Here is a 112,752-nt window from a genome sequence, read left to right as displayed (position 1 = left end):
TGGGGGTATGCAAGGGGGATGGCCGGGGTGTGCTCGGCGTGGGGTGCGTGCTGACGCACGGTTCGCATTGCGTGCGTTGTGGGGGCGGGGGCAGGGGCGCGCAGGGGGCCAACTCTCCCCCAGCCTTCGGCCGTGGGGGCGCCCCCGGCCGGAGGCTGGGGGAGAGTGACCCCGGAGTGACCCCGAGCCCCCACCCGCCGGGCCCTCCGCGCAGCACGCGCACCCCCACCAGACCGAAGGCGGGGACGCACCCCCGGAGGCAGAGGCGGCAGCCGGAAGAACCGGTTCAGCGCCTCCGCCGCTGGAGCGCCACCGCCGCGGCCGCCCCGCCCGCGAGCGCGCCCACGCCGGCCGCCGCCGGGATGCCGATCTTGGCGGCCTTGCGGCCGGTCCGGTAGTCGCGCAGTCGCCAGCCCTGTTCGCGGGCGTGCTTGCGCAGTCGTCCGTCGGGATTGACCGCATACGGGTGGCCGACCAGCGACAACATCGGGATGTCGTTGGCGGAGTCGCTGTAGGCGGCGCAGCGCCCCAGGTCCAGGCCCTCGGCGGCGGCCAGGGCCCGTACGGCCTCGGCCTTGGCGGGGCCGTGCAGCGGCTCGCCGACCAGCTTGCCGGTGTAGACGCCGCCGACGGACTCGGCGACGGTGCCGAGCGCGCCGGTCAGCCCGAGCCGCCGGGCGATGATCGTCGCGGTCTCGACGGGGGCGGCGGTGACCAGCCAGACCTTCTGGCCGGCGTCCAGGTGGGCCTGGGCGAGGGCGCGGGTGCCGGGCCAGATCCGTTCGGCCATGTACTCGTCGTAGATCTCCTCGCCGATGGTCATCAGCTCGGCGACGCGGTGGCCCTGGACGATGGAGAGCGCGCTGTTGCGGGCGTCCGCCATGTGCTCGGGGTTCTCCGAGCCGATGAAACGGAAGTAGATCTGCTGCCAGACGAAGCGGGCCAGGTCACGCTTGTGGAAGAAGCGCCGCTTGTACAGGCCGCGTCCGAAGTGGAAGAGGGACGCGCCCTGCATGACGGTGTTGTCGAGGTCGAAGAAGGCGGCGGCGTGGGTGTCGCCGACGACCGGGAACTCCGGTTCTTCGGGGTCCTCGCCCTGGGTGGCCGCCTCCTGTGCCTCGGCCTCCAGTGAGGACTTGCGTGCGGCCTCGGCGGCGGCCTCGCCTGCGAGCACGCTGCGCGCGGTGGCGTGGCGCCTACGGCGGTTGAACCACCCCGTGGGGAGGAGCGCGCCGTAGGCGTTCCTACGGGGACGGCGGGCGGACGACGGGTGGGCCATGTAGCTAGCGTAGCCAGGTTGTTCGGTGCGGCCGGTTACGGCCGGATGTCGGGCGGCCGCGGTCCGGCGGACCGTTGCGTTACGGCCATCCCGGGACGGCGCCGGGCGGCCGGGGCGTGCGCTGCCGTGCGGGCGTACGCCGGGCGGTTCCGGTGCCGTACGGGGCCTGGCCTGCGGGGCGTAGACGGGCTCGTACCGCTGCCGGGCCGGCGGCTCGTACCGTCAGGCGCCCAGTGCCTTGCGCAGCCGCTGGGGGTCGACCCGCCAGAAATCGTGCTGCGCGCCGTCCACGAGGACGACCGGAATCTGTTCCCAGTACTTGCGGTAAAGCTCTTGGTCCTGGGTGATGTCCTTCTTCTCCCAGGAGGCGCCGGTCTCGGCGCAGACGCGCTCGACGACTTCCTGTGCGACATCACACAGGTGGCAGCCGGGCTTGCCGATGAGCGTGACCGTGCTGTCGGCGGGGTTCTTGCGGGTGCTGCGGCTGAAGAGGGAGGCCATGACCGTAATTGTGCCTCCGTCCGGGGCGCTGCCGGGTCGCCGTCGCGTCGCCGGCAGTCGCTGTCGTGTCCGCGTCACTCCGTCGCCGTGCGGGGCGGATAGTCGCCTGAGTCGACTACCATCGGTGGGCGATTTGTAGGTTTCCGGGGTGATAGCGGTGAGGAGTGAGGGCGCGTGCGGCCGTCGGCGCTCCCGTGTTACCGGCGCGAAACGTGTGAACGGTGCGCCGGGGGAGTTGGTTCCGCGAAGCGGTGTAAAAGCTGCGTGACCCCGGTCACTTTGGCCGGACAAAGCGGACACCATCTTTGTGCACGCGTTCACAAAGACATAGCCTGCTGTCGACGGGGCGGTCGGGAAACCTACGGCCGTCCACAGCCCCGCTCTACCCGCAGGAGCACCGTGGCAACTGGCCGAACTCACCGACCGGCGACCCGAAGCCGAGGGATTCCCGAGGCCACCGTCGCCCGGCTTCCGCTGTATCTGCGCGCGCTGACCGCGCTCTCCGAGCGCTCGGTCCCCACGGTCTCCTCCGAGGAACTCGCCGCCGCCGCGGGGGTCAACTCCGCGAAGCTGCGCAAGGACTTCTCCTACCTGGGCTCGTACGGCACCCGCGGGGTCGGTTACGACGTGGAGTACCTCGTCTACCAGATCTCCCGCGAGCTGGGTCTGACGCAGGACTGGCCGGTCGTGATCGTCGGTATCGGTAACCTCGGCGCCGCCCTGGCCAATTACGGCGGCTTCGCCTCCCGCGGGTTCCGCGTCGCCGCGCTCATAGACGCCGACCCGGCGATGGCGGGCAAGCCGGTGGCGGGCATCGCCGTCCAGCACACCGACGAGCTGGAAAAGATCATCAAGGACAACGGCGTCTCGATCGGCGTGATCGCGACGCCCGCCGGCGCCGCCCAGCAGGTCTGCGACCGCCTGGTGGCCGCCGGCGTCACCTCCATCCTGAACTTCGCGCCGACCGTGCTGACCGTCCCGGACGGCGTGGACGTGCGCAAGGTCGACCTGTCGATAGAACTGCAGATCCTGGCCTTCCACGAGCAGCGCAAGGCGGGCGAGGACGCGGGTCAGGACGACGAGTCCGACGACGCCCGCGCCGTCGCCGCGCGCGAGGCCCGGCGGGCCGTGCGCGAAGTGCGCGAGGCCGCGGGCAAGACCGGCCCGGACGCGTCCACCGGTGCGTCCGACCGCAAGGGACCCGACGGGGACGTACCCGCCGTGATGCCGGCATGAGCGAGCGAATCAACAAAAGGCGCGTCACAGGCGAAGGCTGTGCCTCGCGTGGCGAGGTGAAAGCATGAGCCTCCTCGTTGTCGGGCTCAGTCACCGCAGTGCCCCCGTGAGCGTGCTGGAGCACGCGGCCATCGCCCCCGAGGCGCGCGGCAAGCTGCTCCAGGACACGGTGTCGGCGGAGCCGGCCGCCGAGGCCGCGGTGCTCTCCACCTGCAACCGCATCGAGCTGTACGCCGACGTGGACAAGTTCCACGCCGGTGTCGCCGAGCTGTCCACCCTGCTGGCCCGGCACAGCGGCGCGGGCCTGGACGAGCTGACCCCGTACCTGTACGTGCACTACGAGGACCGGGCCGTCCACCACCTCTTCTCGGTGGCCTGCGGCCTGGACTCGATGGTCGTGGGCGAGGGCCAGATCCTCGGCCAGATCAAGGACGCGCTCGCGGTCGCGCAGGAGCAGCACACCGCGGGCCGGCTGCTGAACGACCTGTTCCAGCAGGCGCTGCGGGTCGGCAAGCGGGCCCACAGCGAGACCGGGATCGACAAGGCGGGCCAGTCGCTGGTCACCTTCGGTCTGGAGCAGCTGGCGGGCGACACCGACGTCGCCGAGTGGGCCCGGGGCAAGCGTGCCCTGGTCATCGGCGCCGGGTCGATGTCGTCGCTGGCCGCCACCACGCTCGTACGGGCCGGGGTGAGCGAACTGGCGGTGGCCAACCGGACGGTGGAGCGCGCCGAGCGGCTGACGCGGATCCTGACCGAGCCGGGCTCGGCGGGCGCGCTGAACGGGCTGACCGCCCGCGCCGTGGCGATGACCGCCGTACAGTCCGAGCTGGCCCTGGCCGACGTCGTGGTCTCCTGCACGGGGGCCACCGGCCTGGTGCTGACCGGCGAGGCGATCGAGACGGCCGCGGAGACCCGCGCCGCCCGGATCGCGGCCGGTGACGGGTACGCCGGTACCGCTGGCGGTTCCGGCAGCGCGGTCGCGCCGGCACCCGAGCTGGCGTTGCTCGACCTGGCCATGCCGCGCGACATCGACGCCGCCGCCCACCGGGCCGAGGGCGTGCGCCTCGTCGACATCGAGTCCCTCGCCGACGCGTCCGCGGACGCGCCGATGGCGGCCGACGTGGACCGGGTGCGCGGCATCGTCTCCGACGAGGTGGCCGCGTTCGGCGCGGCGCAGCGGGCGGCGCACATCACGCCGACGGTGGTCGCGCTGCGCACCATGGCGGCGGACGTCGTGGCGAGCGAGATCGCCCGGCTGGACGGCCGCCTTCCCGACCTCGACGACAAGGAGCGCGCGGAGATCACCCAGACCGTGCGCCGGGTCGTCGACAAACTCCTGCACGCGCCCACCGTGCGGGTCAAGCAGCTCGCCAGCGAACCCGGCGGCGCCGGTTACGCGGACGCGCTGCGAGAACTCTTCGATCTCGACCCGCAGACGGTTGCCGCCGTCAGCCGGGCCGACACGCGGGCCGATGGCCCGCACACAGCACGGGAGCGGGCATGACTGACAGCAATCCACGGGCCCTGAGGCTGGGGACCCGGCGCAGCAAGCTCGCCATGGCCCAGTCCGGGACGGTGGCGGACGCGGTGCGCGAGGTCACCGGCCGCCCGGTAGAGCTGGTGGAGATCACCACCTACGGCGACACCTCGCGGGAGCACCTGGCGCAGATCGGCGGCACCGGTGTGTTCGTCTCCGCGCTGCGCGACGCGCTGCTCGACGGGACGATCGACTTCGCCGTGCACTCGCTCAAGGACCTGCCGACCGCGCAGCCCGCCGAGCTGGCGCTGGCCGCCGTACCGCCGCGCGAGGACCCGCGTGACGTACTGGTGGCGCGCGACGGTCTGACTTTCGAGGAGCTGCCGGACGGTGCCCGTGTGGGGACCGGCTCGCCGCGCCGCATGGCGCAGTTGAACGCCTGGGCGCGTTCGCTGGGCCGGCAGGTGGAGGCCGTGCCGATCCGCGGGAACATCGACACCCGTATCGGTTACGTCGAGAAGGGCGAGCTGGACGCGGTCGTGCTGGCCGCGGCCGGGCTGTCCCGGCTCGGCCGGATCGAGGAGGCGACGGAGCACCTGTCGTCCGACATGATTTTGCCCGCCCCCGGCCAGGGGGCCCTGGCGGTGGAGTGCGCCGCGCACAACGCGCAGCTCGCCGCCCAGCTCGCCGAGCTCGACGACCCGTTCACCCGGGCCGCCGTGACCGCCGAGCGTTCCCTGCTCGCCGCCTTGGAGGCCGGCTGCTCCGCACCTGTGGGTGCGCTGGCCGACCTGCAGGCCGACGGGCAGGCTGTCACCGAAATGCGCCTGCGTGGCGTCGTCGGCACGACCGACGGCTCGACGCTGGTGCAGCTGTCCACCACCGGACACGTACCCGCCTCTCTCGGCGACGCGGCGACCCCCGTGAACATGGGGCGCGAACTCGCCGCCGAGATGCTCGCGAAGGGTGCGGCCGGTCTTATGGGGGAGCGAGCACTTTGAGCCCCACCGCCCCGAATCACCCTGCCGTCGGCCAGGTCACCTTCATCGGCGCCGGTCCCGGAGACCCGGGCCTGTTGACGTTGCGTGCCGTCGAGGCACTGGCCCGCGCCGACGTGCTGGTCGCCGACCCGCAGGTGCTCGACGTCGTCCGCGCGCATGCGCGGCCGCATGTGGACACGCCGCAGCAGCCCACGGCTGACGAAGCGTCAACCACCGCTGGTGTACCCGCGCTTAGGGACACCACCAATCTTGTCATGTCGGCTGTGCGCACCGGCAAGCGGGTGGTGCGTGCGGTGTCCGGCGACCCCGGACTGGACGCGCACGTCGCCGAGGAGATGCTGGCGTGCGCCGCCGAGGGCGTCGTCTTCGAGGTCGTGCCGGGCATCGCCGCCGCGGTCGGCGTGCCCGCGTACGCCGGTGTGCCGCTGCGCGACGCGGACGGCACGGACGTGCGGTTCATCGACGCGCGGACCGCCGGCGAGCGCTGCTGGACGGAGGTGGGCGCCAGCGACGCGACCGCCGTCGTGTCCACCTCGCTGGACTCGGTGGCCGCGGCGGCCGGCGAGCTGGTCTCCGCGGGCCGCAAGCCGGACACGCCGATGACGGTCACCGTCGCCGGTACGACGACACGCCAGCGCACCTGGAACGCGACGCTCGGTTCGGTCGCCCAGGTGCTGAAGGCCGCGAAGGTGTTGCCGTCGGCGGACGGCGGGCAGCCGGTCATAGCCGTGGTCGGTGAGCGCGGGGCCGCGGCCCGGCGCGACCAGCTCTCGTGGTTCGAGAACAAGCCGCTGTTCGGCTGGCGGGTCCTCGTGCCGCGGACCAAGGAGCAGGCCGCGTCGCTCTCCGACCAGCTCGTCGAGTACGGCGCGGTGCCGCACGAGGTGCCGACCATCGCCGTGGAGCCGCCGCGCACCCCGCAGCAGATGGAGCGCGCGGTCAAGGGCCTGGTCACCGGCCGTTACGAGTGGATCGCCTTCACCTCGGTCAACGCCGTCAAGGCGGTCCGGGAGAAGTTCGAGGAGTACGGGCTGGACGCCCGCGCGTTCGCCGGGATCAAGGTCGCGGCGGTGGGTGAGCAGACCGCCAAGGCGCTGATCGCCTTCGGTGTGAAGCCGGACCTCGTACCGTCGGGTGAGCAGTCCGCCGCCGGGCTGCTGGAGGACTGGCCGCCGTACGACCCGGTCTTCGACCCGATCGACCGGGTGTTCCTGCCGCGTGCCGACATCGCCACCGAGACGCTGGTGGCGGGCCTGATCGAGCTGGGCTGGGAGGTCGACGACGTCACGGCCTACCGGACCGTACGGGCCTCGCCGCCGCCGCAGGAGACCCGCGAGGCGATCAAGGGCGGCGGTTTCGACGCCGTGCTGTTCACCTCGTCCTCCACGGTGCGCAACCTGGTCGGCATCGCCGGCAAGCCGCACAACGTGACCGTGATCGCCTGTATCGGACCGGCCACCGCAAAGACCGCCGAGGAGCACGGGCTGCGCGTGGACGTCATGTCGCCCGAGCCGTCGGTGCACAAGTTGGCCGAAGCGCTCGCGGAGTTCGGCGCGGCGCGGCGCGATGCCGCGCTGGAGGCCGGTGACCCGGTCACGCGTCCCAGTGAGCGCCGGCCCGGATCGCGTAGGAGGGCTCGCAGTTGAGCAGCAGTACGTACGGCACTTTCCCCGGCGCGCGGCCGCGCCGGCTGCGCACCACGCCGGCCATGCGCCGGATGGTCGCCGAACACCGCCTGCACCCGGCGGATCTGATCCTGCCCGCGTTCGTGCGGGAGGGGATCTCGGAGCCGGTGCCGATCGGCGCGATGCCGGGCGTCGTGCAGCACACCCGTGACACGCTGCGGAAGGCCGCCGTCGAGGCGGTCGAGGCGGGCGTCGCCGGGATCATGCTGTTCGGCGTGCCGGAGGACGCGAAGAAGGACGCGGCCGGTACGGCCGGCACGGACCCGGACGGCATCCTCCAGCAGGGCATCCGCGATGTGCGCGCCGAGGTCGGTGACGACCTGGTGATCATGTCGGACCTGTGCCTGGACGAGTACACCGACCACGGCCACTGCGGCGTCCTGGACGCCGAGGGCCGGGTGGACAACGACGCGACGCTGGAGCGCTACGCCGAGATGGCGCAGGTCCAGGCGGACGCGGGCGTCCATACGGTCGGCCCGAGCGGCATGATGGACGGCCAGATCGGCGTCATCCGTGACGCGCTGGACCAGACCGGCCACGAGGACGTCTCGATCCTGGCCTACACCGCGAAGTACGCCTCGGCCTTCTTCGGCCCGTTCCGCGAGGCGGTCGGTTCGTCCCTCCAGGGCGACCGCAAGACCTACCAGCAGGACTACGGCAACTCCCGCGAGTCGCTGCGCGAGCTGGCGCTCGACCTCCAGGAGGGCGCCGACATGGTGATGGTCAAGCCGGGCATGCCGTACCTGGACGTGCTGGCGAAGATCGCGGAAGCGGTGGACGTGCCGGTCGCCGCGTACCAGATCTCGGGTGAGTACGCGATGGTCGAAGCCGCCGCCGAGAAGGGCTGGATCGACCGCGACGCGGCGATCCTGGAGGCCCTGACCGGCTTCAAGCGCGCGGGCGCGGACATGATCCTGACCTACTGGGCGACGGAGGTCGCGCGCAAGCTCTAGTTCCCCACCTGTACCTCTGCTGTTGCGGCGTCGCACGCGTGTACCCAAGTCCCGTACCGGGCACAGGACATGCGACGTAGCGACAGGGAGGGGTGCGGACATGAGGATTCGCCTGGAGAGATGGCGGCGTTCCGTCGGGAGCGCCGCCGTCGCGCTGTGTACGGCGGCCGGTCTCGGCGGGGCGCTGGCCACGCCGGCCGCTGCGGCGGCCGGGCCGACGCCGGTCACCTCGTACACGTACACGAGCGTGGCGGGGGACTACATCGGGCAGGGCAGGGCCGGTACGTACCGGGAGCCGACCGCGAAGATCACCCTGACCGGGAACGCCGGGGAGGTCCGCGTCCGGGTCGAGGGCGCCGAGGACCTGTGGGACATCGACATCGCCGCCCCCAAGGGCGAGCAGTTGCGCCCCGGCGTCTACCGTGACGCCGAGCGGGCCGCGTTCCGCACCGGCCGCTCGCCCGGCCTCGACGTCGGCGGCAACGGCCGCGGCTGCAACGAGGTGTACGGGCAGTTCACCGTGGACCAGATCGCCACGGACGCGTCGGGCGCGGTCACGCTCCTCGACGCCTCGTACACGCAGAAGTGCGAGTCGGCGGCGGCCCAGCCGCTCAAGGGGACGGTCAAGTACCGTGCGCTGCCGCTGTCGTACACGTACAAGAGCGACGTCGGCGACTGGGTCGGGCAGGGCAAGTCGGTGACGCACACCGGCGCCACCAGCACCTTCCGGCTGTCGGACAGCTACGGCGGCGGCGTCTCGTTCGGGGTCGAGGGCAAGCGGGAGTACTGGACGGCGGAGTTCCGGCCGCCGACGGGCGAGCGGCTGACCGCCGGGCGTACGTATCAGGTCACCGGCGCCGAGGGCGCTGCCACGCTGGAGGTCCACGGCAACGGGCGTGCCTGCGCGGACGCCAGGGGCGAGTTCACCGTCGACCGCCTGTACTTCACCGAGGAGGGCAAGGTGACCGGCCTTTCCGCCCGCTACCGGCAGGTCTGCGGCGGCGGCGCGGCCGGGATGTCGGGCACCGTGCACTACGCGGCCTGACCGGCCGGTACGGGCCGCGTCCCGTCGGGGACGCGGCCCGCGTGCTGAGCAGCGCTGCTCAGCGCAGGTCGAAGCTGACCGAGCTGGCCTTGTCGTTCATGCCGTCGCCGACGTACGGGACGTACCCGTAGTACGTCTGCTTGGCGCCGCGGAAGTCGCCGTGCTCCCAGAGCGTGATCGGGCAGGCCACGCCCTCGACGGAGCTGATGTTGTCGTTGTAGCCCCACGTGCCGAGGCTGTGGAACTCCGGGTAGCGCCAGTTGCAGCCGACGCTGCCGCGCAGCGCCAGCTCGCTGCCGCCGGAGTTGGCGTCGGTCCACATCTTGCCGAGGATCTTGTAGTCGGCCTTGGCGTTGCCGAACCGGTCGGCCTGCGCCCGGGTGGCGAAGCAGCCGCCCTGGCCGGTGTCGACGATGTAGGTGCAGTACGTGCCCTGGGGGGCGGGCGCGGTGGCGGTGGCAGGGGAGACGGTCGTGGCGGTCGCGGCGAGCGCGAGGGCGGCTACGGCCAACGCGGGTCTGAGCACGGGCTTCATGGCTCTCCTTGGTCGGTGTCCCGGGCGGTGTGCCAGGGAAGAGGCACGTCGGGGAACAGATGGCGCATGTCGGGTGTGTCGCACCTGTCGGCTGTTTCGTACATGCGAGGCAAAGCCAAGCAGGGCCTGGGGGTGTTGCGGCAGAGCCAAAAACGCGCATCAGAAACCGGTGGGGCGAGCGCGGTAGTTGGCCGACGAACGACTTCCGCGGGTGAGTCCGGGCAGGAGCAGCCGTTTCCTCGAACGTCCGGCGGCGTGGTGGTGCGTCGTCCGACCAGTGCGTGCGTGCCGCCGTGGCCTGGGCGCCGGGGGAGGCGGCTGAGGGGACGGCGGACGGGTTGGGTCCATACCGGGCGGCCGGATACCGGTCGCGAGGGCGCCTTGACCGTCCGCCACCTCCTTTCCGCCCCCGCGCCCAACTACTCGAACGTCCGAAGCAGTTGGCCGGTTCCGTGACTTGTGACCCGTTCGTGGCGTCCGCATAATCACAACGCTCTGCCGCGTCGTGGTGCCCCTTCCCCCACGCACGTCCCGTTCCCCGGGCCCTTCGGACGCGCGTACTTGGCATGACCCGATCAAGCTGTCCGGCGTGTCCCGGTGACCGCCGGGCGCGCGCCACCCCCTCGGAAAGGAAGCCCGGTGACCCGTTCCGCGAGACTCCTGAAGAGATCCGTCGCCCTCGGCGCCGTCGCCCTGGCGGCCCTGTCGCTCCAGCCCGCCGCCGCCAGTGCCGCCGGTGAGCCGACCCCGTCGAGCGGCACGCCCGGTACGCGGATCGTCGGCGGCGTGCCCGCCGCGCAAGGCGAATTCCCGTTCATGGTACGGCTGTCCATGGGCTGCGGCGGCGCCCTCTACCGTCCTGACATCGTGCTCACCGCCGCGCACTGCGTGGACGGCAGCGGCAACAACACCTCCATCACCGCCACGGCCGGCGTCGTGGACCTCCAGAGCGCCAGTGCGATCAAGGTCAAGTCCACCAAGGTGCTCCAGGCACCCGGTTACAACGGCTCGGGCAAGGACTGGGCGCTGATCAAGCTGGCCCGCCCGATCACCAACCTGCCCACTCTCCCCGTCACCACGGACGGCCGTTACGACTCGGGCGACTTCACCGTCGCGGGCTGGGGCGCCACGCGCGAGGGCGGCGGCCAGCAGCGCTACCTGCGCAAGGCGACGGTGCCGTTCGTCGACACCCCCACCTGCCAGCGGGCGTACGGGAGCGCGTACATCCCCGGTGAGGAGATCTGCGCCGGGATCATGTCGACCGGCGGCATCGACACCTGCCAGGGCGACTCCGGCGGTCCGATGTTCCGCAAGGACAACAACGGCGCCTGGATCCAGGTCGGCATCACCAGTTGGGGCGATGGCTGCGCGCGGCCCGGCAAGCCTGGCGTCTACACGCGGGTGAGCGCCTTCTCGCAGGCCATCGCCAAGGCGGCGGACCAGCTGCGGCGCTGAGTCCGCGCGGGCGGGTGCTCGCCGCGAACCGGCCGCCGTGCCGCGCCGTTGCGCCGCCCACCCGCCCGTACTCGTACGTCAATTGGCCCGAACCACCCGGATACGGATACGTCTCTCTCACCCGGCCTACTCGGGAAGTGGCCGGTTTCAGAACCTTGTGCATCTTTGGGGGCGTCCACATAATCACAACACTCCAGTGACACCGAGGCACTTGGGGCGCAGGACTGCGCACCCGGTGGTGCCTCGGTGTGCCGCGCGGCGGCGACTGGAGTGCTGGACACCGATGTGCCTCCGACGCGAGAGGGAAGTCCTTGAAGCGCTCCGCGAGATGTGTCAAGAGATCCATAGCCGTTGGTGCCGCCGTGGCGGCGGCGGTCGCCCTCCAGTCGGCAGGCGGCGCCACCGCCGCACCGGCCCCGTCGCCGACCCCCGGCCAGCAGATCATCGGCGGACCGCCCGCCAAGCAGGGCGAGTTCCCGTTCATGGTCCGGCTCTCGATGGGCTGCGGCGGCTCCCTCATCCGGGAGGACGTCGTCCTGACCGCCGCGCACTGCGTGGACGGCAGCGGCCCCAACACCGGCATCACCGTCACCGCGGGCGTCGTGGACCTCCAGAACCCCAAGGCGATCAAGGTGAAGTCCACCGAGGTCGCGCAGGCACCCGGGTACGACGGCAAGGGCAAGGACTGGGCGCTGATCAAGCTCGCCACGCCGATCAAGAACCAGGAGACGCTGCATCTCGCCGAGGACGACAACTTCGACCGCGGCAAGTTCACCATCGCCGGCTGGGGCGCCAGCCGGGAGAGCGGCCCCCAGCAGCGCTACCTGCGCAAGGCCCAGGTCCCGTTCGTGAACATGACTGCCTGCAAGCAGGCGTACGGCGACCTGCTCACCCCCGGTGAGGAGCTCTGTGCCGGCTTCCTGGCGGAGGGCGGCGTCGACACCTGTCAGGGCGACTCCGGCGGCCCGCTGTTCCGCCGCGACGGGGACGGCGACTGGGTCCAGGTCGGCATCACCAGTTGGGGCGAGGGCTGCGCGCGGCCCGGCAAGCCCGGCGTCTACACGAAGGTGAGCGCCTTCTCCGCACAGATCGAGAAGGCCGCCAACAAGCTGACGGCGCGCTGACGGACGGCTGAGCACACGGGCCCCGGGCCGCACGAGCGGTCCGGGGCGCCGCCATGTACCGGGCCCTCTTCCCCGCCTCCCGTATCTGGGATAAATTCCCGGACATGAGAACCGAGGAGTCGGCCCGAGGTGCCGACGACGGCGGGCAGACCGACCCCATGCAGTCCCGACTCGCCGCCCGTCTGGCGGAGTTGCGTACGGAGCGCGGCTGGTCGCTCGACGAACTGGCCCGGCGTACGGAGGTGAGCCGGTCGACCCTCTCCCGCCTGGAACGGGCCGAGATCAGCCCCACAGCGGCGCTGCTGAACCGGCTGTGCGCGGCGTACGAACGGCCGATGTCCCGGCTGCTGGCCGAGGTCGAGTCGGAACCACCCCAACTCGTACGGGCCGACGGACAGCCCGTCTGGCACGACGAACCCTCCGGCTTCACCCGGCGCTCCGTCTCACCGCCCCATCCCAACCTCCGCGGCGAGGTCGTCGAGGCCACCCTGCGACCGGGCGCCGACATCGCCTACGACAGCCCGCCGCCCGTACCCGGCATGGAGCAGCACATCTGGCTGCTCGACGGCCGGTTGGAGATCACCACAGGCGGTACGGCACACACCCTCACCCCGGGCGACTGCCTCCGCTTCCGCCTCTGGGGCCCCACCCGCTTCCGCAACACGGGTACCGATGCCGCGCGTTACGCCTTGATGGTGGTCCTCCCATGACCCACACCACCTCTCCCGCCTTCACCATCACCCACCTCACCCCCGCCGCCTTCGACCGCAGCGTCCCGGGCCTGGCCGCCCTCCTCGCCGAAACCGTCGCCGGCGGGTCCTCCCTCGGCTTCGTGGCCCCCTTCGACCACGATGCGGCGGCGGCCTGGTGGCGGACCCAACGCCCCGCCGTGGCCGACGGAACCCTGGACATCTGGGTGACCGAAGCCTCCGAAGGCATCACCGGCACCATCAGCCTCGCCCACCCCGGCAAACCGAACGGCCGCCACCGCGCCGAAATCGTCAAACTCCTCGTCCACCATGCCGCCCGCGGCCAGGGCCTGGGCCGCGCCCTCCTCACCACGGCCGAACAGTCCGCCGCCCGCTCCGGCTTCCGCCTCCTGCTCCTCGACACGGAGTCGGACAGCGCGGCGGACCGTCTGTACCGCAGCACCGGCTGGACCCCGTACGGCACGGTCCCCGCGTACGCGACGGGCCCGGAGGGGGAGCTGCGGGACTGCACGTTCTTTTACAAGGAGGTGGGGTGAGGTCGGAGTGGTGCCCGGGCAAGGTGGTGCCCGGCGACGTCCGACGGTTCGAATCGCTCCTACAGCGAGTTCGTACGGGACCTGACGGCGTGGCCGGTTCAGCGACGGGCGCGGTAGGGCTCAGGAGTCCGAGGCGAGGGTGTCGCCTTTGATGGCACCTATGAGAAGGCCGAGCTGATTCCGGGTGGTGGTGACCACCGTGTGCGGGGTTTCGCTTTCTTGGATGCGTATGGTGTGGTCGGGGAGTGCGGCGAGGTTGAGGCAGTTGCTGGAGTCGGCGCAGTAGGACGACTTCTGCCAGTGGGTGGACGGCACGGTGACGCCTTTCAGAGTTCGCGGGCGATGCTGTGGATGAAATCCCGGGATGCGGCTGCGGTGAGCGCCTTTTGCGTCAGCAGCTCCATGACGGCGCGGTGTCGCGACAGTTGCGCGGTGGCATCGTGGAATGCGGGGCCACCCATCTGGTCGAGTTGCACGGTGTCGAGTTCCGGCGTCGGCCCGGACGCGTACGTGATCGTCTGTCCGGAACCAGGGAACTCGCCGCGCGAGAACGGGATCACGAGCACGGTGACGTTGTCACGTTCACTCGTCGCGGTGATGTGCTCAAGCTGTTTGCGGGCGATCGCGCGTCCGCCGAACTGCATGCGCAGGGCTGCTTCGTGAATGATCGCGGTGTAGGGGGCAGCACCGTCCCGGTAAATGGCCGCCTGTCGTTTGATGCGGAACGAGGTGCGGTGCTCGACCTCATGTGGCGGCAGGGGCGGCACGCCCTGGTTGAAGACGACGCGCGCATGGTCGATTGTCTGGAGCAGGCCGGGCAATGTGGAGGTCTGTGCCGTTCGGAGTTCGGTGGCATGGAATTCCATCTCGGCGATGTCGAGTTGCCCGGCAGGCAGAGTGCCGCGGTACTCCTCCCACCAGTGTCGGACGCGGTCGCCGGCCATGGCCGCGAGTGCGTCGATGAGCTTTTCGTTCCCGCAGGCGTAATTGCACGCCAGCGTGCGTAGGCGGGTGGCGCTGATGCCCGCTCGGCCGCGCTCGATGTTGCTGATGCGTGCTTGATCGACGCCGAGCAGGGAGCCTGCGGCGGAAGCGGTCATCCCAGCGCTCTCGCGAAGTTTGCGCAGCTCGGCGCCCAGACGCTGCTGGCGCACTGTCGGTGTGGTCCTGGGCGGCATCGACCCTCGCTCTCGTGTCGCGCACAGTCTGCCGGGGCAGCCAGTCATGGTCCAGCGGAGCATTTATGTGCCGAAGGCGGGTGCATAGTGGCGCCGACGCCGCTACTGTGTGCCGCACGTCACTCACGCTCCGCGTGAGTCAACTGCGCATCCGCAACGGAGGCTTCGCATGTCCGGTGACTGGGAGTACGCGTTCGAGATGTCCGACAACCCCCGTGCTCCGCGTGTCGCGCGGCGGGTGGTGCGGCTGGTGCTGGAGGAGCACGGGGAGACGGGGCTGGTCGACGGGGCGGAGCTGTTGGCGGCGGAGTTGATCGCCAACTCGTACCGGTACGCGAAGGGGCCCGCCAACGTGCGGGTGAAGCGGATCGGGGCGCGCTTGCGCGTCAGCGTGTGGGACGGGAATCCGGAGCTGCCGAGTTTCGGAGTGGCCGCGGTGCCCGGACCGGCGGCCGAGGCCGGGCGGGGGTTGGGGCTGGTCAGGTTGTGTGCCGAGAGCTTCGGCGGGTTCGCTTACGGGTCGGGGGCGTTGGGGTCGGGCGGGGGCAAGGTGATGTGGTTCGAGTTGGGGGAGGAGTGTCCGTTGCGGGGCGGCGGGGGCGGAGGCGGGTTCGCGGCGGGAGGGTGATGGCCGTGCCGGCCAGGAGCAGGGGCAGGGCGGCCCAGGGGAGGGCCGCTGGCGGGGAGACGGTCAGGAGGAGCGCACCGGCCAGCGCGCCGCCACCGATGCCGGTGTTGAACGCGGCGACGTAGAGGGACGAGGCCGCGTCGGGGGCGTCACCGGACGTACGTAGGACGGCGGTCTGGAAGCAGACGGGGAGTGCGGTGCAGGCCATGCCCCAGGTGGCGATGGAGAGGAAGAGGAGGGGGCGGTGGGTCGGGGCTGCGCCCAGGGTGATGAGGGACACGGCCATCAGGGCGAGCGTGCCGAGGAGCGTGGCGCGGGGGCGGGTGTCGACGAGGGCGCCGCTGAGCCAGGTGCCCGCGATGCCCGCGAGGCCGAAGAGGAGGAGTACGGGGCTGATGGCCGCGGGGGCGAAGCCGGCGGCGTCGTGGAGGTACTCCGTCACGTACGTGTAGAGCGTGAAGTGGCCGAGGATGACGAGTCCGGTGGTCAGGACGACCGGGCGCAGGCCCGGCGTACGGGCCACGCGGGGGAGGTCGGACACGCGGAGGGCGGGGCCGGGTGGGACCTGCGGCAGCAGGCGTGCCGCGGTGAGGAGAGTGGCCGTGCCCAGCGCGGCGGTGGCGAGGAACGCGGTGCGCCAACCGAAGGCCGTACCGGCGGCCGTGCCGAGGGGGACCCCGACGACGAAGGCCAAGGACACGCCCGCGAAGACGATCGCCGTGGCGCGGCCCGAGCGGTCCGGCCCGGCGATGGCCGCCGCGTAACCGGCGACGATGGCGTAGAAGACACCGTGCGCCAGACCGCAGAGGAGCCGGGTCGCCGCGAGGGTGGCGTAGTTGGGCGAGAGCCCGGAGAGCGCGGTGGCGGCCATGAAGACGGCACAGGTGGTCAGGAAGAGACGCTTGCGGGGCCAGGCGGAGGCGCGGGCGGTGAGCGGGGCCGCGGTCAGGCCGACGGTGAAGGCGTAGACCGTGACGAGGAGTCCGGTACGGGACGGGGTGACGTCCAGGTCGCTGCTGATGTCGGGCAGCAGGCCGACCGGCAGGAATTCGATGGTGCCGATGATGAAGACGAGGGCGGAGAGGTGAAGGAGCTGAGTGGTCGGGCGGGGCCGCCGCCCGGGACTGGGTGACATGCGCGGGACCGTAAGTGTTGACACCGATGTGAAGGTCAAGGCGCCGATGGGGCGCCTCGACCTACGGGTTACGGGTCCGGTGCCGGCCGGGAGGCTTCGGTCAGGCGGAGCCGTACGGGGCAGGGCCGGTGGGCGCGACCGCGTACGGCGCCGCGGGTACCTGCTGCATACGGGACAGCTTGCGGACGAAGAGGATGGCGAGGGCGGCCGCGGCGAGGTCCAGGAGGTCGGAGAGTGCGACCACGGACACCGCCAGGCGGAGGGTGTCCGGGAGATCGGCCCTGTCGTAGAGGGTGTTGCCGATCCGGCCGATGACCAGCGTGAGGAACCACAGCAGCCACCAGGCCCGCACCCATGTGGTGGAGACCTCGCGCCAGGAGCCGTCGGGCGCCGACTGGGCGCTGGACTGCCAGGTCTCCCTGGCGACGCGGAACGGCAGCCACAGGTTGCCGATCGGTATGAACCAGGAGCCGATGGCCCAGCCGCTGCCCAGCGTGCACACATCCCGCGTGTAGTGCTCGGCGTTCACCCGGGACCGGTGGAACCAGATGATGAAGACGACGGCGGTGGGGATCAGCATGGTGCCCTGGAGGACGGCGGCCACCCCGTACAGCATGTCGGCGCGGTCGGCCTGCTGTTCGGTGGTGGTGGCCAGGTTGTCCAGCACCGTACGCATGGTGAGGTCGGCGCCGAGCGCGAGGACGTCGGTGGCGATGACCAGGCAGAGCAGCGCGGTGAGCGCGGTGGCGAGGCCCCAGGTGGGCCGGAGCGCCGGGCCGCCGGTGGGCGGGAAGCCGTCGGAGTGCGGGTGGCCGGGCGGCGGCGGGAAACCGGGGGTCGGCGGGTCGGCGGGTATGTGCGACATGCCGGAAAACGTACCGGTCCGCAGAACAATTCAGTCGTGGAGTACGTCGGACATGGAGGACAATCTCTCGGTTCACTCATGTAACGGGAGATTCATGCACAAGCGTCTGCCCCTGCTCGCCACCTGCCTCGCGCTCGCCGCCTTCGGTATCTCGGCATGCGGCCCGTCCGGCGACAGTGGGGCGAGTTCCGCGGCGACTCCGGCTCCTGCGTCCGTGTCCGCGTCCGCATCCGCGTCCGCCTCGGCCGCCCCGACCGGAAGCCCGTCGGCGACCCCCGATGAAGTACGCGGTCTGACCGGCTTCGCGGCGAAGTTCTACCTGAAGACGATCCGGGAGCACTACCCGGACCTGGACCGCATCAGTGACGACGTGCTCGTCGCCCATGGCAACGCGCTCTGCATCACTCGTGGGCAGGCTTTCGTGGACCAAGCCCTCAAGACCAAGCGGGAACTCGGGATCACCGGCAAGCAGACGTCGCAGATCATGGGCACCGCGCACGGCATGTGCGGTAGGAAGGTGTACGGGTGAGGCCGGTGGTCCGGGGCGGGACCGGGGGTACCGCCCCGGACCACCGCTTACACGGGCGAGGGTGCCCGTCCGACCGCCTCGGCCAGCACCGTGGCGGTCTTGATGATCAACGGGGTGTCCCCCGAGGCGTCGGGCAGTGTCGGCTTGTGGGTGAAGGCCGCGAGGACGAGCGGGGTGCCGTCGGGGGTCCAGGCGATGCCCGCGTCGTTGCTCGTCCCGTACGTGCTGCCGCCGCCGGACTTGTCGGCCACCTTCCAGTCCTTCGGCAGGCCCGCGCGGAAACGTTCCACGCTGGTGGTGCTGCGCAGCAGCCAGTCGGTCAGGAGCGCGCGGTCGGGGCGGTCCAGGGCGTTGCCGAGCACGAGGCGGCGGTAGGTGTGGGCGATGGCGTACGGGGAGGTGGTGTCCGTACGGCGGCCCGGTTCGCCGGAGTTCAGCTCGGGCTCCCAGCGGTCCAGGCGGGTCACCGGGTCGCCGAGGGACCGGCAGAAGCGGGTGACGGCGGTCGGGCCGCCCAGCTCGCGCAGGAGGAGGTTGGCGGCGCAGTTGTCGCTGTACCGGACCGCCGCGTCGCACAGGTCCCGTACGGACATGCCCTCGGCGACGTGCTGGGACGTGATGGGCACATGGCCGGCCTTCCGCACGTCGGCCTCGGTGTAGCGGATGACGCGGGACAACTGGGTGCCGTCGTGGTCGAGGTCGCGCAGCACGGCCGCGACGGCGAGCCCCTTGAAGACGGAGCACATGGGGAAGCGTTCGTGGGCGCGGTGGAGCAGCGTGGCGCCGGTGGCGAGGTTGAGGGCGAAGACGCCGATGCGGGCCTGGTGTTCCCGCTCCAGCTCGCGGAGGCGACGGGTGGCGGCGCGGTGGGTGACGGCGGGCGCGGCGGTGGGGCCGGCCTGGGCGGCGCTCGCCGTGGTGGTGCCGAGGGCGAGCGCGCCGCCCAGGCCGAGGCCGAGGCCGGTGCCGAGCACGGACCGCCGGGTGAGTGCCGGTGTGGGCTTGCGCATGGTGTGTCCTTTCCTCAGTCCCCCGGTTCGCTGTTGCTGGTGGGGACGTCGAGGGTGGAGGGGTTGGTTGCGCAAGCCCGGCAGGGCCGTGGCCGCTGTCAGAGGGCGTCGTCCAGCTCGCTCTGCCAGTACGTGACCTGGGCGGAGTCGTCGATGTACGTGCCCTTCGGCAGCTTCGGGTGGGCCGGGCGTTCGGCGTAGCTGCCGTCCCGGTTCGCGAAGAACACGTCCAGGCTGTGCACCGTCCTGCCCCCCTCGGCCTCTCCGGTGGCGTCCGACGTGCGCACCGCCGCGTACGCGGACTGGCCCGGCTCGACGGAGACCACGGACTGCGGCTTGCTGCTCTGCAGGACGTCGGTGGGAGCTTGGGCGTCGTCGAAGCGGAGGGCCGGGTAGTGGTACGCGTCGCAGCGGGTCGAGCCGGTGTTGGTGAGGGTGAGGAGGATGTGGTTGATGGGGCGGCTGAGCTTGGAGACGGTCACCTTGGTGTTGGCCGCGGTGCAGGTGGTGGACTTCCCGCCCGTAGAGGTGCCGTGCTTGCCCCCGGAACCGGTCCTGGCAGGAGACGCCTGCGAGCCGTGACCGCCCTGCGAACCCGCGCCCGAGGGGGACTTGGCCGACGGGCCCGAGCTGTCCGCGGAGCCGGAACCGGGACCGGCGTCGGAACCGGCCGAGGAGCCCTGGCCGGCGGCGGGGGCCGACCCGGCCGAGGCCACGGGCTGCCCGGCCCCGGCGGCCTTCTTGCCGTCCTCGGCACCGCCGCAGGCGGTCAGGGAGAGAGCGGCGGCGACGGCCGCGGCGGAGGCGGCGACTCGGGCGGTACGGGTGGAGAAGAGACGCGAACGCATGGGTGGTGCTCCCCGTGAGGTGATGGGAAAGGGACGGTCGGCCGGGTGGGGTCAGAAGCTGTGGAGTACGGCCGCTACGACGACGACACAGACGGTCAGTACGCCCAGTGCCGCGAGATCGGCCGGTTCGAGAGAAAAGCGGAATCGCGTCCGCACGGCTGCTCCCCCGGTAAGGCCCCTGGTCAGGGCGTCGTCAGTGATCACAGCCTGGGCGACGGTCCGTCCCGGCCACAACGGCCGCCGGGACATCCGGGACGCTGGAACGATTGCGCGTACTCTGACCTGGGGGAATGGGGGCTCCCTGGAACGGAGTTCCGGGACGGGCAGGAGGGGAAACGGTGAGCACGGCTTCCGGCACGGACGGTTTCGCGGCACTGCTGCGCACGTTGAAGACGAGGTCAGGGCTGAGTTACGGCGCCCTGGCCAAACGTCTGCACATGAGTACGTCCACGCTGCACCGCTACTGCAACGGCGACGCGGTGCCGGCGGATTACGCGCCCGTGGAGCGACTGGCCCGGTTGTGCGGCGCGCAGTCCGAGGAACTGGTCGAGTTGCACCGCCGGTGGATCCTGGCGGACGCGACGCGGGGGCGGCGGACGGCGGCGGGGGACGACAAGGCGGAGGAGGCGGGGACGGCGGCTGCGGAGGTAGTCGAGGCTGCTGTGTCCGAGTCCGAGTCCGAGTCCGTGCCCGGGTCCGTGCCGGGTTCCGGGTCCGTACCGGTTCCCGCGTCCGTGCCGAACCCCGAGCCTGCCCCCGAGCCGGCTTCCCCTCCCGCCTCCGCGGAAACGCCCGCCCCCACCCCCACGACCACCCCCACCCGCACCACCCGCCCCAAGCTCCGCCTGGCCCTCGCGGCTGCCGCCGTGGTCGCGCTGGCCGCGCCCGCCGTCGCCATCAGCACCACGTCCTCCTCGGACCCGGAGCGGCCGGCCCGGGCGGCCGCGCAGACGGCCGCCCGTACGGCCCGTGGCGGGGACGGCCCGGTGCCGGACGGCGGGGCCTCCGCCACGCCGTCCCCGTCCTCGTCCGCGTCCGCTTCGGGGGCGGCCGAGGAGCCGAAGCGGAGCAGCGCGTCGGTCGGCGGGAGCGAGTCCGGTGACGCGGCCGGGGAGGGCAAGGGCGAGGCGGGCGGCGGCAGTGGCCGGGACGGCAACAGCGGCACCCCGCTCACCGTCGACGTCCGTACGAACAACTGGGACGACCCCTGCGACCGCTGGTACATGCTCGACAAGCCGCCCACCGAGGTCCCGCCACCGCCCACCGGGGTGAGCGCGCGCGGCTGGGCGAACGCGCTCGGCGGGGTGCCGGGTGGTCACCTCAGGGTGGCGCTGGCCGTGCAGGGCATCAGTGACCAGGCCGTCGTCCTGCACTCGCTGACCGTACGGACCACCACGCGCACGGCGTCGGTGGCGGGTTCGGCGTACTCCATGGGCGACGGCTGCGGCGGCGGGCTCACCCCGGCCTCGTTCGACGTCGGTCTGGACGCGGCGCAGCCGGTGACACGGCCGGTGGCCGGGGAGCAGGGGGACCGGAGGATTCCGGCGACCGACTTCCCGTTCAAGGTGTCGGCTTCCGACCCGCAGATGCTGTACGTGGACGCGCACGCGGAGGCGAACGACGTCAGCTGGTACCTGGAGCTGGAGTGGAGCAGCGGCGGGCGGCGCGGCACGCTGCGCCTGGACGACCACGGCAAGCCGTTCCGTACGAGCGCGACGAAGGGACGTCCGCAGTACATCTACCGGTGGGACCGGAACGCCTGGGCTCCCTACGGGAGCTGAGCGCGGACAGCGGGAAGGCCCCGCCGGAACGATCGGTTCCGGCGGGGCCTTCCCGTACGCCTATGTGTCAGGCGGGCGTCAGAGCCGCTCGGGCGTCCGGATGCCCAGCAGCGCCATGCCGCGGTGCAGCGTGCGGGCCGTCAGCTCGCACAGGAACAGGCGGTTCTCCACCTGCGCGCTGCCGCCCTCGGCCTTCAGGACCGGGCACTGGTCGTAGAAGGTCGTGTAGAGAGAGGCGAGCTGGTAGAGGTACGCGGCCAGCTTGTGGGGCTCGTAACCGGCCGCCGCCTCCGCCAGGACCTCACCGAACTGGTCCAGGTGCAGGCCCAGCGCGCGCTCCGCCGGGGCCAGCTCCAGTTCCGGGTGGGCCTTGGGGGCGGCGTCCCCGGCACGCCGGAAGATGGACTGCACACGGGCGTACGCGTACTGGATGTACACGCTGGTGTCGCCGTTGAGCGAGACCATCTGGTCCAGGTCGAACTTGTAGTCGCGGGAGGCCGAGGTGGACAGGTCCGCGTACTTCACGGCGCCGATGCCGACCTGGAAGCCGTTCTCGGTGATCTCCTGCTCGGTCAGGCCGATGTTCTCGCCCTTCTCCCGTACGACGGCGGTCGCCCGCTCCACCGCCTCGTCGAGCAGGTCCACCAGCCGCACCGTCTCGCCCTCACGGGTCTTGAACGGCTTGCCGTCCTTGCCGAGGACGGTGCCGAAGGCGAGCTGGACGGCGTCGACGTCCTCGCCCAGCCAGCCGGCCCGGCGGGCGGTCTCGAAGACCATCTTGAAGTGCAGCGACTGGCGGGCGTCGACCACGTACAGCAGGGTCGAGGCGCCGAGGCCCTGCACCCGGTCGCGGATGGCCGACAGGTCGGTGGCCGCGTAGCCGTAGCCGCCGTTGGACTTCTTGACGATCAGCGGGGTCGGGTTGCCGTCCGGGCCCTTGACGTCGTCGAAGAAGACGCAGAGCGCGCCGTCGGAGCGGACCGCCACGCCGGACTCCTCCAGCAGTCGGCAGGTCTCCTCCAGCATGGCGTTGTAGCCGGACTCGCCGACCACGTCCGCGTCCCGGATCTCCATGTCGAGCTTGTTGAAGACCGAGTAGAAGTAGACCTTCGACTCGTCGACGAAGCGCTGCCACAGGGCGAGCGTCTCCTCGTCACCGGCCTGGAGGTCGACGACGCGGCGGCGGGCACGGTCCTTGAACTCCTCGTCGGAGTCGAACAGCGCGCGGGACGCCTTGTAGAGGCGGTTCAGGTTCGACATGGCCTCTTCGCCGGAGACCTCGGCGGAGGCGTCGTCGCGCTGGTGATCCAGCTCGTGCGGGTGCTCGATCAGGTACTGGATGAGCATGCCGAACTGGGTGCCCCAGTCGCCGATGTGGTGGCGGCGGACCACCTTCTCGCCGGTGAACTCCAGGATCTCGACCATCGCGGCGCCGATCACGGCGGAGCGCAGATGGCCGACGTGCATCTCCTTGGCGACGTTCGGCTGCGCGTAGTCGATGACCGTGGTGCCCGGGTTCTCGGCGTACGGGACGCCGAGACGGTCGTCGGCGGCGCGCGCGGCCAGCGTCCGGACGATCGCCTCGTCGGAGACGGTGATGTTCAGGAAGCCGGGCCCGGAGACCTCGATCTCCTTGATCACGTCACCGGCGGCGAGCTGCCCGACGACCTGGGAGGCCAGCTCCCGCGGGTTGCCCTTGAGCTTCTTGGCCAGCGCCAGCATGCCGTTGGCCTGGAAGTCGGCCCGGTCGCTTCGTCGCAGCAGCGGGTCCGCGGCGCCGGCCTCCGGCAGGGCTGCCGAGAGGGCGTCCGCGACGCGCTGGTTGACCGTGGCTGCGAGGGAAGGGACCGCTGTCATGGAATGAAGGCCGTTCCGTTGGTGTGGAAAGGGTTTGCCACCGAGTATCCCACGGCGGTTCCCTCGGTTTTCCACAGGGAAAAACCGGCGGCGGCGCCGTCTGGGAGAATGGTCGCCGTCAGGCTTGTCGAGTGGTGAGAAGAGGAAGGGCCGATCGTGGCTCAGCAGAGCACCGAGACCGACTGGGTCTCCAGGTTCGCGGACGAGGTCATTGCCGAGGCGGAGCGCCGCGCCCCCGGCAAACCGATCGTCTGCGCCTCGGGCCTGTCCCCTTCCGGCCCCATCCACCTGGGCAATCTGCGTGAGGTCATGACGCCGCACCTGGTCGCGGACGAGATCCGCCGCCGGGGCCACGAGGTCCGCCACCTGATCTCCTGGGACGACTACGACCGCTACCGCAAGGTCCCGGCCGGTGTCGCGGGGGTCGACGAGTCGTGGGCCGAGCACATCGGCAAGCCGCTGACCTCGGTGCCGGCCCCGGCCGGCTCCGCGTACCCGAACTGGGCGGAGCACTTCAAGGCCGCCATGGTCGAGGCGCTCGCCGAGCTGGGCGTGGAGTACGACGGCATCAGCCAGACCGAGCAGTACACCTCCGGGGCCTATCGCGAGCAGATCCTGCACGCGATGAAGCACCGCACCGACATCGACGCGATCCTCGCCCAGTACCGCACCAAGAAGGCGCCCGCGAAGAAGTCGCAGAAGCCGGTCGACGAGGCCGAGCTGGAGGCCGCCGAGGGGTCCGGCGCGGCCGCCGAGGACGACGGCAGCAGCGGCTCGGCGGGCTATTTCCCGTACAAGCCGTACTGCGGCCAGTGCGACAAGGACCTGACGACGGTCACCTCCTACGTGGACGAGACGACCGAGCTGACGTACACCTGCACGGCCTGCGGCTTCGGCGAGACGGTCCGGCTCAGCGAGTTCAACCGCGGCAAGCTGGTCTGGAAGGTCGACTGGCCGATGCGCTGGGCCCACGAGGGCGTGATCTTCGAGCCGTCGGGGGTGGACCACTCCTCGCCGGGCTCGTCGTTCGTCGTCGGCGGCCAGATCGTGCGCGAGATCTTCGACGGCGCGCAGCCCATCGGCCCGATGTACGCCTTCGTCGGCATCAGCGGCATGGCCAAGATGTCGTCCTCCAAGGGCGGCGTGCCGACCCCGGGCGACGCGCTGAAGATCATGGAGGCGCCGCTGCTGCGCTGGCTGTACGCGCGCCGCAAGCCCAACCAGTCCTTCAAGATCGCCTTCGACCAGGAGATCCAGCGGCTCTACGACGAGTGGGACAAGCTGGAGGCCAAGGTCGCCGACGGCTCGGTGCTGCCCGCCGACGCCGCCGCGCACTCCCGCGCGGTGCGCACGGCCGCCGGTGAGCTGCCCCGCACCCCGCGCCCGCTGCCGTACCGCACGCTGGCCTCGGTCGCCGACATCACCGGCGGGCACGACGAGCAGACGCTGCGCATCCTCGGCGAGCTGGACCCGGCCGACCCGGTCACGTCCCTGGACGAGACCCGGCCCCGGCTGGACAAGGCCGAGTACTGGATCAACACCCAGGTCCCGGCCGAGCAGCGCACGATCGTGCGCGACGAGCCGGACACCGAGCTGCTCGGCTCGCTCGACGACCAGGCCCGCGAGTCGCTGCGGCTGCTGCTCGACGGGCTGGACGAGCACTGGTCGCTGGACGGGCTGACCACGCTCGTCTACGGCGTACCGAAGATCCAGGCCGGGCTGACGCCGGAAGCCAAGCCGACACCCGAGCTGAAGGTCGCGCAGCGCTCGTTCTTCGCGCTGCTCTACAACCTGCTCGTCGGCCGCGACACCGGCCCGCGGCTGCCCACGCTGCTGCTCGCGGTCGGCGCGGACCGGGTGCGCAAGCTGCTGGCGGCGTGAGCGCCCGGCGGGGCGGGCTCGGAGCGCGCTGACGGCTGCCGTGGTGCGCGTCCGGGTAGGAGGCCCTGACCGCGCCGCTGCGCCTTTCGACGGAGTGCCGATTCGGCCCCGGGGACGACGATCCCCGGGGCCGTTCGCGTGAAGGTGGACCCATGCGAGAAATCATCGGAGTCCTCGGAATCATCGTCGCGATCCAGGGGGTCATGGGCGCCCTCGGCCGGATCTTCACGGACAGTACGGGCTGGGGCATCCTGCCGCACTGGTACGACCTGCCGACGCTCGCGTACGCCGGGATGGCCGCGGCCGGCCTGGCCCTCGCCGTGTGGGGGGAGGCGGCCAAGAAGCGCAGGAAGCGGGCGGGCTCGGGCGCGTAACCAGGCGCCGCACCCGCCGCATCGGTCCGCCCGGCGGCGTACCGGGCAGGAATTGTCCGGAACAGACATACGTCGAACACCGGGCGGGGACTCGTGTCCCATGACGGATTCGCTCACCTCGCTCGGCCTGCCGGACCGTGTCCGGGCCTGCCTGTTCGACCTCGACGGCGTCCTGACCAAGACGGCCGTCGTCCACACGGCCGCCTGGAAGGAGACGTTCGACGACTTCCTGCGCCACCGGGACGGCCCTGACTACACCCCCTTCGACCCGGTCTCCGACTACGACGAGTACGTGGACGGCCGCCCGCGCGCCGACGGCGTACGCACCTTCCTCGCCTCACGCGGCATCGAGCTGCCGGAGGGCGGCCCCGACGACCCGCCGGACCGCGAGACCGTGCACGGGCTGGGCAACCGCAAGAACAATCTGCTGCTGAAGAAACTCCGCGAGCAGGGCGCCGAGGCGTACGAAGGCTCCCGCCGCTATGTGCACGCCGTACGCGAGCAGGGACTGGCCACCGCCGTCGTCTCCTCCAGCGCCAACTGCCGCGAGGTGCTGGAGTCGGTGGACATGGCGGGCCTCTTCGACGTACGGATCGACGGGAACGTGGCCGCCGAACGGAAGCTGCCGGGCAAACCGCACCCCGACACCTTCCTGGAGGCCGCCAGGGAACTGGGCGTCCCCGCCCCGCAGGCGGTGGTCTACGAGGACGCCCTGGCCGGGATGGACGCCGGGCGGGCCGGGCGCTTCGGGTACGTCGTCGGCGTCGACCGGGCCGGCCAGGCCGACGCGCTGCGGCGGCACGGCGCCGATGTCGTCGTCAAGGACCTCGCCGAGTTGCTGACGTCCGGGCAGCCGGAGTCCGGACAGCCGAAGGAGGACGGCCAGGCATGATCACCCACTCCTCGTACGCCTGCGACCCCTGGCTCCTGCGCGAGACCGACCTCAACCTGGACGTACTGCCGCAGAGCGAATCGGTCTTCGCGCTCTCCAACGGGCACATCGGCTGGCGCGGCAACCTGGACGAGGGCGAGCCGCACGGGCTGCCCGGCAGCTACCTCAACGGCGTCCACGAACTGCGCCCGCTCCCGTACGCCGAGGCCGGCTACGGCTACCCCGAGTCCGGGCAGACCGTCATCAACGTCACCAACGGCAAGCTGATCCGGCTGCTCGTCAACGACGAACCGTTCGACCTGCGCTACGGCCGGCTGCGCTCCCACGAACGCGTGCTGGACCTGCGGGCCGGCGTGCTGCGCCGCACCTGTGAATGGACCTCGCCGGCCGGCTGCACCGTACGGGTGACCTCCACCCGGCTGGTCTCCTTCACCCAGCGGGCCGTCGCCGCCGTCGCCTACGAGGTCGAACCGCTGGACTCCGAGGTGCGGGTGGTCCTGCAGTCCGAACTCGTCACCAACGAGCAGCTCCCCGAGTCCGGCGGCGACCCCCGGGTCTCCTCGGCGCTGCACAACCCGCTGGAGGCGGAGGAGCACTTCGCCTCCGACGCGCGCCTGCGGCTGATCCACCGCACGCGCCGCAGCGGGCTGCGGGTGGCGGCCGCCGCCGACCACCTCGTCGACGCACCCGAGGGCGCCACCCGTACCGACGGCGAGAGCGGCGACGACGTCGCCCGCTTCACCGTCACCGCGCTCCTGGAGCAGGGCCAGCGGCTGCGGCTGGAGAAGACGGTGTCGTACGGCTGGTCCGGGGCGCGTTCGCTGCCCGCCCTGCGCGACCAGGTGGACGCGGCGCTCGCCGGGGCGCGCAGCATCGGCTGGCAGGGTCTGGTCGACCAGCAGCGCGCCTACCTGGACGACTTCTGGGACCGTGCGGACGTCGAGGTCGACGGTGACGCGGAGATCCAGCAGGCCGTCCGCTTCGCCCTGTTCCACGTGCTCCAGGCGGGTGCGCGGGCCGAGCAGCGCGCCATTCCCGCCAAGGGCCTGACCGGCTCCGGGTACGACGGCCACACGTTCTGGGACAGCGAGACGTTCGTCCTGCCGATGCTGACGTACACCTCGCCCGGCGCCGTCGCCGAAGCGCTGCGCTGGCGGCAGAACACGATGGGCGCCGCCCGCGCCCGTGCGGAACAACTCGGCTTCCGGGGCGCCGCGTTCCCGTGGCGGACCATCGATGGCTCGGAGTGCTCGGCGTACTGGCCGGCCGGCACCGCCGCCTTCCACGTCAACGCCGACATCGCCGACGCGGTCGTCCGCTACGTCTGCGCCACCGGCGACGAGGAGTTCGAGCGGGAGACGGCCGTACCGATCCTGGTGGAGACCGCCCGGCTGTGGCACTCGCTGGGCCAGCACGACCACCACGGCACGTTCCACATCGACGGCGTCACCGGTCCCGACGAGTACAGCGCCGTCGCCGACGACAACGTCTACACCAACCTCATGGCCCAGGCGAACCTGCGGGCCGCCGCCGACGTGGCCGAACGCCACCCGCGCGAGGCCGGGGCGCTCGGCGTCGACGACGAGGAGAGCGCGTCCTGGCGGGACGCCGCCGAGGCGGTGGCCGTGCCGTACAACCGCAGCCTGCGGGTGCACGAACAGTCGGCGGGCTTCACCACCCATCAGACCTGGGACTTCGCCGGCACCCGCACCGACCAGTACCCGCTGATGCTGCACTTCCCGTACTTCGACCTCTACCGCAAGCAAGTCGTCAAACAGGCCGACCTGGTCCTCGCCCTGTACAAGCGCGGCGACTGCTTCGACGACGAGCACAAGGCGCGCGACTTCGCCTACTACGAGCCGCTGACCGTACGCGACTCCTCCCTCTCGGCCTGCGTCCAGGCCGTCGTGGCCGCCGAGGTCGGCCATCTGCGCCTCGCCTACGACTACTTGGGCGAAGCGGCCCTGATGGACCTCCAGGACCTGGAGAACAACACCCGCGACGGCCTGCACACCGCCTCACTGGCCGGCACCTGGATCGCCCTCGTCGCCGGCTTCGGCGGCATGCGCCACACGTCCCAGGGCCTGACCTTCGCCCCCCGCCTCCCCGAAAAACTCACCCGCCTGGCGTTCTCGGTCCAGGTGCTGGGGCGGCGGCTGCGCGTCGAGATCACCGCCAAGGCGGTGACGTACAGCATGGTCGAGGGAGCGCCCCTGGAGATACAGCACTACGGCGAACCGCTCACCGTCTCCGACAAGGACCCTCAGGAACGGGAGATCCCCGAGCTGGCGGCACGTCCGGAGCCGACCCAGCCGCCGGGGAGGCGGCCGCTGCGGCGGCACTGAGCACGCAGGGCGGTACGGCTCAGGCGTGCCGTACGTCGCTTGTCGCGGCGTGAGCCGTTGCGGTCCCTCCCCGTCCCCGGCCGGCTGCCGGACTACCGGCCGGGCCGGGGCCGGGGAGGGACCGGAGACGGCTACTGGTTGGCCTTGCCGACCGCCGCGACGGCTTCCTTGGCGGCGGTTTCGGCGGCCTTGAGGAGGTCGCTCGGGTCGGGGGCGTCGGCGCCGGCCAGGCCCGCGCCGTTGTAGTTGACGGTGACCACGACGTTCGCGGTGCGGGCGACCACCGTCTGGTTCTTGAAGTCGGAGCCGTCCTTCTTCAGGTCGTAGGTGATCCAGGTGGACTCGTCGCCGTTGCCGTCGACCGCGCCGGTCTTGGTGTTCTTGGCGCCCTGGGTGGCCTTGGCGGCGTCGACCTGCTTCTTGTAGAAGTCGGTGGCGCGCTTCTCGCCGGTGCCCAGGGTCGGGTCGGAGTCGTAGCGCTGGAAGCCGACGTCCAGCCAGCGGTACTGGGTGCCGTCCACGCCCTGGGAGTCGGAGCTGTTCCAGGCGCAGTAGCCGCGGGCCATGGCGTCGGAGGACTTGCCCTGCTCGCCGTCGGCGTTCTTGGTCTTGGGGACCAGCTTCTTGACGGTGTCCTGGGACACGGCCTGGCAGGGGTTGGGCAGCTTCTTCATCTTCGCGGGCGCGACGCTGGGGGAGGCGCTGCCGGAGGAGCTGCCGCTCTTGCCGGGGGAGGCGGACTTCGATGCGCCGCCCGAGTCCTTCTTGCCGGAGTCGTCGTCGGAGGAGCAGCCGGCGACGAGCATCACCGGTACGGCTGCGCAGGCGAGGAGGCTGGCGAGTCGCTTGGCTGAACGGTGCATGGTTCCTTCGCTGTTCGTCGTCGTTCGGCGCGTCGCACTGGACGCCGTCGGGAGCCGCGTACGGGCCGGTGCGGTCCGGACGCGGTACGTCCTTCGGAGCGCGCGGCGACGCTGCCGCGCGCGGGGCTCGGGGGCACACGGTACGCGGCGGAGGGCGGCCGGAGGGCGATTCGTGACGTTACTCGCCGGACAAAGCGGACTATTCGTTGAAGCGGTCGGCCAGCTCCTGGGCCAGCGCCTGGGCCTTCTCCTGGAGGTCCCTGCTGTCGGGCAGCGTCGTCTTGTCGGCCGACCACTGGTCGTAGGCGATGGTCACGATGACGTTCGAGGAACGGAAGACGATCGTGACGTCCCGGTGCACACCGCTGTCCGCGGTGATCAGCTTGTCGTTGAGGAAGGCGGCGTCGGCGAGGCCGTCCAGGACACGCGGGGCGATGTCGGAGCCGGGCGCGTCGGTCGGGTTCCTGCTCGGGGAGGCGGGCGGGGAGGGAGGCGGCGAGGACGGGGCGGTGGAGGCCTTGCCGCCCGCGGCGGTCTTGCCGGCTTCCTGGTCGCCGCCGGGCTTGCCGTCCTGGCCGGGGGCGTCGTTCTGGGCGCCCTGGCCGTTCCGGTCGTCCTTGCCGTCCTTGCCGTCCTTGCCGGAGGAGGAGGGCGTGGGCGTCGGCGCCGTGCTGGTGCCGCCGGACGGGAGCTGGGCGGCCAGCTCCTTCTTCCCGTAGACGTTCTGCGCCTTGTCGTCGTCGCTGACGGCGGGGTCGTAGGAGACGACCCGCTCGAAGTCCAGGGTGAGGTGGCGGGTGCCGTCGGGTGCCTCACGCTTCCAGCGGCAGCCGACCCGGCGGTCCGTGTCGTACGTGATGTCGGCGGTGCCCGCGTAGACCTTGTCGGCGTCCTGCGGGCTCTCCGTGCCGCCGGGCGGCAGCAGCCGGCGCAGGATGCCCTTGGAGGGCAGGCCGCAGGGCTCGGGGAGCGTCTTGTACTTGCCGGGCTCGGCGGACGCCGACGTGGCGGCCGCGCCGCCGCCCTTGGTGTCGGCGGAGCCGCTGCCGGATCCGGAGCCGCCGGTGCAGGCGGTGAGCGTGGCGGCCAGCGCCGCCACGGTCGCCAGCGCGGTCCCCGGTACGAACGACCTTCGCTGCACCGTTCCCGGCTCCTTCCGTAGGAAATCTGGTTGCCGCGGCCAGACGGCGGATGGACACAATGTCTACCGCACGTTCTGCCGCATACGCCGGTTCCCTGTCCTTGATCAGGCTTCTTGTCCGGCTTTTGCTATTTGTTGATTTTCGGGGGAATGAGGAAGTTATGTCGTACACCGAAGTGCCCGGAGCGCAGGTTCCGATCCGGATGTGGACGGACCCGTCCACGGTCGAGGGTGCGGCCATGCAGCAACTGCGCAACGTGGCCACCCTGCCATGGATCAAGGGCCTGGCCGTGATGCCGGACGTGCATTACGGCAAGGGCGCGACGGTCGGCTCGGTGATCGCCATGCACGGGGCGGTCTGCCCGGCGGCCGTCGGTGTCGACATCGGCTGCGGAATGAGCGCCGTCAAGACCTCGCTCACCGCGAACGACCTCCCCGGCGACCTCTCCCGCCTCCGCTCCAAGATCGAGGAAACCATCCCGGTCGGGCGCGCCATGCACGACGAGCCGGTCGACCCGGGCCGCCTGCACGGCCTGGCGACCAGCGGCTGGGACGACTTCTGGAGCCGCTTCGGCGGGGTGGCGGAAGCGGTCAGGTTCCGTGAGGAGCGTGCCGTCAAGCAGATGGGGTCGCTCGGCGGCGGCAACCACTTCATCGAGTTCTGCCTCGACGAGACCGGCGCGGTGTGGCTGATGCTGCACTCCGGCTCCCGCAACATCGGCAAGGAACTGGCCGACTTCCACATCGGCCAGGCGCAGAAGCTGCCGCACAACCAGGGGCTGGTCGACCGCGACCTCGCCGTCTTCGTCGCGGACACCCCGCAGATGGCGGCGTACCGCAACGACCTCTTCTGGGCGCAGGAGTACGCCCGGCACAACCGCGCGATCATGATGGCGCTCTTCCAGGACGTCGTCCGCAAGGAGTTCAAGAAGGCCAAGCCGGTGTTCGAGCCGGTGATCTCCTGCCACCACAACTATGTGGCGGAGGAGCGGTACGACGGCATGGACCTGCTCGTGACGCGCAAGGGCGCGATCCGCGCCGGGAGCGGTGACTACGGCATCATCCCCGGCTCGATGGGCACCGGCTCGTACATCGTCAAGGGCCTCGGCAACCCGGCGTCCTTCAACTCCGCCTCGCACGGCGCGGGCCGCAAGATGAGCCGCAACGCCGCGAAGAAGCGTTTCTCGACGCAGGACCTGGAGGAGCAGACGCGGGGCGTGGAGTGTCGCAAGGACTCCGGCGTCGTGGACGAGATCCCGGGCGCGTACAAGCCGATCGAGAAGGTCATCGACCAGCAGCGGGACCTGGTGGAGGTCGTGGCCAAGCTCAAGCAGGTGGTGTGTGTGAAGGGATGAGGAGCGCGGGGGCTCCCTCACCGGGCGAGGGCCCCGGGCCGGCTTGTGCGCCGGTCCGGGGCCCTCGTCTTTCAGGCGTCCTGGACCCGGGCGCCCTGGTCCCTCACAGGGAGATCAGCGCCCGTACGGGCATCCTGGTGTCGGCCAGCGGCCGGACGGCCAGGCGTACCAGGGCCAGGGCGTTGTCGTCGCCCGCGGTGCGGTTGGTGCTCAGCTCACCGCAGGCCAGGCACTGGTGGACCAGCAGCCACTCCCCGTCCTGCCGGGCGGACAGGCACAGCGCCCGCATCCGTCCGCCGCAGTCCGCGGCCCGGTCGCCCGGTATCTTGCGGTCCACGTGGCGGCTGGCCAGGCAGTGCGGGCAGTGGTTGCGGTGGGCGGTCCCGGGTGCGGCCAGCGGGACCTCCAGGCGGCACCCGACACAGCGGAAGGTGTCGCCGGACGCGCCGCCCGGCCCGTGGAGGACGTCCTTGGGCCGTTGGGTGCGGCGCTGTTGCTTGGGTGTACGGCGTCGTGGCACGGTCGTCACTCCCCGCTCACAGGTCGCCGAACGCTTCCAGCGGGAACGGCGGGTGGGCCAGCGGCCGGACCGCCATCCGCATCAGGATGAGCTGGTTGTCGTCCGGGGAGACCGGGTTGGACGTCAGCTCGTCGCAGCGGGTGCACCGGTGGACGACCATCCAGTCGTCGGTGCGCAGCACCGCGATGGCGATGGGCGACATACGGCCACGGCAGGTGGACGGTCCGCCCTCGGCCGCGTCCCGTACGTGCTGGGAGTGCAGGCAACTGGGGCAGTGGTTGCGGCGGTCGCCGCCGGGGTCGAGGGTGGTGACGGTCAGCCCGCACCGGACGCAGGTGAAGGTGTCGGTGCGCGGCAGCGGGTGCGGACGGTTCGAGCTCTTGGGGCTGTTGGACAGCACTCGGGTACTCCTTGCCGGAAAGCGTGAAAAGGGCAGCGGGAGCAGGCCGAGCGGCCTCGGTCGTACGGGCAGTGGGCGGCACCGCGCGCGGGCGGGTGCGGCCGGGCCGGTGCGGCGGACGGCGGCCGTGGGACGGTGAAGGTCAGCGGCGGGGTTCGTCCGCGCGGTGATGAGGCGCGCTCAGCGCCGGCCGGGGCATAGACACTGCTTTCCAGGGCGGGGCCCGAGAGAGGGGACACGTGCGGGAACGCGCACGTGCGCCGACGCGCAGGTGCGTCGACACCGGGAACGGTACGGGCGGGGGCGGCCGCGGCGCCAACGATTTTCCGGGCCCCGGCCTCCCGGGCCCCGGCCTCCCGGGCGGGGGCCAGGGCTCCTGGTGAGGGTGTCGCCGGGATGGTTCCGCGTCCGTGGCGGGCGGTCTCAGGAGGTGCGGTGCACCTTGGTGTTGGACGCCTGGGCGCGGGGGCGGACGACGAGGAGGTCGATGTTGACGTGGGCCGGGCGGGTGACGGCCCAGCCGATGGTGTCGGCGACGTCGTCGGCGGTCAGCGGTTCGGCCACGCCCGCGTAGACCTTGGCGGCCTTGGCGGTGTCGCCGCGGAAGCGGGTGGTGGCGAACTCGTCGGTCCTGACCATGCCGGGGGCGATCTCGATGACGCGGACGGGCTCGCCGCACAGCTCCAGCCGGAGGGTCTCGGCGATGACGTGCGCGCCGTGCTTGGCGGCGACGTAGCCGCCACCGCCCTCGTAGGTGCCGTGCCCGGCGGTGGAGGAGACGACCACGACCGTGCCGTCCCCGGAGGCGGTCAGGGCGGGCAGCAGGGCCTGGGTGACGTTGAGCACGCCGAGGACGTTGACCTCGTACATGGTGCGCCAGTCGGCCGGGTCGCCGGTGGCGACGGGGTCGGCGCCCAGCGCCCCGCCGGCGTTGTTGACCAGCACGTCCACCGATTCGTGGTGCTCCCGGAGGCAGGCGGCGAAGGCGTCGACCGCGGCGCGGTCGGTGACGTCGAGCCGGTGGGCCTCGGCGTCCGGCAGCTCGGCGGCCAGCGCCTCGATACGGTCCGAGCGACGGGCCGCGAGGACGACGCGGTAGCCCTCGGCGGCCAGCCGCCGGGCGGTGGCGGCGCCGATGCCGCTGCTGGCTCCGGTGACGACGGCGGTACGGGTACGGGGACGGTCGGCGGGCGCGTCGGGTACGGCGGTCATGCGGCGGGCTCCTCGGGCGCTGCGGGCGTCGGTCGTGGTGCCTACGCAGGATATGCGCGGGTCAACGGCCCCTGGGCGCGTACATGATCACGGCCATGCCGGCCAGGCAGATCAGTGCGCCGGCCACGTCCCAGCGGTCCGGGCGGTAGCCGTCGGCGACCATGCCCCAGGCCAGCGAGCCCGCGACGAAGACACCGCCGTACGCGGCGAGGATGCGGCCGAAGTCGGCGTCCGGCTGGAGCGTGGCGACGAAGCCGTACGCGCCGAGGGCGAGCACGCCGGCGCCGATCCAGAGCCGGCCGCGGTGTTCGCGCACGCCCTGCCAGACGAGCCAGGCGCCGCCGATCTCGAAGAGGGCGGCGAGCACGAAGAGGGCGATGGAGCGGGCGATGAGCATGGGGCCAGCGTAAGGACGGGGGGCGATTGTCAGTGGGGTGTGAGAGCTTCGGGACATGCTCATCGAACGCGCGTACGTGGATCTCTCCGGGGAAGCGGAGGCGGAGACCGGGGACGGCTGGCCCTGGACGGTGCCGTGTGTGCGCCGGCTGGTCGCGGACGGGCTGAAGTTCCGGGCGCCGGTCACCTTTCTCGTGGGGGAGAACGGCTCCGGCAAGTCCACGCTGGCCGAGGCCCTGGCGGAGGGCTTCGGGCTTGACTCGTACGGCGGCTCGGCCGGTTACAAGTACGCCAGTTCGCGCGAGCCGTCCGTGCTGGGCATGGCCATGCGCTTCGACGCGACGACGGCCGGCCGCCGGATGGTCCGCGGGCCGCGTACGCGCCGGCGCGGCTTCTTCCTGCGGGCCGAGACGGCGTGGGACGCGCTCGGCCGTGCGCGGCTGTCGGAGGCGCCGGAGGAGATGAGCCACGGCGAAGGGTTCCTGATGGCGTTCCGGGAGAAGTTCCGGCAGCCGGGGTTCTATGTGCTGGACGAGCCGGAGGCCGCGCTGTCGTTCTCCTCCTGCCTGGAACTGCTCGGGGTGCTGCACGAGTTGCGCCGCGGCGGTGCCCAGGTCGTCTGCGCCACGCACTCTCCGCTGCTCACGGCCCTGCCCGGCGCGGAGATAGTCGAGGTCGGTGAGCACGGCATGCGGTCGGTGGAGTGGGACGAGCTGGCCCTCGTCGACCACTGGCGGCGCTACCTCACCGACCCTCGGGCGTATCTGCGGCACATCATCGACTGATCCGGAAGCTCGCCGGGGGGCGTTGTCCAGAAGCGGGGACCGACGGGTGAGGGGGCCGCGCCGGTGGCCGTCGCTGCGTGAAGGGCGAACCACTGGCCAAAAACCGTACGGGGCGTCACATGCCCTGGCCGGGCCCCTTGTCAGGCGGCAGAGGCGTCCCTAGATTCCCCTTCTACCGGGGGGTACGACGCTGATCGGCGGATGGCGGACCGAGCGGGAGAGCGCGCCTTTCCGTTGATCGGACGACAACGGGTGACCACGTCGAATTCCGTGCGGTGCGGCCGGGCGCGCCCGGCCCGCCCCGGGTTTTCGGGGACCGGTCTCCCCTTCCATCGCGCGACCGCACGGACTTCGGTGGCGGGCGGCGGGAACCGGGCAGCTGCGGGATCCGGTCCGGCCGCCAGGCCCGGCGAGCGTCCGTCCGCCCGGCCCGGGGACGGCCGGGCGTACCGGGCGGCGCGGGCCCGTTCCCCGTTCATGGCCGGGGGACGGGTCCGCGCGAGCCGCACCGGATACGGCGCGGCGTGCTGGTCAGGACCGGACCGTGGCGCGGTCCGTGGCCCGGCCCGAGCCGGTCCAGCGGCCGAGGGCGCCGCGCAGTGACACGGCGCGTGCGTCCGGGTCGGCGGCGTCGGTGGCCCAGGCGATGTAGCCGTCGGGGCGTACGAGGAGCGCGGTGCGCCGGTCACCGGCCCAGGCGGCCCGCACGAGACGGGGGCCGGCGGCGGAACCGCCCTCCGCAGCGGTCCCGTCGTGCGGCGCTCCGGCGTCCGCCGGCGCTTCGGCCCTCGGCAGCCCTTCGGTCCCCGGCAGTTCCTCGTCCCGGGGCACGACGAGGACGAACGCGCCGCCGCGCAGCGCCTCGTACAGCCGGGTGCCGCCCGCGAGCCGCAGGTCGGGGGCTCGCTTGCCGGTGAGCGGGTGGGCGCCGCGCTCGGCCTGGTAGGAGATGCCCACTCCGCTGATCATCGCCAGTGCCCGGTCCGCCAGCGGCGGCGTCACGTTCATCAGCCCGGCGAGCGAAGCGCGCAGCGCCCGCGCCGGCGCGCTGCGCAGCTGGGCCGCCCGGATGAGCATGCCGCTGCTGCGCAGCACCATCTTCCCCACCGGGTGGCGCTCGGCGTCGTAACTGTCCAGCAGGCTGTCGGGTGCGTCGCCGCGCACTACCGCGGCCAGCTTCCAGCCGAGGTTGGCGGCGTCCTGGAGCCCGGTGTTCATGCCCTGCCCGCCGGCCGGGGAGTGGACGTGCGCGGCGTCGCCCGCGAGGAAGGCGCGGCCGACGCGGTAGCGGGGCACCTGGCGCTCGTCGCTGTGGAAGCGGGAGGTCCAGCGCACCTCGTCCATCCCGTAGTCGGTGCCGAGGGCGAGGCGCAGGTAGCTGCGGATCTCGTCGGGGCCGACGGGGGTGTCCTCGGGAATCTGGCGGCGGCGGTCCCAGCCGACGACGCGGTACCAGCCGTCGCCGAAGTTGGCGACGACCGCGATGGCGTCGCCGTTGGCGTTGCCGACCAGCGGGAGGTCGGGCTGCTCGCCGAGCCGTACGTCGGCGAGTACGACGGAGCTGACCACGGACCGGCCGGGGAAGGGCAGGCCGAGTGCCTCACGGACGGTGCTGCGCACGCCGTCCGTACCGACCAGATAGGACGCACGATAGGTCGTGGTGGCCCCGTCCTCCTCCTGTACGCGGGCCTGGACGCCGTGGCTGTCCTGGTCCAGGCCGGTCACCCGGGCCCCGTACCGGAAGGTGACGCCGGCCTTCTGCGCGCGCCGCTCCAGCAGCCGCTCGACCTCGTACTGCGGGGTGATCAGCACGAGCGGGAAGCGGGAGGGCAGCCGGGTCGGCTTCAGCGTGACACCGCCGAAGAGCTGGAGACGCCGCAGCACGTGGCCGTGCGCCAGCAGTTCGTCGGCGAGGCCGCGCGCGTCGAGCTGTTCGAGGCTGCGGGCGTGCACGGCCATCGCGCGGGTCAGGTTGCTGAGGCCGGGAGCGCGGCGTTCCAGCAGGGTGACGCGCAGGCCGGCGACGGCGAGGTCCCCGGCGAGCAGCAGTCCGGTGGGGCCGGCGCCGACCACGAGGACGTCGGCGGTCTCGGGGGTGTGCGCGGTGTCCGCGGGGTGTGCGGTGTCCGCGGGGTTCGGGTGGTCGGTGGTGCCGGGATCGCGGTGCATGGCCGCCTCCAATGCCAACACTTGTTGGCCAACGGTTGTTGGTCAACGCTTGTTGGCAACGATAGAGCCGGCCTGCTGGCCGGTCAACAGTTGTTGGCCTACAGTCGTTGGCATGGCTGAGACCGCATCCCCCCCACCCGCTCCGGACGCCGCACCGGACCGTCCCCGTCGCTCCGAGGCCACCCGTGCCGCGATCCTCGAAGCCGCCCGCGAGCGCTTCGCCGCCGAGGGGTACGAACGCGCCACCATCCGGGCCGTCGCCCGGGACGCGGGCATCGACCCGTCGATGGTCATGCGCTACTACGGCAACAAGGCGGGCCTGTTCGCGGCGGCCTCCGAGATCGACCTGAAGCTGCCCGACCTGACGTCCGTACCGCGCGACCAGCTCGGCGCCCTGCTCGTACGGCACTTCCTCGACCGCTGGGAGCGCGACGAGACGCTGACCGCGATGGTGCGCGTCGCCGTCACCAACGAGGCGGGCGCCGACCGGCTGCGCGGCGTCTTCGCCGAACAGATCAGACCGGCGCTCGCGGCGGTGTGCGCGGTCCCGGAGGAGGACGCGTCCCGCGCGGCGCTGGTCGGCTCCCAGCTCGTGGGCATGGGCATGCTGCGGTACGTCCTGCTGCTGCCGCCCGCCGTCGACCTCGGCCGCGAGGAGGTCGTCAGTTGGCTGGCGCCCACGATCCAGCACTACCTGACCGCCGAGCACCCGTAGCGCCGGTGGCCCGGCCCGGCCGGGCGCCCGCCCCGGTCCGTCCGGAACGCGCCCGACTTCCGCGATCTCCGGACGCGGCGCCACCGCCGTTCTACGGTGGTGGCCGCACCAGCCGTACGTGCCGCCGTACCCGCAGTGGACCGGGAAGGAGACGCATGGCCCGGCAACCGTCCGTGTCACCGTCGCCCCAGGAAATCGTCGAACTCTACGGACTGGAGCCGCTGCCCAGGGAGGGCGGCCGCTACCGGCAGACCTGGGCGGGGCCCGAACGCCCCGACGGACGGCCGGCGGGCACCGCGATCGTCGTCCTGCTCACCGCGGAACCCGACGGCCACAGCGCGCTCCACCGCCTGCCCACCGACGAGGTCTGGCACTTCTACCTCGGCGACCCGCTCTCGATGCTCCTGCTGGACCCGTCCGGCGGCACCCGGACGGCTGTCCTCGGCCCGGACGTGCTGGGCGGCCAGCACGTCCAGTTCACGGTGCCGGCCGGCACCTGGATGGCCGCCGAGGTCGCCGACGGCGGCGCCTGGTCGCTGCTCGGCTGCACCATGGCGCCGGGCTTCACCTACGACGTGTACGAGCACGGGGACGCCGCCGAACTGGCCGCGCGCTACCCCCAGGAGGCGGCGCGCATCACCGCGCTGTCCCGCCCGTGAGCGCGCCCGCCGGCAGCCCGGGGCTGCCCTCCCTCGCAGGCCAGGTGGCCCTGGTCACCGGCGCGGGCGGCTGCCTCGGCACCGGCATCGCGCTGCGCCTCGCCGCGGCGGGCGCCGCGGTCGTCGCCCACTACCGTACGAACGCCACCGCCGCCGAAGCGCTCGTCTCGCGTATCGAGGAGGAGGGCGGCAGCGCGCTTGCCGTACGGGCCGACCTGTCCGCCGAGGAGGAGTGCCACCAGTTGGTGCGTACGGCGGCGGAGTGGCGCGGCCGGCTCACCGCCCTGGTGAACAACGCCGGTGTGCAGCCCGTCCAGGACCTGGCCACCATGACCGTCGACGACTGGCGCGAGGTCGACGCCACCAACGTGCTGAGCACCTTCGCCTGCACCCAGGCCGCCGCGGCGGTGATGCGGGACGGCGGAGGCGGCTCGATCACCCACATCGCCTCCATCGAGGCGCACCAGCCCACGGCGGCCCACGCCCATTACTGCGCGTCCAAGGCGGCCGTCGTGATGCACGCGCGCACGGCCGCGCTGGAGTACGGACCCGACGGCATCCGCGTCAACAGCGTCTCGCCGGGCCTGATCGGCCGCGAGGGCCTGGCGGAGGCCTGGCCGGACGGTGTGACCCGCTACCTGCGGGCGGTACCGGCCGGCCGGCTCGGCCGCCCCGAGGACATCGGCGACGCGTGTGTCTTCCTCGCCTCGCCGATGGCCGCGTGGGTGACCGGTCACGACCTTGTGGTGGACGGCGGGGTGTCGGCCAGGCCCACCTGGTGACCGCTCATCCGGCGGCCCCCCGCCCGGCCCCGGCGGGCTACTTGCCCTTCGCCGCGCCGCCCCGCTCCGCGCGGTACCGCTTGTCGTAGCGGTCCTGGCGGATGCGGCGCTCCCGGTAGGCGCGGTACTCCGCGTCGTAGCCCAGGTACCCCTGGCGGTAGCGCACGGTGAGGTAGAGCAGCACGGCGGAAGCCAGCCACCACGCCGGGTTCGAGAACCCGGCGACGGCCGTCAGAAGGAACGAGACGAGCAGAAGCGGGAACACTGCGCACCTCCCAGGAGTGTGCGGTGATCGGAAGCGCCCCGCCCGGAGCGCTTGCCAGGCCGTGCCTTCCGGGTCGGCCAGGCGCCACGGGCCCGGGCTGATCCGGAGGACACGTTCTAGGCCACGGCCCCGGCCGACCGGCCGGGCGGTTCGGCGGCCGGGGATCCGGTCGCGGTGTCCAGGCCGGAGAAGACCGGCAGCAGCCGGTTCAGCCCACTGGCGTGCAACGCCGCGAGGACGGCCGGGCTCGGCTGGACGAGACGCAGGTCACCGCCCTGGGTACGGGCCCGTCTGGCCGCCGCGACGAGCGGACCGAGGGCGAGCGCGCAGCAGGAGGTGACCTCGGACAGGTCGACGATCAGCAGGCTCCCGGGAGCGCGGGGCAGGCGCCGCAGGCGTTCGCGCAGGGCGGGCAGGGTCGCCAGGTCCACCCGGCCGCGCACGATGAGGACCGCGAAGTCGGTGTCCGTCACGGGAACCGACGGCACCTCAGCCGTCGCGGGCTCCGGTGGCGCGGCCGGCGCGGAGGTCCGCGCCGGGGCGTGCCGGGTGCGGTGGCGGGTCGGCACCCGCGTGCCCACCGCGCCGACGCGCGGGAAGTCGAGGGACGTTCCGGGATCTGCCATCAGCACGCGCCTCCTCGGGGCGGACGGGCTTCCGCGCTGCCGGGGACTCGGGCTGCACCTTCCAGGGTAGTCCGGGGCGGGTGGCGCGAACAGCATGCGTGCCCGACCGGTCGGATATGGGGGCGCCCTGACGGCGCGTCACCCGTACGGCGCGCGCCGCCCGAGTCCGCCGTCCGTGACCCCGGCCGCGGGCCGGACGTCCGCCGGACGGCCACCGGACGTCCGACCGTGCGGCCGGTGAGGTCGCGGGTGGGGCCGCCGCGGCCGGGAAAACTCCGGTCACCGGGCCGTCGCGGCCGGGAAAGCCCCGGTCACCCGCTGCCGGGCCCCGGCAGCGGACCGGCTCCTGAGGCTTTTTCGCAGGTCACGGCCACACCAGGCAGTACGCCTGGTGTCCGGCGTCGTGCAGCCGGTGGGAGAAGTCCTGCCACTCGTGGAGCAACTGGTAGACGGTGAAGGCGTCCCGGGGGCCGCCGCGGTCGGGGACCGTGGACCAGATGAAGGCCGCGGCGCCCACCGACTCCTCGCCGACGCCGCGCAGCGGGTCGACGACCGTCATGGGGAGCTTGACGACGGCGTAGTCGGGATGGAGGACGACCAGTTCGAGCGGGGGGACCTTGTGCAGCGGTATGCCTTCTATGCCGGTGAGGACCATCGCGGCCATCGTCTCCGGCTTGATCTTCGTGAACATGCCGCCCATGCCGAGCTCGTCGCCGCCGAGCTCTTCGGGCCGCATCGAGATCGGCACGCGCGCCGCCGTGGCACCGTTCGGCGCGCCGAAGTATTTGTACGTCACCCCCATGCGGCCGCCCCTGTTTCCCCCGCCCTTGATCTCCTCGCGCCGGTGGCGGCCCCGCTGGTCGCGCTCAGGCCCCCGGTCATCGGTGCCCTCGCCCAGTCCGCCACCGCGATGCATATCTCCACCCGACCACTCGCAGCCCCAGCCGCGCAACCCGATCATCGTCTCAGAGACCTCCCCCGTCACCGGCGCGCGAAACTCCCGGCCGCGCGCCCCCGTGCGCCTCTGAGACCATTGCTTGCGTGACTTACTCGTACGTTGCCCCAGTTTTGCAGACCCGCGGGGTCTGACACCTGGTCGGTGGCGAGGGGATTTCCGCTCCGCGCTCCGCCCGGGTGCCGCCGCCGGCCGCCGCCCCTTCCTACATTTGCGCAGGTCAGGATCACAGTGCCTTTTCCCTATGAAGCCCCAGTTTCGCAGACGCTCTTCGACCGTGCGGCCGTTGTGACGCCGGGCGGGGTGAACTCTCCCGTGCGCGCGTTCGGCGCCGTGGGTGGTTCGCCCCGGTTCATGGTGTCCGGTACCGGTCCGTACCTCACCGACGCCGACGGACGCGAGTACGTCGACCTCGTGTGCTCGTGGGGCCCGATGATCCTCGGGCACTCCCACCCCGAGGTGCTCGCCGCCGTCCAGGAGGCCGTCGCCCGCGGCACCTCCTTCGGCACGCCCGGTGAGGGCGAGGTGGAGCTGGCCGAGCGGATCGTCGACCGGATCGACCCGGTCGAGCAGGTCCGGCTGGTCTCCTCCGGCACCGAGGCGACGATGTCCGCCATCCGGCTGGCGCGCGGCTTCACCGGCCGCACCAAGGTCGTGAAGTTCGCCGGCTGCTACCACGGGCACGTGGACGCGCTGCTGGCCGCGGCCGGCTCCGGCGTCGCCACCTTCGGGCTGCCGGACACGCCCGGCGTCACCGGCGCCCAGGCCGGTGACACGATCGTGCTGCCGTACAACGACCTGGAGGCCGTCCGGGCCGCCTTCGCCGCGCACCCCGGCGAGATCGCCTGCGTGATCACCGAGGCCGCGGCCGGCAACATGGGCGTCGTCCCGCCGCTGCCCGGCTTCAACCAGGGCCTGAAGGACCTCTGCGCCGAGAGCGGCGCGCTCTACATCTCCGACGAGGTCATGACCGGCTTCCGGGTCAGCCGGACCGGCTGGTACGGCATCGATGGCGTCCGGCCCGACCTGATGACCTTCGGCAAGGTCATGGGCGGCGGCTTCCCGGCCGCGGCGTTCGGCGGGCGCGCCGACGTGATGGCGCACCTCGCCCCGGTCGGCCCGGTCTACCAGGCGGGCACCCTGTCCGGTAACCCGGTCGCCACCGCCGCCGGCGTCGCGCAGCTCAAGCTGCTGGACGAGGCGGCCTACGAGAAGGTCGACGCGGTCTCGGAGCAGGTGCGCTCGCTGGTCACCGACGCCCTCACGAAGGCGGGCGTCGCGCACCGCCTCCAGGTCGCGGGCAACATGTTCTCGTTCGCCTTCACCGACCAGGACGTGACCGACTACGCCTCGGCCAAGGCGCAGGAGTCCTTCCGCTTCACCGCCTTCTTCCACTCGATGCTGTCCCAGGGCGTGTACCTGCCGCCGTCCGCGTTCGAGTCCTGGTTCGTCTCGACCGCCCACGACGAGCGGGCGGTCGAGCGGATCGCCGCCGCCCTGCCGTCGGCCGCGCGGGCCGCCGCCGAAGCGAGCGCGTGAGCGCGGCGGACGGCGGAGCGGACCGGAAGATGGGTGACATGAGCAGCGAAAACATCGAAAACAACGAAAACAACGAAAACAACGCAGACGTCGCAGACATCACCGTCGTACACCTGATGCGGCACGGCGAGGTGCACAACCCGGAGGGCGTGCTGTACGGCCGCCGGCCCGGCTACCACCTCTCCGAGCTAGGCCGGACCATGGCCGACCGGGTCGCCGAGCACCTGGCCGGGCGGGACATCACGCACGTCGTGGCGTCCCCGCTGGAGCGGGCGCAGGAGACCGCGGCGCCGGTCGCCAAGGCGCACGGTCTGGACCTGGCCACCGACGAGCGGCTGATAGAGGCGGCCAACGTCTTCGAGGGCAAGACCTTCGGGGTCGGTGACGGCGCGCTGAAGAAGCCCGGCAACTGGAAGTACCTGACCAACCCGTTCCGCCCCTCGTGGGGCGAGCCGTACCTGGAGCAGGTCGTACGGATGATGGGGGCGCTCGGCGCGGCGCGCGACGCGGCCCGCGGGCACGAGGCGGTGGCGGTCAGCCACCAGCTGCCGATCTGGATCGTGCGCAGCTTCGCCGAGCGGCGGCGGCTGTGGCACGACCCGCGCAAGCGGCAGTGCACGCTCGCCTCGCTGACCTCGTTCACCTTCCGCGGCGACAAGATCATTTCGGTGGGTTACAGCGAGCCGGCGCTCGATCTGGTGCCGGCGCACCTGCGGGCGGGTGCCAAGCCGCAGGCCGGGAAATCCAAAGCCTTCGGAGCGTAACCTCCGGCCGGTTTTTCGCATCGTGTGGTGTGAGGGATGCGAGGGGCCGGTGTGACGTGAGGTCATCTACAAGCAAAATAATAAATTCGCGCCAATAGCCCGGAACCTCCGTGTTCGACAATGCCTCTTACCCGATGTCCGTTTATACGGATATTGAGTGTGACGAGTACGGATGGGGACGACGGTATGCGCGCGATCAGTCGGCGGAACGTGCTGGGCATGGGAGTGGGGGCGGCCGCGGCGCTCGGCGTCGCGAGCTGCTCCACCGGCTCCGGTTCCGGGTCCGGCTCCGGCCAGGACAAGAACGCCGTGCAGGCCAAGGCCAAGCCGATCGGCGACGGCTCGACGGCCGACGCGGGCCCGCAGCCCCACCAGCCGGAGAAGCCGCGCCGGCTGGAGCCCGGCGAGACCCCGCCGCAATTCGTGATCTTCTCGTGGGACGGCGCGGGAGAGGTGGGCAACGGCCTCTTCCCGCGCTTCCGCAAGCTGGCCCAGGACCACAACGCGGCCATGACCTTCTTCCTCTCCGGGCTCTACTGCCTCCCGGAGTCGAAGAAGCACCTCTACCGACCGCCGAACAACAAGGTCGGCGCCTCGGACATCGGTTATCTCTCCGACGAGCACATCAAGGCGACCCTGAAGAACGTGCGGGAGGCGTGGCTGGAGGGCCACGAGATCGGCACCCACTTCAACGGGCACTTCTGCGGCGAGGCCCGTACCTCGGTCAAGCACTGGACCCCCGCCCAGTGGCAGTCCGAGATCGACCAGGCCATGGACTTCGTCACCAAATGGCGGACGAACACCGGTTTCACCGACCTTGAGCCGCTGCCCTTCGACTACAAGAAGGAACTGATCGGCGGCCGTACGCCGTGCCTGCTCGGCCAGGACAACCTGCTGCCCACCGCCAAGAAGCTGGGCTGGCGCTACGACGCCAGCTCGCCGGGCGGCCTGCAGATGTGGCCCAAGAAGAAGATGGGCATCTGGGACTTCCCGCTCCAGCAGATACCTTTCCCCGGACACCGGTTCGAGGTCCTCTCCATGGACTACAACATCCTCGCGAACCAGTCGAAGAACTCCACCAAGGGCCCGCCCGCCAACTACCCGGGCTGGCGCAAGGAGGCCACCGGCGCGTACATCAAGGGCTTCGAGCGGGCCTACGAGACCAACCGCGCGCCCCTGTTCATCGGCAACCACTTCGAGCAGTGGAACGGCGGCCTCTACATGGACGCCGTCGAGGAAGCGCTGAAGCACATCGCCGACGAGAAGCGCAAGGACGTGCGCCTGGTCTCCTTCCGGCAGTTCACCGACTGGCTCGACGCGCAGGACCCGAAGGTCGTGGCCAAGCTCCAGGGCCTGCCGGTCGGCCGGAAGCCCGCGGGCGGCTGGAAGACGTTCCTCTCGGGCGCCTGAGGCGCGGAGGTACGGGCCGGGCCGCGCGCCCTGGTCCGTACCTGCCGACAGGCGCGGGCTCCGGTCCGTACCTGCCGACAGGCGCGCGCCCCGGCCCGCACCTGCCCGACAGATGCGCGCCCTGGTCCGTACCTGCCCGACAGATGCGCGCCCTGGTCCGTACCTGCCGACGGGTACGAGCGGGCCGACGCGGCTCGCCACGGCCGCCGTAACCCGCCTGACGTGCCCCGACATGACCGCTGCCGCCCCGGCGAGGGGGGTGCGGAAGATCCGCCACGGCCCCATGCGAAACTTTTCACATGAGTGCCTGCCGCGTCCCCCGACGACTCGCCAGTCATCGCCGCACCGCGCTGTTCGCCGCGGGAGCCGCGCTCGCCGCGCTGACGCTGAGCGCCTGCGGCGAGGGCACCTCCGGCGGTTCCGAACAGACCCAGTTCGTCGAGGGCAAGGACGGCGTCGAGCGGGTCGCCAAGGCGGACCGTAAGCCCGTACCCGACATCTCCGGCGAAACCACCCAGAGTGCGAAGCTGGACATCGCGGACTACAAGGGCAAGGTCGTCATCCTCAACGTCTGGGGATCGTGGTGCGCCCCCTGCATCGCCGAGGCCCCCAACTTCGCCAAGGTCGCGAACGAGACCAAGGCCAAGGGCGTCCAGTTCGTCGGCATCAACACCCGCGACTCGCAGAAGTCCCAGGCGGTCAGCTTCGAGGAACAGCACAAGGTGCCGTACCCGAGCCTGTTCGACCCGACCGGCAAGCTGATGCTGCGCTTCCCCAAGGGCAGCCTCAACCCGCAGGCGATCCCCTCCACCATCGCCGTCGACCGGCAGGGGAAGATCGCCGCGCGGTCCATCGGCCCGCTCGGCGAGGACGAGCTGCGCAAGATGCTGCAGCCGCTGATCGACGAGAAGTGATCACGTGATCGCGCTCGCCGCCGCCACCTCGGGCCCCGCCTCCACCATCACCTCGGGCACGCTGCTGCTCGCCGTGCCCGTCGCCCTCCTCGGCGGACTGGTCTCCTTCTTCTCGCCCTGCGTGCTGCCGCTGGTCCCCGGCTACATGTCCTACGTCACCGGCGTGACCGGTACGGACCTCGCCGACGCCAAGCGCGGCCGGATGCTCGCCGGCGCCTCCCTCTTCGTCCTCGGCTTCACCGCCGTCTTCGTCTCCACCGGCGCGCTCTTCGGGTTCTTCGGCAGCGTGCTCCAGGAACACCAGGACGTGCTCAACAAGGTCCTCGGCGTCCTGCTGATCCTGCTCGGCCTGGCCTTCGCCGGCATCCTGAAGAACTTCGGCCAGCGCGAGCTGCGCTTCCACAAGAAGCCCGCCATGGGCCTGGCCGGCGCGCCGGTCCTCGGCGTGCTCTTCGGCGTCGGCTGGACGCCGTGCCTGGGCCCGACCCTCACCGCGGTCAGCTCGCTCGCCATCGACCAGGCCAGTGCCGGACGCGGCGCCCTGCTGACCGTGGCCTACTGTCTGGGACTGGGCCTGCCCTTCATCGCCGTCGCGCTGGCCTTCCGCAAGGTGCTCGGCGCCTTCGGCTGGGTCAAGCGCCACTACGTGTGGGTGATGCGGCTGGGCGGCGGCATGATGGTCGTGCTCGGCGTCCTGCTCCTCACCGGCGCGTGGGCCGATCTGATGTCCGGCCTGCAGAGCTGGACCAACAGCTTCACCCCAGGGATCTGATCGATGACCACCAAGACCGACGCCGCCCGCGACGCCGACGACGCCGATGTCGGCGCCGCGGGCTCGCAGATGTCCACCGCGCCCGAGGAGGAGGCGTCCGGGGGAGTCACCCTCCCGTCCCTCGGGCCGATCGGCTGGGCCCGGTGGTTCTGGCGGCAGCTGACCTCGATGCGGGTCGCGCTGATCCTGCTGTTCCTGCTGTCCCTGGGGGCCATCCCCGGCTCGCTGGTCCCGCAGACCAGCATCGACCCGACCAAGGTCGAGCAGTTCCGGGCCGACCACACCACGCTGGCGCCGGTCTACGACAAGCTGGGACTCTTCCACGTCTACAGCTCGGTCTGGTTCTCCGCGATCTACCTGCTGCTGTTCATCTCGCTGATCGGCTGCATCGTGCCGCGTACGTGGCAGTTCGTCGGCCAGTTGCGCAGCCGCCCGCCGGGCGCCCCGCGCCGGCTGACCCGGCTGCCCGCGTACACCACGTGGCGTACGGACCGGGCGCCCGAGGAGGTGCTCGGCGCCGCGCAGCGGATGCTGAAGAAGCGCCGCTTCCGCGCGCACACGGTCGGCGACGCGGTCGCCGCCGAGAAGGGCTACCTGCGCGAGGCCGGCAACCTCGTCTTCCACATCTCACTGATCGTGATCCTGGTGGCGGTCGCCGTCGGCAGCCTGTGGAAGTCCGAGGGCGGCAAGCTGATCACCGAGGGCGACGGCTTCGCGAACAGCCTCACCCAGTACGACAACTTCAAGTCGGGCGCCTTCTACGACACCGACGACCTCGAACCCTTCGGCTTCTCCCTCAAGAGCTTCGACGCGTCCTACGAGCGCACCGGCCCCCAGAAGGGCACCCCGCGCGAGTTCCGCGCCAACATCACGTACTTCCGGGGTGCGGACGGCCAGGAGCACCAGGGCAAGATCGAGGTCAACCACCCGCTGGAGATCGCCGACTCCAAGATCTTCCTGCTCTCGCACGGCTACGCGCCGGTCGTCGAGGTCACCGACGGCCGCGGCAAGAAGGTCTACAGCGGCGCGGTGCCCTTCCTGCCGCAGGACATGCAGAACTACACCTCCACCGGTGTGGTCAAGGTGCCCAACGCGCTGACCCGGGACGGCAAGCGCAACCAGCTCGGCTTCTCGGGTTTCTTCGTGCCGACGTACGGCGGCAAGGGCTCGGGCTCGATGTTCTCCACGTTCCCCGCGCTGGACAATCCCCGGCTGACGCTGACCGCGTACCACGGCGACCTCGGCGTGGACTCCGGACTGCCGCAGAGCGTGTACCAGCTGGAGAAGAAGAACCTCAAGCAGTACAAGCAGGACGGCCGCGCCGTCGCCCAGATGATGCAGCCCGGCGAGACGATGAAGCTGCCCGGCGGCGACGGCAGCATCAAGTTCGTCGGCGTCAAGCAGTGGGCCACCTTCCAGGTCTCCCACCAGCCCGGCAACGGCCTCGCGCTGATCGGCGCGATCGCCGTGCTGCTCGGCCTGGCCGGCTCGCTGTTCATCCAGCGCCGCCGGGTGTGGGTACGGGCCGTCGAGGGCGCCGACGGGGTGACCGTCGTCGAACTCGCGGGCCTGGGCCGCAGCGAGTCCGCCCGCCTGCCGGAGGAACTGGCGGACCTGGCGGAAGCCCTGGGCCCGGACGCGCCGCAGGCCGCGGAACCCGCCCCCACTCCCACCCCCACCGAGCCCGAGAACGCGGCGAAGCCCTCCGACTCCGCCGATCCTGCTGATCCCTCCGAAGGAGCGCGCGCGTGAACCTCGCTGCCGCAGCCACCAACGAGAACCTGGCCAGTATCAGCAACGTGCTGATCTACTCGGCCATGGCCGTGTACACCCTCGCCTTCCTCGCGCACCTCGCCGAGTGGGCCTTCGGCAGCCGCAGCAAGGTCGGCCGTACGGCCGCGGCCCTGACCGCCACGGTGCCCGCCCCCGCCGGGGCGGCGGCCCGGACGGCGGAGCAGGGCGGCGGCACCGCCGTACTGGAGCGCCCCAAGGTCGTCACCCGCGCGGCCAACGGCAGCCGGGACGTCCCGGATGGCCCGGGCGCCGCGGGCGGCACCGAGAAGGGCGACCTGTACGGCCGGATCGCCATCTCGCTGACCACCCTCGCGTTCCTGATCCACCTCGGCGGGGTCCTCACCCGCGGCCTGTCCGTACAGCGCGCCCCCTGGGGCAACATGTACGAGTTCTCCACGACCTTCGGCATGGTCGCGGTGGCCGCGTACCTCGTCCTTCTCGCCCTGAAGAAGAACGTCCGCTGGATCGGCCTGCTGCTGACCGCCACCGTCCTGCTGGACCTGGGCGTGGCCGTCACCTGGCTCTACACCGACAGCTCCCAGCTGGTCCCGGCCCTGCACTCGTACTGGCTGTGGATCCACGTGAGCTGCGCGATCATCTCCGGCGCCTTCCTCTACCTCGGCGCCGTCTCCACGCTGCTCTACCTCTTCCGCGACCGCTACGAGAGCAAGCTGGCCGACCCGTCCGGCAAGCAGCCCGGCGCCTTCGCCACCTCCGTCATGGAGCGCCTGCCCGCGGCCGCCAGCCTGGACAAGTTCTCCTACCGGGTGAACGCCTCGATCTTCCCCCTGTGGACCTTCACGATCATCGCGGGCGCCGTCTGGGCCGGCGAGGCGTGGGGCCGCTACTGGGGCTGGGACTCCAAGGAGATCTGGTCCTTCGTCACCTGGGTCGCCTACGCCGCCTACCTCCACGCCCGCGCCACCGCCGGCTGGAAGGGCCGCAAGGCCGCCTACCTGGGCCTGTTCGCCTTCCTGACGTACATCTTCAATTACTACGTCGTGAATTACTTCTTCTCGGGGCTGCACTCCTACTCGGGGGTCTGACCCGGTCGGAGCAGTACCCCGGCGGAAACCCGTGCCGTACGCGACGGTGGCCTCATGGATCGTCTTGAGAGCCCCGTCCCGTACGGCACCGCCGTTTCCGTCGACGACGTCCACACCCTGCGGTACGAGCTGAACCTTCCCCAGGCTGTGGAGGAGGTCTGGTCCGCGGTGGCCACCCAGGAGGGCCTGCCGGGCTGGCTCGCTGCCGCCGATCCGTTCATCCGGCACGAGGGCGGCGCGATCACACTGCGCTGGCAGAACACCGACGAGCAGGGCGTCGCGACGGTGGCGCCCGGGCAGGTCACGGGCTGGGGGCCGACCCGGCTGGCCGAGTACACCGTCGATGTCCACGGCCGGATCCGTTTCGATCTCCAGTCGCGCGACGGTTCCGGCGCGCACGGCACCCGCCTCCGCTTCACCAACGAGTTCACCGGGCCGCCCGCCTTCCGCCTGGACTGCCTCGCGGGCTGGCACCAGCACTTTGAATTCCTCGTCGATGCCCTCGCCGGACGGCCCGAGGACTGGTCCACGTGGAACCTGGAACGGTGGCGGGAACTGCGCGCGGACTACGCGGCAGCCGGGCAGTAGAGGCCCGGGGTGCCGGCCGCAGCCGGGTAGGGACGTTCCTCGGGGAGGAGGGCGGCGGCGCTGGTCAGGTCGCCGCGGGCCACCAGGGCGTGGATCTCGTGGGCGAGTGGGGTGACGTCCCGGATGGCGACGGTCCACTCGTCGGCGTAACGGCGGGACGCCTCGCCGGACAGGCCGAGCTGGAGTGAGCGGTACGGGAGGGGCTTGAGGCACAGGTCGCGTTCGGGGTCCCACTGGATGCGGGCGGGGGAGGCGTGCAACTGCCGCTTCCAGGCGTCCCGGTCGGAGTGGACGACGGGGTCGTAGTGGGACAGACAGGCGTGGCGCAGCGCCCAGTCGAAGCCCGTGCGGTCGATCTCGATGGCGAGGACACGCTCCTGGTCGGGCTTGGTGGCCCAGCCGCAGCGGTACATCATCCACAGGAACGACGGCTTGATCCACGTCATGCGCTCCCGTTTCCAGGCGGGCGGGAAGCGGCCGTCGCGGGCGGCGGGGAGGCCGAGGGACGGGCTGTACGCCTGGTAGACGGTGATGGTCGTGGCGGTGTGGACGGCCCGGACGCGGCGGAGCGGTTCGGGGTGGGCGGCGGGCTCGGTGGTGTGGTTCAGACGGTTGTTCTCGCTGCTCATGGGCAGTCAGTCTGGGCGGGCGGCGGCTCGGGCGGCCACCGAATTCGGGCGGCGGCCCGGGGCGTCAGGAGGTGCCCTGCGTGTTGATGGCGTCGAGTTGGCCGCGTAGGTACGTGTGGGAGTCCGGCAGGTCGCCGACGCGGGTGCCGGGGTCGCACTCGTAGAAGTAGACCAGGGACATCAGCTCTTCGGTGGGGGCGTCCGGCGGGGGCGGCAGGACGCGGTGGCGGCCGGAGCGCCAGCGGCCGTCGGTCCAGTGGGCCATCAGGTCGCCGATGTTGACGGTGAGGGAGCCGGGTACGTACGGGGCGTCCTGCCAGCCGGTGCCGCCGTGCGCCGGGTCGGTCCAGATCTGGAGGCCGCCCTTGCCGTACTGCCGGTCCAGGACCGTGACCGCGCCGAAGTCGGTGTGCGGGCCGATGCGGAACTGGCCGGGCAGGGCCTCGCCCACCGTCTGCGTACCCGGATACCAGTTGATGTTGAAGCCCCAGGTGGGGTGGGTGGTGTGCCGGGTGAAACGGTCGGGGGCGGCGCCGAGGGCGGTGGCGAGGAGTTCCAGGAGCTGGTCGGAGAGGGCGCGCAGGGCGGTCAGGAGGTCCTGGACGTCGGTGCGGAGGGCGGGGACCTGGTGGGGCCAGACGTTGGGCAGGAACCACTCCGCGTCGACGGACGGGACGCCGGTCGGCTCCTCGGAGGCGAAGGACAGCGACTCCTTCAGGTCCGGCGGGGTCGTGGTGCCTTCGGCGGCGCCGTTGGCCTCGGCGCCGGGGCCGAGCCAGCCGCGGCCGCCGACCTCGGTGGCGTACGGCTGCTTCGCCGTGGCGGGCAGGGTGAAGAACGTGCGGGCGGTGCGGCGGATACGGGTCCGCAGCTCCTGGTCGATGCCGTGGCCGGTGACGAGGAGGAAGCCGGCGGCGCGCAGTCCGGTGTCGACGGCCTCGGCGATGCTGCGACGGGTGTCCGCGTCGCCGGTCCGCCAGCGGGTGAGGTCGATGGTGGGGACGGGGGAGGCTGGAGAGGGGGAGGTGGTGGGGGAGGCTGGAGAGGTGGGCGTGGGGCGCGGGGGGTCACTCATGGCCGATGTCCTCGTTCCATACCTCGGGCCGGGCCGCGATGTACTCCCGCATGAGGGCGCGGCACTCCACGTCGTCCAGCAGCACGATCCGTATGCCGCTCTGCGCCAGCCAGTCGTGTCCGCCGTGGAAGGTGCGGGTCTCGCCGATCAGGACGCGCGGGATGCCGAACTGACGGATCAGGCCGCTGCAGAACCAGCAGGGGGACAGGGTGGTGACCATCGTCGTGCCGCGGTAGCCGCGCTGCCGGCCGGCGGCCCGGAAGGCGGTGGTCTCGGCGTGCGCGGACGGGTCGCCGTCCTGGACGCGCCGGTTGCGGCCCCGTCCGAGGACGGTGCCGTCGGGCCCGTACAGCGCGGCGCCGATGGGGATGCCGCCCTCCGCCAGTCCGGCCCGTGCCTCGGCGACCGCCGTCGCCAGCATCTTCCGCTCCCGGTCCCTCACGACGGCCACTCTCCTCGCCTCGGGACGGCCGGGCAACGCGTGGGACGTGATCAGGCCGGGGTGTCCGGTGGCGGGGCGTGCGGGGAGGGCGTGCGGGTACGGGGGCACGCGCCGGGGCCCGGGGCGGGGCGCCGGTAGACGGGCGGGGCTGGCCGGTAAGGCGGGCAGAGGCGTGCCGGGCGGCCCGTAAGGCGGGCGGGGCGCGCCGGTACGCGGCGGGGCGTCAGCCCTTCGGCGGCGGGGTGCCGCCCTCGCCGTCCGCCGAACCGTTTTCCTTGCGCCGCAGTTCCTCCTCGCGGCGCCGCAGGTCGGCCTCCCAGTCCTTCAGGAGCGCCTCGTCCCGCTTGCCCTCGTCCTTCTTGGCCTCGTCCTTCTTGCCGTCCTCCTTCTTGCCCTCGTCCTTGAGCGAGCGCAGGAAGTCGGGGTTGTCGTCCGGTGCGACCCACTTCCGGGCCGCGCCGCGCCCGCCGCGCGGCCACGGCGACGCGGCGCCGCCCCCGGCGTGCTCACGGCGGGGCCGGCCGGCCACCAACCACGCGACCGGCCCGATCAGCACCTCGCCGAAGAGCAGGATGATGAAGACCCAGGCGATCTTCGGCAGGCCGCGGACCTGGTTCTCCGGCGTGTTCAGGCAGTCGATGAACGCATAGATCCACAGCGCCAGGATCACGAGGAACGGCAGATACCTGAGCATTGCGGAAGCAGCCCCCCAGAGCTGACGGGCGGGCCTCGGCGGGGCCCGGTGACCCGTCCAGGGTAGTGCGTACCGGATACTGGAACGCATGGCTTATGACGACCTTCGCTCGTTCCTGCGCGCGCTCGACCGGGAGGGCGACCTCAAGCGGATCAAGGCCGAGGTCGACCCGCACCTGGAAGTCGGCGAGATCGTGGACCGGGTGCAGAAGTCCGGCGGTCCCGCGCTGCTCTTCGAGAACGTCAAGGGCTCGTCGATGCCGCTGGCGATGAACGTGTACGGCACCGACCGCCGGCTGCTCAAGGCGCTCGGCCTGACGTCGTACGACGCCATCAGCGACAAGATCGGCGGACTGCTCCGGCCCGAGCTGCCGCAGGGCTTCGTCGGGGTGCGGGAGGCGTTCGGCAAGCTCGCCAACATGACGCACGTACCGCCGAAGAAGGTCAAGGGCGACAGCGCCCCGGTCCAGGAGGTCGTGCTCCAGGGCGACGACGTCGACCTGGACACGCTCCCCGCGCTGTTCACCTGGCCGCAGGACGGTGGGTCGTTCTTCAATCTGGGCCTGACCCACACCAAGGACCCGGAGAGCGGCGTACGCAACCTGGGCCTGTACCGCCTCCAGCGCCACGACAAGCGCACCATCGGCATGCACTGGCAGATCCACAAGGACAGCCGCAACCACTACCAGGTGGCCGCCAAGCGCGGCGAGAAGCTGCCGGTCGCCATCGCCTTCGGCTGCCCGCCGGCCGTGACGTACGCCTCCACCGCGCCGCTGCCCGGCGACATCGACGAATACCTCTTCGCCGGGTTCGTCCAGGGCAAGCGGATCGAGATGGTGGACTGCAAGACCGTGCCGCTCCAGGTCCCGGCCAACGCCGAGGTCGTGCTGGAGGGCTGGCTGGAGCCGGGCGAGATGCTGCCGGAGGGCCCCTTCGGCGACCACACCGGCTTCTACACGCCGCAGGAGCCGTTCCCCGCGCTGACCATCGACTGCGTCACGATGCGCAGGCGGCCGCTGCTCCAGTCGATCGTCGTCGGCCGGCCGCCGACGGAGGACGGGCCGCTGGGCCGGGCAACGGAACGGTTCTTCCTGCCGCTGCTGAAGATCATCGTGCCGGACATCGTGGACTACCACCTGCCCGAGTCGGGCGGCTTCCACAACTGTGCGATCGTCTCGATCGACAAGAAGTACCCCAAGCACGCCCAGAAGGTGATGCACGCCATCTGGGGCGCGCACATGATGTCGCTGACCAAGCTGATCATCGTGGTCGACGCCGACTGCGACGTGCACAACCTGCACGAGGTGTCCTGGCGGGCCCTCGGCAACACGGACTACGCGCGCGACCTGACCGTCGTCGAGGGGCCGGTCGACCACCTCGACCACGCCTCCTACCAGCAGTTCTGGGGCGGCAAGGCGGGCATCGACGCGACGCGCAAGCTGCCCGAGGAGGGCTACACGAGGGACGGCGGCTGGCCGGAGATGGTCGAGTCGGACCGCGAGACGGCGGCGAAGGTCGACCGCCGCTGGAAGGAGTACGGGTTCTAGACATGAGCGCCGATTCAGCCACACCGGATCTCTTCGCCCCCGAACCCGCACCGCCCGGCAAGATCAAAGCCTTCCTCCGCCTGGTGATGATCGAGCACTCGGTCTTCGCGCTGCCCTTCGCCTACATCGCCTCGCTGACCGCGATGCACGGGACGGACCGGAGCGTCCACTGGGTCGAGCTGCTGCTGGTCACGGTCGCGATGGTGGGCCTGCGGACGTTCGCGATGGCCGCCAACCGCATCATCGACCGGGAGATCGACGCCCGTAATCCGCGCACCGCGGGCCGCGAGCTGGTCACCGGCGCGGTGAGCGTGCGTTCGGCGTGGACCGGCGCGCTGATCGCCGTGGTGTTCTTCCTGGGCGCCGCGGCGCTGCTCAACCCGCTGTGCCTGGCGCTGGCCCCGATCGCCGTGATCCCGATGGTGGTCTATCCGTACGGGAAGCGGTTCACGAACTTCCCGCACGCGATCCTGGGCCTCGCCCAGGCGATCGGTCCGATCGGCGCCTGGATAGCCGTCACGGGGTCCTGGTCCTGGGACGCGGTGATCCTCGGGGTCGCCGTCGGCGTCTGGATCGGCGGCTTCGACCTGATCTTCGCCTGCCAGGACGTGCAGGCCGACCGGGCGCACGGCGTGAAGTCCGTCCCGGCCCGCTTCGGCATCCCGGGAGCGCTGCACGGCGCCCGCGCCTGCCACGCCGTCACCACGGCCCTGCTGGTCTGGTACGCGCTCGCGACCCACGCCGGAGCGTTCTTCTGGGTCGGTCTGGTGATCGTCGTCGGTGCCTTCCTCTACGAGCACACGATCGTGCGGCCGCACGACCTCTCCCGGCTCAACCGGGCCTTCTTCCAGGTCAACGGGTTCATCGGGATAGCGCTGTTCGTCTGCGCGCTGCTCGACCTGTTCGTCCGCGGCCTGACGGTCTGACGGTCCGAGCCGTAGCGCTCCGGGGGGACGGCTGCCTCCGGAGCGCCGTACGCCGTGACCATCACCGCCACCGGCCACCGCTCAGCCGCCCGGACGCCGGGCCGCCACGGTCCGCCTACGGGACCGCCCGCGTGCCCACGCCGGATATCCGCTCGGCCGGGCGCTGCCGGAAGGCGCATGCCGCCAGGACGCCGCCCACCAGCCCGAAGAGGTGGCCCTGCCAACTGATGCCGCTGTCGGTGGGCAGCGCGCCCCACAGGATCGAGCCGTACACCACGGCGACCAGCACGCCGAGGCCGATGTCCAGCGGCTTGCGGTCGATGAAGCCGCGTATCAGGAGATAGCCGAAGAGGCCGAAGACGACGCCGGAGGCGCCGGCCGTGTTGCTCCCGGCGGGGGCGGTCAGCCAGACGCCCAGGCCGCTGGTCAGGGCTATCAGCAGGGCCACCCCGGCGAAGCGGCGCAGCCCGACGCGGAACGCGGCGAGGAAACCGAGGAGCAGCAGCGGCAGGGTGTTGGCCGTCAGGTGGTCGAAGCCGAAGTGGATGAAGGCGGCGGGCAGCACGTCGGCCAGCTCGCTCATCTCACGCGGCCGCACGCCGAAGGCGTCCAGCGCGTTGCCGGACGCGGCGTCGGCGATCTCCAGGACCCACAGCAGGGCGACCCAGCCGAGCATCAGTACGGCGGCGGGCCTGGCCCGCTCCAGCGCTCGCGTCATCATCCGCGGCACCTCCCCTTCCCCGTTCACTGGAACAAACGGCCGTGCGGGGTCCGATGGTTCCGCCGGATAGGCTCGAACCGTGGAACCGCAGGACAACAACCCCAGTCAGCCCGGTGTCACAAGGCCCGGCGGCCACTCCGCCCGCCCGGCCGCCGGGTCCGCCGACGTGCCCCGCCGCCCTTGGGTGGTGGGCGTCTCCGGCGCGTCCGGCACGCCGTACGCGGCGTCCGTGGTGCGCGGCCTGCTCGCGGCGGGCGAGGCGGTGGACCTGATCGTCAGCCGGGCCTCGCGGCTGACGCTGCTGGACGAGACGGGCATCTCCTTCCGGGACGCGCACTGGCGCGCGGACCTGCGGGAGTGGCTGGCGCGCGGCGCGGACGGCAAGCCGGGGACGTTCGGCGTCACGGACGCCGATCTGGACCTGGTGCGGTACTGGCCGGCCGGTGATCTGGCCGCGGGGCCGTCGTCGGGTTCGTACCCGGTCAAGGGGATGCTGATCGTGCCGGCCAGCACGGCGTGTGTGGCGGGTGTGGCGCTGGGCCTGTCGAAGGACCTGCTCCAGCGGGTGGCGAGCGTGACGCTCAAGGAACGCAGGAAGCTGGTGGTCGCGGTGCGGGAGACCCCGCTGAACGGGCAGACCCTCAGGCATCTGGTGACGCTGGACGAGGCGGGCGCCGTCGTGGTGCCCGCCTCGCCGGCGTTCTACGCGGGAGCGACGCACATCCAGGATCTGGTGGACTTCGTCGCGGGCCGGGTGCTGGACGCGGCGGATGTGCCGCACCGGCTCTACCGGCGGTGGGAAGGGGAGCTCGGATCGGGCTCCAAGGAGGGGAACTAGCGCTGCTTGGCGATGGAGCCGTTACGGCCGAAGCGGCGCTTGCCCTGGGCGGTGGCGGCGGGACGGTGAGCACGTGAACGATTGGCCAGCTCCTGCAGCTCGCGCATGCGGGCGTAGGCCATCTCGATCGAGTACACGGTGACATCTCCTGGGAAAGATCGTCTTTGATCAACTGGGATTGACGGTTCTACAGGGTCGCATCCCCTGTATGCCTTAGATTCTACATGTAAAAGCCGGGATTGCAGAGTGAATGGAAGGTCAGGGGCGTATGGATGCCGTAGATAGGCAGCTCATCCAGGCACTGCGGGAGAACGGCAGGGCCTCGTACGCGGAGCTGGGCCGGCTCGTGGGCCTGTCCGGGCCCAGCGTCACCGACCGGATCAACCGCCTGGAGGCGGCCGGCGTGATCACCGGTTACCGCGCGACCGTCGACGCGGCCTCGCTCGGCCTGGGCGTCACCGCCCTGGTCGGCATCTCCCTGTCGGACGCGGCCGACCACGAGGACGTGGCGATGCGGCTGCGCGACCTCGCGGAGATCGAGGACGCCTGGTTCATCGCGGGCGACGACTCGTACATGCTCAAGGTCCGGGTCGGCGACGTGGACGGGCTGGAGCGCACCATCCGCAGACTCTCGGGCACCAAGGGCGTCTCCCGGACGCGCACCACCATCGTGCTCTCCACCAAGTGGGAGAACCGCGTGGGCGAGCTGCCCGAGGACGCGTAGGCGGCCCGCCGCGCGACACGCGGAACACCGCCCCCGGGCCTGTACGGCGGGCTCCCGGCCGTACAGGCATGGGGGCCCGGCCGGGCCGGAAAACGGGGGAGTACGCTCGGTGAAGCCCGATTTTGGCAGAGATATGGGAGGCGGCCGGATGACTGCATCCATGGATGTGGGTCTCAAGCGCGAGCTGGAGGACAAGGTCCGGTCCGGGGAGCGGCTGACCCGTGAGGACGGCATCGCCCTCTACGCGTGCGACGACCTGGCGTGGCTGGGCGGTCTCGCCCACGAGGTGCGCACCCGCAAGAACGGCGACGTGGTGCACTTCAACGTCAACCGTCACCTCAACATGACCAACGTGTGCACCGCCTCGTGCGCGTACTGCTCCTTCCAGCGCAAGCCGGGCGAGAAGGACGCGTACACGATGCGCATCGAGGAGGCCGTCCGCCTCGCCAAGGCGATGGAGGGCGACAAGCTCACCGAGCTGCACATCGTCAACGGCCTGCACCCGACCCTGCCGTGGCGCTACTACCCGCGCTCGCTCAGCGCCCTCAAGGAGGCGCTGCCCGACACGGTCTCCCTCAAGGCGTTCACCGCCACCGAGATCCACCACTTCGAGAAGATCTCCGGGCTGCCCGCCTCCGAGATCCTCGACGAGCTGATCGACGCCGGCCTGGAGTCGCTGACCGGCGGCGGCGCGGAGATCTTCGACTGGGAGGTGCGCCAGCACATCGTCGACCACGACACCCACTGGGAGGACTGGTCGCGCATCCACCGCCTGGCGCACGAGAAGGGCCTGAAGACCCCGGCGACGATGCTGTACGGGCACATCGAGGAGCCCCGGCACCGCGTCGACCACGTCCTGCGGCTGCGGGAGCTGCAGGACGAGACCAACGGCTTCCAGGTCTTCATCCCGCTGCGCTACCAGCACGACTTCGTGGACATGAAGGACGGCAAGGTCCGCAACAAGCTCCAGGCGCGCACCACGATGGCGACCGGCGCCGAGGCGCTGAAGACCTTCGCGGTCTCCCGGCTGCTGTTCGACAACGTCCCGCACGTGAAGGTCTTCTGGGTCATGCACGGTGTGCAGACCGCGCAGCTCGCGCTCCAGCACGGGGCCGACGACATGGACGGCTCGGTCGTCGAGTACAAGATCACGCACGACGCGGACAACTACGGCACGCCGAACAAGCTCACCCGCGACGACCTGCTGGAACTGATCCGCGACGCGGGCTTCCGGCCGGTCGAGCGCAACACCCGCTACGAGATCATCCGGGAGTACCCGGGCCCGGACGCGGAGCGCCGCGAGGCACCGCAGCCGATGCGGGTGTGACACCAGGGGCAGAAGGGACGCCGGAGTCGGCCGAGGCGGCAGACTCCGGCGATACGGCAGGCTCGGGCGAGACAGCAAGGGCGGGCGAGAGGGCGGAGACGGGCGAGACGGGTGTCACCCGAGGCGATTAGGGTCCGCACCATGGATCTCCGCTTCGACCTGGACCCCGCCGTCACCCCCGAACTGTCCGACGGCATCCGCACGCTGTGGGCCGAGGTGTCCAACGCGGGCGGCGCCGTCGGGTTCGTCCCGCCGGTGACGGCCGAGGACGTCCGCCCCGACCTGCTGACCCACCTGGTGGCGATGTCCGAGGGACGCGCCCGCCTGGTCGCGGGCCGCGACCCGCACGACGGCCGGGTGCTCGCCACCGCGTTCCTCCACCTCAACCAGCACCGCCTGATGAAGCACTGGCTGTGGGTCTACACCGTGATGGTGCACCCCTCCCTCCAGGGGCAGGGCGCCGGCCGCGCCCTGATGGCGGCCGTCGACGAGGCCGCCCGCGGGATCGACGGCATCAAGGGCATCCGCCTCACCTGCCGCGGCGGCACCGGCGTCGACGGCTTCTACACCTCCTGCGGCTACAAGGAGGTCGGCCGGGCCCCGTCGGCCATCAAACTGGCCGACGACGACTACCGGGACGACATCTCGATGTGGCGCGAACTGGCGTGACCGGCCGCACGCCGGGCCGCGACGGCCGCGCGGGGGCAGCGACCGCCCCGCCCGGTGCGCCGTGTCCCGGCCCACGGCAGGGGCCCGAAAAGATCACGAATCGGGCTGTGCTTGACTGGAGACAGACCCTTTCGGTTGTCGTCGTGAAGAAGGTCCGCCCGTGAGTAGCCAGAAGTTCGCCACGCTCCGCTACACCGCCCTGCGACTGGGGATCTTCGTCGGGTGCTTCGCGCTGGTCTGGGCACTGGCGTACTTCCACGTCATCCCGCTCGGCGTGGGCAGCTCCAACGCCGTGTGGCTGCTGCTGCTCGCGGTCGTGATCTCCGCGCCGCTGAGCTTCGTGCTGCTGCGCAAGCAGCGGGACGCGATGTCCGAGCAGATCGTGGCGAAGGTGGACCGGCAGAAGGCCCGCATCGCGGCCAGCGCCCGCCAGGAGGACGGCCTCCTGTAGCCCGCCGGGAGACCGCTTCCGCGTTCCGCAGTCGTACGGCTACGGCCCGCCGCCTGTCACCGTACGCGGCCTTGACCCTCGCCTATCGCCGTACGCGGCCCCGGCCCCCGCCAGCCGGCGCTGTAAGGCGCCTCACAGTCGTACCGATGCCCCGCCGAGGAGAACCCCTCCACGGCGGGGCATCACGCGTTCCACCAGCCACTCCGGCCCTCTCCCGATCCCCCGGCCCAAAGAATGTCTTTGGGTTCCCCAAAGTTCAAGTGTTAACGTGTTCGCCATGAAGACAGCAGCAGCGCACCACCACCCCACGGGCGTCCCGCTCGTGGCGCGCCTGCACGTCGATCTTTGCCGCTGCATGTCCGCGGCCTGTTGCCGCCGCTGACCCCTTCACCGCAGCGGCCGGAGATCCCGTACGGATCGATACGGACCTCCTTTCTCCTGGCGCTGTCCGCCGTTTTCTTCCCGACGCCTGTCTGTCCCCGGAGTGTGTCCGTTGTCCACCACGTCTTCCGAGACCCCGCGGTCCGAGACCGCCAGAGCCACCCGCCGCATACCCAAGGTCCCGTTCTGGGCCCAGATCCTGCTCGGCCTCGTCCTGGGCGTGCTGCTCGGCTGGATCGCCAAGAGCGGTGACGTCTCCTGGCTGAAGACCACCCTCGACACCATCGGCAGCCTCTTCGTCCAGTTGCTCAAGCTGGCCGTGGCACCGCTGGTCTTCTTCGCCATCCTGGTCTCGATCACCAACCTGCGGCAGGTCAACAACGCGGCCCGGCTGGCCACCCGCACCCTGCTGTGGTTCATGGTCACCTCGCTGATCGCGGTCGCCATCGGCATGGCGATCGGCCTGATCAGCAACCCCGGCGCGGGCACCGGCCTGACCCCCAAGGACGGCAAGCTCCCCGAGCACGCCGGTTCCTGGATCGACTTCCTGACCGGCATCGTCCCCAAGGACGTCATCACGCCGTTCACCGACCTGAAGGTCATGCAGATCGTCTTCATGGCGACGGTGGCCGGCATCGCGGCCCTGAAGCTGGGCGACCGCGCCGAGCCGGTGCTGCGTCTGAGCCGTTCCGCGCTGGAGCTGCTGCAGAAGGCCCTGTGGTGGGTCATCCGCCTCGCCCCGATCGGCTCGCTCAGCCTGATCGGCTACGCCATCGCGGACTACGGCTGGGACCTGATCAGCAAGTACGCGACCTTCACCGTCGACATCTACGTCGGCTGCGCCATCGTCCTGTTCGGCGTCTACCCGCTGCTGCTGTCGGTCTTCGCCAAGGTGAGCCCGCTGCAGTTCTTCAAGGGCGCCTGGCCCGCCATCCAGCTCGCGTTCGTCTCCCGCTCCTCGGTCGGCACCATGCCGCTGACCCAGAAGGTCACCGAGCGCCTGGGCGTGCCGAAGGAGTACGCGTCCTTCGCGGTCCCGTTCGGCTCGACGACCAAGATGGACGGCTGCGCCTCGATCTACCCGGCGCTCGCCGCGATCTTCATCGCGCAGATCTTCAACGTCGACCTGGGCATCGGTGACTACATCCTGATCGCCTTCGTCTCGGTCATCGGCTCGGCGGCCACCGCCGGCCTGACCGGTGCCACCGTCATGCTGACCCTGACCCTGTCCACCCTCGGCCTCCCCCTGGAGGGCGTCGGCCTGCTGATGGCCATCGACCCGATCCTGGACATGATGCGGACGGCTACGAACGTGGCCGGCCAAGTCGTCGTGCCGATCCTGGTCTCGGCCAAGGAGAAGATCCTGGACCGTGACGCGTACGCCCGTGCGGCCGGCGTGGAGCTGGAGGACGGCGCGGTCACGGAGGCGGACGCGGAGCGGAAGGTGTCGGTACCGGCGCCTGCCGGAGCCTGAGCGCGGACACCGACCGCGGGACCGCATCGGCCTGAACGCCGGACGGGCCGGGGGCCACCCCGGCCCGTCCGGCGTTTCGCGTGCGGGCGGTACGCGCCCTTCCGTTCAGCCGGCCTTCGCCGTGTGTGCCAGGATCGCCTCCGCCAGCGGGCCCTGGACCTCCGGTGGCAGGGCGTGGCCCATGCCGGGGATCTCCACCAGGTGTGCGTGGCCGACGACCTGGGCGAGGTGGTGCGGGTGCGGTGGCGGGAAGACCGGTTCGGCCGGGGCGTTGACGACCAGGGTGGGCACCTGGTTGGCGGCCAGGGCTTCGGTGCGCAGCATTCCCGAGTGGTCGGCGCGGGCGGGGGCGGCGGAGACGTCGTAGCGGCCGGTGTGCTCGATGATCCGGCGTTCCAGGGCGCGGTAATGGGCGGGGTCGAAGGGGAGCTGTCCGCCGCTGAGGACCCGCCAGTGCTCCACGCGCCGGTCGAGTTCGGCCTCCAGGCCGTGGTCCTCGACGGGCCGGGCCCACATCTCCAGCACCTCCGGGGCGATGCCGGGCAGGTCGGCGGCGGGGACCTGGACGCCGTCCGGGCGGGTGTACGGGGCGGTGCTCAGCGCGTTGGTGCCCATCAGGGTGGCGCTCCGTATCCGCTCCGGGTGGTCGGCGAGGGCCAGTTGCGTCAGCATCCCGCCGAGCGACAGTCCCACCAGGTGCGCCCGCTCGACGCCGAGGCCGTCGAGGACACGGACGATGTCCTGCGCCAGGTCCGTGATGCGGTACGGCTGTTCGTCGAAGGACCAGGTGGAGCGGCCCGTGTCGCGGTGGTCGTAACGGATGACCCGGTGCTGGACGGCGAGCGCGTCCACGAACGGCTCCGGCCAGCCCAGGCCGGACGCCTGCGCACCCATGACCAGCAGCAGCGGGGGCGCGTCGGCCGGTCCGCGCCGGTCGGTCCACAGGCGCACGCCGGGAGCCGCCTCGATGTACTGCTGGTGCGGCTGGTGCATGGGGAGTTCCTTTCGGACGCATGACGAGACGAGTCGTATCGTCTCGCTAGCGGGCGGATCGCGTCAAGAGGCGGCGGACAAGGCGGGAAAACGTAAACTTACTTGGCGGTAAAGGGGCGGGACGGAAGGGCATGGGGCGTGGGAGCTGTGAAGAGCAAGCGGATGCCGCGGGCCGTACGGGAGCAGCAGATGCTCGACGCGGCCGTGCTGACCTTCGCGCGGCGCGGTTACCGTGCGGCCTCGATGGACGAGATCGCCGAGGTGGCGGGGGTGTCGAAGCCGCTGGTCTATCTGTACCTGAACTCCAAGGAGGAGCTGTTCAGCGCCGTGATCCGGCGGGAGTCGGCGGCGCTCACGGAGGCCGTACGGGCCGCGGTGGAGCCGGACGCGCCCGCCGACCGGCAGCTCTGGAGCGGGCTGAAAGGATTCTTCGCACATACGGCCGAGAATCCGGACGGCTGGGCGGTACTGCACCAGCAGGCCCGTACACAGGGGGAACCGTTCGCGGTCGAAGTCGCCGCGATGCGGGCGGAGATCGTCGAGTTCGTCACGGCGATGATCGGCGCGGCCGCCCAGGAGGCGGGCTGCGACCCGGAACCGGCCGCGCGCGAAGTCTCCGGCCTGGCGCACGCGCTGGTGGGGGCCGCCGAATCACTGGCCGACTGGGCCAACGGCCGCGGCAGCGGGACGGCGCCGGGGGAGCGCCCGTCGGCCAAGGAGACGGCGGCGACGCTGATGAACTTCGCCTGGGCCGGGCTGGGCCGGCTGATGGACGGGGAGCGTTGGTCGCCGGGCGGGTGACAGCACGCCGTGCCGCGGGCCCGGGGCGGCTTTCGCGCTCCCGGGCCGAGCCGGGCCGCGGGCGTCACACGTCCGTCTCCACCCTCCCCTCCAGGTGGACGCGGGCCCGCCCCTCGGGCGTGCCGCGCAGTTGGAACGCGCCGCCGCTGCGCGTGGTCTCGTAGGCGTACGCGACGGTGGCGGGCAGCAGGACCGGGGAGCGGAATTCCGCCGAGATGCGCAGCGTCGCCGTACCCGGCAGCACCGCTTCGGCGGCGCAGCGCGCGAAGGTCCACATGCCGTGCGCGATGGCGCGCGGGAAGCCGAGCGGGCGGGCCGTCAGGGCGTGCAGATGGATCGGGTTGTAGTCGCCGGAGACGGCGGCGTGGCGGCGGCCGAGGTCGGCGGGCAGGCGCCAACGGGCCCGTACGGGCAGGTCACGGGCGCGGGAAGGGCCGGGGGGGTCGAGGGGGCCGGGCGCTCCGCGTACTCCGGGTGACCCGGGGGAGGCGGAGGGGCCGTCCGGGAGGGGCTCGCGGCCCCCGGACGCCCGGTGCCGCGCCAGATAGGTGCTCCGGTCGTGCCACACCAGCGCGCCCCCACGGCGCGCCTCGGTGGTCATCACCACCTCGGTGCCGCGGCGGTGCGCCCGCAACGCGCCCGCGAACACCGTCAGTTCGAGCGTGTCGGTCGGGTGCAGCGGCGCGTACTGGGTGATCTCGATGCCGGTGTGCACCAGGCCGAGCATCGGCAGCGGGAAGTCCCGCGCGCTCATCAGCCGGGCGGCCAGCGGAAATCCGAGGATGTGCGGATAGGTGACGGGCAGCGGTTCGGTGGCGTCGTACCCGCAGACCCGGGCGTACGTGGCGGCCCGGCCCAGCCCGATGCGGACGGCGGGCAGGACGAGGCGGGTGCGCGGCAGTGCGGCGTCCGGCCGCGGGTGCTTGCCGAAGCCGGTCAGCACGCCCTTGGCCAGTACGGGCATCAGCCGCGGTGCGCGGGACAGGCCGGTGGTCGCGCCGCCCGGGGCGTCGGCCGCCATCAGGCGCCCGGCCGGCGTGGTGCGGTCGGCGGACGGTCCGTGCGAGGGGTGCGGAGGAGGCCCGGGGCCGCGGCGGTGGGAGGAAGACGGTGTTCGGGCATTGGCCAACTCCTGGTCCTCGCGTAAATTTACTTCGAAGTAAGGTTACTGTCGGGTCAGGTGTTGGTCGAGAGCGCGAACCTGTGGGCCGCGCGCCACCCCGGCCGCCCAACGGGCCTGCTCCTCGGGCCCGTTGGGATGCGCCGGCCGCTGTGCCGCGCCGGCCGCCGCGCCGCGCACACCCTGCGACCACCGTGAGACGAGGAGCCGCTCGTGTCCAGTCAGCAACGGCAAGGCGGGCCACCGGTGCCCGCTCCGGCGGAGCCACGCACCCGGCAGCGGGACGGGGTCGTGCGGGAGGTGTCCGTACCGCCGCTGGTGGCGCCGGTGCGCACCGGTTCCCTGGGAGACATCCCCTTCGACAACGCCGCGCAAGCGCCCGGCGAGGCCGTACTGGCGCGCAAGAAGGCGGGAGGTGATGCCGGGGGCGCATGGCGGGACGTGAGCGCCGCCGAGTTCGCCGCCGAGGTGCTCGCCGTGGCCAAGGGCCTGATCGCGCACGGGCTGCGGGCGGGTGACCGGCTGGCCATCATGGCCCGTACGACGTACGAGTGGACGCTGATCGACTTCGCCGCGTGGGCGGCCGGCCTGGTCACCGTGCCCGTGTACCCGACCTCCTCGGCCCACCAGGCGCACTGGATCCTCCAGGACTCGGGGGCGGCGGCCTGCGTCGTGGAGAGCGTCGCGGAGGCCCGGCTGGTGAGCGGCGTCCGGTCCGGGCTGCCCGGACTGCGCCACCTGTGGCAGTTGGACACCGGCGCCGTACCGCAGATCGTGGCCGCCGGACGGCCGGTCCCGGACGCGCTGGTGAGCGAACGGCGGGCGGCCACCGGCCCGTCGGGCATCGCCACCCTCGTCTACACCTCCGGCACCACCGGCCGCCCCAAGGGCTGCGTCCTGACCCACGGCAACTTCTTCGCCGAGGTGGACAACGCGATCGAACTGCTGCACCCGGTCTTCAAATCGGTCAGCAGCGAGCCCGCCTCCACGCTGCTCTTCCTGCCCCTGTCGCACGTCTTCGGCCGGATGGTCGCGGTCGGCTGTCTGCGCGCCCGGGTACGGCTCGGCCACGCGCCCAGCATCCGTACCGAGGACCTCCTCGCCGACCTGGCCGCCTTCCGCCCGACGTTCCTGCTCGCCATCCCCTACGTCCTGGAGAAGGTCTACAACACCGGCCGCGCCACGGCCGAGAAGATGGGCCGGGCCGCCTCCTTCGACCGCGCCGCCACGGTCGCGCGGCGCTACGGGGAAGCCGTCGAGGCGAAGGAGCACGGCACGGGCGGCGGGCCCGGTGTGGCGCTGAAGGCGGCCCGGCGGATGTACGACCCGCTGGTCTACCGCCGTATCCGGGCCGCGCTCGGCGGCAAGGTCCGCTACGTGATCTGCGGCGGCTCCCCGCTCGGGCGGCGGCTCGCGTCCTTCTACGCCGGCGCGGGCATCGAGATCTTCGAGGGGTACGGGCTCACCGAGACCACCGCGGCGGCCACCCTCACCCCGCCGCTCAAGCCCCGGATCGGCACGGTCGGCCGGCCGCTGCCCGGCACCGCCGTACGGATAGCGGAGGACGGGGAGGTGCTGCTGCGCGGCGGGCAGGTCTTCAGCGGCTACTGGGACGCCGCGACCGGCGGGCCGCTGCCGGCCGGGGACGTGGACGGGAGCCGAGCGGGAGGGAGGGACGGAGGAAGAGCGGGACCGGGAGCGGAGGGCGGAGGCTGGCTGGCGACCGGGGACATCGGCGCCCTGGACGCGGACGGCTATCTGACCATCACCGGTCGCAAGAAGGAGCTGATCGTCACCTCCGGCGGCAAGAACGTCGCCCCGGCCCCGCTGGAGGACCGGGTGCGCGCGCATCCGCTGGTCGGCCAGTGCATGGTCGTCGGTGACGGCCGCCCGTACATCACCGCGCTGGTCACGCTGGAGCCGGACGGGCTGGCGCACTGGCGGCAGATGCGGAAGAAGCAGCAGGTGCCGTTGGCGCGACTGGTCCACGACGAGGCCCTTCTGGCCGACATCCAGGACGCCGTGGACGACGCCAACCAGTTGGTCTCGCGCGCCGAATCGATACGCCGGTTCACCGTGCTGCCGGTCGACTTCACGGAGGAGGCCGGCCACCTCACCCCGTCCCTGAAACTGCGGCGGGCCGCCATCGCGCGTGACTTCGGGGCGGAGATAAAGGAGTTGTACGGAAACGGGCGGGGGGACGGGGCGGGGTACTGATGCTCCGTTAACTGACCGCCGGGTAACCTCGTACGAGGCCCAGCCGGTTCGGCCGGCCCGGCAGACCGGAGCCCCGTGTCACCTCTGTGGGGGAAGTGGCACGGGGTTCCTCCGGATGCCTGTCGCCGTCCGTTCAGCCGCAGTTGCCGTGCGCCGGCTTCCCGGCGAAGCGGTCCGCGAGCCAGTCGGCGGCCGGTACGGCGCCCGCGACCGCGCCGACGACGTGCTCACCCAGCGGGATCGGGGCCCACCGCACCTCGGCGCCCTTGGCGCACCAGTCCGCACGCAACTGCTTGCCGACGCCGTACGGAATCAGCTCGTCGAGCGTGCCGTGGTAGAGGAACACCGGCGCGTCCGGCCGGCGCGTCCCGAGGTCCGACTCCCGCAGCCGCTGCTGCCAGTCGGCCTCGTACAGCGGGTTCTTGACCGTGACGTCGGAGATTTTCTTGAAGGCGCCGGCGATGGCGTCGACGGCCACGCAGTTCTTCTTCATGAAGCCGACGTAGTGCCGGCCCTTGTCGTTCAGGTACTTCGCCAGGTCCAGCTCCGGGAACGCGGCGTCCTGGCCGACGGCCGCCATCAGGATCAGGCCGGCGCCGATGTTGCCGTTGTTGAAGTCGGCGACCTTGAGCAGGTCGGCCGGGACACCGCCGGTCGCGGTGCCCTTGACCTTGAGTTCGGGCGCGTACGTACGGTGCAGCTCGGCCGCCCAGCCGGAGGCTTGGCCGCCCTGCGAGTAGCCCATGATCCCGACCGGGGAGTCCTGGGTGACGCCCGCGCGCACGGCACCGGGCAGCCGCTGCGCGGCGCGCGCGGCGTCCAGGACGGCCTGCCCCTCGGCGCGGCCGACGGTGTAGGTGTGCTCGCCGGGTGTGCCGAGGCCCTCGTAGTCGGTCACGGCGACCGCCCAGCCGCGGGCCGTGAGCTGCTGGATGAGGTTGGCCTCGACGGTGGTGCCCTTGGGGAAGCCGGCCGACGGCGCGCAGGTGTCGGCGAGGCCGACCGTGCCGACGGCGTACGTGACCAGCGGGCGCGGCCCGGTACGGCCGTCGTCCGGGACGATGACGGTGCCGGAGACGACGTTCGGGGTGCCCTTGGCGGTGGTCGAGCGGTACTCCATGTGCCAGGCGCGGGTGCGGGTCGGCTGGCCCGGCAGGGGGTGGAAGGAGGTGGGGGAGGAGGCCACGATGTCACCCGGACGGGCGTTGTCCGTCTGGGCGGAAGAGGTGGGCGAGACGGACGGGGCGGACAAGGCGTGCGGGTTGGACGAGGCCTGCGGGGCCGACGTGACTGAGGGGACTCCGGGGGCTGAGGGGGCGGAACGCGCGGTGGCCGTGGCGCTCGGGAGGCCGAGCGAGAGGGCGAGTGCCGTGGCGGCGGTGAGGGCGGTAGTGCGCAGCGCGCGGGTGGCGCGGGGTTGCACCATGCGGCTCTCCCAACGGTCCGGGGGACGGTTCAGGACGGTTCAGCTGGGGTGACCGTAGGGACTCGGTGGTACGTACGGTGCTGACCGGAACGCTCAGCTTTGCTGACCGGGCGGAGCGCCCGCCGGCCCGCCCGCCGCCCGCGGTCGCAGCCGGTACGCGCCCGGGGTGGTCCCCGTCCACCGCCGGAACGCCCGGTGGAACGCGGTGTCCTCGGAGAAGCCGAGCCGCGCCGCCAGCTCGGCGATCGGCTCCCGGCCCGCCGCCAGCGAGCTGATCGCCGCGTCCCGGCGCACCGCGTCCTTCAGGCGCCGGTACGAGGTGCCCTCCTCCTGGAGCCGGCGGCGCAGCGTCGCCGGGCTCACCGCCAGCCGCGCCGCGACCTCGGCCGCCTCCGGCAGCCGGGCCGGGCCCGCGGCGCGCAGGGCGAGGACGAGCGTGCGCCGTACCCGCTCGGTGACGGTCGTGCCGTACTCCCGGCGGCTCAGCAGGTCGGCGGGCGCCCGCCGCAGCATCGCCGTCAGTGCCGCCTCGTCCCGGACGACCGGCGCCGCCAGCCAGCGGGCGTCGAAGACCGCCGCGGTGCGTGGGGCACCGAAGCGCACCGCACAGCCGAAGAGCAGCTCGTACTCGTGCGCGTGTGCGGGGGCGGGGTGGGCGAAGCGGGCGTGGCGCAGCGGGATGCGGCGGCCGACGAGCCAGCTGGAGAGCCGGTGCCAGATGATCATCACGGACTCGGCGAGGAAGGTGGCCTCGGGGTACGGACGCAGATCGGTACGGATCGAGAACTCGGCGGAGAGCGCGGCGGAGGCGGCACCGGGGCCGGGGTCGGGGCCGGACGCGGGGCCGGAACGGGCCCCCGTCCCGCCCTCCGCCGTCACGGCCATCTCCGGCCCGCCCGGGAACAGCCCGTAGAACCGTACGGCCCGCTCCAGCGCCGTACCGAGATCGGGGCAGCCCAGACAGGCGAGGCCCATCATGGCGAACGTGCCCCGGCGGCTGGGCAGCGGCCCGAGCCCCAGGAACTCGTCGCCCGTCGCCCGCTGCACCTCCTTGACCAGCCGGGCGAACCGGTCGGCACCGATCCGGGTCCGCTCGTCCCCGATCAGCAGCGGAGAGATCCGCGCCGCCTGCAACAGCGGCACGGTGTCCACACCCGCCCGCCGCGCACCGCTGAGCACGGCCCGCACGTGGTGCACCGCGATGGTCGGAACCGTCATGACTCTGCACGGTAGCCGCGGGGGCCGAAGAGGTCAGGGGGTGCGGCAGCGACGCATTCCGCGGGCCGGTGGTGCGGGAAAGGGCAGCGCCCGCCGGTGCGGGAAAGGGCGGCGGCCGCACATGCGGGAAAGGACAGTGGCCGGCGGTACGGGAAAAGGCAGGAGCCCCGTCCCCTTCCCCGAAAGGAAGGAGCGGGGCTCCTTGGGTACTGCTAAGTCGACCGCGATCGGTCGGACCGGGCAACTCAGACCGGCGTGACGTTCTCCGCCTGCGGACCCTTCGGGCCCTGCGTGACGTCGAAGTTCACCTGCTGGTTCTCTTCCAGGGAACGGAAGCCAGAGGCGTTGATCGCAGAGTAGTGAACGAAGACATCCGGGCCGCCGCCGTCCTGGGCGATGAAGCCGAAGCCCTTTTCAGCGTTGAACCACTTCACGGTTCCGGTAGCCATAAGCCCTCCTTGGGCCAAAGGGTTGCCCTGCTCCAGAACCTGCGAGAAGTCTGAAAACTACAAAAGCCTGCGGCGTCACATGCTCCGCAGGCTCTGTACTGCAAGGGAAACCAAACTGCAACTTGCGCTGAGCGTAGCACGGGGCGCTTGGAGGGCGGAAGAGCCAAAGATCACGTTTACCCGTGCGGTGCAGTGGCCACAGGCGGCCCCGCCGCACCGTCCGGCAGCCTCCGGGGCTAGCCTCCGCATGTGGACAATTCAACCGTTGGAGACGCATCCGCAGGAGCCGCAGCCGACCACCGTCGGAGCCGGCCGCGGGTGGGCCACATCCAGTTCCTGAACTGTATGCCCCTGTACTGGGGCCTCGCGCGTACGGGCACGCTGCTCGACCTGGAGCTCACGAAGGACACCCCGGAAAAGCTCAGCGAACAGCTGGTGCGCGGCGATCTCGACATCGCACCGGTCACCCTCGTGGAGTTCCTGCGGGCCTCCGACGACCTGGTCGCCTTTCCCGACCTGGCGGTCGGCTGTGACGGCCCGGTCATGTCGTGCGTGATCGTGTCGCAGAAGCCCCTGGAGGAGCTGGACGGGGCACGGGTCGCACTCGGCTCGACCTCCCGTACATCCGTACGACTGGCCCAACTGCTGCTGGCCGAGAAGATCGGCGTCACTCCTGACTACTACACCTGCCCGCCCGACCTCGGCGTGATGATGCAGGAGGCGGAGGCCGCCGTGCTGATCGGGGACGCGGCGCTGCGCGCGAACCTGCACGACGCGCCGCGGCTCGGCCTCCAGGTGCACGACCTGGGACAGATGTGGAAGGACTGGACGGGGCTGCCGTTCGTCTTCGCCGTCTGGGCGACCCGCCGGGACTACCTGGAGCGTGAACCCCTCGTCGTGCGCAAGGTGCACGAGGCGTTCCTGGCCTCCCGCGACCTGTCGCTCGAAGAGGTCGGCAAGGTGGCCGAGCAGGCCGCACGCTGGGAGACCTTCGACGAGAAGGTGCTGGAACGCTACTTCACGACACTGGACTTCCGGTTCGGCCCGGACCAGTTGCGCGGCGTGACGGAATTCGCCCGCAGGACGGGAGAATCGACCGGCTATCCGGCGGACGTGCGGGTCGACCTGCTGGAGAACCCGTCGGCCTGACCCCGATTCCGGCGGCGAATTCCGCGCGCGTACGGAACCCATACGGAACCCGTACGGAACACCTATGGATCGTGTACGGCACCTGAACAGAAACCGTACGGAACACGAGCGGAAGACCCGCGCGAGTGGTACGTGAGCTGGGTGGGAAGTGCGCGAAAGGTATGCGAAAAGTGCACGAAAGGCACGGGCAGCGCGTACGGAGAAGTGCGGGAGTCGTACGGGGGGCGTACGGAAGCCGCACGGAAGTCCGCACGGAGGACCGCGCGGCAGTCGGCCGGGAAAAGTGCGAAAGGCGTACGACATGCCCGGCCGACGCGTCAGGGTGCGGGCGTCGGGCCCGGCATCACCTTGCTGATCCATTCCATGGTTCCGTCATTCATGCCGCGGACGTACCCCCTGGCGTTGTGACCGCCGTCTTGGATCACTTGCAGGCGGGTTTTGATCGGTCCCTTGCCGTATTTCTTCATGAAGGATTCCAGCTTGGCCCGGCCACTCTCCTTGGTGCCGATCTGGAAGGCGATGTGCACGTCCGGGGCCCCGGGCCGGGCGATCAGCTTCTTGGCCAGCTGCTCCGGGTCGTTGGCGCGCTGCTCCTTCTCGTGGCCGCGCCACAGCGGCGAGTCCGGCCGGGTGTCGGGACCGCTCGCGATCACGGCCTTGAACCGGTCGGGGTGCTGGAGCACCTGCTTGAGGCCCACGAAGGCGCCCGAGGAGGAGCCCATGAAGGCCCAGCCGTCCCGGGACGCGAAGGTACGGAAGTTGGCCTTCACCAGGTCGGGGACGTCGTCGGACATCCAGGTGCCCATCTTCGGCTGCCCCGGGATGTCACTGCCGTCGTAGTAGTTCTTGTCGTCCGCGTTCAGGACCGGCATGACGACGATGAACGGCTTGCTCTTGCCCGACTTCGACCACTCGCTGATGCTGCTCTGCAACTTCAGGTCGGTCCCCATCCAGTAGTTGACCGGATAGCCGGGACCGCCGGGCAGCGCGATGAGCACCGGGAACGCGCTCTTCGCGTACTTCTGCTCGTAGTACTCCTTGGGCGCCCACACCCAGACCCGGCCCGTGAACCCGGACTTCTTGCCGTGCAGCGTGGTCACGCCGATCTTGGTGCCGTCGTCCAGCGTGTTCGCCGTCGTGAACTGCGCCTGCGGCCCGGTGGGCATCCGCACCCCCGGCGCGGACCCGTCGGACGGCCCGCCCGCGCCGCCGGAGCCGCCGCCGTCCGTGCGGGGCTGGTCGAAGGACATCGGCTCGCCGTTGTCGGAGAAGACGTCGAAGGCGTTCAGTACGGGCACGGCGGCCAGGCCCAGCACGGCCACGACCGCTCCCGCCAGCCAGAGCCGCTTGCGCCGGCCCGTCCGGCGGCGCGGCGCGCGGTGCTCCCGGGCGGGGCCGTACGCGGGCCCGCCGTCGGACCCGTACCCGTACGCGGGCCGGCCCCCGGGGCCGTTCGGGGGCTGCTCCCCGGACTGGTGCTGCACGAAGGTCTCCGGATGGGTGCGCTGCCCCGCAGGACAAGTCGGACGGTTGCTGGCGTTCCATCTCTTTGATGGCGAATGCCGCTGTGCGGGTTCACCGGACCGGGCATGACCTGGGTCATAGGCTGTGCCGTGATCCGGGCCGGCAGGGGGAGGCGAAGCCATGGAGCCGCTGGGGGCGGACGATCCGCGCGTCATCGGTACGTACCGGCTGCTGGGCCGGCTCGGCGCGGGCGGCATGGGCCGCGTCTATCTCGGGCGCAGCGCCGGCGGCCGTACCGTCGCGGTGAAGTCCGTACACGCGCAGTTCGCGGCCGACGACCAGTTCCGGGCCCGCTTCCGGCGCGAGGTGGAGTCCGCGCGCCGGGTCGGCGGCGCCTGGACCGCGCCCGTACTGGACGCCGACCCCGACGCCCCCGTCCCCTGGGTGGCCACCGGGTACGTGGCGGGCCCCTCGCTCACCCGCGCCGTCGAGGACTTCGGCCCGCTGGACGGCACCGCCGTACGGACGCTGGGCGCCGGACTCGCCCGGGCGCTGGCCGCCGTGCACACCCACGGGCTGGTCCACCGGGACGTCAAACCGTCCAACGTCCTGCTCACCCTCGACGGCCCGCTGCTGATCGACTTCGGCATCGCCCGCGCCACGGACGGCAGCGCCGCACTCACCGCCACCGGCGTCTCCGTCGGCTCCCCCGGCTACATGGCGCCCGAGCAGATCCTCGGCCAGGACGTCACCGGCGCCTGCGACGTCTTCTCGCTCGGCGCGGTACTGGTCTACGCGGCCACCGGCGCCGGCCCCTTCACCGGGGACAGCTCGGCCGCCCTCCTCTACAAGGTCGTCCACGGCGACCCCGAACTCGGCACCGCCCTCACGGGCGACCTCCGCGAGATCACCACGTCCTGTCTGGCGAAGCGCCCCGAGGACCGGCCCGCCCCGGAGGAGATCGCGCGGGGGCTGGGCGGGGCGGGCGCGGACGGTGAACCGGTGCGCGCCGGTTGGCTGCCGGCGCCGCTGGTCGAACGCGTGAGCAGGCAGGCGGTGGAACTGCTGAACCTGGACGCGCGGGCGGAGGAGGGTGTGGGGGGCTTCGGGGGCGCCGGCGCGTCTGCGGTGCCTGCTGTGCCCGCTGCTCCTGCTCCTGCGTACGGAGAGCCCGCGGCTGATGGGTACGGGGCGCACGGCACCCCTCCATCCGGGGCGCCGTCCGGCCTCGTTCCGTTCGACGCTCCGACCGATCCCGGCGCTTCCGTCCCCACTGCCTCCGGACAGCAACCGACCTGCATCCCTCCCCAGCCTCACCCCCACCCCGCGTACCCCTCCCAGCCCTCGCATCCCTCCTGGCCGACCGCCGGTGCCGTCCCCACCCGGCCACCGAACCCGCCGGAAGCCCCCGCCCCGCCCAAGGAACGCCGCCTCACCCTGAGGGGCGTCCTCGCCGGTGGTACCACCGGGCGCCGCCGGATGAGCTGCACGCTGGTCCTGTCCGTGGCCGGTGCGCTCGCCGTCGCGACGACGGCCGCGTTCGTCTTCCGTCTGCTGCCCGGCCAGGGCGAGGGTGACGGCAGGGACGCAGCCGCGAAGCCGCCCGGCAGCGGTCAGACCCCGTCGCCGGGCGGCTCCCGGCCCGGGGAGCCGGCCGTCCCGAAGTCCTTCCTCGGTACCTGGACCGGTACGGTCGTCACCCGCCACGACGTCCCCAACGGCACCATCACCAGCACCATCGCCCCCGGCGGCAAGGGTGATTACGTCGTCCACACCTCGTACGACTTCCTGATCGCCCGGTGCGCGGCCAAGGCGAAACTGGTGTCCGCCACCGCCACCACGCTGACCCTCAGGGAGCGCACGGACGGCAAGCCCGGGCCCGGCTGTACGGGCGCCGAGGCAGCCGTCACGTACACCCTCGGCAAGGACGGCACGCTCTCCTTCGCCTCCGACGACGAGGCGGGCGGGCGGCCCCGCGCCACCATGAAGAAGACCGGCGGCTGACCGCCCAGAGGCCGCTTCCCTGCCCGCTGGAAAGCCGTTTTCCCGGCCGCCGTCCAGCCGTCGCTTCGCCCGCCCTCCAACCGCCGCCCCACCCTCCACCCGGCGCCCGACCCGGCCGCCGCCAGGCATGTCGTACCGCTGGCGTACGCTGGTTCGGTCGTTATGCCCGCCTCCGAAGGGACGCCCGGTGACCGAGAACGCCGACCTTCAGTCCGTACTCGACCGCGCCGCGGGGGGCGGGCGGATCACGCCCGAGGAAGCGCTGGACCTGTACCGTTCCGCGCCGCTGCACGCGCTGGGCGCGGCGGCCGACGCCGTACGCCGCCGCCGTTACGCCGGTACGGAGCACATCGCGACGTACATCATCGAGCGCAACATCAACTACACCAACGTGTGCGTGACGGCCTGCAAGTTCTGCGCCTTCTACGCCGCGCCCAAGGACACCGCCAAGGGCTGGTCCCGCGACCTCGACGACATCCTGCGCCGCTGCGCCGAGACCGTCGAGCTGGGCGGCACCCAGATCATGTTCCAGGGCGGCCACCACCCCGACTACGGCGTCGAGTACTACGAAGAGCACTTCTCCGCCATCAAGAAGGCGTTCCCGCAACTGGTGATCCACTCCCTCGGCGCCTCCGAGGTCGAGCACATGGCCCGGATCTCCAAGACCTCCGTCGAGGACGCCATCCGCCGCATCCACGCCGCGGGCCTGGACTCCTTCGCCGGCGCCGGCGCGGAGCTGCTGCCCGAGCGCCCGCGCAAGGCCATCGCCCCGCTGAAGGAGTCCGGCGAGCGCTGGCTGGAGATCATGGAAACCGCCCACAACCTGGGCGTCGAATCGACCTCCACCATGCTCATGGGCACCGGCGAGACCAACGCCGAGCGCATCGAGCACCTGCGCATGATCCGCGACGTGCAGGACCGTACGGGCGGCTTCCGCGCCTTCATCCCGTACACCTACCAGCCCGAGAACAACCACCTCAAGGGCCGCACCCAGGCGACGATCTTCGAGTACCTGCGCATGATCGCCATCGCCCGGATCTTCCTCGACAACGTCGCCCACATCCAGGGCTCCTGGCTGACCACCGGCAAGGAGATCGGCCAGCTCTCCCTGCACTACGGCGCCGACGACCTCGGCTCGATCATGCTGGAGGAGAACGTGGTCTCCTCCGCCGGCGCCAAGCACCGCTCCAACCGCCAGGAGATCATCGACCTGATCCGCAAGGCGGGCCGTGTCCCGGCGCAGCGCGCGACCACGTACGAGCACCTGGTCGTGCACGACGACCCGGCGAACGACCCGGTCGACGACCGCGTCACCTCGCACATCTCCTCCACGGCCATCGAGGGCGGCACGGCGCACCCCGAGCTGAAGCTCGTCGAGGCCAACTGAAACGCCTGAGACATCTGAGGCTCACGTGCTGACGATCCACCGCGTGCACGGTGTCCGCCGCGCCCCCGACGGCGTCGCGGCCCCCGGGCACGCGGTCGTCGTCTCCGGCGACCGCGTCGAGGCCGTCGGCCCGTACGAGGAGCTGTACGAGCGCTACGGCGAGCGGGCCCGCGTACGCGAGTGGAACGGCGTCCTGACCCCAGGACGCCACGAGCCCGACGGCGCCGCGCTGCTCGAATCCGCCTACCACCCCGATCCGCGCGAAGCCGACGACCTGGGCACGGCCCCGCTCACGGGCGACGCGCTCACCGCGCTCGGCATGACCGACACCCGCTGGGGCGCGAGCGCCCGCAGGGGCGTGCAGCGGCTGCTCGCCACCGGTACGACATCGGTCTCCGGCCCCTTCACCCGCCCCGCCGTCCGCACTGCGGTCACCCGCTCCGGCCTCCGCGACCGCCCGGCCCCGCAGCCTCTCGCCCCCGGCGCCCCGGCCGACTTCGCGGTACTCGCGGAAGACGGACGCTGCCTGGTCACGGTGCTGGGCGGACGCCTGGTGTACCGGGGCCGCTGAGCGTCACCACCGTCAACGCCGAGAAGCCCGTCCGTCACTCCGTGTGACAGTACTGTCGTATGCAGGACCGTGATCCGCACCCGCGTCCACACTCGTGTCCATGGGAGCAGTGATGAGCACTGACCGGCGGCTGGAGAAGGCGACTCCGGAGACCTGGATGAACCCGCCCGGGGGACAGTGGACGTTCGACCAGGTCAAGGATCTGGAGCTGCCCTTCGACTGGGAACTCATGGACGTAATGATCGTGGTTCGGGGGATGGCGGAATAGTGGCACGACCAAGTCCGGGATGAGCTGTTCTTCCGTATCAAGCAGGTGAAACCCGACCTGTACGGCGTCAATGCCGAACGGTGTCTGGTGCTCGACACTTACAGCTCCGTCAAGCCCGACATCGTCGTCTTCGACAAGAGCGGGATCGACGTCGCCTCGTCGGCGGCCACGCCGGCTGCCATCGTGAAGCTCGCGGTGGAAGTGGTGTCGCCCGGCTCCCAGGTCCGGGACCGGAGCAGCAAGCCGTTCTTGTACGCCGAGGCGGGCATCCCGTACTTCTGGCGTGTGGAACATGGTGAGGGCGACCGGCCGGTAGTGCACGAGTTCTGGCTGCGTCGCGACGTGGGCGAGTACGTTCCCGCCCCCGAGCACCCTCGTCACACCGAGAAGCTGGAGACGGACCGGCCCTTCCCCATCGGCATCGACCTGGCGAGTCTGCTGGAGCTGTGAGGCCGGGCGTCAACGATCCGTGAAGGCCGGCGTGTCCTGCGTCAGGACCCCGTCAACGCAACCGGAACCTCCGTCTCCGCCCGGCAAGATCTTTCCCGCGGGGACGGCCCATTCGGCCGCTCACGATGCTCAGCGCATGACGCAGCACCGCTGGACCGCCCGGATGTTCTGAGGGGGGCATCGGGCCGTCCCCGTCCAAAGCCTTCCGGAGCCGTAGGGAACAATGGCCGGGTGACCCGAGCCTCTCTGGACAAGCAGCCGCAGGACGTCGCCGCGATGTTCGACGACGTGGCGGCGCGCTACGACCTCACCAACGACGTGCTGTCCCTCGGGCAGGCGCGGCTGTGGCGCAAGGAGGTGGAGCGGGCCGTCGCGGCGCGCCCCGCCGAGCGCGTGCTCGACCTCGCCGCCGGTACGGGCACCTCCTCGCTGCCCTTCACCCGCACCGGCGCCTACGTCGTCCCGTGCGACTTCTCCGTCGGCATGCTGGGCGAGGGCAAGAAGCGCCGCCCGTGGATGCCGTTCGTGGCCGGTGACGGGATGCAACTGCCCTTCGCCGACGGCGTGTTCGACGCCGTGACCATCTCCTTCGGGCTGCGCAACGTCCAGGACACGGACGCCGCCCTGCGGGAGCTGTACCGGGTCACCAAGCCCGGCGGCCGGGTCGTCATCTGCGAGTTCAGCGAGCCGACGTGGGGCCCGTTCCGTACGGTCTACACCGAGTACCTGATGCGGGCCCTGCCGCCCGTCGCGCGTGCGGTGAGCAGCAACCCGGACGCGTACGTGTACCTCGCCGAGTCCATCCGCTCCTGGCCCAACCAGCCGGCCCTGGCGGCGCGCCTCCAGGGGGTGGGCTGGTCGAAGGTGGCCTGGCGCAACCTGACGGGCGGCATCGTCGCCCTGCACCGGGGGACGAAGCCGGACGCGTGACGGCGGAGGGGGCCCCGGCCCGGCCGGCGGCCCCCTCACCCGTACGTCTTCCTCACAGCTCCAGCCGGAAGCAGTACCCCTCCTGCCCGGACGGCGTACGGAACGTTTCCGCGTGCCGCATCCCGAGCCGTCGCGTCACCGCCACCGACCGCTCGTTCCCGGCCGCCACCATCGCGACCACGCTCCGCACCCCCGCGGCCCGCACCACCTCCAGCGCGGCCCGGGCCGCCTGCGTCGCGTACCCCTTGCCCCAGTACGCCCGCCCCAGCCGCCACCCGATCTCGATCTCGCCCACCGGCCCCCAGTCGTTCGGCCACGGCTGCGCGCCCGTGAAGCCCAGGACGGCGTCGGTCTCCTCCTCCGCCGTACCGATCATCGAGTACATGCAGAATCCGTGTTCCGCGTGATGGCGGCGCTGCCGTGCGGTCAGCTCCTGGTACTCGGACAGTTCGGCCGGGGCGCGGCCGTGGAACTCCATCACATCGGGGTGCGCGAACACCCGGTGCCAGTGCAGCGCGTCCTCCTCGGACGGCACCCGGAGCGTGAAACCCGCCGCGGAAGGCGGTTGCGGCAGTGGCCGTGCGGCCGGAGACGGTTGTGGCTGTGGCTCGTGCATGGACCGGCCAACCCTTCAGATCCTGATCACCTGGGCCCCCATAGACTGACGTGGCCCAGTGCCGGTCGGCACCCAGATATCGACTTCCGGGAGATCCCGCCGTGACCGAGTCCGCGACTGAGTCCGTGAGCGCGTCCGTGACCACCCCCCGCTCCGAGCACCGCGCGGACGTCATCGTCGTCGGGGCCGGTCCCGCCGGCTCGGCGACCGCGTACCACCTCGCCAAGTCCGGCCTGGACGTCCTCCTCCTGGAGAAGACCGCCTTCCCGCGCGAGAAGGTCTGCGGCGACGGCCTCACGCCCCGCGCCACCAAGCAGCTGATCTCCATGGGGATCGACATCTCCGAAGAGGCGGGCTGGCTGCGCAACAAGGGCCTGCGCATCATCGGCGGCGGCAACCGCCTCCAGCTCGACTGGCCGGACCTCGCCTCGTACCCGGACTACGGCCTGGTCCGCAAGCGTGACGACTTCGACGAGCAGCTGGCGCGCCAGGCGCAGAAGGCCGGCGCGCGCCTGTACGAGCGCTGCAACGTCGGTGCGCCGATCATCAACGAGCTGACCGGCCGCATCGAGGGCGTCGAGGCCAAGCTCGGCGAGGAGAAGACGCCGGTCACCTTCCACGCCCCCATCGTGGTGGCCGCGGACGGCAACTCCACCCGACTCTCCCTGGCGATGGGCCTGCACCGCCGCGAGGACCGCCCGATGGGCGTCGCGGTCCGTACGTACTTCACCTCGCCCCGCCACGACGACGACTACCTCGAATCGTGGCTGGAGCTGTGGGACCGCCGCGGCGCCGAGGACCGCCTGCTGCCCGGTTACGGCTGGATCTTCGGCATGGGCGACGGTACGAGCAACGTCGGCCTCGGCGTCCTCAACACGTCGTCCTCCTTCAAGGAGCTGGACTGGCGCGAGATCCTCAAGGCGTGGTGCGCCTCCATGCCCGCCGACTGGGGCTACACGCCGGAGAACATGACCGGCCCGATCCGCGGCGCCGCCCTCCCCATGGCCTTCAACCGTCAGCCGCACTACACCAAGGGCCTGCTGCTCGTCGGTGACGCGGGCGGCCTGGTCAACCCGTTCAACGGCGAGGGCATCGCGTACGCCATGGAGTCCGGCTCGATCGCCGCCGAGGTCATCGTCCAGGCCCACGCCCGTTCCACGTACGCCCAGCGCGAGCTGGCCCTCCAGCGCTACCCGAAGATCCTCAAGGACACCTACGGCGGCTACTACTCCCTCGGCCGCGCCTTCGTGAAGCTCATCGGCAACCCGAAGGTCATGAAGATCGCCACCCAGCGCGGCCTCACCCACCCCGTGCTGATGCGCTTCACCCTCAAGATGCTCGCCAACCTCACCGACCCCACGGGTGGCGACGCGATGGACCGCATCATCAACGGGCTGAGCAAGGTGGCGCCGCGAGCCTGATCGTCCGATGCCGGGCCGCGGGGCACAGAGCCGAGCGGCCCGGCGTACGGCGTATCAGACGTCGGCGATCGCTCGTTGAGAGGGCGGAAGCGCGTACTCGCCCTCACCGGGGGCGGGTGGGCACAACGTGGATGTTCCAGGGAGCGCGGTGCCCGGGTAGCGCGCGGTGAGGGAAATGCGGTGTGTCCGAGCCCGCAAGTTGTGGGCTGAGGGGACTGTGCACGCCGCGAGACCCGACCGGAGCCCCCCGACGCGTTGCGGCTGTCACTGGCCCGCCTTGCGCCGCACCGGCTGCCCGAGATGGAGCAGCAGAAGAACGAGGCATTCGAACTCGCAGCCAGGACGGGGAGCCTTGGCCCGATCCGCGGGTGGCTGACCGTGTGGGCCGGCGAGATCGAGATCGAGCGTCGCCCCGATCTGCTGTCCCGACGCCGTGCCGCCGAACACGCCCTCCAGACACTCGACCACGACGATCCGGCGTGGAGCGCCGCGCGGGACGAGAGCTGGTGGCCGTCCTGCGTGAGGACCGCGAGGCGGCAGGGTGAGCTGGAGCTGGGAGTACAGCCCGAGTGAGGGGTACGTCGCTGCGGGCGCCCCTCCGGCCCTGCTGGTTCAGATCTGGGAGAAGGCTGCCGAGCTGCTGCGTGCCGCTGAAGCTCTTCACGCGCGGCACGGCGTACGAAGGGCTGTCGCCACAGGGCGGTGTCGCCTTCGTCGAAGGCGGCATGTTCGACTACCAGGTGCTGCCCAGGCACGAGCGGGTCCACATCTTTCAGGTGACCGCTCGGTAGAACCGCCGCTGCATCGAACGGTGTAGTCGTTTCTCGTCGTCGCGGACGAAGAATCGCGATCTCCCCGACCCGACCATGGTGGGAAAGCGGGCATCGGGGGAGGGAGGCGGCGTGACGGAGACGCAGGTACGGGGGGTTGTGCCGGGGGCGGCTGGTCCGGGCGGGGTGGGGCGGGCCGGGCGGTTGCCGTTGCTGGACGTGCTGCGCGGGGTGGCGATCCTGGGGACGTTGATGACCAACGTCTGGATCTTCGCGGCGCCGGGCGCGGAGTGGGGTGTGCTGAACGGGAACGTCACCTCGGCGTCGTTCGGCGCATCGTGGGCCGGGGCCGTGGAGGGCGTCTTCCGGTTTCTCGCGGACGGCAAGTTCCTCTCGATGCTGACGGTTCTCTTCGGCGTCGGTCTGGCCATCCAGTTCGGGTCCGCCGCGAAGCACGGCCGCCCGTGGCCCGGCCGGTACAAGTGGCGGGCCCTGTTCCTCTTCGCCGAGGGCACCGTGCACTTCGTGCTCGTCTTCGCGTGGGACGTACTGATGGGGTACGCGGTCGTCGCCCTCCTGGTGGCCTGGCAGTTGACACGCACGGCGCGCACGCAGCGGGTGCTGATGTGGGTGGCGGGCGGGGTGCACGGTGTGGTGCTCGGGCTGATGACGCTGGCTGCCGTGGCCGGGCCCGGAGCCGGCTCGGGCACCGAGAGCGCGCCGAGCCGTGGCGTCAATCCGCGCGTGGTCGACCTGTACGCCGACGGAAGCCACCTCGATCAGATCGCCTTCCGGCTGCAGAACGCGATCGCCCTGCGCATGGAACCCGTCATCTCCTTCGCCCTGCTCGTCTTCCTCTTCCATCTCGGTGTACGGCTGTACCGGGCGGGCGCCTTCCGTCCGGACGCGCACGGGCAGCGCATCCGGCGCCGTATGTGCGGTTGGGGCCTGGGCATCGGCATTCCGCTCAACGTGGCCGCGGTGGCGGCCGGCCCCGGCCTGGCCATGGTGGCCCGGTACGGGGCCGCGCCCGTCGTCGCCGTCGGCTACCTGGGCCTCGTCGGCCTGATCGTCGACCGCGTACGCCGGCCGGGCCCGCTGACCGCCGGGCTCACCGCGGTCGGCCGTACGGCGCTGTCCTGCTACGTCCTCCAGAACGTGCTGTGCCTCCTGGCCTGTTACGGCCTCGGCCTCGGCCTGGCCGCGCGGTGGGCGGACCAGGGGCCTTGGTGGGTGCTGGGCCTGTGGGCGGTGGTGTGCGCGGTACTGGTCAGCGGGGCAAGGCTCTGGTTGCGGCGCTTCGAGCACGGGCCGCTGGAATCCGTCCAGAAGCGGCTGCTCCGGTCCTGAGGCGGGTGGGCGCCTGGACGTTGCGCAGTGCGGACGGCCGGGGCGCCGCCGCGGTCCACGCCTCGGCCGTACGGCAGCGGGGGCAGCGGACCAAAGACGTTGAGGGGGCCGGGGCCGGGGGATCGGGCGGGGAAGCGAAGGGGAGGCCGCACAACTGGCACTCCTGGACGGTGTCGCGCACGCGCCGCGGCTCCTCGGCGGGCCGGACGGGCAGGGGCGGCGGCAGCCACTCGGTCAGCCGGTGCTCCAGGAACGCGACCGGGCGGAAGATGGCGCCGCCGGGGAGGTCCGAGGTGAGCGTACGGAGGACGTGCGCCGCCGGTACGCCACGGTCAAACCAGGCCGAGACGGCCGGGACCAGACGGTTCACGTCCCGCACGGAGAGCGTCAGGCGCGCGTCGGCGAGCCGCAGACCGCAGAGCAGGTCGGCGGCCGGGGAGGGGACGAGGGCGGAGGGTACGGCAGGCGCTCGGGGTGGCTGGGCCCCCTGGGGTGGCGGAGCTACCTGAGGCGGCGGCGCCATCCGGGGAGACGGGGCCAGTTGTGGTGGCGGGGCCACCTCGATTGCGGCAGGTGTCTCGGGCGCCTTGGGAGCCTTGGGTGTCTCGGGCGTCTCAGGGGCCTCGGGTGTTCCCGGCGCAGCGGGCGTGTCCGCCTGTGGGGGCTCGTGGGTGTCCACAGGCTGTGGGGGAGGCGGGGGCGCGGGCGGAGGCGGCGGGGCCTGCCGCTGCGGCGACGACGTCGGCGCGGCCGACCGTAAACGGTCTGCCGGGTTCTCGTAGTACGTGGTTCGGGTGACGATGCGCTGGCCGCCGACGCGCACCCGCTCCCGTACCAGGTAGCCCTCGGCCTCCAGCTCCTTGAGCGCCTCGCCGATCTTGTACTCCGTCTCCGGGTACTGCTTGGCGAGCTCCCGGATGCTGACGTTGGCGCCGTCGGGCAGGGCCTGGACGCGTACGGCGTAGCCGAGGGCGATGGCGGAGATCCTCGGGTTGAGGGCCAGGTGGTTGCCGACGACCGTGAAGCTGACCGTGTGGTGGTGCCGTACGTGGATCACTCCGGAGAACGGCCGAATCGCAGCGACGGAACGGACGAGCGCGTTAGACTCAAGACGAGTCATGGGGAAGCAGCTTCTTCCTCTTGGCGATCATGGGGAAGTTGCTTCTTCCTCTTGATCGGGCCCTCGGCACATGGGATGGCAAGTCCCGCCGGGGGCCGTTCTTTTTGGGTTGTGGCGCGAACGTACATCCTCCGGACCCCCGCAAGCGAACGCTTCACCTGATCAGGTGACAAGCGGAAATGAGGGGACAGGGAGGGGAGGTTGGTTCAGTTCTTACCGGGTTCTTTTCAGGACCTCGGGGCGCACCGCGTCCTCGCTCACCGGGTCGTGGAAACCCGCGACCCGGTGAGCACGCCGCCAGCACGGCCGACTTCCCGCCCGCGCTCCAGGGCCTGTGGGCGGGCACCCGGACCGCGAGCGGGAAAGGACGGGAGGGGGAGTTGACCGGCGCCTATCGTGTGGGGGGTTCGTACGCCGTGAAGGTGTTGCGGGCCATGACCGGTACGGACCGTACGTAGTGCCGCCCGTTCACGACCTTGCGTACCGCGGAGCGGCGGCGGGGGCCGTTGAGGAGCTGGGAGCCCGCGGGACAGGGGACCGAGGTGTAGATCCGGTTCATCTGGCCCTGGATCTGTGCCCGGCGCTGGGAACTCGTATTGGAGCGGTGGGCCTCTTCGTACAGGACCCGGCTCTGGCGTTGGGCCGCCCGGCTCTTCGGGGTGTGGAATTGGAGTTCGTACGGGTGGCCTGAATTGTTGGCGCGCCAGGCGGTGTTGATGCCCTTGTAGCCACGGGGGCGGGCCCAGGTGTTGGACCAGCGGAGATTCGCGTTCTTCCACCCGGCCAGCAGCTTGGTGGTGTCCTGGACACCCTTGACGTAGGACCTGTCCGGCCACTGGAGGATGTAGCGGACGGAGTCGTTGATTCTGCCGAGGGCCTCGTCCGCGGTCATGGTGGGATTGCCCTGCATGGTGCGGGCGACCGCGCGCTTGATCGATTCCGGTTTTCTCAGCCGGTCCTCGAAGCCGACCACGGTGGCCTTGGTCCGGCGGGCGATGCTGCGCACCTGGGGGCTGATGGTGCGTTCGGCCTTTTTGGCACGGGCCAGGAAGACATTGACCTTGCGCAGGTCGGCGGCGTCGATGTAGAGCCCTTCGTAACTCCAGCCGTGGTCCTTCTTCAACTGCTTCCGCTGGGCCGGGGGCTTCTTGGCGGGCGGCCGCTTGGCCGGTGGCCGCTTCCTCGGGGGCCGCTGGGTGGTCGGCTTCTGCGGGGAGGGCTTCCGCGACGCCTGCTTCTCGGCGGCCGGTTTCTTCGCGGCCGGCTTCCGGGGGACGGTCTGGCAGGTGGCGGCGGGCTTGGGCTTCGGCGGGCGGCAGGCCACCGTCGGCGCCTGAGGGGTCTGCTTCCGCGCGGCTTGCTTCTGCGCTGCTTGCTTCCGTGCGGCCTGCTTCTCCGCCGCCTGCTTCCGTGCGGCTTGCTTCTGCGCTGCTTGCTTCCGTGCGGCCTGCTTCTCCGCCGCCTGCTTCCGTGCGGCTTGCTTCTCCGCTGCTTGCTTCCGTGCCGCCTGCTTCCGTGCGGCCTGTTTCTTCGCGGCGGCCTGCTTGTCACTGGTCTGCTTCTTGGCAGTGGGCTTTCTGGGGGCCTGCTTTTTGGCCGCCTGCTTCTTCGCGGACGGCGCGGGACAGGTATTGGCGGGCTTCTGCTGTGGCTCGGCCGGCGGGCAGACGGGTTCGGCGGCGGCGACCGGGCCCAGGCTGAGAGTGGAGGCAAGTGCGGTGGCCGTCACCGTCCAGGCGACGGCCCGAAAAGTATGGGCACGGTGGATTTTCATGTAAGTAAGTGCTTCCTCTCGTCAGCCGCTGTCCGGTGCCACGAAAATGAGGGTGCGGGCATTACGGGGCGGAAGGGATGAGTACGGCGAGAGGTACAACTGGGACAGAGCCGTTACGGTAGTTGTGCCGAACGGGCGTCTATTTATCGAATGGGCGATGGCGTTTGGCCGATGATCGGCCATCAGGTGGGGCGTGCGGGTACTTTGCTCGCGCAACGCGCGAGGGCCGCCGTTCCCGAGCGGTGGGAACAGCGGCCCTCGGCCGTGCGTGCGGGCGCCTTACAGGACGCGGACCGCGCCGGTCGGCTGGCTGTAGCTCAGCGGCTTCTCCACGATGCCGGTGCTGGAGTTCTGGGCACCGATGAAGTTGCCGTTACCGACGTAGACACCGACGTGGTACGCGCTGCCCGCGCTGCCCCAGTACAGGATGTCGCCGACCTGGAGGTTGCCCAGGCCCACCTGGGTACCGGCGGTGGACTGCGGCTGCGAGGTGCGCGGCAGGTCGATACCGATGGTGCGGTAGGCGGCCTGCACCAGGCTGGAGCAGTCGTACGCGGACGGGCCGGAGGCGCCGAGCACGTAGGACTTGCCGAGCTGGGCGCGGAGGAAGCTGACCAGGGAGGCGGTGCTGCCGGTCGCGCCGGTGACGGGGGAGTCGTCGGACGCGGCGGCCAGGGAGCGCAGCGAGGTGCGCTCGGAGGAGCGGGAGGCGCGCTGCTGGGCGGCCTCCTCCTGCTCCTTCTCCTTGGCCTTGCGGGCCTCTTCGGCCTTCTTCTCGGCCGCGGCCTTCTTGTCGGCCTCGTCCTTCGCCTTGGTGGCGGCCTCGGTGGCCTCGGCGGTGGCGGTGTCCTGCGCGGCCTGGCGCTCGTAGTCCAGCGCCATCTGCTGGGCGGTGTCCGCGCTCTTGGCCAGGCTGGTGGCCAGTGCCGACGTGATGGTCGGCATTTCCTGGGTCTCGGAGACGGGCTTCTCCGCGGCGCCGGCCGGCATGCTCGCGCCGGTCACCGCCAGGGTGATGATGCCACCGGTGACCCCTGCGCGCAGTGCCCGCGAGGACGCGGAACGGCGGGGCTTCCGGTGGCTGGGTATGACTGCGTTCGGGGACATGGCACCACGGCTATCAGGAGCCACAGGTTGCTGCCAACAAAGGTGGCGTGCGCCACACTTGACGCGTACGCGATGAATAAAAGGGACTTTTCGTCGGTCAGTGAGCGAGCGGCGGCCGGTCCGGATTTCGTGATCATGTTCTTACGCATGGCATTTACGGGCCGATGCGCCCCCCGGGGGCGCTTATCACCTACTGATCCGCCACGCCAAGGCTTCCCGAAGGTCAAGCATTCAAGACAGCAAGCCGCGTGGGATAGGTCACTCGTGAGTGCCCGTTATGTTCCCGTGATGCGGCCGTGACGGGAGTGCTCGTGAACGCGAGCACGTACTGATGATCACGGGACGGTCACGACGGTCTCGGGACGGTCACGGCGGACGGTGCCCCGCTCTTCCGCGCCTGCGACCCCGCGCGCGCTAGCAGTTGACCCCGCCCAGCGCCAATTTGCTTGCAGTCCGCACCTCTTGATAGTGGCGACCCCGTTCTGACCAGCGGCAACGCCGGAAATTGTCACCTCCAGTGATCATCCGCGCGCTTGCCGTACGAAGATCGACGCTCATCGGACCAGATGACCGGCCGTCAGGTGGTGGAGATCACAAAGGCGTTGTCGCACCCCGTGTCGCAGATCACAGACCGGCGGGCATAAGATGCAGGCGGCTCGGGCTTGTGAACTGCCTCACATAGGCGCGATCTTCGTGGGGCCGTTGAGCGGGACCGGGCGGACCGCCATCCAGTCATCGTCGACTGAAGGGAGCGGGGACGGTGAACGCTTACGCGCCCATCCTCGTACTGGGAGCCCTCGGGGCAGGCTTTGCGATCTTCTCTGTCGTGATGGCCACGCTCGTCGGACCCAAGCGCTACAACCGGGCGAAGCTAGAGGCGTACGAATGCGGAATCGAGCCGACGCCACAGCCGGCCGGCGGCGGTCGATTTCCGATCAAGTACTACCTCACGGCGATGCTCTTCATCATTTTCGATATCGAGATCGTCTTCCTCTACCCCTGGGCCGTCACCTTCGACGCGCTCGGGCTTTTCGGGCTCGTGGAGATGCTCCTCTTCGCGCTCACCGTCTTCGTCGCCTACGCCTACGTATGGCGTCGTGGCGGCCTGGAATGGGACTAGGGGCCACCAATGGGACTTGAAGAGAAGCTGCCGAGCGGCTTTCTGCTTTCCACCGTCGAACAGGCCGCGGGCTGGGTGCGCAAGTCATCGGTCTTCCCCGCCACCTTCGGCCTCGCCTGCTGCGCCATCGAGATGATGACGACCGGTGCCGGGCGCTACGACCTCGCCCGCTTCGGCATGGAGGTCTTCCGCGGGTCGCCGCGCCAGGCCGATCTGATGATCGTGGCGGGCCGGGTGAGCCAGAAGATGGCGCCCGTGCTGCGGCAGGTGTACGACCAGATGCCGAACCCGAAATGGGTCATCTCGATGGGCGTGTGCGCCTCGTCGGGCGGGATGTTCAACAACTACGCGATCGTCCAGGGCGTCGACCACATCGTCCCGGTGGACATTTATCTGCCCGGCTGCCCGCCGCGTCCGGAAATGCTGATGGACGCCATTCTCAAGCTGCACCAGAAGATCCAGGGCACCAAGCTCGGGGTCAACCAGCAGCAGGCGGCCCGCGAGGCGGAGGAAGCGGCGCTCAAGGCGCTCCCGACGATCGAGATGAAGGGGCTGCTGCGGTGAGCGACGGCACCAAGGGAACCTCCGGGAACGGTGACACCAACGGCACTGGCGGTGTCAACGGGAACGGCGGGACCGGAGCGGCCAAAGGGCCCAACGGCGTCAACCCCGACAAGGACCTGAACGCACAGAACCTCCCCGGCCAGCGCGGCGACCACGGCGAGGTCATCGGCACCCGCCGCGGCATGTTCGGCGCGAGCGGCGGCGGCGACACCTCCGGGTACGGCGGGCTCGTCCGGTCCGTACGGATGCCGGGCGCCGCACGGCGGCCGTACGGCGGCTGGTTCGACGAGGTCGCGGACGAACTGGAAGGCGCGCTGGACGAGCAGGGGCTGGTCCCCGAGAACGTCATCGAGAAGACCGTCGTCGACCGCGGTGAGCTGACCTTCCACATCGAGCGGGAGTACCTGCCGGCCGTCGCCAAGACCCTCCGCGACGACCCCGCGCTCCGCTTCGAGCTGTGCACCGGCGTCAGCGGGGTGCACTTCCCCGGCGACCAGGGCCGCGAACTGCACGCCGTCTACCACCTGCGCTCGATCACCCACAACCGGCTGATCCGGCTGGAGGTGTCCGCGCCGGACGCCGACCCGCACGTGCCGTCCCTCGTGAGCGTCTACCCGACCAACGACTGGCACGAGCGCGAGACGTACGACTTCTTCGGACTGATCTTCGACGGCCACCCGGCGCTCACCCGGATCATGATGCCGGACGACTGGCAGGGCTTCCCGCAGCGCAAGGACTACCCGCTCGGCGGCATCCCCGTCGAGTACAAGGGCGCCCAGATCCCGGCTCCCGACCAGCGGAGGTCGTACACCTGATGTCCACCAGCCATGCGACCCCTCGGGAGACGACCGAGGGCACCGTCTACACGGTCACCGGCGGCGACTGGGACGAGATCGCGGCCGCCGCGGCCCGCACCGACGACGAGCGGATCATCGTCAACATGGGCCCGCAGCACCCCTCCACGCACGGCGTGCTGCGGCTGATCCTGGAGATCGACGGCGAGACCGTCACCGAGGCCCGCTGCGGCATCGGCTACCTGCACACGGGGATCGAGAAGAACCTCGAATTCCGTACGTGGACGCAGGGCACCACCTTCGTGACCCGGATGGACTACCTGACGCCGTTCTTCAACGAGACGGCGTACTGCCTGGCCGTGGAGAGGCTGCTCGGCATCACCGACGACGTCCCGGACCGGGCCTCCGTCATCCGCGTGATGCTGATGGAGCTCAACCGGCTCTCCTCCCACCTGGTGGCCATCGCCACCGGCGGCATGGAGCTGGGCGCCACCACCATCATGATCTACGGCTTCCGGGACCGGGAGCTGATCCTGGACATCTACGAGCTGATCACCGGCCTGCGGATGAACCACGCGTACATCCGACCCGGCGGGCTCGCCCAGGACCTGCCGCCGGGCGCGGTCGACCAGGTGCGCGAGTTCGTGAAGAAGATGCGCAAGAACCTGGTCGAGTACGACAAGCTCGCCACCGGCAATCCGGTCTTCAAGGGCCGGATGCAGGACATCGGCTACCTCGACCTCGCCGGCTGTTTGGCCACCGGCGCCACCGGACCGGTGCTGCGCTCCGCCGGCCTCCCGCACGACCTGCGCAAGACCCAGCCGTACTGCGGGTACGAGCACTACGACTTCGAGGTGCCGACCGCCGACACCTGCGACTCCTACGGGCGCTTCCTGATCCGCCTGGAGGAGATGCGGCAGTCGCTGCGCATCGTCGAACAGTGCCTGGACCGGCTGACGCCCGGACCGGTGATGGTCGGCGACAAGAAGATCGCCTGGCCCGCCCAGCTGGCCATGGGCCCGGACGGGCTCGGCAACTCGCTCGACCACATCAAGAAGATCATGGGGACCTCGATGGAGGCCCTGATCCACCACTTCAAGCTGGTGACGGAGGGCTTCCGGGTGCCGCCCGGCCAGGCGTACGCGGCCGTGGAGTCCCCCAAGGGCGAGCTGGGCGTGCACGCCGTCAGCGACGGCGGGACCCGCCCCTACCGGGTCCACTTCCGCGACCCGTCCTTCACCAACCTCCAGGCCATGGCGGCGATGTGCGAGGGCGGCCAGGTGGCCGACGTCATCGTCGCCGTCGCGTCCATCGACCCCGTGATGGGAGGCGTCGACCGGTGACAGACGTCAGTTTGGGGATGCCGCAGCTCCCCGCCCCCGACTATCCCGCCGAGGTCAGGGCCCGGCTCGAAGCGGACGCCAAGGAGGTGATCGCCCGCTACCCCGGCGCGCGCTCCGCGCTGCTGCCGCTGCTGCACCTCGTCCAGGCGGAGGAAGGGCACGTCACCCGCACCGGCGTCCGCTTCTGCGCGGAGATGCTGGACCTGACGACGGCGGAGGTCACGGCGGTCTCCACCTTCTACTCCATGTACCGGCGCGGACCCGGCGGCGACTACCAGGTGGGGGTGTGCACCAACACCCTGTGCGCGGTGATGGGCGGCGACGCGATCTTCGAGGCGCTGCAGAAGCACCTGGGCGTCGGCAACGGCGGGACGACCGAGGACGGCAAGGTCACGCTGGAGCACATCGAGTGCAACGCGGCCTGCGACTTCGCGCCCGTGGTGATGGTCAACTGGGAGTTCTTCGACAACCAGACGCCGGACAGCGCCAAGCGGCTCGTGGACGACCTGCGGGAGGGCCGGGCCGTCGCGCCGACCCGGGGCGCGCCGCTGTGCACGTACAAGGAGACGGCCCGCATCCTCGCCGGGTTCCCGGATCAGCGCCCCGGCGCGGTCGAGGCCACCGGCGGCGCCGGGCCCGCCTCGCTGGTGGGGCTGCGGCTGGCCAAGGGCGAGGCCGTACCGGGCGCGGGCCCGGCCGCCGACCATGTCGTACCGCAGCGGGGCGCGGGCCCCGCCGAGGCCGAGGGTGAGCACGCCGGACGGGCACCGGGCGAAGCGCCGGCCACCCACCCCAGCTCGCACGACGCGCCGCGCGACACCTCGGCCTCCGACCCCTCGCACCCCGCTGGTCCGACCGCCGAGGAGGGGGAGTGATGACCATGGCCGCCGAGGTCAGCAAGGCCAACCCGGAGAAACTGCTCGCGCCCGTGCTGTCCGCCTTCTGGGACCAGCCCGGGTCCTGGACGCTGGACACCTACCTGCGGCACGAGGGCTACGAGGGCATGCGCAAGGCCCTCGCGATGCCGCCGGACGACGTGATCGCGTACGTCAAGGACGCCGGACTGCGCGGCCGCGGCGGCGCCGGCTTCCCCACCGGGATGAAGTGGCAGTTCATCCCGCAGGGCGACGGCAAGCCGCACTACCTCGTCGTCAACGCCGACGAGTCCGAGCCGGGCACCTGCAAGGACATCCCGCTGCTCTTCGCCAATCCGCACTCCTTGATCGAGGGCATCGTCATCGCGTGTCACGCGATCCGGTCGCACCACGCCTTCATCTACCTGCGCGGTGAAGTCGTGCCTGTCCTGCGGCGGTTGCACGAGGCCGTCCGGGAGGCGTACGCCGCGGGCTACCTCGGCCGCGACATCCTCGGCTCGGGCCTGGACCTGGACGTCGTCGTGCACGCGGGGGCGGGCGCGTACATCTGCGGCGAGGAGACCGCGCTGCTGGACTCCCTGGAGGGCCGTCGCGGACAGCCCCGGCTGCGTCCTCCCTTCCCGGCGGTGGCGGGCCTGTACGCCTGCCCCACTGTCGTGAACAACGTCGAGTCCATCGCGTCGGTTCCCGCCATCATGAACAAGGGCAAGGACTGGTTCAGGACCATGGGCAGCGAGAAGTCCCCGGGCTTCACGCTGTACTCGCTCAGCGGCCACGTCGCCAACCCCGGCCAGTACGAGGCACCGCTGGGGATCACCCTGCGCCAACTGCTCGACATGAGCGGCGGCATGCGGCCGGGCCACCGGCTGAAGTTCTGGACGCCCGGCGGCTCCTCCACCCCGATGTTCACCGACGAGCACCTCGACGTACCGCTCGACTACGAAGGCGTCGGCGCCGCGGGCTCGATGCTCGGCACCAAGGCACTCCAGTGCTTCGACGAGACCACCTGCGTCGTACGGGCCGTCACCCGCTGGACCGAGTTCTACGCGCACGAGTCCTGCGGCAAGTGCACCCCCTGCCGCGAAGGCACCTACTGGCTGGTCCAGTTGCTGCGCGACATCGAGGCGGGCAAGGGCCGCATGAGCGACCTCGACAAGCTCAACGACATCGCCGACCACATCAACGGCAAGTCCTTCTGCGCACTGGGCGACGGCGCCGCCTCACCGATCTTCTCCTCGCTGAAGTACTTCCGCCCGGAGTACGAGCAGCACATCACCGGCAAGGGCTGCCCCTTCGACCCCGCCAGGTCGACCGCCTGGGCCGACACCGACGCTCACCTGGGGGTGAACGCATGACCGTCACCAGTGACGCCCCCACCGGGGCCGGCGGGGCGGCCGTACCGCCCGACGACCTCGTCACGCTGACGATCGACGGCATCGAGACCTCCGTGCCCAAGGGGACGCTGGTCATCCGGGCCGCCGAACTCCTCGGCATCGAGATCCCGCGCTTCTGCGACCATCCGCTGCTGGACCCGGCCGGCGCCTGCCGCCAGTGCATCGTGGAGGTGGAGGGGCAGCGCAAGCCGATGGCCTCCTGCACCATCACCTGCACCGACGGCATGGTGGTCAAGTCGCAGCTCACCTCGCCCGTCGCCGAGAAGGCGCAGCGCGGCGTGATGGAACTGCTGCTGATCAACCACCCGCTGGACTGCCCGGTCTGCGACAAGGGCGGCGAGTGCCCACTGCAGAACCAGGCGATGTCCGCCGGACAGGCCGACACCCGGTTCGAGGGGAAGAAGCGCACCTTCGAGAAGCCGGTGCCGATCTCCAAGCAGGTGCTGCTGGACCGCGAGCGGTGCGTGCTGTGCGCGCGCTGCACCCGCTTCTCCAACCAGGTCGCGGGCGACCCGATGATCGAACTGATCGAGCGGGGCGCGCTCCAGCAGGTCGGTACGGGCGAAGGCGACCCGTTCCAGTCGTACTTCTCCGGCAACACCATCCAGATCTGCCCGGTCGGCGCGCTGACCTCGGCCGCTTACCGCTTCCGGTCGCGCCCCTTCGACCTGGTGTCCTCGCCGAGCGTCTGCGAACACTGCGCGGGCGGCTGCGCGACCCGCACGGACCACCGGCGCGGCAAGATCATGCGGCGGCTGGCCGCCGAGGACCCCGAGGTCAACGAGGAGTGGATCTGCGACAAGGGGCGCTTCGCCTTCCGGTACGCGCAGCAGCGCGACCGGCTGGAGCACCCGATGGTGCGGGACACCGCGACCGGCGAACTGGTCACGGCGAGCTGGCCGGAGGCGCTGGAGGCGGCGGCGCGCGGGCTGGGCGCCGCCAGGGGCCGCACCGGCGTGCTGACCGGCGGCCGGCTGACCGTCGAGGACGCGTACGCCTACGCCAAGTTCGCACGGATCGCGCTGGACACCAACGACATCGACTTCCGCGCCCGGGCGCACAGCGCCGAGGAGGCCGACTTCCTGGCGGCACGGGTCGCCGGACGCGGCCGTGACCTGGACGACGACGGGGCCGGGGTCACGTACGAGACCCTGGAGAAGGCACCGGCCGTCCTCCTCGCCGGTATCGAGGCGGAGGAGGAGGCGCCCGGCGTCTTCCTGCGGCTGCGCAAGGCCCACCGCAAGCGCGGCCAGCGCACCTTCGGGCTCGCGCCGTACGCGACGCGCGGCCTGGTCAAGGCGGGCGGCACGCTGCTGCCCGCCGCGCCCGGTACGGAGACGGAGTGGCTGGACGCGCTGGCCGGCCATGAGGCAGCAGGCGCGGAGCGCCTTCCCGTGGAGGGCGGGCGACGGGCGGGCGGACTGGAAGGCGCGGGGCAGACCGCGGCCGAGGCGCTGCGCGGCGCCGGTTCGGTGATCGTCGTCGGCGAGCGGCTGGCCGCGGTCCCGGGCGCGCTGACCGCGGCCGTACGGGCCGCCACCGCGACCGGCGCCCGGCTGGTGTGGATTCCCCGGCGGGCCGGGGAGCGCGGCGCCGTCGAGGCGGGCGCGCTGCCGGGACTGCTGCCCGGCGGCCGTCCTGCGACCGACCCGCGTGCCCGTGAGGAGGTCGCCGCCGCCTGGGGCGTCGCCGGGCTGCCGCAGCGGCACGGCCGGGACACCGGCCAGATCGTCGCCGCCGCGGCCGCCGGGGAACTGAGCGCCCTGCTGGTGGCGGGCGTCGACCCGGCGGACCTGCCGGGCCCGGCGCGGGCCCTGGAGGCGCTGGACGCGGTGGGCTTCCTGGTGAGCCTGGAGCAGCGCCCGTCGGCCGTGACGGAGCGGGCGGACGTCGTCCTGCCGGTCGCGGCGGCCGTCGAGAAGTCCGGCACCTTCCTCAACTGGGAAGGCCGGGCCCGGCTGTTCGAGGCCGCGCTCAAACCGGACCAGATGTCCCGGCGGCACCTGCTGCCGGACGCCCGGGTGCTGCACATGCTCGCCGACGCGATGGACGTCCACCTGGCGCTGCCCGACGTACGGGCGGTGCGGCGGGAGCTGACCGCGCTGGGGACGTGGGACGGAACGTACGCCGCCGATCCGCTGGAGACCGGGCGCGCGCTGCCGCGTCCGGAGCCCGGCGAGGCCGTACTGGCGGGCCACCGGCTGCTGCTCGACCAGGGGCGGATGCAGGAGGGCGACGAGGCGCTGGCCGGCACGCGGCACGCGGCCGTCGCCCGGATGTCGCCGGCCACCGCCGAGGAGACCGGCGTCAAGGACGGCGACCTGCTGGCGGTCACCGGGCCCGCCGGGTCCGTACGGCTGCCGCTGGCGGTCACACAGATGCCCGACCGGGTGGTGTGGCTGCCGCTGAACTCGGTGGGCGGCGGAGTGACGGCCGACACCGGGGCGCGGCCCGGGGAGTTGGTGAAGGTCGCGGCGGTGGCCGGGACCGGTGCGCCGTCCGGTGCGGCCGGTACGCCCGGTGCGGCGTCCGGCCCGGTCGAGGAGGTGGACGCGTGATGCGGGAACTGGCCCTGACCGGCCTTCCGCTGGCCCAGGAAGACCTGTCGATGTTCGGCCGCGACCCGTGGTGGCTGATCGTGGTCAAGGCGGTCTTCTGCTTCGCGTTCCTCATGCTGACCGTGCTCTTCTCGATCGTCTGGGAACGCAAGGTCGTCGCGTGGATGCAACTGCGCATCGGCCCCAACCGGCACGGCCCCTGGGGCATGCTCCAGTCCCTCGCGGACGGCATCAAGCTGATGCTCAAGGAGGACCTGGTCGTCAAGCGGGCCGACAAGGCGGTGTACGTGCTCGCGCCGATCGTGGCGGCCGTACCGGCCTTCATGGCCGTCGCGGTGATCCCCTTCGGCCCGGCCGGCAACGAGATCTCGATCTTCGGCCAGCGCACCACGATGCAGCTCACCGACCTGCCGATCGGCGTGCTGTACATCTTGGCCACCGCCTCCGTCGGCATCTACGGCATCGTGCTGGCGGGCTGGTCCTCCGGCTCGACGTACCCGCTGCTCGGCGGCCTGCGCTCGTGCGCGCAGATGATCTCGTACGAGATCGCGATGGGCATGTCCTTCGCGGCGGTCTTCCTCTACTCGGGGTCGATGTCGACCTCGACGATCGTGGAGTCGCAGCAGGACCGGTGGTACGTGCTGCTGCTGCCGGTCTCCTTCATCATCTACATCGTCGCCATGGTGGGCGAGACCAACCGGGCGCCGTTCGACATGCCGGAGTCCGAGGGCGACCTGGTCGGCGGCTTCAACACCGAGTACTCGTCGATCAAGTTCGCGATGTTCATGCTCGCCGAGTACATCAACATGGTGACCGTCTCGGCGGTCGCGGTGACCCTCTTCCTGGGCGGCTGGAAGGCCCCGTACCCGGTCAGCAGCTTCTGGGAAGGCGCCAACCACGGCTGGTGGCCGCTGCTCTGGTTCGTCATCAAGGTGCAGTTGCTGCTGTTCTTCTTCATCTGGCTGCGCGGCACGCTGCCCCGCGTGCGCTACGACCAGTTCATGAAGCTGGGGTGGAAGGTCCTCATCCCGGTCTCGATGGTCTGGCTGATGCTCGTCGCGACCGTACGGGCCCTGAAGAACGAGGGCTACGACTTCCAGCGGATCGTGATGTTCGTGGGCGGCGCGGCCATCGCCGTCCTGCTGGTCTCGCTCGTCGCCGACTTCTTCCGGCGGGGCGAGAAGGAGGAGCCGGCCGAGGAGCCGGCCTTCGACCCCATGGCGGGCGGCTTCCCCGTGCCGCCGCTGCCCGGACAGACGCTGCCGCCGGTGCCGAGGCGACGGCCGCGCCGGGACCGGGAGTTGATTGTCAGTGGCGGGGTGGACACTGTCAGTGACCGAATCGAGACGGGCGGAAAGGGGGGCGACGGTGCCTGACTTCCAGAACCCCGTGGCCGGCTTCGGCGTGACCTTCAAGGCCATGTTCAAGAAGCGGCTGACCGAGCAGTATCCGGAGGAGAAGAAACCGACGGCGCCGCGCTTCCACGGCCGCCACCAGCTCAACCGGCATCCCGACGGGCTGGAGAAGTGCGTCGGCTGCGAGCTGTGCGCCTGGGCCTGCCCGGCCGACGCGATCTACGTCGAGGGCGCCGACAACACCGACGAGGAGCGCTACAGCCCCGGCGAGCGCTACGGCCGCGTCTACCAGATCAACTACCTGCGCTGCATCCTGTGCGGCCTGTGCGTCGAGGCGTGTCCCACCCGGGCACTGACCATGACCAACGAGTACGAACTCGCCGACCGGTCCCGCGAATCGCTCATCTACACCAAGGAGGAGCTGCTCGCGGGGCTGGAGGAGACCATGGTCGACAGCCCGCACGCCATCTTCCCCGGGATGACGGAAAAGGACTACTACCGCGGCCTGGTGACCGAGGCCGCACCGGGGACGGTGCGGCAAGTCGCCGTCTCCAAGGGCGAGACGGCCGAAGGGGAGGGCGGCGCGGACACCGCGGCGCCCCAGGAGGCCGCGGCCACCTTCGGGCCTGACGAGCCGGCCGCCCGGGAGGTGACCCGGTGACCACGACCTCCCTGGCCGCAGCGGCCTCCACCGGTGAGGCGGTGCAGTTCTGGATCCTCGGCACGATCGCGGTGATCGGCGCGCTGTGCACGATCCTGATGCGGCGCGCCGTGCACAGCGCCCTGTCGCTCGCCGGCACCATGATCGTCCTGGCGGTGTTCTACCTCGCCAACGGCGCGTACTTCCTCGGCATCGTGCAGATCGTCGTCTACACCGGCGCGATCATGATGCTGTTCCTCTTCGTCGTCATGCTCGTCGGCGTCACGGCGGCCGACTCCCTCAAGGAGACACTCAAGGGCCAGCGCTGGCTGGCCGCCGCCTGTGGTCTCGGCTTCGGCATCCTGCTGATCGCCGGTATCGGCAACGCCTCGCTCCGGCACTTCAACGGCCTCGGCGAGGCCAACGCCGGGGGCAATGTGCAGGGCCTGGCGGCGCTGATCTTCACCAAGTACGTCTTCGCCTTCGAGGTCACCGGCGCGCTGCTGATCACGGCGGCGGTCGGCGCGATGGTGCTGACGCACCGCGAGCGTACGGAGCGCGCCAAGACGCAGCGCGAGCAGTCCGAGGCCCGGATCCGCGAGGGCAAGCAGATCCCGCCGCTGCCCGCCCCTGGCGTCTACGCCCGGCACAACGCCGTCGACGTCCCCGGCCTGCTCCCCGACGGCACGCCGTCCGAGCTGACCGTCAACCCGACGCTGCGCGGGCGCGGCCAGATCCGCGACGTCTCCGGTGCGGCGCTGGACGAGCTGAAGGCGCTGGAGCAGCGTTCCGAAGAGCGGCTGGGCCGCAGCGAGGAGGCGAAGCGGTGAACCCGGTCAACTACCTCTACCTCGCCGCCCTGTTGTTCACCATCGGCGCGGCCGGAGTGCTGATCAGGCGGAACGCCATCGTGGTGTTCATGTGCATCGAGCTGATGCTCAACGCCTGCAACCTCGCCTTCGTGGCCTTCTCGCGGATGCACGGAAACCTGGACGGGCAGATCATCGCGTTCTTCACCATGGTCGTCGCAGCGGCCGAGGTCGTGGTGGGCCTGGCGATCATCGTGTCCATCTTCCGCACCCGCCACACGGCCTCGGTCGACGACGCCAGCCTGATGAAGCTGTAAGGGGTCGTAAACGTGGAGAACTTGATCGCCCTGCTCGTCGCGGCCCCGCTGGCCGGCGCGGCCCTGCTGCTGTGCGGCGGCAGGAGACTGGACCGGGCCGGCCACTGGCTCGGCACGCTGCTCGCGCTGGCGTCCTTCGCCCTGGCCGTCCCCCTGTTCACGGAGCTGCTGGGCCGCGACGCCGAGCACCGCACCCTGCACCAGCACCTGTTCAGCTGGATTCCGGTGGGCGGCTTCCAGGCGGACGTGGCCTTCCAGCTCGACCAACTGTCCATGACGTTCGTCCTGCTGATCACCGGTGTCGGATCGCTGATCCACATCTACTCGATCGGCTACATGGAGCACGACGAGCGGCGCCGCCGCTTCTTCGGCTACCTGAACCTCTTCCTGGCGGCCATGCTGCTGCTCGTCCTTGCCGACAACTACCTCCTGCTGTACGTCGGCTGGGAGGGCGTGGGCCTGGCCTCGTACCTGCTCATCGGCTTCTGGCAGCACAAGCCCAGCGCGGCGACGGCGGCGAAGAAGGCGTTCCTCGTCAACCGCGTCGGAGACGTCGGCCTGTCCATCGCCATCATGCTGATGTTCACCACCTTCGGGACGTTCGCGTTCGGACCGGTGCTGGGTTCGGCGGGCGGGACGTCCGAGGGCAGGCTGACCGCCATCGGCGTGATGCTGCTGCTCGCCGCCTGCGGCAAGTCGGCACAGGTCCCGCTCCAGTCCTGGCTGGGCGACGCGATGGAGGGCCCGACCCCGGTCTCCGCCCTGATCCACGCGGCGACCATGGTGACCGCCGGCGTCTACCTGATCACCCGCTCCGGCGCGATCTTCAACGGGGCGCCGGACGCGCAGACCGCCGTCGTGGTGGTCGGCGCGGTGACGCTGCTGTTCGGCGCGATCGTCGGTTGTGCGAAGGACGACATCAAGAAGGCCCTGGCGGGTTCGACGATGTCGCAGATCGGCTACATGATCCTGGCCGCCGGGCTCGGCCCGATCGGCTACGCCTTCGCCATCATGCACCTGGTCACCCACGGCTTCTTCAAGGCGGGCCTCTTCCTCGGGGCCGGCTCGGTGATGCACGGGATGAACGACGAGGTGGACATGCGCCGCTACGGCGGCCTGCGGAAGTACATGCCGGTCACCTTCATCACCTTCGGCCTCGGCTATCTGGCGATCATCGGATTCCCCGGTCTGTCCGGGTTCTTCTCCAAGGACAAGATCATCGAGGCGGCGTTCGCCAAGGGCGGCACGGAAGGCTGGATCCTCGGCGGCGCGGCCCTGCTGGGCGCCGCGATCACCGCGTTCTACATGACACGGGTGATGCTGATGACGTTCTTCGGCGAGGAGCGCTGGCGCAAGGCGCCGACGCCGTCACCCGCCGAGCCGTCCGTGGAGCCCGCGGCCGAGACGAGGGGCGAGTACACCCCGCCGCACCCGCACGAGTCGCCCAGGTCCATGACGATCCCGATGATCCTGCTGGCCGTCGGCTCGGTCTTCGCGGGCGGACTGTTCAGTCTCAACGAGGCGTTCGTGACCTGGCTGGAGCCGGTCACGTCCTTCGACCACGGGCACCCGCCGCTCAGCGCTGGGGCGATCACCACGGCCACCGTCGTGGTGATGGTCCTCGGCGTCGGCCTGGCCTACCTCCAGTACGGGCGCAAGCCGGTGCCCGCCGTCGCGCCGCGCGGCTCGTTGCTGACCCGGGCGGCCCGCCGTGATCTGCTCCAGGACGACTTCAACCATGCCGTGCTGGTGCGCGGCGGCGGCGAGCTGACCCGCGCCCTGGTCCGGCTGGACCACTCCGTCGTGGACGGCGCGGTCAACGGCACGGCGGCGTCGATGGGCGGCCTCTCCGGCCGGCTGCGCCAGGTGCAGAACGGCTTCGCCCGCTCGTACGCGGTACAGATGTTGGGCGGTGCGGCCGTGCTGATCGCCGCGACCCTGCTGATGAGGGGTGTCTGAGCCATGTCGTTTCCCCTTCTGACGGCCACCGCGGCGGTCCCGGCGATCGGCGCGATCGCCACCGCCGCGGTGCCCGCCGCCCGGCGCGCCGCCGCCAAATGGCTGGCGCTGCTCTTCTCGCTGGTCACCCTGGGGCTGGCCGCGGTGGTCGCGGTCCGCTTCGACCCGGGGGCGAAGGGCCCGTTCCAGCTCACCGAGTCACACGCCTGGATCAGGGACTTCGGCGTCCGCTACGAACTGGGCGTGGACGGCATCGCGGTGGCGCTGATCGCGCTCACCGCGCTGCTGATCCCGTTCGTCATCCTGGCGGGCTGGCACGACGCCGATCCTCTGGAGGACACCAGCCCCAACCGGCGCTGGCGCCCCACCCAGGGCTTCTTCGCGCTGGTCCTCGCCGTCGAGGCGATGGTGGTCATCTCCTTCGAGGCCACCGACGTCTTCCTCTTCTACATCTTCTTCGAAGCCATGCTCATCCCGATGTACTTCCTCATCGGCGGCTTCGGGGACCGGGCCGGGGCGGACGGCGAGGAGCGCAGCGCCACGCTGCGTTCGCAGGCCGCCGTGAAGTTCCTGCTCTACAACCTGGCCGGCGGTCTGATCATGCTGGCCGCGGTGATCGGGCTGTACGCGGCCACCGCCGACCAGCTCGGCAGCGGCACGTTCTCGCTGACGGAGATCGTCCAGGCCCGGGCCGACGGCAAGCTGGAGCTGGGCACCGGCACGGAACGGCTGCTGTTCCTCGGCTTCTTCTTCGCCTTCGCGGTGAAGGCACCGCTGTGGCCGCTGCACACCTGGCTGCCCGGCGCGATGGGCGAGTCCACGGCGCCCGTGGCCGTACTGATCACCGCGGTGGTCGACAAGGTCGGCACCTTCGCGATGCTGCGCTTCTGCCTCCAGCTCTTCCCGGAGGCCAGCGGCTGGGCCACCCCGGTCGTGCTCGTCCTCGCGCTGATCAGCATTCTGTACGGCGCGCTGCTCGCGGTCGGCCAGCGGGACATCAAGCGGCTGATCGCGTACGCGTCCATCTCGCACTTCGGCTTCATCATCATGGGCATCTTCGCGATGACGAGCCAGGGCCAGGGCGGCGCGACGCTCTACATGGTCAACCACGGCATCTCGACGGCGGCGCTGATGCTGGTCGCCGGGTTCCTGATCTCGCGGCGCGGCTCCCGGCTGATCGCCGACTACGGCGGCGTGCAGAAGGTCGCCCCGGTGCTGGCCGGCACCTTCCTGGTCGGTGGACTGGCGACGCTGTCACTGCCGGGCCTGGCGCCGTTCGTCAGCGAATTCCTCGTGCTGGTCGGCACGTTCAGCCGCTACCCGGCGGTGGGGATCGTGGCCACCGTCGGCATCGTGCTCGCCGCGCTGTACGTCCTCGTCCTCTACCAGCGGACGATGACCGGCCCGGTGAAGGCGGAGGTGCGGACGATGCCCGACCTCAAGGCGCGGGAGCTGGCGGTCGTCGCCCCGCTGATCGCGCTGCTGCTGTTCCTAGGCGTCTACCCCAAGCCGCTGACGGACCTCGTCAACCCGGCGGTGGACCACACCCTGTCCGTCGTCGACCAGCACGATCCCCGCCCCGACGTAGCCGTGAAGGCAGATGCGGAGGCCGCGAAGTGAGTTCCGTGGCGAGCGTCCACAGCCTGTGGACCATTGCGGCCGAGGCGCCGGCCAGGATCCCGGCTCCGAAGATCGAGTATGCCCAGTTGGCCCCGGCGCTGATCGTGCTGGGTGCCGCGGTCGTCGGCGTCGTCCTGGAGGCGTTCCTGCCGCGGCGCAGCCGCTACCACGCCCAGCTGCTGCTGTCCGTGCTCGCGCTGGCCGCCGGCTTCGCGGCCGTCGTGGGACTGGCGGCGGGCGGCTTCGGCACCAGCAAGGCGAAGATCACGGCGATGGGCGCCATCGCCGTGGACGGACCGGCGCTCTTCCTCCAGGGCACGATCCTGCTGGTGGCGCTGGTCGCCACGTTCACCTTCGCCGAGCGGCGGCTCGATCCGGCCGCGCACGGCAAGAAGGTGGACTCCTTCGTGGCGCAGGCCGCCGCGGTGCCCGGCGGGGAAGCCGAACAGGCCGCGGTCAAGGCCGGGTTCACCACCACCGAGGTGTTCCCGATCGCGCTGTTCGCGGTCGGCGGGATGCTGGTCTTCCCCGCCGCCAACGACCTGCTGACCCTCTTCATCGCGCTGGAGGTCTTCTCCCTCCCGCTGTACATCCTGTGCGCACTGGCCCGCCGCCAGCGGCTGCTGTCGCAGGAAGCCGCGGTGAAGTACTTCCTGCTCGGCGCGTTCTCCTCGGCGTTCCTGCTGTTCGGCATCGCCCTGCTGTACGGGTACGCGGGCACGGTCACGTACTCCGGCATCGCCCAGGTCGTCAGCGACGGTGCCAAGCAGATCGACCCGGCGCTGGCCGACACTATGGGCAACGACGCGCTGCTGCTGATCGGCGCGGCGCTGGTGCTCATGGGCCTGCTCTTCAAGGTCGGCGCGGTGCCGTTCCACATGTGGACGCCGGACGTCTACCAGGGCGCGCCGACGCCGGTGACCGGGTTCATGGCGGCGGCCACCAAGGTCGCCGCGTTCGGCGCGCTGCTGCGGCTGCTGTACGTGGTCCTGCCGGGGCTGCGCTGGGACTGGCGGCCGGTGATGTGGGGCGTCGCGATCGTCACGATGCTGGGCGGCGCGATCGTCGCGATCACCCAGACCGACATCAAGCGGCTGCTGGCGTACAGCTCCATCGCGCATGCCGGATTCATCCTGGCCGGTGTCATCGCCACCAACAAGGACGGCATCTCGTCCGTCCTGTTCTACCTGGCGGCGTACTCCTTCGTGACGCTCGGCGCGTTCGCGGTGGTCACGCTCGTCCGGGACGCGGGCGGTGAGGCGACGCAACTGGCGAAGTGGGCGGGGCTGGGCCGGCGCTCGCCCCTGACGGCGGCGGTCTTCGCGGTCTTCCTGCTGGCTTTCGCCGGTATCCCGCTGACCTCCGGCTTCACCGGGAAGTTCGCGGTGTTCAAGGCGGCGGCGGAGAGCGGAGCGGGCTGGCTGGTCGTGGTCGGTGTCCTCTCGTCCGCCATCGCCGCGTTCTTCTACATCCGTGTCATCGTGCTGATGTTCTTCAACGAGCCGAAGGCGGACGGGCCGACCGTGGCGGTGCCCAGCCCGCTGACCATGACGGCCATCGCGGTCGGCGTCGTGGTCACGCTGGTGCTGGGCCTGGCGCCGCAGTACTTCCTCGATCTGGCGGGCCAGGCGGGGGTGTTCGTGCGCTGAGCGCGGCCGAGCCGGCCGGATGCACGGCGTACGGCCCACGGCCGCCGCCCGGTGCCCCTGCGGGGGTGCCGGGCGGCGGCCGTTGCGCCACTCGGGCGAAGGGGGCCGGCGCGGCCTGAAGCAGGTACGAGGAGGGCCGGCCGGAGTGCGAAAGGCGCAGGTCAGAAGGGGGAGGCTGGGCTCAGCGGGAGAACAGCACCGACCGGACCAGGACCTTCTTCGGGGCGGCCTTGCCGGGCGGGACGACGAAGAAGGTGTCGCTGCTGCAGTCGTCGTCGGCGAAGAGGGTCACGGTGGCGTTGGTCCGGTTGCGCGCGGCGTAGGCGAAGTCGGCACCGTCCGGCAGCTTGAGGGTGATGCACTGCTTGCCGGGCGGATTGAACAGGGCCGCACGCTGGTCGAGCTCGTTGCCGGTGTTGAAGCCGTAGGAGAAGACGCCGTCGGCGGCGTAGGCGGAGGTGGGGGTGGTCAGGGCGAGTACGGCCGCTCCGAAGGCGGCGGCGACGGAGGTGCGCAGGCGCATCTCGTGACTCCTCGTGGTTGTCGGTGTCGAGCAACTACTCGGAGTGAATATGGCTCAGCGTATGGCGTCTTTCCCGGCGCCGCCCCGGAAACACCCCTGGTGGCGTAGCGGGTCTGCGCCGTTCGCGGCGGCCCTCGGCCGTTCGCGCGGGCTCTGCGCCGTTCGTACGGCCTCTTCGCCGTTCGCCCCGGTCGGTCCCTGGAGCGGCCCGGTGCCTGATCGGCCGTCAGGAGCCGGACGGGCCCCCGGGCAGGCTCGGCATCTCCGGCAGCTTGAGCTTGCCCTCGGCCTTGGTGAAGTCGTCGGTGGGGCCGCCCTTCCAGCTCACCTTCAGCGTCTTGCCGTCGGCGCCCGGCTTGACGGTGCCCAGGGTGCGGGTGGTGTGGCCGCCCATGCACTTCAGGGCGATCACCGTGGTGCCCGCGGTCTCCACCTTGCCCTGGCAGGCCGAACCGGTGTCCGCGCCGAGCCCCAGGGAGGCGATGCCCCGGTAGATCACGAGGGTGAGGTGCGAGTCGCCGGTGGTGGCCGTCCAGGCGCCGTCGAGGCTGCCGGTGCCGCCGCCGTCGCGGCCGTCACCGGTGGAGCCGTCACCGGCCGGGCTGCCGGGGGTCCGCGACGGGGTGGCGGCCGGTGCCGTGCCCGTCCCGCCCGCCGCGTCACGCTGGTCGTCTCCGCTGCCGCTGCCGCTGCCGCTGCCGCTGCCGCTGCCGCTGCCGCCTCCGCAGCCGCTGAGCAGCAGTGCGGCCATGGCGGCCGTCCCGGCGATCTGTGCTGCCTTGCGCACGTACGTCTCCTCCGTTGTGGGGCAGGACACGTGAGGCTAGCAACGCGGTGTGCGGCCCGGCTCCGTGACGAGCGGGGTCACAGTGATCGCGGCAGCGTCGCTACGAAGTCGGCGCGCTGCCGTGACCTTCGGGTATCTCATCCGGCACCGCCGCCGCTGCCGGCGGCGGCCTGGTCCTGGAGGATCACGCCCGCCACCGCGCGGGCGATCCAGTCGTCGCGGACCAGCGCCTTCAGGCCGCGGCGTACGGCCCGCCGGTCCGGGCCCAGCTCCAGCTTGCGGTCCAGGGAGGTGGCGGACACCAGAGCGGCCAGCACCCGGTCGCGCGGGTCCGCGAAGCCGGTGGCCAGCGCGCCCTTGAAACGCGCGCGGGCCGGCCCGGCGAGGTCCACCGGTCCGGCCGCCAGACGCTCGTAACGGAACAGGCCGAGCGCGCGCCGGGACTCCCGGCGGACCGCGCCGCGCTGTTCCAGCCGCTGCCGGCACACCTCGTCGACGCCGCGCGCCGCGCTCCGCACCCAGCGCTTGACCTTGACCTCGCCGCCCTTGCCGGGGCCGGACAGCGTGGCCAGCGCCGCGTCCAGCACCAGATCACCGAAGGGCAGCGGACTGCCCACCAGGATCCGGCCGCCGCGGCCCTCGGTGACCCGCCCGGCCCGTGCCAGCTCCGCCAGGACGGCGCCGGCCAGGCCGTACCGCAGGTGGGACGGATCGTTCAGCGGCTTGCCCCGCGCCGGGTCCAGGGCGAGGAGCAGCAACTCCTCGGGCAGGGTGGGCCCGAGATCCGCGCCGCCCCACTCGCTCCCCGCCCCGTGCCCGGTCATGCCGTACGCGCCGGCCGGACACGTCCGGTGACCTCGCCCAGGCCGACCCGGGAGCCCTCGGGCCCCGGGGCCCAGGCGGTCAGCGTGACCTCGTCGCCGTCCTCCAGGAACGGGCCCTTGCCCTGGGTGAGTTCGAGGAGGCAGCCGAGCTGGTCCGGCTCCGGGCCGGAGACCGTGCCGGAGGCGTAGAGGTCGCCGGTGCGCAGCGAGGCGCCGTTGACCGTCATGTGGGTGAGCTGCTGGGCGGCGGTCCAGTACATGGCGGAGAAGGGCGGGCGGGCGACCGTCTCGCCGTTGATGTCGATCTGGATGCGCAGGTCGATGCCGCCCGGCTCGGCGTTCGAGTCGTCCAGGTAGGGGAGGACGGGGACGTCGCGGGCGGGCGGTGCCGTACGGGCGTGGTCCAGCGCGTCCAGCGGCGTGATCCACGCGGACACGGAGGTCGCGAAGGACTTGCCGAGGAAGGGCCCGAGCGGCACGTACTCCCATGCCTGGATGTCGCGCGCCGACCAGTCGTTGACCAGGCAGACGCCGAAGACGTGGTCGCGGAAGCCGGCCAGGCCGACCGGCTCGCCGAGCGTGGACGGCGTGCCGACGACGAAGCCGACCTCCGCCTCGATGTCCAGCCGCCGGGAGGGCCCGAAGGCGGGCGCCGCGTCGGCGGGCGCCTTGCGCTGGCCGCTGGGCCGTACGACGGGGGTGCCGGAGACGACGACCGTGCCGGCCCGGCCGTGGTAACCGATGGGCAGGTGCTTCCAATTGGGGGTGAGCGCCTCGGCGTTCGGCCGGAAGATCCGTCCGACGTTGGTGGCGTGGTGCTCGCTGGCGTAGAAGTCGACGTAGTCCGCGACCTCGAACGGCAGGTGCAGCGTCACCGCGTCCAGCGGGATCAGCAGCGACTCGGTGGTGGCGCGGTGCGCGGGGTCGGTGACGGCCGTGCGGACGGCCGCCCGTACGGCCTGCCAGATGTCGCGGCCCGCGGCGAGCAGCGGGTTCAGGGTCGGTGCGGCGAGCAGGTCGGCGTGCGGCGATCCGGAGGTGGCGGCCAGTGCGTCGAGGTCGAGTACGTGGTCGCCGAAGCGCACGCCGATGCGGCGCCGGGTCGGCTCGTCCGCCGTGCTGAAGACGCCGTAGGGGAGGGTGTGCGGCCCGAAGGGGTGGTCCTCGGGCAGGTCGAGCGGGTGGTGCTCGGACATGTACGGCTCCTCGCGTGGTCTCTCGCGTGCGTCGTCACCTGTGGCCGCGGACCCGGCCGGCGGGCCGGCGGGCTCATCGATCAGATTACGGCCCAACGGGCCGCGAGGGGATGCCCGGCCGGACGGCGGGTGCCGGCGCGGAGGTGCCCGGGGCAGCGGCGAACCGGAGAGAGACAGTGGCAGAAGAGAAACAGAACCGATCGAAAGGCGTTGGCAAAGCGCCATGAAAGAGTTCGTAATGTCTGGAAAGACGGTACCCGAACGGTCAGTTCGGTTCTAACTTCCTTGCGGGGCGTGGCCGGGGCGGGACGCGCCGTTGGGGGGTCAGGTGGCTCGGAGCAGTACGGCGTTCGCGGTGGACCGGACCGTTCCGGGACTCATCGTGAAGATCGGTGACTATCCGCTGCACCACGGCGGAGTGGGGGCGATCCGCAGTCTGGGACGTCTCGGCGTACCCATGTACGCGATCACCGAGGACCGGTTCACCCCCGCCGCCACCTCACGCTACCTGCACGGACGCTGCGTCTGGCCCACCACCGGACGCGAGGACCCGCAGCGGCTCGTCGAGGTGCTGCTGCGCATCGGCAAGCGGATCGGCCGGCCCGCGGTCCTGATTCCGACCGACGAAGAGGCCGCTGTCCTGACCGGTGAGTACGCCGACGTCCTCGGCGGCCACTTCCTCCTGCCCCGCACCGGAGCCGGCCTGCCGCGCCGCCTGGCGAGCAAACAGGGGCTGTACGAACTCTGCGTCGAGCACGGTATTCCGTCACCGGCGTCCGCCTTCCCCGAGTCGCTGTCGGACATCGAGCACTTCGCCGCACGGGCGCGCTTCCCGGTCGTGGCCAAGAACCGCGAGGCGTTCCAGCGGCGCCGGCACCCCGCGGTCGCCGGCACCACCCTGATCGCGGGCCCCGGCCAGCTCCTCGGCCTGGCCCGCGACTGGGGCCCGCGGCCGGACGTGATCCTCCAGGAGTACCTGCCGCGGGAGGAGGCCGAGGACTGGATCGTGCACGCGTACTTCGACGCGGACAGCACCGCGCTGAGCCTGTTCACCGGGGTCAAGGTGCGCTCCTGGCCGCCGCACGCGGGCATGACGGCCTGCGCGTACGTCGTCGACAACCCCGAACTGGCCGAGCTGACCGCCCAGTTCGTCAAGCGCGTCGGCTTCAGCGGCATCGTGGACCTGGACTGGCGCTACGACCGCCGGGACGGCGCGTACAAGCTGCTGGACTTCAACCCGCGGATGGGCGCCCAGTTCCGGCTGTTCGAGAACGAGGCGGGCGTCGACGTCGTACGGGCCCAGCACCTGGACCTGACCGGCCGGAAGGTCCCGGAGGCGGAACAGCGGGCCGGACAGCGGTTCGTCGTGGAGAACATCGACCTGCCGGCGCTGCTCGCGTACCGCCGCAGCGGCTACACCACGCCCCACGCGCCGAGCCGCGCCACCGGCACCGAGCTGGCGTGGCTGGCCGCCGACGACCTCAAGCCGTTCTTCACGATGCTGGCCCGGTTCGTCGGCCCGGGCGCCCGGCATCTGGTCGAACTGCGCCGGACGAGCAGACGCGCGCGGGCGATGAACGGGGGATCAGTGCGGCCGTTCCCCGCCAGGGCAGTGGGGGGCACTGCCGGACCAGCAGCAACACCCTGGGGAGGGGAACGCACGTGAACACTCCGGTAGCAGTCCTCGGAGCCGGTCCGTACGGCCTGTCGACGGCGGCGCACCTGCGCGCGCTGGGCGTGCCCGTACGCGTCTTCGGCCGGCCGATGGTGAGCTGGCGCGAGAACATGCCCGCGGGCATGCTGCTCAAATCGACACCGGCGGCGTCCACCATCGACGCCCCGCAGACCGGGCACACGCTCCAGGACTTCTGCGACGCGACGGGCGGGCGGCGCTACGAGTCCGACTGGGACATCCTCCCCGTCGAGACCTTCGTGCGGTACGGCGAATGGTTCCAGGAACGGCTGGTTCCCGACCTGGAACAGGTACGGGTCGTCTCGGTCGACCGGCGGTCCGGCGGCTACGACCGGCACTCCGACGGATTCGAGCTGAAACTGGACAGCGGCGAACAGTTCCGGGCCCGCGCGGTCGTCGTGGCCACCGGACTGACCGGCCTCGCCCGGCTGCCGCGTGAGCTGGCCGCGGCGGTGCCGGACGGGCCGTCCCCCACCGGCCCGGTCTCGCACAGCTCCCAGCACCGCGACCTGTCGGCCTTCGCGGGCCGGGACGTGGTGGTGGTCGGCGCCGGACAGTCGGCGCTGGAGAGCGCGGTGCTGCTCGCCGAGTCCGGCGCCCGGTCCGTACGGGTCGTCGCGCGCGGGCGTACGGCGGTGGGCTTCGGCGCGCCGCCGGACCATCAGCCCAGGCTGCGGCCGGAGACACCGTTCGGCAACGCGTGGTCGCTGTACGCGTTCACGTACTACGCGGGCGGTTTCCGCCACCTGCCCGCACCGGCCCGGCGCTACCTGGTCCGCCGGGTGCTGGGGCCGCTGGGCGCCTGGTGGCTGCGCGACCGCTTCGTGGGGCGCGTCCAGGTCACGGCCGGGCAGCGGATCGTCCGGGCCCGCGTCGAGGACGGCCGCCCGGTCCTGACGCTGCGCGCGCCCGACGGCCGCACCGGCGAACTGGCCGCCGACCACGTCCTGGCCGCCACCGGCTACCAGGTCGACCTGGCGGCGATGGACTTCCTCGGCCAGGGCCTGCGCACCGGCGTCACGGTCAGCGGCGGAGGTCCCCGCCTGGACGCGGGCTTCGGCTCGTCCGTCCCGGGCCTGCACTTCACGGGCCTCCCGGCGGCGGCGTCCTTCGGGCCCGTGATGCGTTTCGTCTGCGGTACGGAGTTCGCGTCCCGGCGGGTGGCGGAGGCGGTGGCGCGGTAGGGGAGGACGGTACGGGGGAGAGCGCCGGCGTCCGAGCGGGGGCGTGGGCGCGGGCCCGGGCGGGACTCCGGGGCCCGCCTCCGGGCGGATGCCTGACCGGGAGGTCGGACGAGCACCCCGTCGCACCGCGGCCGGGGCGCTCCGTTCTGTCCGGAATCCGCTGGTGTCCGAGGTGCGAGAAGCGTGTTCGCCATGCGGACGCGGGCGGGTGTCGAACGGCTCGCACACCGTTCGAGTGTCTCGGAGGGGCGGGCGCTCACGGTGATCCAACAGCGACCGGATACGCTGGCCAATGGTGGAGACAGCGACAGATCGACATTCCGTTTGATCGTCAGCAGACAGGAGTACCCCTCGTGACCGTCGTCGGGCCCTTCGGGCTGAGCGTGCGGGACCAGGCTCTCGAGGCCGATGTCCAGGCCGGGTTGGCGGCTGTCGAGGAGGGCCTGCTGGAGGCCACCAAGAGCGACGTGCCGTTCATCACCGAGGCCGCGCAGCATCTCGTCCGCGCAGGTGGCAAGCGGTTCCGGCCGCTGCTGGTGATGCTGGCCGCGCAGTTCGGCGACCCGCACACGCCGGGCGTCGTCCCCTCGGCCGTCGTCGTGGAGCTGACGCACCTGGCGACGCTGTACCACGACGACGTCATGGACGAGGCGGACGTGCGCCGCGGGGTGGCCAGCGCCAACGCCCGCTGGGGCAACTCCGTCGCCGTACTGACCGGCGACTTCCTCTTCGCGCGCGCCTCGCACATACTGGCCGACCTCGGGCCGGAGGCCGTCCGCATCCAGGCCGAGGCATTCGAACGCCTCGTGACCGGTCAGATCCTGGAGACGGCGGGCCCGCGGGACGGCCGTGACCCGATCGACCACTACCTGGACGTCATCGCGGGCAAGACCGGCTCGCTGATCGCCGTCGCGGGCCGCTTCGGCGCGATGATGTCCGGCGCCGACGAGACGACCGTCAACATCCTGACCCAGTACGGCGAACGCCTCGGCACCGCCTTCCAGCTCGCCGACGACGTCCTGGACATCGCCAGCGACTCCCACGAGTCCGGCAAGACGCCCGGCACGGACCTGCGCGAGGGCATCCCGACCCTGCCGGTCCTGCACCTGCGCGCGCTGGCCGACGGCGCACACGGCACCGACAAGGACCGCGAGCTGCGCGACCTGCTGGCCGGCGACCTGACCGACGACGCCCGGCATGCCGAGGCGCTGGCCGGACTGCGTGCCCACCCGGCGCTGGAGCAGGCCCGCCGCGACACGGTGCGCTACGCGGAGGAGGCACGGGCCACCCTGGCGCCGCTGCCGGAGTGCATGGCGAAGGCCGCGCTGGAAGGGCTGTGCGACTCGGTGGTGCACCGGGCGGGGTGACCTCCGGTAACCCTTAGGGTCCGTCTCTGTCTTTGGTCATACCGGTTCCACCCTGCGGTGGTGTGGGGCTCATCCCACCGGAGTACGGGAGTTGACCCCCGGGGCTGACGCGTCCGGCTGGCCGGTTTGGTGGGATGGAGAGCACCACGCCGCGGCGGAACGGGTCACAATGAGCCCGGGAGTGGGACGAGTGCGTCGCGCAGCAGGCCGCCGCTTACGACGGAGGTAAGGCACATGCCACGGAACCAACCGGCACAGGTCACCGACGAGTGGGACGGGGGGCGCTCCGCGAAGCGCCGCAGAACGATGCGGTACGCCGTTCCGGCCGCCGTCGTGGGTATCACCGCGGCCACGATCGGGCTGGTCCCGGCGTTCGCCGGTTCCGGCTCCCCGGACCTGCCGAAGATCTCCGCGCAGGACCTGATAGCCAAGGTCGCCGCGTCGGACGTGCAGCAGTTGTCCGGCACGGTCCGCACGAACACCGACCTGGGACTGCCGTCCCTGTCGGGTGCCGGCGCCGGTGCCTTCGGCGGCTCCGCGGGCCAGGGCGGCAGCGGCTCGGGCGACAAGGACCGTACGGGAGCCTCCGCGAGCCCGCAGAACCAGCTCATGGACCTGGCGTCCGGCTCGCACACGCTGCGCGTCGCCGCCGACGGGCCGGACAAGCAGCGGGTCTCGGTCGTCGGCAAGGCCGCCGAGTACAACCTCGTGCACAACGGCCGTGACCTCTGGGGTTACGACAGCAAGAGCAACACCGCGTACCACAGCACGATCCCGGCCAAAGCGGACAAGGGTGGGAAGCACGGTACGGACGGGTCCGGCACGTCCGGCGACCTGAAGAACGCCACCCCGCAGGAACTGGCCAAGAAGGCGCTCGACGCGGTCGGCGACACCACCTCGGTGACCGTCGACGGCACCGCCAAGGTGGCCGGGCGGGACGCGTACCAGCTCTCGATCAAGCCGAAGCAGGCCGGTTCCACGGTCGACTCGATCCGGATCTCGGTGGACGCCGAGACCGGCGTACCGCTGAAGTTCACGCTCACGCCCAAGGGCGGCGGCGCCGCCGCGATCGACGTCGGCTTCACCTCCGTCGACTTCGCCAAGCCCGCGGCCGGCACCTTCGACTTCAAGCCGCCGAAGGGCGCCGAG

General features: G+C 71.4%; 107 protein-coding genes and 1 pseudogene (1 of these 108 only partly in view). 68 read left to right on the top strand and 40 right to left on the bottom strand.

The features are described 5' to 3' along the window. Nucleotides 1-286 precede the first annotated feature (286 nt). On the bottom strand, nt 287-1,174 hold the full coding sequence (locus ACZ4QV_RS11490; protein ID WP_467762819.1) for an HAD family hydrolase: 888 nt from the start codon (nt 1,172-1,174) through the stop codon (nt 287-289). Between the two features lie 327 nt (nt 1,175-1,501). Continuing rightward, nucleotides 1,502-1,780, bottom strand: coding sequence for a glutaredoxin family protein (locus ACZ4QV_RS11485; protein WP_361148878.1), 279 nt, complete (start codon nt 1,778-1,780; stop codon nt 1,502-1,504). A 399-nt stretch (nt 1,781-2,179) separates the two neighbouring features. Between ACZ4QV_RS11485 and ACZ4QV_RS11480 the strand changes: the two genes are divergently transcribed. The 6 genes from ACZ4QV_RS11480 to ACZ4QV_RS11455 all read left to right on the top strand — a co-directional run bounded on the left by ACZ4QV_RS11480 (nt 2,180) and on the right by ACZ4QV_RS11455 (nt 9,177). Further along, nucleotides 2,180-3,016 carry a redox-sensing transcriptional repressor Rex gene (locus ACZ4QV_RS11480; protein WP_361148880.1) on the top strand — a complete coding sequence of 279 codons (837 nt, stop codon included), beginning with the start codon at nt 2,180-2,182 and terminating at the stop codon, nt 3,014-3,016. Nucleotides 3,017-3,080: 64 nt separating this feature from the next. Further along, nucleotides 3,081-4,520: a glutamyl-tRNA reductase gene (locus ACZ4QV_RS11475; protein WP_361148882.1), complete on the top strand. Its 1,440-nt coding sequence runs from the start codon at nt 3,081-3,083 to the stop codon at nt 4,518-4,520. Further along, nucleotides 4,517-5,494, top strand: coding sequence for a hydroxymethylbilane synthase (hemC, locus tag ACZ4QV_RS11470; RefSeq protein WP_361584078.1), 978 nt, complete (start codon nt 4,517-4,519; stop codon nt 5,492-5,494). The genes ACZ4QV_RS11475 and hemC overlap by 4 nt, the downstream gene beginning before the upstream one ends. Continuing rightward, nucleotides 5,491-7,140 carry a bifunctional uroporphyrinogen-III C-methyltransferase/uroporphyrinogen-III synthase gene (locus tag ACZ4QV_RS11465; RefSeq protein ID WP_361148886.1) on the top strand — a complete coding sequence of 550 codons (1,650 nt, stop codon included), beginning with the start codon at nt 5,491-5,493 and terminating at the stop codon, nt 7,138-7,140. Before hemC ends, ACZ4QV_RS11465 begins: the two co-directional genes overlap by 4 nt. Next, entirely contained in the window at nt 7,137-8,132 is a 996-nt protein-coding gene (gene hemB, locus ACZ4QV_RS11460; protein WP_361148888.1) for a porphobilinogen synthase, read from the top strand. Before ACZ4QV_RS11465 ends, hemB begins: the two co-directional genes overlap by 4 nt. A 100-nt stretch (nt 8,133-8,232) precedes the next feature. Beyond that, nucleotides 8,233-9,177, top strand: coding sequence for a hypothetical protein (locus tag ACZ4QV_RS11455; protein WP_361636620.1), 945 nt, complete (start codon nt 8,233-8,235; stop codon nt 9,175-9,177). A 58-nt stretch (nt 9,178-9,235) separates the two neighbouring features. On the opposite strand, the gene ACZ4QV_RS11450 is transcribed toward ACZ4QV_RS11455, so the two are convergent. Continuing rightward, nucleotides 9,236-9,712, bottom strand: coding sequence for a hypothetical protein (locus tag ACZ4QV_RS11450; RefSeq protein WP_361148892.1), 477 nt, complete (start codon nt 9,710-9,712; stop codon nt 9,236-9,238). Nucleotides 9,713-10,351: 639 nt separating this feature from the next. Here ACZ4QV_RS11450 and ACZ4QV_RS11445 point away from each other — a divergent pair. From ACZ4QV_RS11445 to ACZ4QV_RS11430, 4 genes are all read left to right on the top strand, one after another. Next, a complete protein-coding gene (locus tag ACZ4QV_RS11445; protein WP_467762805.1) occupies nt 10,352-11,167 on the top strand; it encodes a S1 family peptidase in 816 nt (271 codons plus the stop codon). Between the two features lie 311 nt (nt 11,168-11,478). Further along, nucleotides 11,479-12,291 carry a S1 family peptidase gene (locus ACZ4QV_RS11440; protein WP_361584089.1) on the top strand — a complete coding sequence of 271 codons (813 nt, stop codon included), beginning with the start codon at nt 11,479-11,481 and terminating at the stop codon, nt 12,289-12,291. Between the two features lie 104 nt (nt 12,292-12,395). Continuing rightward, a complete protein-coding gene (locus tag ACZ4QV_RS11435) occupies nt 12,396-13,001 on the top strand; it encodes a helix-turn-helix domain-containing protein (protein WP_361584092.1) in 606 nt (201 codons plus the stop codon). Then, nucleotides 12,998-13,537, top strand: a complete 540-nt coding sequence (locus tag ACZ4QV_RS11430) for a GNAT family N-acetyltransferase (protein ID WP_361148898.1) — start codon at nt 12,998-13,000, stop codon at nt 13,535-13,537. Before ACZ4QV_RS11435 ends, ACZ4QV_RS11430 begins: the two co-directional genes overlap by 4 nt. 120 nt (nt 13,538-13,657) lie before the next feature. On the opposite strand, the gene ACZ4QV_RS11425 is transcribed toward ACZ4QV_RS11430, so the two are convergent. The 4 genes from ACZ4QV_RS11425 to ACZ4QV_RS11410 all read right to left on the bottom strand — a co-directional run bounded on the left by ACZ4QV_RS11425 (nt 13,658) and on the right by ACZ4QV_RS11410 (nt 17,343). Continuing rightward, nucleotides 13,658-13,852 carry a DUF397 domain-containing protein gene (locus ACZ4QV_RS11425; protein WP_361584095.1) on the bottom strand — a complete coding sequence of 65 codons (195 nt, stop codon included), beginning with the start codon at nt 13,850-13,852 and terminating at the stop codon, nt 13,658-13,660. An 11-nt stretch (nt 13,853-13,863) separates the two neighbouring features. Then, nucleotides 13,864-14,715, bottom strand: coding sequence for a helix-turn-helix domain-containing protein (locus tag ACZ4QV_RS11420; protein ID WP_361879205.1), 852 nt, complete (start codon nt 14,713-14,715; stop codon nt 13,864-13,866). 479 nt (nt 14,716-15,194) lie between these two features. Further along, a complete protein-coding gene (locus ACZ4QV_RS11415) occupies nt 15,195-16,478 on the bottom strand; it encodes an MFS transporter (RefSeq protein ID WP_361148904.1) in 1,284 nt (427 codons plus the stop codon). Between the two features lie 100 nt (nt 16,479-16,578). Beyond that, entirely contained in the window at nt 16,579-17,343 is a 765-nt protein-coding gene (locus ACZ4QV_RS11410) for a DUF4328 domain-containing protein (RefSeq protein ID WP_467762804.1), read from the bottom strand. Between the two features lie 94 nt (nt 17,344-17,437). Here ACZ4QV_RS11410 and ACZ4QV_RS11405 point away from each other — a divergent pair, with 94 nt between their 5' ends. Next, nucleotides 17,438-17,872, top strand: a complete 435-nt coding sequence (locus ACZ4QV_RS11405) for a hypothetical protein (protein ID WP_467762803.1) — start codon at nt 17,438-17,440, stop codon at nt 17,870-17,872. Between the two features lie 47 nt (nt 17,873-17,919). On the opposite strand, the gene bla is transcribed toward ACZ4QV_RS11405, so the two are convergent. Next, on the bottom strand, nt 17,920-18,882 hold the full coding sequence (bla, locus tag ACZ4QV_RS11400) for a class A beta-lactamase (RefSeq protein ID WP_467762802.1): 963 nt from the start codon (nt 18,880-18,882) through the stop codon (nt 17,920-17,922). 98 nt (nt 18,883-18,980) lie between these two features. Next, the gene (locus ACZ4QV_RS11395; RefSeq protein ID WP_467762801.1) at nt 18,981-19,730 is read right to left on the bottom strand and encodes a DUF4232 domain-containing protein; all 750 of its coding nucleotides are present in this window, start codon (nt 19,728-19,730) and stop codon (nt 18,981-18,983) included. A 338-nt stretch (nt 19,731-20,068) separates the two neighbouring features. Between ACZ4QV_RS11395 and ACZ4QV_RS11390 the strand changes: the two genes are divergently transcribed. Then, nucleotides 20,069-21,511 (top strand): helix-turn-helix domain-containing protein, encoded by a 1,443-nt coding sequence (locus tag ACZ4QV_RS11390; protein WP_467762800.1) that lies wholly within the window; start codon nt 20,069-20,071, stop codon nt 21,509-21,511. Between the two features lie 78 nt (nt 21,512-21,589). On the opposite strand, the gene argS is transcribed toward ACZ4QV_RS11390, so the two are convergent. Continuing rightward, nucleotides 21,590-23,368 carry an arginine--tRNA ligase gene (gene argS, locus ACZ4QV_RS11385; protein ID WP_361148916.1) on the bottom strand — a complete coding sequence of 593 codons (1,779 nt, stop codon included), beginning with the start codon at nt 23,366-23,368 and terminating at the stop codon, nt 21,590-21,592. A 156-nt stretch (nt 23,369-23,524) separates the two neighbouring features. Between argS and lysS the strand changes: the two genes are divergently transcribed. The 4 genes from lysS (at nt 23,525) to ACZ4QV_RS11365 (ending at nt 28,860) form a co-directional block, all read left to right on the top strand. After that, nucleotides 23,525-25,249 (top strand): lysine--tRNA ligase, encoded by a 1,725-nt coding sequence (lysS, locus tag ACZ4QV_RS11380; RefSeq protein ID WP_467762799.1) that lies wholly within the window; start codon nt 23,525-23,527, stop codon nt 25,247-25,249. 152 nt (nt 25,250-25,401) lie between these two features. After that, nucleotides 25,402-25,623 carry a hypothetical protein gene (locus tag ACZ4QV_RS11375; protein WP_361148920.1) on the top strand — a complete coding sequence of 74 codons (222 nt, stop codon included), beginning with the start codon at nt 25,402-25,404 and terminating at the stop codon, nt 25,621-25,623. Between the two features lie 100 nt (nt 25,624-25,723). Then, complete coding sequence (locus tag ACZ4QV_RS11370) at nt 25,724-26,515, top strand: HAD family hydrolase (RefSeq protein WP_361148921.1); 792 nt, start codon at nt 25,724-25,726, stop codon at nt 26,513-26,515. Beyond that, the gene (locus tag ACZ4QV_RS11365) at nt 26,512-28,860 is read left to right on the top strand and encodes a glycoside hydrolase family 65 protein (protein WP_361636649.1); all 2,349 of its coding nucleotides are present in this window, start codon (nt 26,512-26,514) and stop codon (nt 28,858-28,860) included. Before ACZ4QV_RS11370 ends, ACZ4QV_RS11365 begins: the two co-directional genes overlap by 4 nt. A gap of 131 nt (nt 28,861-28,991) precedes the next feature. Here the strand turns inward: ACZ4QV_RS11365 and ACZ4QV_RS11360 are convergent, their stop codons facing one another. Continuing rightward, nucleotides 28,992-29,723 carry a DUF3558 family protein gene (locus ACZ4QV_RS11360; RefSeq protein ID WP_361148924.1) on the bottom strand — a complete coding sequence of 244 codons (732 nt, stop codon included), beginning with the start codon at nt 29,721-29,723 and terminating at the stop codon, nt 28,992-28,994. A 199-nt stretch (nt 29,724-29,922) separates the two neighbouring features. Beyond that, nucleotides 29,923-30,864, bottom strand: a complete 942-nt coding sequence (locus tag ACZ4QV_RS11355; protein WP_467762798.1) for a hypothetical protein — start codon at nt 30,862-30,864, stop codon at nt 29,923-29,925. Between the two features lie 161 nt (nt 30,865-31,025). On the opposite strand from ACZ4QV_RS11355, the gene ACZ4QV_RS11350 reads away from it, so the two are divergent. Then, nucleotides 31,026-32,219 (top strand): RtcB family protein, encoded by a 1,194-nt coding sequence (locus ACZ4QV_RS11350; RefSeq protein WP_467762797.1) that lies wholly within the window; start codon nt 31,026-31,028, stop codon nt 32,217-32,219. 103 nt (nt 32,220-32,322) lie between these two features. Here the strand turns inward: ACZ4QV_RS11350 and ACZ4QV_RS11345 are convergent, their stop codons facing one another. The 4 genes from ACZ4QV_RS11345 to ACZ4QV_RS11330 all read right to left on the bottom strand — a co-directional run bounded on the left by ACZ4QV_RS11345 (nt 32,323) and on the right by ACZ4QV_RS11330 (nt 34,748). Next, nucleotides 32,323-32,739: an RNHCP domain-containing protein gene (locus tag ACZ4QV_RS11345; protein ID WP_361148929.1), complete on the bottom strand. Its 417-nt coding sequence runs from the start codon at nt 32,737-32,739 to the stop codon at nt 32,323-32,325. 16 nt (nt 32,740-32,755) lie between these two features. Next, nucleotides 32,756-33,139, bottom strand: coding sequence for an RNHCP domain-containing protein (locus ACZ4QV_RS11340; RefSeq protein ID WP_467762796.1), 384 nt, complete (start codon nt 33,137-33,139; stop codon nt 32,756-32,758). A 423-nt stretch (nt 33,140-33,562) separates the two neighbouring features. Further along, nucleotides 33,563-34,351 (bottom strand): SDR family oxidoreductase, encoded by a 789-nt coding sequence (locus tag ACZ4QV_RS11335; protein ID WP_361148931.1) that lies wholly within the window; start codon nt 34,349-34,351, stop codon nt 33,563-33,565. A 61-nt stretch (nt 34,352-34,412) separates the two neighbouring features. Beyond that, the gene (locus ACZ4QV_RS11330) at nt 34,413-34,748 is read right to left on the bottom strand and encodes a YnfA family protein (protein WP_361148933.1); all 336 of its coding nucleotides are present in this window, start codon (nt 34,746-34,748) and stop codon (nt 34,413-34,415) included. A 55-nt stretch (nt 34,749-34,803) separates the two neighbouring features. On the opposite strand from ACZ4QV_RS11330, the gene ACZ4QV_RS11325 reads away from it, so the two are divergent. Continuing rightward, on the top strand, nt 34,804-35,532 hold the full coding sequence (locus ACZ4QV_RS11325; protein ID WP_361148935.1) for an AAA family ATPase: 729 nt from the start codon (nt 34,804-34,806) through the stop codon (nt 35,530-35,532). Nucleotides 35,533-36,063: 531 nt separating this feature from the next. Here ACZ4QV_RS11325 and ACZ4QV_RS11320 read toward each other — a convergent pair. Next, nucleotides 36,064-37,701, bottom strand: a complete 1,638-nt coding sequence (locus ACZ4QV_RS11320; protein WP_361584133.1) for an FAD-dependent monooxygenase — start codon at nt 37,699-37,701, stop codon at nt 36,064-36,066. Nucleotides 37,702-37,813: 112 nt separating this feature from the next. On the opposite strand from ACZ4QV_RS11320, the gene ACZ4QV_RS11315 reads away from it, so the two are divergent. The 3 genes from ACZ4QV_RS11315 to ACZ4QV_RS11305 all read left to right on the top strand — a co-directional run bounded on the left by ACZ4QV_RS11315 (nt 37,814) and on the right by ACZ4QV_RS11305 (nt 39,857). Continuing rightward, nucleotides 37,814-38,416, top strand: coding sequence for a TetR/AcrR family transcriptional regulator (locus ACZ4QV_RS11315; RefSeq protein ID WP_361584136.1), 603 nt, complete (start codon nt 37,814-37,816; stop codon nt 38,414-38,416). Nucleotides 38,417-38,571: 155 nt separating this feature from the next. Further along, entirely contained in the window at nt 38,572-39,075 is a 504-nt protein-coding gene (locus ACZ4QV_RS11310; protein ID WP_361148940.1) for a cupin domain-containing protein, read from the top strand. Next, nucleotides 39,072-39,857, top strand: coding sequence for an SDR family NAD(P)-dependent oxidoreductase (locus tag ACZ4QV_RS11305; protein WP_361148942.1), 786 nt, complete (start codon nt 39,072-39,074; stop codon nt 39,855-39,857). Before ACZ4QV_RS11310 ends, ACZ4QV_RS11305 begins: the two co-directional genes overlap by 4 nt. Nucleotides 39,858-39,894: 37 nt before the next feature. Here the strand turns inward: ACZ4QV_RS11305 and ACZ4QV_RS11300 are convergent, their stop codons facing one another. The 3 genes from ACZ4QV_RS11300 to ACZ4QV_RS11290 form a co-directional block, all read right to left on the bottom strand. Beyond that, on the bottom strand, nt 39,895-40,122 hold the full coding sequence (locus tag ACZ4QV_RS11300) for a hypothetical protein (protein WP_361148945.1): 228 nt from the start codon (nt 40,120-40,122) through the stop codon (nt 39,895-39,897). Between the two features lie 116 nt (nt 40,123-40,238). After that, nucleotides 40,239-40,748, bottom strand: coding sequence for an STAS domain-containing protein (locus tag ACZ4QV_RS11295; protein WP_361148947.1), 510 nt, complete (start codon nt 40,746-40,748; stop codon nt 40,239-40,241). 364 nt (nt 40,749-41,112) lie between these two features. Continuing rightward, a complete protein-coding gene (locus ACZ4QV_RS11290) occupies nt 41,113-41,664 on the bottom strand; it encodes a hypothetical protein (protein WP_078624706.1) in 552 nt (183 codons plus the stop codon). A 270-nt stretch (nt 41,665-41,934) separates the two neighbouring features. Between ACZ4QV_RS11290 and hemL the strand changes: the two genes are divergently transcribed. The 8 genes from hemL to ACZ4QV_RS11250 all read left to right on the top strand — a co-directional run bounded on the left by hemL (nt 41,935) and on the right by ACZ4QV_RS11250 (nt 50,530). Then, nucleotides 41,935-43,242, top strand: coding sequence for a glutamate-1-semialdehyde 2,1-aminomutase (gene hemL, locus ACZ4QV_RS11285; RefSeq protein ID WP_361584143.1), 1,308 nt, complete (start codon nt 41,935-41,937; stop codon nt 43,240-43,242). Nucleotides 43,243-43,280: 38 nt separating this feature from the next. Continuing rightward, nucleotides 43,281-44,006 (top strand): histidine phosphatase family protein, encoded by a 726-nt coding sequence (locus ACZ4QV_RS11280; protein ID WP_361584146.1) that lies wholly within the window; start codon nt 43,281-43,283, stop codon nt 44,004-44,006. A gap of 186 nt (nt 44,007-44,192) precedes the next feature. Then, the gene (locus ACZ4QV_RS11275; protein ID WP_361148952.1) at nt 44,193-45,416 is read left to right on the top strand and encodes a polysaccharide deacetylase family protein; all 1,224 of its coding nucleotides are present in this window, start codon (nt 44,193-44,195) and stop codon (nt 45,414-45,416) included. Nucleotides 45,417-45,715: 299 nt separating this feature from the next. After that, complete coding sequence (locus ACZ4QV_RS11270; protein WP_361148954.1) at nt 45,716-46,330, top strand: TlpA family protein disulfide reductase; 615 nt, start codon at nt 45,716-45,718, stop codon at nt 46,328-46,330. A gap of 4 nt (nt 46,331-46,334) precedes the next feature. Beyond that, a complete protein-coding gene (locus tag ACZ4QV_RS11265; RefSeq protein ID WP_361148956.1) occupies nt 46,335-47,102 on the top strand; it encodes a cytochrome c biogenesis CcdA family protein in 768 nt (255 codons plus the stop codon). A 3-nt stretch (nt 47,103-47,105) separates the two neighbouring features. Continuing rightward, nucleotides 47,106-48,854 (top strand): cytochrome c biogenesis protein ResB, encoded by a 1,749-nt coding sequence (gene resB, locus ACZ4QV_RS11260; RefSeq protein ID WP_361148958.1) that lies wholly within the window; start codon nt 47,106-47,108, stop codon nt 48,852-48,854. Then, nucleotides 48,851-49,942, top strand: coding sequence for a c-type cytochrome biogenesis protein CcsB (gene ccsB / locus ACZ4QV_RS11255; RefSeq protein WP_361148961.1), 1,092 nt, complete (start codon nt 48,851-48,853; stop codon nt 49,940-49,942). The genes resB and ccsB overlap by 4 nt, the downstream gene beginning before the upstream one ends. Nucleotides 49,943-49,996: 54 nt before the next feature. Then, nucleotides 49,997-50,530: an SRPBCC domain-containing protein gene (locus ACZ4QV_RS11250; RefSeq protein WP_361148964.1), complete on the top strand. Its 534-nt coding sequence runs from the start codon at nt 49,997-49,999 to the stop codon at nt 50,528-50,530. Here ACZ4QV_RS11250 and ACZ4QV_RS11245 read toward each other — a convergent pair. The 4 genes from ACZ4QV_RS11245 to ACZ4QV_RS11230 form a co-directional block, all read right to left on the bottom strand. Continuing rightward, complete coding sequence (locus ACZ4QV_RS11245; protein ID WP_361584153.1) at nt 50,509-51,159, bottom strand: DUF4291 domain-containing protein; 651 nt, start codon at nt 51,157-51,159, stop codon at nt 50,509-50,511. The two genes, ACZ4QV_RS11250 and ACZ4QV_RS11245, sit on opposite strands and share 22 nt — an antisense overlap. Before the next feature lie 64 nt (nt 51,160-51,223). Continuing rightward, a complete protein-coding gene (locus ACZ4QV_RS11240) occupies nt 51,224-52,234 on the bottom strand; it encodes an isopenicillin N synthase family dioxygenase (protein ID WP_361584156.1) in 1,011 nt (336 codons plus the stop codon). Further along, nucleotides 52,227-52,655, bottom strand: coding sequence for a nucleoside deaminase (locus ACZ4QV_RS11235; protein ID WP_361584489.1), 429 nt, complete (start codon nt 52,653-52,655; stop codon nt 52,227-52,229). The genes ACZ4QV_RS11240 and ACZ4QV_RS11235 overlap by 8 nt, the downstream gene beginning before the upstream one ends. 244 nt (nt 52,656-52,899) lie before the next feature. Continuing rightward, a complete protein-coding gene (locus tag ACZ4QV_RS11230; protein ID WP_361584159.1) occupies nt 52,900-53,370 on the bottom strand; it encodes a PLD nuclease N-terminal domain-containing protein in 471 nt (156 codons plus the stop codon). An 88-nt stretch (nt 53,371-53,458) separates the two neighbouring features. Here ACZ4QV_RS11230 and ACZ4QV_RS11225 point away from each other — a divergent pair, with 88 nt between their 5' ends. Then, entirely contained in the window at nt 53,459-54,916 is a 1,458-nt protein-coding gene (locus ACZ4QV_RS11225) for a menaquinone biosynthesis decarboxylase (RefSeq protein WP_361584162.1), read from the top strand. A gap of 2 nt (nt 54,917-54,918) precedes the next feature. Continuing rightward, nucleotides 54,919-55,842: a menaquinone biosynthesis prenyltransferase MqnP gene (gene mqnP, locus ACZ4QV_RS11220; protein WP_361584165.1), complete on the top strand. Its 924-nt coding sequence runs from the start codon at nt 54,919-54,921 to the stop codon at nt 55,840-55,842. 115 nt (nt 55,843-55,957) lie between these two features. Here mqnP and ACZ4QV_RS11215 read toward each other — a convergent pair whose 3' ends face one another. Beyond that, nucleotides 55,958-56,563 carry a rhomboid family intramembrane serine protease gene (locus ACZ4QV_RS11215; protein ID WP_361148979.1) on the bottom strand — a complete coding sequence of 202 codons (606 nt, stop codon included), beginning with the start codon at nt 56,561-56,563 and terminating at the stop codon, nt 55,958-55,960. A 166-nt stretch (nt 56,564-56,729) separates the two neighbouring features. Here ACZ4QV_RS11215 and ACZ4QV_RS11210 point away from each other — a divergent pair, with 166 nt between their 5' ends. After that, nucleotides 56,730-57,401: a UbiX family flavin prenyltransferase gene (locus ACZ4QV_RS11210; RefSeq protein WP_361150128.1), complete on the top strand. Its 672-nt coding sequence runs from the start codon at nt 56,730-56,732 to the stop codon at nt 57,399-57,401. Here the strand turns inward: ACZ4QV_RS11210 and ACZ4QV_RS11205 are convergent. Beyond that, a complete protein-coding gene (locus ACZ4QV_RS11205; RefSeq protein ID WP_361150231.1) occupies nt 57,398-57,538 on the bottom strand; it encodes a hypothetical protein in 141 nt (46 codons plus the stop codon). The two genes, ACZ4QV_RS11210 and ACZ4QV_RS11205, sit on opposite strands and share 4 nt — an antisense overlap. 131 nt (nt 57,539-57,669) lie before the next feature. On the opposite strand from ACZ4QV_RS11205, the gene ACZ4QV_RS11200 reads away from it, so the two are divergent. The 5 genes from ACZ4QV_RS11200 (at nt 57,670) to ACZ4QV_RS11180 (ending at nt 62,427) form a co-directional block, all read left to right on the top strand. Next, a complete protein-coding gene (locus ACZ4QV_RS11200; protein ID WP_030017842.1) occupies nt 57,670-58,125 on the top strand; it encodes an Lrp/AsnC family transcriptional regulator in 456 nt (151 codons plus the stop codon). A gap of 160 nt (nt 58,126-58,285) precedes the next feature. Next, on the top strand, nt 58,286-59,452 hold the full coding sequence (gene mqnE, locus ACZ4QV_RS11195) for an aminofutalosine synthase MqnE (RefSeq protein WP_361150130.1): 1,167 nt from the start codon (nt 58,286-58,288) through the stop codon (nt 59,450-59,452). A gap of 51 nt (nt 59,453-59,503) precedes the next feature. Then, nucleotides 59,504-60,121, top strand: coding sequence for a GNAT family N-acetyltransferase (locus ACZ4QV_RS11190; protein ID WP_467762818.1), 618 nt, complete (start codon nt 59,504-59,506; stop codon nt 60,119-60,121). Nucleotides 60,122-60,281: 160 nt separating this feature from the next. Further along, the gene (locus ACZ4QV_RS11185; protein WP_361148985.1) at nt 60,282-60,572 is read left to right on the top strand and encodes a DUF4229 domain-containing protein; all 291 of its coding nucleotides are present in this window, start codon (nt 60,282-60,284) and stop codon (nt 60,570-60,572) included. A gap of 493 nt (nt 60,573-61,065) precedes the next feature. Further along, a complete protein-coding gene (locus ACZ4QV_RS11180; RefSeq protein WP_467762795.1) occupies nt 61,066-62,427 on the top strand; it encodes a dicarboxylate/amino acid:cation symporter in 1,362 nt (453 codons plus the stop codon). 105 nt (nt 62,428-62,532) lie between these two features. On the opposite strand, the gene ACZ4QV_RS11175 is transcribed toward ACZ4QV_RS11180, so the two are convergent. Further along, nucleotides 62,533-63,420 (bottom strand): alpha/beta fold hydrolase, encoded by an 888-nt coding sequence (locus ACZ4QV_RS11175; protein WP_361148991.1) that lies wholly within the window; start codon nt 63,418-63,420, stop codon nt 62,533-62,535. A gap of 138 nt (nt 63,421-63,558) precedes the next feature. On the opposite strand from ACZ4QV_RS11175, the gene ACZ4QV_RS11170 reads away from it, so the two are divergent. After that, nucleotides 63,559-64,221, top strand: coding sequence for a TetR/AcrR family transcriptional regulator (locus ACZ4QV_RS11170; RefSeq protein WP_361148994.1), 663 nt, complete (start codon nt 63,559-63,561; stop codon nt 64,219-64,221). A 64-nt stretch (nt 64,222-64,285) separates the two neighbouring features. Here the strand turns inward: ACZ4QV_RS11170 and ACZ4QV_RS11165 are convergent, their stop codons facing one another. Beyond that, nucleotides 64,286-65,242, bottom strand: coding sequence for a MaoC family dehydratase (locus ACZ4QV_RS11165; RefSeq protein WP_361636669.1), 957 nt, complete (start codon nt 65,240-65,242; stop codon nt 64,286-64,288). Between the two features lie 312 nt (nt 65,243-65,554). On the opposite strand from ACZ4QV_RS11165, the gene ACZ4QV_RS11160 reads away from it, so the two are divergent. Further along, nucleotides 65,555-67,558: an AMP-dependent synthetase/ligase gene (locus ACZ4QV_RS11160; protein WP_467762794.1), complete on the top strand. Its 2,004-nt coding sequence runs from the start codon at nt 65,555-65,557 to the stop codon at nt 67,556-67,558. Nucleotides 67,559-67,691: 133 nt separating this feature from the next. Here ACZ4QV_RS11160 and ACZ4QV_RS11155 read toward each other — a convergent pair whose 3' ends face one another. The 3 genes from ACZ4QV_RS11155 to ACZ4QV_RS11145 all read right to left on the bottom strand — a co-directional run bounded on the left by ACZ4QV_RS11155 (nt 67,692) and on the right by ACZ4QV_RS11145 (nt 70,651). Further along, nucleotides 67,692-68,984: a lipase family protein gene (locus ACZ4QV_RS11155; protein WP_361148999.1), complete on the bottom strand. Its 1,293-nt coding sequence runs from the start codon at nt 68,982-68,984 to the stop codon at nt 67,692-67,694. A gap of 93 nt (nt 68,985-69,077) precedes the next feature. After that, entirely contained in the window at nt 69,078-70,202 is a 1,125-nt protein-coding gene (locus ACZ4QV_RS11150; RefSeq protein WP_361584177.1) for an AraC family transcriptional regulator, read from the bottom strand. A gap of 245 nt (nt 70,203-70,447) precedes the next feature. Continuing rightward, nucleotides 70,448-70,651 (bottom strand): cold-shock protein, encoded by a 204-nt coding sequence (locus tag ACZ4QV_RS11145; protein ID WP_003984261.1) that lies wholly within the window; start codon nt 70,649-70,651, stop codon nt 70,448-70,450. Between the two features lie 249 nt (nt 70,652-70,900). Between ACZ4QV_RS11145 and ACZ4QV_RS11140 the strand changes: the two genes are divergently transcribed. Further along, nucleotides 70,901-71,800, top strand: coding sequence for a menaquinone biosynthetic enzyme MqnA/MqnD family protein (locus ACZ4QV_RS11140; protein ID WP_361149005.1), 900 nt, complete (start codon nt 70,901-70,903; stop codon nt 71,798-71,800). A 317-nt stretch (nt 71,801-72,117) separates the two neighbouring features. On the opposite strand, the gene ACZ4QV_RS11135 is transcribed toward ACZ4QV_RS11140, so the two are convergent. Then, nucleotides 72,118-73,284, bottom strand: a complete 1,167-nt coding sequence (locus ACZ4QV_RS11135) for an alpha/beta hydrolase (protein WP_361584182.1) — start codon at nt 73,282-73,284, stop codon at nt 72,118-72,120. A 160-nt stretch (nt 73,285-73,444) separates the two neighbouring features. On the opposite strand from ACZ4QV_RS11135, the gene ACZ4QV_RS11130 reads away from it, so the two are divergent. The 6 genes and pseudogenes from ACZ4QV_RS11130 to ACZ4QV_RS11105 all read left to right on the top strand — a co-directional run bounded on the left by ACZ4QV_RS11130 (nt 73,445) and on the right by ACZ4QV_RS11105 (nt 78,874). After that, entirely contained in the window at nt 73,445-75,268 is a 1,824-nt protein-coding gene (locus tag ACZ4QV_RS11130; protein WP_361584185.1) for a serine/threonine-protein kinase, read from the top strand. Between the two features lie 187 nt (nt 75,269-75,455). Next, complete coding sequence (gene mqnC, locus ACZ4QV_RS11125; RefSeq protein ID WP_125055591.1) at nt 75,456-76,655, top strand: cyclic dehypoxanthinyl futalosine synthase; 1,200 nt, start codon at nt 75,456-75,458, stop codon at nt 76,653-76,655. A gap of 25 nt (nt 76,656-76,680) precedes the next feature. Continuing rightward, nucleotides 76,681-77,226: a hypothetical protein gene (locus ACZ4QV_RS11120; protein ID WP_361584192.1), complete on the top strand. Its 546-nt coding sequence runs from the start codon at nt 76,681-76,683 to the stop codon at nt 77,224-77,226. Nucleotides 77,227-77,338: 112 nt separating this feature from the next. Further along, nucleotides 77,339-77,494, top strand: coding sequence for a hypothetical protein (locus ACZ4QV_RS11115; protein ID WP_361584195.1), 156 nt, complete (start codon nt 77,339-77,341; stop codon nt 77,492-77,494). 15 nt (nt 77,495-77,509) lie between these two features. Next, nucleotides 77,510-77,944: pseudogene (locus tag ACZ4QV_RS11110) on the top strand (Uma2 family endonuclease); the annotation flags it as partial. Between the two features lie 231 nt (nt 77,945-78,175). After that, nucleotides 78,176-78,874 carry a demethylmenaquinone methyltransferase gene (locus tag ACZ4QV_RS11105; RefSeq protein WP_361149018.1) on the top strand — a complete coding sequence of 233 codons (699 nt, stop codon included), beginning with the start codon at nt 78,176-78,178 and terminating at the stop codon, nt 78,872-78,874. Between the two features lie 52 nt (nt 78,875-78,926). Here ACZ4QV_RS11105 and ACZ4QV_RS11100 read toward each other — a convergent pair whose 3' ends face one another. Next, entirely contained in the window at nt 78,927-79,490 is a 564-nt protein-coding gene (locus ACZ4QV_RS11100; RefSeq protein WP_361584198.1) for a GNAT family N-acetyltransferase, read from the bottom strand. A gap of 137 nt (nt 79,491-79,627) precedes the next feature. Between ACZ4QV_RS11100 and ACZ4QV_RS11095 the strand changes: the two genes are divergently transcribed. The 4 genes from ACZ4QV_RS11095 (at nt 79,628) to ACZ4QV_RS11080 (ending at nt 83,031) form a co-directional block, all read left to right on the top strand. Continuing rightward, complete coding sequence (locus tag ACZ4QV_RS11095) at nt 79,628-80,911, top strand: geranylgeranyl reductase family protein (RefSeq protein WP_361149024.1); 1,284 nt, start codon at nt 79,628-79,630, stop codon at nt 80,909-80,911. A gap of 255 nt (nt 80,912-81,166) precedes the next feature. Continuing rightward, the gene (locus ACZ4QV_RS11090) at nt 81,167-81,484 is read left to right on the top strand and encodes a hypothetical protein (RefSeq protein WP_361149026.1); all 318 of its coding nucleotides are present in this window, start codon (nt 81,167-81,169) and stop codon (nt 81,482-81,484) included. A gap of 71 nt (nt 81,485-81,555) precedes the next feature. Beyond that, nucleotides 81,556-81,702, top strand: a complete 147-nt coding sequence (locus ACZ4QV_RS11085) for a hypothetical protein (RefSeq protein ID WP_361149029.1) — start codon at nt 81,556-81,558, stop codon at nt 81,700-81,702. A gap of 111 nt (nt 81,703-81,813) precedes the next feature. Beyond that, nucleotides 81,814-83,031, top strand: a complete 1,218-nt coding sequence (locus tag ACZ4QV_RS11080; protein ID WP_467762793.1) for a DUF418 domain-containing protein — start codon at nt 81,814-81,816, stop codon at nt 83,029-83,031. Here the strand turns inward: ACZ4QV_RS11080 and ACZ4QV_RS11075 are convergent. From ACZ4QV_RS11075 to ACZ4QV_RS11065, 3 genes are all read right to left on the bottom strand, one after another. Beyond that, nucleotides 82,952-84,151 carry a hypothetical protein gene (locus ACZ4QV_RS11075; RefSeq protein ID WP_361615380.1) on the bottom strand — a complete coding sequence of 400 codons (1,200 nt, stop codon included), beginning with the start codon at nt 84,149-84,151 and terminating at the stop codon, nt 82,952-82,954. The two genes, ACZ4QV_RS11080 and ACZ4QV_RS11075, sit on opposite strands and share 80 nt — an antisense overlap. Nucleotides 84,152-84,542: 391 nt before the next feature. After that, nucleotides 84,543-85,925, bottom strand: coding sequence for a hypothetical protein (locus ACZ4QV_RS11070; protein WP_467762792.1), 1,383 nt, complete (start codon nt 85,923-85,925; stop codon nt 84,543-84,545). 279 nt (nt 85,926-86,204) lie between these two features. Then, entirely contained in the window at nt 86,205-87,032 is an 828-nt protein-coding gene (locus ACZ4QV_RS11065) for a C40 family peptidase (protein ID WP_361149036.1), read from the bottom strand. A 760-nt stretch (nt 87,033-87,792) separates the two neighbouring features. On the opposite strand from ACZ4QV_RS11065, the gene ACZ4QV_RS11060 reads away from it, so the two are divergent. The 14 genes from ACZ4QV_RS11060 to nuoN are packed head-to-tail and all read left to right on the top strand — an operon-like array spanning nt 87,793 to nt 104,029. Next, a complete protein-coding gene (locus ACZ4QV_RS11060) occupies nt 87,793-88,152 on the top strand; it encodes an NADH-quinone oxidoreductase subunit A (RefSeq protein ID WP_030022241.1) in 360 nt (119 codons plus the stop codon). Between the two features lie 9 nt (nt 88,153-88,161). Continuing rightward, nucleotides 88,162-88,716, top strand: a complete 555-nt coding sequence (locus ACZ4QV_RS11055) for a NuoB/complex I 20 kDa subunit family protein (RefSeq protein ID WP_031002905.1) — start codon at nt 88,162-88,164, stop codon at nt 88,714-88,716. Continuing rightward, nucleotides 88,713-89,531 carry an NADH-quinone oxidoreductase subunit C gene (locus tag ACZ4QV_RS11050; protein WP_467762791.1) on the top strand — a complete coding sequence of 273 codons (819 nt, stop codon included), beginning with the start codon at nt 88,713-88,715 and terminating at the stop codon, nt 89,529-89,531. The genes ACZ4QV_RS11055 and ACZ4QV_RS11050 overlap by 4 nt, the downstream gene beginning before the upstream one ends. Further along, complete coding sequence (locus ACZ4QV_RS11045; protein ID WP_361149038.1) at nt 89,531-90,853, top strand: NADH-quinone oxidoreductase subunit D; 1,323 nt, start codon at nt 89,531-89,533, stop codon at nt 90,851-90,853. Before ACZ4QV_RS11050 ends, ACZ4QV_RS11045 begins: the two co-directional genes overlap by 1 nt. A gap of 17 nt (nt 90,854-90,870) precedes the next feature. Further along, nucleotides 90,871-91,728, top strand: a complete 858-nt coding sequence (nuoE, locus tag ACZ4QV_RS11040; protein ID WP_361584499.1) for an NADH-quinone oxidoreductase subunit NuoE — start codon at nt 90,871-90,873, stop codon at nt 91,726-91,728. Then, nucleotides 91,725-93,083, top strand: coding sequence for an NADH-quinone oxidoreductase subunit NuoF (gene nuoF / locus ACZ4QV_RS11035; RefSeq protein WP_361149041.1), 1,359 nt, complete (start codon nt 91,725-91,727; stop codon nt 93,081-93,083). Before nuoE ends, nuoF begins: the two co-directional genes overlap by 4 nt. Beyond that, nucleotides 93,080-95,680 carry an NADH-quinone oxidoreductase subunit G gene (locus ACZ4QV_RS11030; RefSeq protein WP_467762790.1) on the top strand — a complete coding sequence of 867 codons (2,601 nt, stop codon included), beginning with the start codon at nt 93,080-93,082 and terminating at the stop codon, nt 95,678-95,680. The genes nuoF and ACZ4QV_RS11030 overlap by 4 nt, the downstream gene beginning before the upstream one ends. Then, nucleotides 95,680-97,056 (top strand): NADH-quinone oxidoreductase subunit NuoH, encoded by a 1,377-nt coding sequence (nuoH, locus tag ACZ4QV_RS11025; RefSeq protein ID WP_467762789.1) that lies wholly within the window; start codon nt 95,680-95,682, stop codon nt 97,054-97,056. The genes ACZ4QV_RS11030 and nuoH overlap by 1 nt, the downstream gene beginning before the upstream one ends. Beyond that, entirely contained in the window at nt 97,049-97,696 is a 648-nt protein-coding gene (gene nuoI, locus ACZ4QV_RS11020) for an NADH-quinone oxidoreductase subunit NuoI (RefSeq protein ID WP_361149048.1), read from the top strand. The genes nuoH and nuoI overlap by 8 nt, the downstream gene beginning before the upstream one ends. Then, a complete protein-coding gene (locus ACZ4QV_RS11015) occupies nt 97,693-98,505 on the top strand; it encodes an NADH-quinone oxidoreductase subunit J (RefSeq protein WP_361615388.1) in 813 nt (270 codons plus the stop codon). Before nuoI ends, ACZ4QV_RS11015 begins: the two co-directional genes overlap by 4 nt. Further along, entirely contained in the window at nt 98,502-98,801 is a 300-nt protein-coding gene (nuoK, locus tag ACZ4QV_RS11010; RefSeq protein WP_003983361.1) for an NADH-quinone oxidoreductase subunit NuoK, read from the top strand. Before ACZ4QV_RS11015 ends, nuoK begins: the two co-directional genes overlap by 4 nt. A 12-nt stretch (nt 98,802-98,813) precedes the next feature. After that, nucleotides 98,814-100,760 carry an NADH-quinone oxidoreductase subunit L gene (nuoL, locus tag ACZ4QV_RS11005; RefSeq protein WP_467762788.1) on the top strand — a complete coding sequence of 649 codons (1,947 nt, stop codon included), beginning with the start codon at nt 98,814-98,816 and terminating at the stop codon, nt 100,758-100,760. A 3-nt stretch (nt 100,761-100,763) separates the two neighbouring features. After that, nucleotides 100,764-102,380, top strand: a complete 1,617-nt coding sequence (locus ACZ4QV_RS11000) for an NADH-quinone oxidoreductase subunit M (RefSeq protein WP_361584226.1) — start codon at nt 100,764-100,766, stop codon at nt 102,378-102,380. Beyond that, the gene (nuoN, locus tag ACZ4QV_RS10995; RefSeq protein WP_361584229.1) at nt 102,377-104,029 is read left to right on the top strand and encodes an NADH-quinone oxidoreductase subunit NuoN; all 1,653 of its coding nucleotides are present in this window, start codon (nt 102,377-102,379) and stop codon (nt 104,027-104,029) included. Before ACZ4QV_RS11000 ends, nuoN begins: the two co-directional genes overlap by 4 nt. 181 nt (nt 104,030-104,210) lie before the next feature. On the opposite strand, the gene ACZ4QV_RS10990 is transcribed toward nuoN, so the two are convergent. The 4 genes from ACZ4QV_RS10990 to fahA form a co-directional block, all read right to left on the bottom strand. Next, nucleotides 104,211-104,552, bottom strand: a complete 342-nt coding sequence (locus ACZ4QV_RS10990) for a hypothetical protein (protein WP_361149060.1) — start codon at nt 104,550-104,552, stop codon at nt 104,211-104,213. A gap of 226 nt (nt 104,553-104,778) precedes the next feature. After that, nucleotides 104,779-105,339, bottom strand: coding sequence for a hypothetical protein (locus ACZ4QV_RS10985; protein WP_467762787.1), 561 nt, complete (start codon nt 105,337-105,339; stop codon nt 104,779-104,781). Between the two features lie 137 nt (nt 105,340-105,476). Continuing rightward, a complete protein-coding gene (locus tag ACZ4QV_RS10980; protein ID WP_361584235.1) occupies nt 105,477-106,163 on the bottom strand; it encodes a GOLPH3/VPS74 family protein in 687 nt (228 codons plus the stop codon). After that, nucleotides 106,160-107,359: a fumarylacetoacetase gene (gene fahA / locus ACZ4QV_RS10975; protein ID WP_361149067.1), complete on the bottom strand. Its 1,200-nt coding sequence runs from the start codon at nt 107,357-107,359 to the stop codon at nt 106,160-106,162. Before fahA ends, ACZ4QV_RS10980 begins: the two co-directional genes overlap by 4 nt. Nucleotides 107,360-107,687: 328 nt before the next feature. Between fahA and ACZ4QV_RS10970 the strand changes: the two genes are divergently transcribed. The 4 genes from ACZ4QV_RS10970 to ACZ4QV_RS10955 all read left to right on the top strand — a co-directional run. Further along, complete coding sequence (locus ACZ4QV_RS10970; RefSeq protein ID WP_361149069.1) at nt 107,688-109,025, top strand: carboxylate--amine ligase; 1,338 nt, start codon at nt 107,688-107,690, stop codon at nt 109,023-109,025. Beyond that, nucleotides 109,022-110,236 carry an FAD-dependent oxidoreductase gene (locus ACZ4QV_RS10965; RefSeq protein WP_467762786.1) on the top strand — a complete coding sequence of 405 codons (1,215 nt, stop codon included), beginning with the start codon at nt 109,022-109,024 and terminating at the stop codon, nt 110,234-110,236. The genes ACZ4QV_RS10970 and ACZ4QV_RS10965 overlap by 4 nt, the downstream gene beginning before the upstream one ends. A gap of 353 nt (nt 110,237-110,589) precedes the next feature. Continuing rightward, nucleotides 110,590-111,603 (top strand): polyprenyl synthetase family protein, encoded by a 1,014-nt coding sequence (locus ACZ4QV_RS10960; protein ID WP_361149075.1) that lies wholly within the window; start codon nt 110,590-110,592, stop codon nt 111,601-111,603. 234 nt (nt 111,604-111,837) lie between these two features. After that, nucleotides 111,838-112,752, top strand: partial view of a LolA family protein gene (locus tag ACZ4QV_RS10955; protein WP_467762785.1) — the 5' portion only. 390 nt of this gene lie beyond the right edge of the window; 915 of the gene's 1,305 nt are visible here — the first part of the coding sequence; it begins with the start codon at nt 111,838-111,840; its stop codon lies off the right edge, out of view.

It is taken from the genome of Streptomyces sp. NPDC026394, from assembly GCF_055567735.1.
The sequence above is the reverse complement of the archived record's forward strand: the minus strand, read 5'-3'. Positions and strand labels throughout refer to the sequence as shown.

Bases quoted from the DNA above. Each gene is read 5' to 3' on its own strand.
- ACZ4QV_RS11485 (WP_361148878.1), bottom strand. From the start codon at position 1,780: ATGGCCTCCCTCTTCAGCCGCAGCACCCGCAAGAACCCCGCCGACAGC.
- ACZ4QV_RS11475 (WP_361148882.1), top strand. From the start codon at position 3,081: ATGAGCCTCCTCGTTGTCGGGCTCAGTCACCGCAGTGCCCCCGTGAGC.
- hemC (WP_361584078.1), top strand. From the start codon at position 4,517: ATGACTGACAGCAATCCACGGGCCCTGAGGCTGGGGACCCGGCGCAGC.
- ACZ4QV_RS11455 (WP_361636620.1), top strand. From the start codon at position 8,233: ATGAGGATTCGCCTGGAGAGATGGCGGCGTTCCGTCGGGAGCGCCGCC.
- ACZ4QV_RS11450 (WP_361148892.1), bottom strand. From the start codon at position 9,712: ATGAAGCCCGTGCTCAGACCCGCGTTGGCCGTAGCCGCCCTCGCGCTC.
- ACZ4QV_RS11435 (WP_361584092.1), top strand. From the start codon at position 12,396: ATGAGAACCGAGGAGTCGGCCCGAGGTGCCGACGACGGCGGGCAGACC.
- ACZ4QV_RS11430 (WP_361148898.1), top strand. From the start codon at position 12,998: ATGACCCACACCACCTCTCCCGCCTTCACCATCACCCACCTCACCCCC.
- ACZ4QV_RS11420 (WP_361879205.1), bottom strand. From the start codon at position 14,715: ATGCCGCCCAGGACCACACCGACAGTGCGCCAGCAGCGTCTGGGCGCC.
- ACZ4QV_RS11415 (WP_361148904.1), bottom strand. From the start codon at position 16,478: ATGTCACCCAGTCCCGGGCGGCGGCCCCGCCCGACCACTCAGCTCCTT.
- ACZ4QV_RS11410 (WP_467762804.1), bottom strand. From the start codon at position 17,343: ATGTCGCACATACCCGCCGACCCGCCGACCCCCGGTTTCCCGCCGCCG.
- ACZ4QV_RS11405 (WP_467762803.1), top strand. From the start codon at position 17,438: ATGCACAAGCGTCTGCCCCTGCTCGCCACCTGCCTCGCGCTCGCCGCC.
- bla (WP_467762802.1), bottom strand. From the start codon at position 18,882: ATGCGCAAGCCCACACCGGCACTCACCCGGCGGTCCGTGCTCGGCACC.
- ACZ4QV_RS11395 (WP_467762801.1), bottom strand. From the start codon at position 19,730: ATGCGTTCGCGTCTCTTCTCCACCCGTACCGCCCGAGTCGCCGCCTCC.
- argS (WP_361148916.1), bottom strand. From the start codon at position 23,368: ATGACAGCGGTCCCTTCCCTCGCAGCCACGGTCAACCAGCGCGTCGCG.
- ACZ4QV_RS11375 (WP_361148920.1), top strand. From the start codon at position 25,402: ATGCGAGAAATCATCGGAGTCCTCGGAATCATCGTCGCGATCCAGGGG.
- ACZ4QV_RS11370 (WP_361148921.1), top strand. From the start codon at position 25,724: ATGACGGATTCGCTCACCTCGCTCGGCCTGCCGGACCGTGTCCGGGCC.
- ACZ4QV_RS11365 (WP_361636649.1), top strand. From the start codon at position 26,512: ATGATCACCCACTCCTCGTACGCCTGCGACCCCTGGCTCCTGCGCGAG.
- ACZ4QV_RS11360 (WP_361148924.1), bottom strand. From the start codon at position 29,723: ATGCACCGTTCAGCCAAGCGACTCGCCAGCCTCCTCGCCTGCGCAGCC.
- ACZ4QV_RS11350 (WP_467762797.1), top strand. From the start codon at position 31,026: ATGTCGTACACCGAAGTGCCCGGAGCGCAGGTTCCGATCCGGATGTGG.
- ACZ4QV_RS11335 (WP_361148931.1), bottom strand. From the start codon at position 34,351: ATGACCGCCGTACCCGACGCGCCCGCCGACCGTCCCCGTACCCGTACC.
- ACZ4QV_RS11330 (WP_361148933.1), bottom strand. From the start codon at position 34,748: ATGCTCATCGCCCGCTCCATCGCCCTCTTCGTGCTCGCCGCCCTCTTC.
- ACZ4QV_RS11325 (WP_361148935.1), top strand. From the start codon at position 34,804: ATGCTCATCGAACGCGCGTACGTGGATCTCTCCGGGGAAGCGGAGGCG.
- ACZ4QV_RS11320 (WP_361584133.1), bottom strand. From the start codon at position 37,701: ATGCACCGCGATCCCGGCACCACCGACCACCCGAACCCCGCGGACACC.
- ACZ4QV_RS11315 (WP_361584136.1), top strand. From the start codon at position 37,814: ATGGCTGAGACCGCATCCCCCCCACCCGCTCCGGACGCCGCACCGGAC.
- ACZ4QV_RS11310 (WP_361148940.1), top strand. From the start codon at position 38,572: ATGGCCCGGCAACCGTCCGTGTCACCGTCGCCCCAGGAAATCGTCGAA.
- ACZ4QV_RS11295 (WP_361148947.1), bottom strand. From the start codon at position 40,748: ATGGCAGATCCCGGAACGTCCCTCGACTTCCCGCGCGTCGGCGCGGTG.
- ACZ4QV_RS11290 (WP_078624706.1), bottom strand. From the start codon at position 41,664: ATGCATCGCGGTGGCGGACTGGGCGAGGGCACCGATGACCGGGGGCCT.
- ACZ4QV_RS11280 (WP_361584146.1), top strand. From the start codon at position 43,281: ATGAGCAGCGAAAACATCGAAAACAACGAAAACAACGAAAACAACGCA.
- ACZ4QV_RS11275 (WP_361148952.1), top strand. From the start codon at position 44,193: ATGCGCGCGATCAGTCGGCGGAACGTGCTGGGCATGGGAGTGGGGGCG.
- ACZ4QV_RS11270 (WP_361148954.1), top strand. From the start codon at position 45,716: ATGAGTGCCTGCCGCGTCCCCCGACGACTCGCCAGTCATCGCCGCACC.
- resB (WP_361148958.1), top strand. From the start codon at position 47,106: ATGACCACCAAGACCGACGCCGCCCGCGACGCCGACGACGCCGATGTC.
- ACZ4QV_RS11250 (WP_361148964.1), top strand. From the start codon at position 49,997: ATGGATCGTCTTGAGAGCCCCGTCCCGTACGGCACCGCCGTTTCCGTC.
- ACZ4QV_RS11245 (WP_361584153.1), bottom strand. From the start codon at position 51,159: ATGAGCAGCGAGAACAACCGTCTGAACCACACCACCGAGCCCGCCGCC.
- ACZ4QV_RS11240 (WP_361584156.1), bottom strand. From the start codon at position 52,234: ATGAGTGACCCCCCGCGCCCCACGCCCACCTCTCCAGCCTCCCCCACC.
- ACZ4QV_RS11235 (WP_361584489.1), bottom strand. From the start codon at position 52,655: ATGCTGGCGACGGCGGTCGCCGAGGCACGGGCCGGACTGGCGGAGGGC.
- ACZ4QV_RS11230 (WP_361584159.1), bottom strand. From the start codon at position 53,370: ATGCTCAGGTATCTGCCGTTCCTCGTGATCCTGGCGCTGTGGATCTAT.
- ACZ4QV_RS11225 (WP_361584162.1), top strand. From the start codon at position 53,459: ATGGCTTATGACGACCTTCGCTCGTTCCTGCGCGCGCTCGACCGGGAG.
- mqnP (WP_361584165.1), top strand. From the start codon at position 54,919: ATGAGCGCCGATTCAGCCACACCGGATCTCTTCGCCCCCGAACCCGCA.
- ACZ4QV_RS11215 (WP_361148979.1), bottom strand. From the start codon at position 56,563: ATGATGACGCGAGCGCTGGAGCGGGCCAGGCCCGCCGCCGTACTGATG.
- ACZ4QV_RS11200 (WP_030017842.1), top strand. From the start codon at position 57,670: ATGGATGCCGTAGATAGGCAGCTCATCCAGGCACTGCGGGAGAACGGC.
- mqnE (WP_361150130.1), top strand. From the start codon at position 58,286: ATGGATGTGGGTCTCAAGCGCGAGCTGGAGGACAAGGTCCGGTCCGGG.
- ACZ4QV_RS11175 (WP_361148991.1), bottom strand. From the start codon at position 63,420: ATGCACCAGCCGCACCAGCAGTACATCGAGGCGGCTCCCGGCGTGCGC.
- ACZ4QV_RS11165 (WP_361636669.1), bottom strand. From the start codon at position 65,242: ATGGCGGCCGACGCCCCGGGCGGCGCGACCACCGGCCTGTCCCGCGCA.
- ACZ4QV_RS11155 (WP_361148999.1), bottom strand. From the start codon at position 68,984: ATGGTGCAACCCCGCGCCACCCGCGCGCTGCGCACTACCGCCCTCACC.
- ACZ4QV_RS11150 (WP_361584177.1), bottom strand. From the start codon at position 70,202: ATGACGGTTCCGACCATCGCGGTGCACCACGTGCGGGCCGTGCTCAGC.
- ACZ4QV_RS11145 (WP_003984261.1), bottom strand. From the start codon at position 70,651: ATGGCTACCGGAACCGTGAAGTGGTTCAACGCTGAAAAGGGCTTCGGC.
- ACZ4QV_RS11130 (WP_361584185.1), top strand. From the start codon at position 73,445: ATGGAGCCGCTGGGGGCGGACGATCCGCGCGTCATCGGTACGTACCGG.
- ACZ4QV_RS11115 (WP_361584195.1), top strand. From the start codon at position 77,339: ATGAGCACTGACCGGCGGCTGGAGAAGGCGACTCCGGAGACCTGGATG.
- ACZ4QV_RS11100 (WP_361584198.1), bottom strand. From the start codon at position 79,490: ATGCACGAGCCACAGCCACAACCGTCTCCGGCCGCACGGCCACTGCCG.
- ACZ4QV_RS11075 (WP_361615380.1), bottom strand. From the start codon at position 84,151: ATGACTCGTCTTGAGTCTAACGCGCTCGTCCGTTCCGTCGCTGCGATT.
- ACZ4QV_RS11070 (WP_467762792.1), bottom strand. From the start codon at position 85,925: ATGAAAATCCACCGTGCCCATACTTTTCGGGCCGTCGCCTGGACGGTG.
- ACZ4QV_RS11065 (WP_361149036.1), bottom strand. From the start codon at position 87,032: ATGTCCCCGAACGCAGTCATACCCAGCCACCGGAAGCCCCGCCGTTCC.
- ACZ4QV_RS11055 (WP_031002905.1), top strand. From the start codon at position 88,162: ATGGGACTTGAAGAGAAGCTGCCGAGCGGCTTTCTGCTTTCCACCGTC.
- ACZ4QV_RS11045 (WP_361149038.1), top strand. From the start codon at position 89,531: ATGTCCACCAGCCATGCGACCCCTCGGGAGACGACCGAGGGCACCGTC.
- nuoE (WP_361584499.1), top strand. From the start codon at position 90,871: ATGCCGCAGCTCCCCGCCCCCGACTATCCCGCCGAGGTCAGGGCCCGG.
- ACZ4QV_RS11030 (WP_467762790.1), top strand. From the start codon at position 93,080: ATGACCGTCACCAGTGACGCCCCCACCGGGGCCGGCGGGGCGGCCGTA.
- nuoH (WP_467762789.1), top strand. From the start codon at position 95,680: ATGCGGGAACTGGCCCTGACCGGCCTTCCGCTGGCCCAGGAAGACCTG.
- ACZ4QV_RS11000 (WP_361584226.1), top strand. From the start codon at position 100,764: ATGTCGTTTCCCCTTCTGACGGCCACCGCGGCGGTCCCGGCGATCGGC.
- ACZ4QV_RS10990 (WP_361149060.1), bottom strand. From the start codon at position 104,552: ATGCGCCTGCGCACCTCCGTCGCCGCCGCCTTCGGAGCGGCCGTACTC.
- ACZ4QV_RS10980 (WP_361584235.1), bottom strand. From the start codon at position 106,163: ATGACCGGGCACGGGGCGGGGAGCGAGTGGGGCGGCGCGGATCTCGGG.
- fahA (WP_361149067.1), bottom strand. From the start codon at position 107,359: ATGTCCGAGCACCACCCGCTCGACCTGCCCGAGGACCACCCCTTCGGG.